At 66.3% G+C, this 105,345-nt stretch carries 112 protein-coding genes, 2 tRNA genes and 1 pseudogene; 67 read left to right on the forward strand and 48 right to left on the reverse strand.

All coding sequences use genetic code 11. The features are described 5' to 3' along the window. On the forward strand, positions 1 to 181 hold a 181-nt coding region (locus tag C5E41_RS34540), incomplete at its 5' end, for a hypothetical protein (protein WP_219823236.1). Between the two features lie 140 nt (positions 182 to 321). Here C5E41_RS34540 and C5E41_RS23680 read toward each other — a convergent pair. Next, the gene (locus tag C5E41_RS23680; protein WP_104377972.1) at positions 322 to 1,071 is read right to left on the reverse strand and encodes an SDR family oxidoreductase; all 750 of its coding nucleotides are present in this window, start codon (positions 1,069 to 1,071) and stop codon (positions 322 to 324) included. A 45-nt stretch (positions 1,072 to 1,116) separates the two neighbouring features. Beyond that, the gene (locus tag C5E41_RS23685) at positions 1,117 to 2,589 is read right to left on the reverse strand and encodes an aldehyde dehydrogenase (RefSeq protein WP_104377973.1); all 1,473 of its coding nucleotides are present in this window, start codon (positions 2,587 to 2,589) and stop codon (positions 1,117 to 1,119) included. Between the two features lie 300 nt (positions 2,590 to 2,889). Between C5E41_RS23685 and C5E41_RS23690 the strand changes: the two genes are divergently transcribed. The 6 genes from C5E41_RS23690 (at position 2,890) to C5E41_RS23715 (ending at position 7,401) form a co-directional block, all read left to right on the forward strand. Next, the gene (locus C5E41_RS23690; RefSeq protein ID WP_104378054.1) at positions 2,890 to 4,095 is read left to right on the forward strand and encodes a cytochrome P450; all 1,206 of its coding nucleotides are present in this window, start codon (positions 2,890 to 2,892) and stop codon (positions 4,093 to 4,095) included. A 1-nt stretch (position 4,096) separates the two neighbouring features. After that, positions 4,097 to 4,903 (forward strand): SDR family oxidoreductase, encoded by an 807-nt coding sequence (locus C5E41_RS23695; protein ID WP_104377974.1) that lies wholly within the window; start codon positions 4,097 to 4,099, stop codon positions 4,901 to 4,903. Next, positions 4,903 to 5,100, forward strand: coding sequence for a ferredoxin (locus C5E41_RS23700; protein WP_030515738.1), 198 nt, complete (start codon positions 4,903 to 4,905; stop codon positions 5,098 to 5,100). Before C5E41_RS23695 ends, C5E41_RS23700 begins: the two co-directional genes overlap by 1 nt. Before the next feature lie 60 nt (positions 5,101 to 5,160). Beyond that, complete coding sequence (locus tag C5E41_RS35315) at positions 5,161 to 5,601, forward strand: hypothetical protein (RefSeq protein ID WP_181063394.1); 441 nt, start codon at positions 5,161 to 5,163, stop codon at positions 5,599 to 5,601. After that, complete coding sequence (locus C5E41_RS35320; protein WP_104377975.1) at positions 5,594 to 5,893, forward strand: hypothetical protein; 300 nt, start codon at positions 5,594 to 5,596, stop codon at positions 5,891 to 5,893. The genes C5E41_RS35315 and C5E41_RS35320 overlap by 8 nt, the downstream gene beginning before the upstream one ends. 281 nt (positions 5,894 to 6,174) lie before the next feature. Beyond that, positions 6,175 to 7,401: a cytochrome P450 gene (locus C5E41_RS23715; RefSeq protein WP_104377976.1), complete on the forward strand. Its 1,227-nt coding sequence runs from the start codon at positions 6,175 to 6,177 to the stop codon at positions 7,399 to 7,401. Positions 7,402 to 7,507: 106 nt separating this feature from the next. On the opposite strand, the gene C5E41_RS23720 is transcribed toward C5E41_RS23715, so the two are convergent. Continuing rightward, positions 7,508 to 8,107 (reverse strand): TetR/AcrR family transcriptional regulator, encoded by a 600-nt coding sequence (locus C5E41_RS23720; RefSeq protein WP_181063395.1) that lies wholly within the window; start codon positions 8,105 to 8,107, stop codon positions 7,508 to 7,510. A gap of 123 nt (positions 8,108 to 8,230) precedes the next feature. Here C5E41_RS23720 and C5E41_RS23725 point away from each other — a divergent pair, with 123 nt between their 5' ends. Then, on the forward strand, positions 8,231 to 8,803 hold the full coding sequence (locus C5E41_RS23725) for an NmrA family NAD(P)-binding protein (RefSeq protein ID WP_104377978.1): 573 nt from the start codon (positions 8,231 to 8,233) through the stop codon (positions 8,801 to 8,803). On the opposite strand, the gene C5E41_RS23730 is transcribed toward C5E41_RS23725, so the two are convergent. The 7 genes from C5E41_RS23730 to C5E41_RS34085 form a co-directional block, all read right to left on the reverse strand. Then, complete coding sequence (locus C5E41_RS23730) at positions 8,793 to 9,224, reverse strand: nuclear transport factor 2 family protein (protein WP_064910910.1); 432 nt, start codon at positions 9,222 to 9,224, stop codon at positions 8,793 to 8,795. The two genes, C5E41_RS23725 and C5E41_RS23730, sit on opposite strands and share 11 nt — an antisense overlap. A gap of 179 nt (positions 9,225 to 9,403) precedes the next feature. Next, the gene (locus C5E41_RS23735) at positions 9,404 to 9,715 is read right to left on the reverse strand and encodes a pyrimidine/purine nucleoside phosphorylase (protein ID WP_062999585.1); all 312 of its coding nucleotides are present in this window, start codon (positions 9,713 to 9,715) and stop codon (positions 9,404 to 9,406) included. A gap of 103 nt (positions 9,716 to 9,818) precedes the next feature. Beyond that, entirely contained in the window at positions 9,819 to 10,439 is a 621-nt protein-coding gene (locus tag C5E41_RS23740) for an MBL fold metallo-hydrolase (RefSeq protein WP_258081205.1), read from the reverse strand. Beyond that, a complete protein-coding gene (locus C5E41_RS23745) occupies positions 10,436 to 11,518 on the reverse strand; it encodes an S-(hydroxymethyl)mycothiol dehydrogenase (RefSeq protein WP_104377980.1) in 1,083 nt (360 codons plus the stop codon). Before C5E41_RS23745 ends, C5E41_RS23740 begins: the two co-directional genes overlap by 4 nt. 246 nt (positions 11,519 to 11,764) lie before the next feature. After that, complete coding sequence (locus tag C5E41_RS23750; protein WP_104377981.1) at positions 11,765 to 12,049, reverse strand: hypothetical protein; 285 nt, start codon at positions 12,047 to 12,049, stop codon at positions 11,765 to 11,767. Further along, entirely contained in the window at positions 12,030 to 12,209 is a 180-nt protein-coding gene (locus C5E41_RS23755; protein WP_146097659.1) for a hypothetical protein, read from the reverse strand. The genes C5E41_RS23750 and C5E41_RS23755 overlap by 20 nt, the downstream gene beginning before the upstream one ends. 5 nt (positions 12,210 to 12,214) lie before the next feature. Then, the gene (locus C5E41_RS34085) at positions 12,215 to 12,382 is read right to left on the reverse strand and encodes a hypothetical protein (RefSeq protein ID WP_167331926.1); all 168 of its coding nucleotides are present in this window, start codon (positions 12,380 to 12,382) and stop codon (positions 12,215 to 12,217) included. 267 nt (positions 12,383 to 12,649) lie between these two features. On the opposite strand from C5E41_RS34085, the gene C5E41_RS23760 reads away from it, so the two are divergent. From C5E41_RS23760 to C5E41_RS23765, 3 genes are read left to right on the forward strand one after another with little or no spacing between them, the layout of a single operon-like run. After that, positions 12,650 to 13,072 carry a helix-turn-helix domain-containing protein gene (locus C5E41_RS23760; RefSeq protein ID WP_439956544.1) on the forward strand — a complete coding sequence of 141 codons (423 nt, stop codon included), beginning with the start codon at positions 12,650 to 12,652 and terminating at the stop codon, positions 13,070 to 13,072. Beyond that, positions 13,047 to 13,190: a Scr1 family TA system antitoxin-like transcriptional regulator gene (locus tag C5E41_RS36020; RefSeq protein ID WP_219823237.1), complete on the forward strand. Its 144-nt coding sequence runs from the start codon at positions 13,047 to 13,049 to the stop codon at positions 13,188 to 13,190. The genes C5E41_RS23760 and C5E41_RS36020 overlap by 26 nt, the downstream gene beginning before the upstream one ends. Beyond that, positions 13,187 to 13,393, forward strand: a complete 207-nt coding sequence (locus C5E41_RS23765) for a DUF397 domain-containing protein (protein WP_104377984.1) — start codon at positions 13,187 to 13,189, stop codon at positions 13,391 to 13,393. The genes C5E41_RS36020 and C5E41_RS23765 overlap by 4 nt, the downstream gene beginning before the upstream one ends. Before the next feature lie 95 nt (positions 13,394 to 13,488). On the opposite strand, the gene C5E41_RS23770 is transcribed toward C5E41_RS23765, so the two are convergent. Together C5E41_RS23770 and C5E41_RS23775 are read right to left on the reverse strand one after the other, a co-directional pair. Continuing rightward, positions 13,489 to 14,001 (reverse strand): hypothetical protein, encoded by a 513-nt coding sequence (locus C5E41_RS23770; RefSeq protein WP_104377985.1) that lies wholly within the window; start codon positions 13,999 to 14,001, stop codon positions 13,489 to 13,491. A 68-nt stretch (positions 14,002 to 14,069) separates the two neighbouring features. Next, positions 14,070 to 14,408, reverse strand: coding sequence for an Rpn family recombination-promoting nuclease/putative transposase (locus tag C5E41_RS23775; RefSeq protein WP_104377986.1), 339 nt, complete (start codon positions 14,406 to 14,408; stop codon positions 14,070 to 14,072). A 58-nt stretch (positions 14,409 to 14,466) separates the two neighbouring features. Here C5E41_RS23775 and C5E41_RS23780 point away from each other — a divergent pair, with 58 nt between their 5' ends. Genes C5E41_RS23780 through C5E41_RS23795 form a run of 4 tightly spaced genes read left to right on the forward strand, consistent with a single transcriptional unit; the run spans position 14,467 to position 19,452 of the window. After that, positions 14,467 to 15,321, forward strand: a complete 855-nt coding sequence (locus C5E41_RS23780; protein WP_181063398.1) for a Crp/Fnr family transcriptional regulator — start codon at positions 14,467 to 14,469, stop codon at positions 15,319 to 15,321. A 50-nt stretch (positions 15,322 to 15,371) separates the two neighbouring features. Continuing rightward, on the forward strand, positions 15,372 to 16,109 hold the full coding sequence (locus C5E41_RS23785) for a hypothetical protein (RefSeq protein ID WP_104377988.1): 738 nt from the start codon (positions 15,372 to 15,374) through the stop codon (positions 16,107 to 16,109). Further along, positions 16,106 to 18,361 (forward strand): hypothetical protein, encoded by a 2,256-nt coding sequence (locus C5E41_RS23790; protein WP_104377989.1) that lies wholly within the window; start codon positions 16,106 to 16,108, stop codon positions 18,359 to 18,361. Before C5E41_RS23785 ends, C5E41_RS23790 begins: the two co-directional genes overlap by 4 nt. Then, complete coding sequence (locus tag C5E41_RS23795) at positions 18,358 to 19,452, forward strand: hypothetical protein (RefSeq protein ID WP_104377990.1); 1,095 nt, start codon at positions 18,358 to 18,360, stop codon at positions 19,450 to 19,452. Before C5E41_RS23790 ends, C5E41_RS23795 begins: the two co-directional genes overlap by 4 nt. Before the next feature lie 48 nt (positions 19,453 to 19,500). Here C5E41_RS23795 and C5E41_RS23800 read toward each other — a convergent pair whose 3' ends face one another. Both C5E41_RS23800 and C5E41_RS23805 read right to left on the reverse strand, forming a co-directional pair. Then, entirely contained in the window at positions 19,501 to 19,821 is a 321-nt protein-coding gene (locus C5E41_RS23800) for a hypothetical protein (RefSeq protein WP_146097661.1), read from the reverse strand. Positions 19,822 to 20,366: 545 nt separating this feature from the next. After that, on the reverse strand, positions 20,367 to 20,804 hold the full coding sequence (locus C5E41_RS23805; protein ID WP_104377992.1) for a VOC family protein: 438 nt from the start codon (positions 20,802 to 20,804) through the stop codon (positions 20,367 to 20,369). Between the two features lie 399 nt (positions 20,805 to 21,203). Between C5E41_RS23805 and C5E41_RS23815 the strand changes: the two genes are divergently transcribed. After that, positions 21,204 to 21,398: a hypothetical protein gene (locus tag C5E41_RS23815; protein WP_104377994.1), complete on the forward strand. Its 195-nt coding sequence runs from the start codon at positions 21,204 to 21,206 to the stop codon at positions 21,396 to 21,398. Positions 21,399 to 21,552: 154 nt separating this feature from the next. On the opposite strand, the gene C5E41_RS23820 is transcribed toward C5E41_RS23815, so the two are convergent. After that, positions 21,553 to 22,305, reverse strand: coding sequence for an SDR family oxidoreductase (locus C5E41_RS23820; protein WP_258081207.1), 753 nt, complete (start codon positions 22,303 to 22,305; stop codon positions 21,553 to 21,555). Positions 22,306 to 22,355: 50 nt separating this feature from the next. On the opposite strand from C5E41_RS23820, the gene C5E41_RS23825 reads away from it, so the two are divergent. The 5 genes from C5E41_RS23825 to C5E41_RS23845 all read left to right on the forward strand — a co-directional run bounded on the left by C5E41_RS23825 (position 22,356) and on the right by C5E41_RS23845 (position 27,333). Next, positions 22,356 to 22,670, forward strand: a complete 315-nt coding sequence (locus C5E41_RS23825) for a winged helix-turn-helix transcriptional regulator (RefSeq protein WP_258081208.1) — start codon at positions 22,356 to 22,358, stop codon at positions 22,668 to 22,670. A 217-nt stretch (positions 22,671 to 22,887) separates the two neighbouring features. Next, positions 22,888 to 23,403: a hypothetical protein gene (locus tag C5E41_RS23830; protein ID WP_146097662.1), complete on the forward strand. Its 516-nt coding sequence runs from the start codon at positions 22,888 to 22,890 to the stop codon at positions 23,401 to 23,403. Positions 23,404 to 23,530: 127 nt separating this feature from the next. Next, complete coding sequence (locus tag C5E41_RS23835; RefSeq protein WP_104377997.1) at positions 23,531 to 24,433, forward strand: metal-dependent hydrolase; 903 nt, start codon at positions 23,531 to 23,533, stop codon at positions 24,431 to 24,433. Then, positions 24,430 to 25,539 carry a PDR/VanB family oxidoreductase gene (locus C5E41_RS23840; protein ID WP_439956469.1) on the forward strand — a complete coding sequence of 370 codons (1,110 nt, stop codon included), beginning with the start codon at positions 24,430 to 24,432 and terminating at the stop codon, positions 25,537 to 25,539. Before C5E41_RS23835 ends, C5E41_RS23840 begins: the two co-directional genes overlap by 4 nt. 30 nt (positions 25,540 to 25,569) lie before the next feature. Next, positions 25,570 to 27,333 carry an SDR family oxidoreductase gene (locus C5E41_RS23845; RefSeq protein WP_439956545.1) on the forward strand — a complete coding sequence of 588 codons (1,764 nt, stop codon included), beginning with the start codon at positions 25,570 to 25,572 and terminating at the stop codon, positions 27,331 to 27,333. Between the two features lie 94 nt (positions 27,334 to 27,427). Here C5E41_RS23845 and C5E41_RS23850 read toward each other — a convergent pair whose 3' ends face one another. The 5 genes from C5E41_RS23850 to C5E41_RS23870 form a co-directional block, all read right to left on the reverse strand. Then, complete coding sequence (locus tag C5E41_RS23850; RefSeq protein ID WP_104377999.1) at positions 27,428 to 28,357, reverse strand: slipin family protein; 930 nt, start codon at positions 28,355 to 28,357, stop codon at positions 27,428 to 27,430. A 328-nt stretch (positions 28,358 to 28,685) separates the two neighbouring features. Beyond that, positions 28,686 to 29,204: a hypothetical protein gene (locus C5E41_RS23855; RefSeq protein ID WP_439956546.1), complete on the reverse strand. Its 519-nt coding sequence runs from the start codon at positions 29,202 to 29,204 to the stop codon at positions 28,686 to 28,688. 61 nt (positions 29,205 to 29,265) lie between these two features. Continuing rightward, positions 29,266 to 30,285 carry a TerC/Alx family metal homeostasis membrane protein gene (locus C5E41_RS23860; protein ID WP_258081209.1) on the reverse strand — a complete coding sequence of 340 codons (1,020 nt, stop codon included), beginning with the start codon at positions 30,283 to 30,285 and terminating at the stop codon, positions 29,266 to 29,268. Between the two features lie 198 nt (positions 30,286 to 30,483). Beyond that, positions 30,484 to 30,915 carry a nitroreductase family deazaflavin-dependent oxidoreductase gene (locus C5E41_RS23865; protein WP_104378000.1) on the reverse strand — a complete coding sequence of 144 codons (432 nt, stop codon included), beginning with the start codon at positions 30,913 to 30,915 and terminating at the stop codon, positions 30,484 to 30,486. Between the two features lie 156 nt (positions 30,916 to 31,071). Continuing rightward, positions 31,072 to 31,145: transfer RNA gene (locus C5E41_RS23870), tRNA-Ile, on the reverse strand. 262 nt (positions 31,146 to 31,407) lie between these two features. Between C5E41_RS23870 and C5E41_RS23875 the strand changes: the two genes are divergently transcribed. The 5 genes from C5E41_RS23875 to ppk2 all read left to right on the forward strand — a co-directional run bounded on the left by C5E41_RS23875 (position 31,408) and on the right by ppk2 (position 34,914). Further along, a complete protein-coding gene (locus C5E41_RS23875; RefSeq protein WP_104378001.1) occupies positions 31,408 to 31,860 on the forward strand; it encodes a hypothetical protein in 453 nt (150 codons plus the stop codon). A 270-nt stretch (positions 31,861 to 32,130) separates the two neighbouring features. Further along, positions 32,131 to 33,366 (forward strand): inorganic phosphate transporter, encoded by a 1,236-nt coding sequence (locus C5E41_RS23880; protein ID WP_104378060.1) that lies wholly within the window; start codon positions 32,131 to 32,133, stop codon positions 33,364 to 33,366. A gap of 5 nt (positions 33,367 to 33,371) precedes the next feature. Further along, the gene (locus tag C5E41_RS23885; protein ID WP_104378002.1) at positions 33,372 to 33,671 is read left to right on the forward strand and encodes a hypothetical protein; all 300 of its coding nucleotides are present in this window, start codon (positions 33,372 to 33,374) and stop codon (positions 33,669 to 33,671) included. Positions 33,672 to 33,681: 10 nt separating this feature from the next. Beyond that, positions 33,682 to 33,993 carry a DUF3349 domain-containing protein gene (locus C5E41_RS23890; protein WP_063909229.1) on the forward strand — a complete coding sequence of 104 codons (312 nt, stop codon included), beginning with the start codon at positions 33,682 to 33,684 and terminating at the stop codon, positions 33,991 to 33,993. A gap of 9 nt (positions 33,994 to 34,002) precedes the next feature. Continuing rightward, positions 34,003 to 34,914 (forward strand): polyphosphate kinase 2, encoded by a 912-nt coding sequence (gene ppk2 / locus C5E41_RS23895; protein WP_104378003.1) that lies wholly within the window; start codon positions 34,003 to 34,005, stop codon positions 34,912 to 34,914. A 7-nt stretch (positions 34,915 to 34,921) separates the two neighbouring features. Here ppk2 and C5E41_RS23900 read toward each other — a convergent pair whose 3' ends face one another. The 3 genes and pseudogenes from C5E41_RS23900 to C5E41_RS23910 all read right to left on the reverse strand — a co-directional run bounded on the left by C5E41_RS23900 (position 34,922) and on the right by C5E41_RS23910 (position 37,477). After that, positions 34,922 to 35,863, reverse strand: coding sequence for a hypothetical protein (locus C5E41_RS23900; RefSeq protein WP_104378004.1), 942 nt, complete (start codon positions 35,861 to 35,863; stop codon positions 34,922 to 34,924). Positions 35,864 to 36,043: 180 nt separating this feature from the next. Then, positions 36,044 to 36,393: pseudogene (locus C5E41_RS36305) on the reverse strand (AMP-binding enzyme); the annotation flags it as partial. A gap of 214 nt (positions 36,394 to 36,607) precedes the next feature. Next, positions 36,608 to 37,477: an IclR family transcriptional regulator gene (locus C5E41_RS23910; RefSeq protein WP_104378005.1), complete on the reverse strand. Its 870-nt coding sequence runs from the start codon at positions 37,475 to 37,477 to the stop codon at positions 36,608 to 36,610. A gap of 249 nt (positions 37,478 to 37,726) precedes the next feature. On the opposite strand from C5E41_RS23910, the gene C5E41_RS34095 reads away from it, so the two are divergent. The 5 genes from C5E41_RS34095 to C5E41_RS23930 all read left to right on the forward strand — a co-directional run bounded on the left by C5E41_RS34095 (position 37,727) and on the right by C5E41_RS23930 (position 39,757). Beyond that, positions 37,727 to 37,888, forward strand: a complete 162-nt coding sequence (locus C5E41_RS34095) for a hypothetical protein (RefSeq protein WP_181063399.1) — start codon at positions 37,727 to 37,729, stop codon at positions 37,886 to 37,888. A gap of 79 nt (positions 37,889 to 37,967) precedes the next feature. Continuing rightward, entirely contained in the window at positions 37,968 to 38,135 is a 168-nt protein-coding gene (locus tag C5E41_RS23915; protein ID WP_036499828.1) for a CopG family transcriptional regulator, read from the forward strand. Position 38,136: 1 nt separating this feature from the next. After that, positions 38,137 to 38,478 carry a glyoxalase gene (locus tag C5E41_RS23920; RefSeq protein ID WP_104378006.1) on the forward strand — a complete coding sequence of 114 codons (342 nt, stop codon included), beginning with the start codon at positions 38,137 to 38,139 and terminating at the stop codon, positions 38,476 to 38,478. A 56-nt stretch (positions 38,479 to 38,534) separates the two neighbouring features. Beyond that, the gene (locus C5E41_RS23925; protein ID WP_219823238.1) at positions 38,535 to 39,365 is read left to right on the forward strand and encodes a class I SAM-dependent methyltransferase; all 831 of its coding nucleotides are present in this window, start codon (positions 38,535 to 38,537) and stop codon (positions 39,363 to 39,365) included. Between the two features lie 20 nt (positions 39,366 to 39,385). Beyond that, a complete protein-coding gene (locus tag C5E41_RS23930) occupies positions 39,386 to 39,757 on the forward strand; it encodes an ACT domain-containing protein (RefSeq protein ID WP_104378008.1) in 372 nt (123 codons plus the stop codon). Between the two features lie 7 nt (positions 39,758 to 39,764). On the opposite strand, the gene C5E41_RS23935 is transcribed toward C5E41_RS23930, so the two are convergent. Then, positions 39,765 to 41,402 carry an HNH endonuclease gene (locus tag C5E41_RS23935; protein ID WP_258081210.1) on the reverse strand — a complete coding sequence of 546 codons (1,638 nt, stop codon included), beginning with the start codon at positions 41,400 to 41,402 and terminating at the stop codon, positions 39,765 to 39,767. Positions 41,403 to 41,491: 89 nt separating this feature from the next. Here C5E41_RS23935 and C5E41_RS23940 point away from each other — a divergent pair, with 89 nt between their 5' ends. Further along, positions 41,492 to 41,965, forward strand: a complete 474-nt coding sequence (locus C5E41_RS23940) for a hypothetical protein (RefSeq protein WP_104378061.1) — start codon at positions 41,492 to 41,494, stop codon at positions 41,963 to 41,965. Here C5E41_RS23940 and pabB read toward each other — a convergent pair. Continuing rightward, a complete protein-coding gene (gene pabB, locus C5E41_RS23945; RefSeq protein ID WP_439956473.1) occupies positions 41,945 to 44,332 on the reverse strand; it encodes an aminodeoxychorismate synthase component I in 2,388 nt (795 codons plus the stop codon). The genes C5E41_RS23940 and pabB overlap by 21 nt on opposite strands. Positions 44,333 to 44,409: 77 nt before the next feature. Between pabB and C5E41_RS23950 the strand changes: the two genes are divergently transcribed. Continuing rightward, positions 44,410 to 45,474, forward strand: coding sequence for a phosphotransferase family protein (locus tag C5E41_RS23950; RefSeq protein WP_104378010.1), 1,065 nt, complete (start codon positions 44,410 to 44,412; stop codon positions 45,472 to 45,474). 15 nt (positions 45,475 to 45,489) lie between these two features. Here the strand turns inward: C5E41_RS23950 and trpB are convergent, their stop codons facing one another. Both trpB and C5E41_RS23960 read right to left on the reverse strand, forming a co-directional pair. Beyond that, on the reverse strand, positions 45,490 to 46,731 hold the full coding sequence (gene trpB, locus C5E41_RS23955; RefSeq protein WP_258081211.1) for a tryptophan synthase subunit beta: 1,242 nt from the start codon (positions 46,729 to 46,731) through the stop codon (positions 45,490 to 45,492). 136 nt (positions 46,732 to 46,867) lie between these two features. Further along, positions 46,868 to 48,058: a serine hydrolase domain-containing protein gene (locus tag C5E41_RS23960; protein ID WP_104378011.1), complete on the reverse strand. Its 1,191-nt coding sequence runs from the start codon at positions 48,056 to 48,058 to the stop codon at positions 46,868 to 46,870. 10 nt (positions 48,059 to 48,068) lie between these two features. Here C5E41_RS23960 and C5E41_RS23965 point away from each other — a divergent pair, with 10 nt between their 5' ends. The 3 genes from C5E41_RS23965 to C5E41_RS23975 all read left to right on the forward strand — a co-directional run bounded on the left by C5E41_RS23965 (position 48,069) and on the right by C5E41_RS23975 (position 49,860). Continuing rightward, the gene (locus C5E41_RS23965; RefSeq protein WP_146097663.1) at positions 48,069 to 48,353 is read left to right on the forward strand and encodes a MerR family DNA-binding protein; all 285 of its coding nucleotides are present in this window, start codon (positions 48,069 to 48,071) and stop codon (positions 48,351 to 48,353) included. 49 nt (positions 48,354 to 48,402) lie between these two features. Continuing rightward, positions 48,403 to 49,236 (forward strand): serine hydrolase domain-containing protein, encoded by an 834-nt coding sequence (locus C5E41_RS23970; protein WP_104378013.1) that lies wholly within the window; start codon positions 48,403 to 48,405, stop codon positions 49,234 to 49,236. A gap of 96 nt (positions 49,237 to 49,332) precedes the next feature. After that, a complete protein-coding gene (locus C5E41_RS23975) occupies positions 49,333 to 49,860 on the forward strand; it encodes a DUF3145 domain-containing protein (RefSeq protein ID WP_104378064.1) in 528 nt (175 codons plus the stop codon). A gap of 78 nt (positions 49,861 to 49,938) precedes the next feature. Here the strand turns inward: C5E41_RS23975 and C5E41_RS23980 are convergent, their stop codons facing one another. From C5E41_RS23980 to aceE, 6 genes are all read right to left on the reverse strand, one after another. Continuing rightward, on the reverse strand, positions 49,939 to 51,384 hold the full coding sequence (locus tag C5E41_RS23980) for an acyl-CoA carboxylase subunit beta (protein WP_104378014.1): 1,446 nt from the start codon (positions 51,382 to 51,384) through the stop codon (positions 49,939 to 49,941). Between the two features lie 151 nt (positions 51,385 to 51,535). Beyond that, positions 51,536 to 52,786 (reverse strand): KasA/KasB family beta-ketoacyl-ACP synthase, encoded by a 1,251-nt coding sequence (locus C5E41_RS23985; RefSeq protein ID WP_104378015.1) that lies wholly within the window; start codon positions 52,784 to 52,786, stop codon positions 51,536 to 51,538. A gap of 10 nt (positions 52,787 to 52,796) precedes the next feature. Then, positions 52,797 to 53,096 (reverse strand): meromycolate extension acyl carrier protein AcpM, encoded by a 300-nt coding sequence (acpM, locus tag C5E41_RS23990; protein WP_104378016.1) that lies wholly within the window; start codon positions 53,094 to 53,096, stop codon positions 52,797 to 52,799. Positions 53,097 to 53,226: 130 nt separating this feature from the next. Further along, on the reverse strand, positions 53,227 to 54,141 hold the full coding sequence (locus tag C5E41_RS23995; RefSeq protein ID WP_104378017.1) for an ACP S-malonyltransferase: 915 nt from the start codon (positions 54,139 to 54,141) through the stop codon (positions 53,227 to 53,229). Between the two features lie 128 nt (positions 54,142 to 54,269). Then, positions 54,270 to 55,535, reverse strand: a complete 1,266-nt coding sequence (locus tag C5E41_RS24000; protein WP_104378065.1) for a PucR family transcriptional regulator — start codon at positions 55,533 to 55,535, stop codon at positions 54,270 to 54,272. A 142-nt stretch (positions 55,536 to 55,677) separates the two neighbouring features. Continuing rightward, the gene (gene aceE / locus C5E41_RS24005) at positions 55,678 to 58,602 is read right to left on the reverse strand and encodes a pyruvate dehydrogenase (acetyl-transferring), homodimeric type (RefSeq protein WP_439956547.1); all 2,925 of its coding nucleotides are present in this window, start codon (positions 58,600 to 58,602) and stop codon (positions 55,678 to 55,680) included. Positions 58,603 to 58,839: 237 nt separating this feature from the next. Here aceE and C5E41_RS24010 point away from each other — a divergent pair, with 237 nt between their 5' ends. The 6 genes from C5E41_RS24010 (at position 58,840) to C5E41_RS24030 (ending at position 64,299) form a co-directional block, all read left to right on the forward strand. Beyond that, positions 58,840 to 59,397 carry a hypothetical protein gene (locus C5E41_RS24010; protein WP_258081213.1) on the forward strand — a complete coding sequence of 186 codons (558 nt, stop codon included), beginning with the start codon at positions 58,840 to 58,842 and terminating at the stop codon, positions 59,395 to 59,397. A 177-nt stretch (positions 59,398 to 59,574) separates the two neighbouring features. Next, positions 59,575 to 59,997 carry a DUF3052 domain-containing protein gene (locus C5E41_RS24015; protein WP_030518770.1) on the forward strand — a complete coding sequence of 141 codons (423 nt, stop codon included), beginning with the start codon at positions 59,575 to 59,577 and terminating at the stop codon, positions 59,995 to 59,997. A 79-nt stretch (positions 59,998 to 60,076) separates the two neighbouring features. Beyond that, positions 60,077 to 60,541, forward strand: a complete 465-nt coding sequence (locus C5E41_RS24020; protein WP_062999484.1) for a peroxiredoxin — start codon at positions 60,077 to 60,079, stop codon at positions 60,539 to 60,541. A 74-nt stretch (positions 60,542 to 60,615) separates the two neighbouring features. Then, positions 60,616 to 60,687 (forward strand) — tRNA-Val (locus C5E41_RS24025). A gap of 133 nt (positions 60,688 to 60,820) precedes the next feature. Continuing rightward, positions 60,821 to 60,943, forward strand: coding sequence for a hypothetical protein (locus tag C5E41_RS35325; protein WP_258081214.1), 123 nt, complete (start codon positions 60,821 to 60,823; stop codon positions 60,941 to 60,943). Between the two features lie 68 nt (positions 60,944 to 61,011). Next, entirely contained in the window at positions 61,012 to 64,299 is a 3,288-nt protein-coding gene (locus tag C5E41_RS24030) for a protein kinase domain-containing protein (RefSeq protein ID WP_104378018.1), read from the forward strand. 162 nt (positions 64,300 to 64,461) lie between these two features. Here the strand turns inward: C5E41_RS24030 and C5E41_RS34555 are convergent, their stop codons facing one another. The 5 genes from C5E41_RS34555 to C5E41_RS24055 all read right to left on the reverse strand — a co-directional run bounded on the left by C5E41_RS34555 (position 64,462) and on the right by C5E41_RS24055 (position 70,050). Then, a complete protein-coding gene (locus tag C5E41_RS34555) occupies positions 64,462 to 64,719 on the reverse strand; it encodes a hypothetical protein (protein ID WP_146097665.1) in 258 nt (85 codons plus the stop codon). Positions 64,720 to 64,867: 148 nt separating this feature from the next. Further along, on the reverse strand, positions 64,868 to 66,307 hold the full coding sequence (locus C5E41_RS24040; RefSeq protein ID WP_181063400.1) for an aldehyde dehydrogenase: 1,440 nt from the start codon (positions 66,305 to 66,307) through the stop codon (positions 64,868 to 64,870). 25 nt (positions 66,308 to 66,332) lie between these two features. Then, entirely contained in the window at positions 66,333 to 67,436 is a 1,104-nt protein-coding gene (locus C5E41_RS24045; RefSeq protein ID WP_104378021.1) for an NAD(P)-dependent alcohol dehydrogenase, read from the reverse strand. 2 nt (positions 67,437 to 67,438) lie between these two features. Beyond that, on the reverse strand, positions 67,439 to 68,722 hold the full coding sequence (locus C5E41_RS24050) for an NAD(P)/FAD-dependent oxidoreductase (protein ID WP_104378068.1): 1,284 nt from the start codon (positions 68,720 to 68,722) through the stop codon (positions 67,439 to 67,441). A gap of 5 nt (positions 68,723 to 68,727) precedes the next feature. Next, complete coding sequence (locus tag C5E41_RS24055; RefSeq protein WP_104378022.1) at positions 68,728 to 70,050, reverse strand: cytochrome P450; 1,323 nt, start codon at positions 70,048 to 70,050, stop codon at positions 68,728 to 68,730. A gap of 218 nt (positions 70,051 to 70,268) precedes the next feature. Between C5E41_RS24055 and C5E41_RS24060 the strand changes: the two genes are divergently transcribed. After that, positions 70,269 to 70,592: a 2Fe-2S iron-sulfur cluster-binding protein gene (locus tag C5E41_RS24060; protein ID WP_104378023.1), complete on the forward strand. Its 324-nt coding sequence runs from the start codon at positions 70,269 to 70,271 to the stop codon at positions 70,590 to 70,592. Here the strand turns inward: C5E41_RS24060 and C5E41_RS24065 are convergent. Further along, a complete protein-coding gene (locus tag C5E41_RS24065) occupies positions 70,558 to 71,502 on the reverse strand; it encodes a helix-turn-helix transcriptional regulator (protein ID WP_104378024.1) in 945 nt (314 codons plus the stop codon). The genes C5E41_RS24060 and C5E41_RS24065 overlap by 35 nt on opposite strands. Continuing rightward, on the reverse strand, positions 71,499 to 72,638 hold the full coding sequence (locus C5E41_RS24070) for a helix-turn-helix transcriptional regulator (RefSeq protein ID WP_258081215.1): 1,140 nt from the start codon (positions 72,636 to 72,638) through the stop codon (positions 71,499 to 71,501). The genes C5E41_RS24065 and C5E41_RS24070 overlap by 4 nt, the downstream gene beginning before the upstream one ends. 232 nt (positions 72,639 to 72,870) lie before the next feature. Between C5E41_RS24070 and C5E41_RS24075 the strand changes: the two genes are divergently transcribed. The 5 genes from C5E41_RS24075 to C5E41_RS24095 all read left to right on the forward strand — a co-directional run bounded on the left by C5E41_RS24075 (position 72,871) and on the right by C5E41_RS24095 (position 78,004). Further along, the gene (locus C5E41_RS24075) at positions 72,871 to 73,323 is read left to right on the forward strand and encodes a MaoC family dehydratase (protein ID WP_104378025.1); all 453 of its coding nucleotides are present in this window, start codon (positions 72,871 to 72,873) and stop codon (positions 73,321 to 73,323) included. After that, positions 73,320 to 74,207, forward strand: a complete 888-nt coding sequence (locus tag C5E41_RS24080; RefSeq protein WP_104378026.1) for an HpcH/HpaI aldolase/citrate lyase family protein — start codon at positions 73,320 to 73,322, stop codon at positions 74,205 to 74,207. The genes C5E41_RS24075 and C5E41_RS24080 overlap by 4 nt, the downstream gene beginning before the upstream one ends. 322 nt (positions 74,208 to 74,529) lie before the next feature. Continuing rightward, complete coding sequence (locus tag C5E41_RS24085; RefSeq protein WP_104378027.1) at positions 74,530 to 76,224, forward strand: AMP-binding protein; 1,695 nt, start codon at positions 74,530 to 74,532, stop codon at positions 76,222 to 76,224. Continuing rightward, complete coding sequence (locus C5E41_RS24090; protein WP_104378028.1) at positions 76,221 to 77,030, forward strand: PaaI family thioesterase; 810 nt, start codon at positions 76,221 to 76,223, stop codon at positions 77,028 to 77,030. Before C5E41_RS24085 ends, C5E41_RS24090 begins: the two co-directional genes overlap by 4 nt. Then, the gene (locus C5E41_RS24095) at positions 77,027 to 78,004 is read left to right on the forward strand and encodes a quinone oxidoreductase family protein (protein ID WP_104378029.1); all 978 of its coding nucleotides are present in this window, start codon (positions 77,027 to 77,029) and stop codon (positions 78,002 to 78,004) included. Before C5E41_RS24090 ends, C5E41_RS24095 begins: the two co-directional genes overlap by 4 nt. A gap of 144 nt (positions 78,005 to 78,148) precedes the next feature. Here the strand turns inward: C5E41_RS24095 and C5E41_RS24100 are convergent, their stop codons facing one another. Continuing rightward, positions 78,149 to 78,565 (reverse strand): MaoC/PaaZ C-terminal domain-containing protein, encoded by a 417-nt coding sequence (locus tag C5E41_RS24100; protein WP_104378030.1) that lies wholly within the window; start codon positions 78,563 to 78,565, stop codon positions 78,149 to 78,151. Continuing rightward, positions 78,562 to 79,026, reverse strand: coding sequence for an FAS1-like dehydratase domain-containing protein (locus C5E41_RS24105; RefSeq protein ID WP_104378031.1), 465 nt, complete (start codon positions 79,024 to 79,026; stop codon positions 78,562 to 78,564). Before C5E41_RS24105 ends, C5E41_RS24100 begins: the two co-directional genes overlap by 4 nt. A gap of 67 nt (positions 79,027 to 79,093) precedes the next feature. Here C5E41_RS24105 and C5E41_RS24110 point away from each other — a divergent pair, with 67 nt between their 5' ends. The 10 genes from C5E41_RS24110 (at position 79,094) to C5E41_RS24155 (ending at position 90,530) form a co-directional block, all read left to right on the forward strand. Continuing rightward, entirely contained in the window at positions 79,094 to 80,281 is a 1,188-nt protein-coding gene (locus C5E41_RS24110) for an acyl-CoA dehydrogenase family protein (protein ID WP_104378032.1), read from the forward strand. Positions 80,282 to 80,294: 13 nt separating this feature from the next. Beyond that, a complete protein-coding gene (locus C5E41_RS24115) occupies positions 80,295 to 82,247 on the forward strand; it encodes an AMP-binding protein (RefSeq protein WP_104378033.1) in 1,953 nt (650 codons plus the stop codon). 9 nt (positions 82,248 to 82,256) lie between these two features. Next, on the forward strand, positions 82,257 to 83,324 hold the full coding sequence (locus C5E41_RS24120; RefSeq protein WP_104378034.1) for an acyl-CoA dehydrogenase family protein: 1,068 nt from the start codon (positions 82,257 to 82,259) through the stop codon (positions 83,322 to 83,324). 63 nt (positions 83,325 to 83,387) lie between these two features. Beyond that, complete coding sequence (locus C5E41_RS24125; RefSeq protein ID WP_104378035.1) at positions 83,388 to 84,554, forward strand: acyl-CoA dehydrogenase family protein; 1,167 nt, start codon at positions 83,388 to 83,390, stop codon at positions 84,552 to 84,554. Further along, positions 84,554 to 85,348 (forward strand): SDR family NAD(P)-dependent oxidoreductase, encoded by a 795-nt coding sequence (locus tag C5E41_RS24130; RefSeq protein ID WP_104378036.1) that lies wholly within the window; start codon positions 84,554 to 84,556, stop codon positions 85,346 to 85,348. The genes C5E41_RS24125 and C5E41_RS24130 overlap by 1 nt, the downstream gene beginning before the upstream one ends. A gap of 1 nt (position 85,349) precedes the next feature. Beyond that, positions 85,350 to 86,549 (forward strand): thiolase family protein, encoded by a 1,200-nt coding sequence (locus tag C5E41_RS24135; RefSeq protein WP_104378037.1) that lies wholly within the window; start codon positions 85,350 to 85,352, stop codon positions 86,547 to 86,549. Then, the gene (locus C5E41_RS24140) at positions 86,549 to 87,778 is read left to right on the forward strand and encodes an acetyl-CoA hydrolase/transferase family protein (protein ID WP_104378038.1); all 1,230 of its coding nucleotides are present in this window, start codon (positions 86,549 to 86,551) and stop codon (positions 87,776 to 87,778) included. The genes C5E41_RS24135 and C5E41_RS24140 overlap by 1 nt, the downstream gene beginning before the upstream one ends. Positions 87,779 to 87,848: 70 nt before the next feature. Next, on the forward strand, positions 87,849 to 88,607 hold the full coding sequence (locus tag C5E41_RS24145) for an SDR family NAD(P)-dependent oxidoreductase (protein ID WP_104378039.1): 759 nt from the start codon (positions 87,849 to 87,851) through the stop codon (positions 88,605 to 88,607). Next, positions 88,604 to 89,458 (forward strand): 1,4-dihydroxy-2-naphthoyl-CoA synthase, encoded by an 855-nt coding sequence (gene menB, locus C5E41_RS24150; RefSeq protein WP_439956478.1) that lies wholly within the window; start codon positions 88,604 to 88,606, stop codon positions 89,456 to 89,458. The genes C5E41_RS24145 and menB overlap by 4 nt, the downstream gene beginning before the upstream one ends. A 22-nt stretch (positions 89,459 to 89,480) precedes the next feature. Next, positions 89,481 to 90,530: an LLM class flavin-dependent oxidoreductase gene (locus C5E41_RS24155; RefSeq protein WP_104378040.1), complete on the forward strand. Its 1,050-nt coding sequence runs from the start codon at positions 89,481 to 89,483 to the stop codon at positions 90,528 to 90,530. 27 nt (positions 90,531 to 90,557) lie between these two features. Here C5E41_RS24155 and C5E41_RS24160 read toward each other — a convergent pair whose 3' ends face one another. After that, positions 90,558 to 91,274 carry a FadR/GntR family transcriptional regulator gene (locus C5E41_RS24160; RefSeq protein WP_258081216.1) on the reverse strand — a complete coding sequence of 239 codons (717 nt, stop codon included), beginning with the start codon at positions 91,272 to 91,274 and terminating at the stop codon, positions 90,558 to 90,560. Between the two features lie 280 nt (positions 91,275 to 91,554). Between C5E41_RS24160 and C5E41_RS24165 the strand changes: the two genes are divergently transcribed. From C5E41_RS24165 to C5E41_RS24185, 5 genes are read left to right on the forward strand one after another with little or no spacing between them, the layout of a single operon-like run. Continuing rightward, the gene (locus tag C5E41_RS24165) at positions 91,555 to 92,316 is read left to right on the forward strand and encodes an enoyl-CoA hydratase/isomerase family protein (protein ID WP_439956481.1); all 762 of its coding nucleotides are present in this window, start codon (positions 91,555 to 91,557) and stop codon (positions 92,314 to 92,316) included. 39 nt (positions 92,317 to 92,355) lie between these two features. Next, on the forward strand, positions 92,356 to 93,165 hold the full coding sequence (locus C5E41_RS24170) for an enoyl-CoA hydratase/isomerase family protein (RefSeq protein WP_104378043.1): 810 nt from the start codon (positions 92,356 to 92,358) through the stop codon (positions 93,163 to 93,165). A gap of 32 nt (positions 93,166 to 93,197) precedes the next feature. After that, positions 93,198 to 94,010: an enoyl-CoA hydratase/isomerase family protein gene (locus tag C5E41_RS24175; protein WP_104378044.1), complete on the forward strand. Its 813-nt coding sequence runs from the start codon at positions 93,198 to 93,200 to the stop codon at positions 94,008 to 94,010. Positions 94,011 to 94,018: 8 nt separating this feature from the next. After that, positions 94,019 to 95,059 (forward strand): phosphotransferase family protein, encoded by a 1,041-nt coding sequence (locus C5E41_RS24180; RefSeq protein ID WP_104378045.1) that lies wholly within the window; start codon positions 94,019 to 94,021, stop codon positions 95,057 to 95,059. A gap of 43 nt (positions 95,060 to 95,102) precedes the next feature. Next, the gene (locus tag C5E41_RS24185; RefSeq protein ID WP_104378071.1) at positions 95,103 to 96,125 is read left to right on the forward strand and encodes a DUF7064 domain-containing protein; all 1,023 of its coding nucleotides are present in this window, start codon (positions 95,103 to 95,105) and stop codon (positions 96,123 to 96,125) included. Positions 96,126 to 96,246: 121 nt separating this feature from the next. On the opposite strand, the gene C5E41_RS24190 is transcribed toward C5E41_RS24185, so the two are convergent. From C5E41_RS24190 to C5E41_RS24200, 3 genes are read right to left on the reverse strand one after another with little or no spacing between them, the layout of a single operon-like run. After that, on the reverse strand, positions 96,247 to 97,143 hold the full coding sequence (locus C5E41_RS24190) for an SDR family oxidoreductase (protein ID WP_104378046.1): 897 nt from the start codon (positions 97,141 to 97,143) through the stop codon (positions 96,247 to 96,249). Between the two features lie 41 nt (positions 97,144 to 97,184). Continuing rightward, the gene (locus C5E41_RS24195; protein ID WP_104378047.1) at positions 97,185 to 98,321 is read right to left on the reverse strand and encodes an acyl-CoA dehydrogenase family protein; all 1,137 of its coding nucleotides are present in this window, start codon (positions 98,319 to 98,321) and stop codon (positions 97,185 to 97,187) included. 1 nt (position 98,322) lies between these two features. Further along, entirely contained in the window at positions 98,323 to 99,117 is a 795-nt protein-coding gene (locus tag C5E41_RS24200; RefSeq protein WP_104378048.1) for an enoyl-CoA hydratase-related protein, read from the reverse strand. Positions 99,118 to 99,456: 339 nt separating this feature from the next. Here C5E41_RS24200 and C5E41_RS24205 point away from each other — a divergent pair, with 339 nt between their 5' ends. From C5E41_RS24205 to C5E41_RS24215, 3 genes are read left to right on the forward strand one after another with little or no spacing between them, the layout of a single operon-like run. Beyond that, positions 99,457 to 99,840 (forward strand): ArsR/SmtB family transcription factor, encoded by a 384-nt coding sequence (locus C5E41_RS24205; RefSeq protein WP_439956480.1) that lies wholly within the window; start codon positions 99,457 to 99,459, stop codon positions 99,838 to 99,840. Next, entirely contained in the window at positions 99,837 to 100,928 is a 1,092-nt protein-coding gene (gene arsB / locus C5E41_RS24210; protein ID WP_104378049.1) for an ACR3 family arsenite efflux transporter, read from the forward strand. The genes C5E41_RS24205 and arsB overlap by 4 nt, the downstream gene beginning before the upstream one ends. After that, positions 100,925 to 101,338 carry an arsenate reductase ArsC gene (locus C5E41_RS24215; protein ID WP_104378050.1) on the forward strand — a complete coding sequence of 138 codons (414 nt, stop codon included), beginning with the start codon at positions 100,925 to 100,927 and terminating at the stop codon, positions 101,336 to 101,338. The genes arsB and C5E41_RS24215 overlap by 4 nt, the downstream gene beginning before the upstream one ends. Before the next feature lie 86 nt (positions 101,339 to 101,424). Here C5E41_RS24215 and C5E41_RS24220 read toward each other — a convergent pair whose 3' ends face one another. Together C5E41_RS24220 and C5E41_RS24225 are read right to left on the reverse strand one after the other, a co-directional pair. After that, positions 101,425 to 103,791 (reverse strand): heavy metal translocating P-type ATPase, encoded by a 2,367-nt coding sequence (locus tag C5E41_RS24220; RefSeq protein WP_104378051.1) that lies wholly within the window; start codon positions 103,789 to 103,791, stop codon positions 101,425 to 101,427. A 459-nt stretch (positions 103,792 to 104,250) separates the two neighbouring features. Beyond that, positions 104,251 to 104,550, reverse strand: a complete 300-nt coding sequence (locus C5E41_RS24225) for a hypothetical protein (protein WP_146097666.1) — start codon at positions 104,548 to 104,550, stop codon at positions 104,251 to 104,253. Positions 104,551 to 104,830: 280 nt separating this feature from the next. Here C5E41_RS24225 and C5E41_RS24230 point away from each other — a divergent pair, with 280 nt between their 5' ends. Continuing rightward, positions 104,831 to 105,268, forward strand: a complete 438-nt coding sequence (locus tag C5E41_RS24230; protein ID WP_104378053.1) for a hypothetical protein — start codon at positions 104,831 to 104,833, stop codon at positions 105,266 to 105,268. Positions 105,269 to 105,345: the final 77 nt, after the last annotated feature.

Raw genomic sequence — 105,345 nt, forward strand, 5'->3', positions numbered from 1 at the left:
CGACACAGCGCATTTCGACGGGCCGGGCTCGCCGGACGGCGGCTGCGGCGGGGAATCCGGGCGATCGTCGCTGGTCATCGCTTACCGCGCCCGGCTCGTCGAAATGCGCTGTGTCGTGGTCGCTGTCGACATCGACCGTGCCCCCGTCCGTGCTGTGAATCGTATCGGCGAGCCACTGTAGCGCATGCCCATCCGCTCGCCCGGTCGCCGATCTACGGGGGCCGGTGGCGGCCGCACCATCTCCGCGGACTGCGTGCCTGCGGGCATCCGGCTAGAAGATGGAGACGCTCGTCCCCGCGGGGACAAGCCTCCGTCGTGGCGCTATCGGATGATCTGCCCGCCGTCCACGTTCAGGATGTGCCCCGTGACCCAGGCCGCATCGTCGGAGAGCAGATACAGGCAGGCCCCCACGAGATCCTGCGGGGTGCCGATCCGCTTGAGCGGCAGGCGATTCACCATGTCGTCCACGATCGAGCCGGGGGTGACGGTCTGCGTCGCCTCGGTGTTGATCGGTCCCGGCGCGATGGCGTTGATGCGGATGTTGGATCCGCCGAGTTCCACCGCCAGCTGCTGGGTGAGGCTGTTGACCCCGGCCTTGGCGAGGCCGTAGAAGTTCGAATACACCCATGCGGCGGTGGAGGACTGGTTCACGACGGACCCGCCGCCGCCCTTCGACATGTGCTGCCACACCGCGCGGGTCATGTTCAGCGCGCCGTCGAGGTTCACGCTCATGAACTTCTTGTAGTAGTCCCAGGGCACGGTCAGCAGCAGGTCCAGCTTCATATCGCCGTAGATGGCGGCATTGTTGACCAGGTGGTTGATCGCGCCGAATTCGTTCTTCGTGAAATCGGCCAGCGTGGTGACCGATTCGGGGTCGGCGACGTCGACGGGATGGAACACCGCCGTGCCGCCGTCGCCGCTGATCTGCTCCGCGACCTGTTTTCCCTTGTCCGCGTTGAGGTCCGCGACGACGACGGTGGCGCCCTCGCCGGCCAGCGCCTTCGCGTATTCGGCGCCGATGCCCTGCGCCGCGCCGGTGACGATCGCGACGCGATCGGTGAAACGAGCCATGAGTTGCCTTCTCCTCCGGTATGTCGCGACGAGGCCGCGAGATGTCTATTTCCGTGCGGTGGCGATCAGCTTGGTTTCGAGGTATTCCTCGAATCCGGCGACGCCAAGTTCCCGGCCGATGCCGGATTGCTTGTAGCCGCCGAACGGCGCGTCGGCGCTGTACCAGATGCCGCCGTTGACACCGAGGGTTCCGGTACGAACACCGTTGACCACGTGGTCGATTCGCGCCGGGTCGGTGCCCCAGACCTCGCCCGACAGCCCGTAGGGCGATTCGTTGGCGAGCCGGATGGCGTCGTCGTCGCCGTCGTGCCCGATCACCACCAGCACCGGGCCGAAGATCTCCTCCTGTGCCACGGTCGAGGTATTGGACACCCCACTGATCAGGGTGGGTTCGATGAAGTAGCCGCGCTCGCGATCGGGACGACCGCCGCCGGTGACGATGGTGCCGCCCTCGGCGCGCGCGATGTCGATGTAGCGCTGCACGCGGTCGCGTTGCCGCGCGGAGATCACCGGCCCGCAGACCGTACCCGGTTCGTTCGGATCGCCGGGGGTGATGCCGCTCATCGACTTCGCCGCGGCCGCCACCGCCGTGTCGTAGTGCTCCCGGGGGACCAGCAGGCGGGTGGTCAGCGCACAGCCCTGTCCGGCGTGGACGCAGACGGTGAAGCCCGCGTAGCTCGCCGCGGCGGCCACGTCGGTGTCGTCCAGGACGATGAAGGCCGACTTGCCACCGAGTTCGAGGAAGACCTTCTTCAGGCTCTGCGCCGCGCCGGCCATGATGGTCCGGCCCGTCTGCGTCGATCCGGTGAACGAGATCATGTCCACCCGCGGATCGGTGACCAGCTGGGCGCCCAGTTGGTGGTCGTCGGAGGTGACGATATTGATCACGCCGGCCGGGATGTCGGTCCGTTCGGCGATGACCGTGCCGACCACCGCGGCGACCCACGGGGTGTCGGGAGCCGGTTTGAGCACCACCGCGCAGCCGGCCGCCAGGGCGGGCCCGAGCTTGGCGAAGTTTATCTGATGCGGGAAATTCCACGGCGTGATGGCACCGACCACGCCGATCGCCTCCCGGCGTAGTGTGCGCGCGGTGGGAATCCCCATCGGCTTCGCGACGCCGAGATCGCTTTCCCATGCGTAACTTTCGGCCAGATCGGCGAAGTAACCGAGGCCGCCGATCGGGCCTTCCAGCTGCGGTCCGCTGGTCAGCATGCGCGGGGCGCCCACCTCGGCGATGGTGATCTCACGCAGCTCCTCGATGTTGTCGCGCAGCGCGTCGCGCAGTTGCCGCAGGCAGCGGGCGCGCAACGCGTGATCGCGCGACCACTCGGTGGTGTCGAAGGCCGCGCGGGCGGCGGCGATGGCCGCGTCCATATCGGCGGCGTCGGCATTGGCGGCCTGTCCGAGGACCTCCTCGGTCGCCGGGTTCACAGTCGCGAATACACCCGCGCCGCCGCCGACGAGTGTGCCGTCGATCAGAAGCCGGGAGCCCTCGCCAGGGGGGAGCAGCTTCGTCATTCGCCTCTCCGATAGGGCTGTCTGGACATCTGTACGGAATATAGTTTGGGTGGAGCTGTGAATACAAGAACGCGTTGCAGATGATCGAGTCGTGAGAGGCGGTGCCGGCGATGACCGGAAATGCGGCGATGGGCGGAGCGGCGGTGACACGCGTGCGCGCCGATTGCCGTCGGGCCTGCCCCCATTGTTGGGATTCGGGTGCAGTGGTAGTGTCCAGACACATGTCCAGTCCTGTGTCTCGGTTGGCGGTGTGTGGATGAGTCTCCATGTGAACGCGTTATATTTCGAGAGGTGGGTGTGATGACTGTGGCATCTGCGCAACCGGTCGTATTCGATCCCTACGACTACCGCTTCCACGAGGATCCCTACCCGGTGTATCGGCGGCTGCGCACGGAGGCGCCGCTGTACTACAACCCGGACCTGGACTTCTGGGCGCTGTCGCGCCACGCCGACGTGACCGCCGCATTCCGCGACGCCACCCGCCTGTCCAGTGCCAACGGTGTCTCCCTGGACCCGGCCGCGTGGGGCCCGCACGCGCACAAGACCATGTCTTTTCTCGCCATGGACGATCCGCGCCACCTGCGCATGCGCCAGCTGGTCAACAAGGGCTTCACGCCGCGCCGGATCGCCGGTATGGGCGACCGGATCCGGGAACTGACGCTGCAGCACCTGGAACCCGCGCTCGAGCAGGGCAGTTTCGACTGGATCGAGGATTTCGCGGGCAAGCTGCCGATGGACGTCATCTCCGACATGATGGGCGTGCCCGAACCCGATCGCGCCGAGATCCGCCGGATGGCCGACCTGGTGGTGCACCGCGAGGAGGGTGTGCTCGACGTGCCGGAGGCGGCCATCGAGGCCTCGCTGAATCTGGTCGTCTACTACTCCGACATGGTCGCCCAGCGCCGCCGCAGCCGCACCGAGGACCTGACCTCGGCGCTGCTCGACGCGGAGATCGACGGTGACAAACTCACCGACGACGAGATCATCGGCTTCATGTTCCTCATGGTCGTGGCCGGGAACGAGACCACCACCAAACTGCTCGGCAACGCGCTGTACTGGGCCGGCCGCAACCCCGAACAGTTCGCCAAGGTGGTCGCCGACGGCGACCTGGTGCCGGACTGGGTCGAGGAGACGCTGCGCTACGACAACTCGAGTCAGATGGTGGCGCGCTCCTCGGTCGTCGACGTGGTGTTCGAACACGGGGTGATCCCCGCTGGTTCGAAGGTGGTGTTGCTCATCGGCTCCGCCAATCGCGACGACGCGGTCTTCACCGACGGCGATCGCTACGACATCGAACGCACCGACAAGAGCGCGCTGGCCAGTTTCGGCGGCGGCGTGCACTTCTGCCTGGGCGCGCATCTGGCGCGGTTGGAGACCGTTGTCGCCCTGCGCGAGTTCGCCTCCCGCGTCCGGGAGTACTCGATCGACGAGTCCGCCATGGAGCGGGTGCATTCGACCAATGTCCGGGGGTTCGCGAAACTCCCCGTCACCGTGGAGGTTTCATAGTATGCCGCGTTTCGATCCGCACCCGGATGTGCGACCGGTTCTCATCGCCGGGGCGTCGTCGGGAATCGGCGCCGCGACCGCGATCATGCTGGCCGAGGTCGGATTCCCAGTGGCGCTCGGTGCGCGCCGGGTGGAGACCTGCCGCGAACTGGCCGACAAGATCACCGCCAACGGCGGCACCGCCTTCGCGGGTTCGCTCGACGTCACCGACGATGCCTCGGTCGACGCCTTCGTCACCGCCGCCGAGGAGGCGCTGGGGCCCATCGAGGTCGCGGTATCCGGGGCCGGGGACATCGAATTCGGCCTGGCCTACGAAATGGAACCGCAGACCTTCCTGAAGCAGATAGACGTCCATCTGGTGGGTGCGCAACGGCTGGCCCATCGCATCCTGCCGGGCATGATCTCCCGGCGCCGCGGCGACTTCGTCTTCATCGGCTCCGACTGCGCCGACCAGGTCCGCCCCCGCAACGGCGCCTACAACGCCGCCAAGACCGGACTCGAGGCGATGGCCCGGCAGCTGCGAATGGAGTTGGAGGGCACCGGTGTGCGCGCCTCGATCGTGCGGCCGGGCGCGACCCGGACCGGAATGGGGATGAACGCCGCACCCGAGCAGGTGGGCCCACTGCTCGACGACTGGATGAAATGGGGCTTCGCCCGCCACCCCTTCTTCCTGCGCGCCTCCGACCTCGCCGCCGCGATCGCCGCGGTGGTCAACACACCGCGCGGCGCGCATCTGGTGCTGGTCGAGGTGCAGCCGGAAGCTCCGTTGCGCGAGCCGGAGCAGGCCGATAAGGGGGAACAGAGCTGATGCGTATCGAAGTGGATCTGGACCTGTGTCAGGGCCACGCGATGTGCCAGGCCGAGGCGCCGGACTACTTCGACGTGCCCAAACACGGCAAGGTCGAAATCGTGCGGCCCGAGGTGGACGAGGCCGACCGCGCGGATGTGGAGAACGCGGTGCGGTACTGCCCGACCCAGGCACTCTCGATCGTGCGGGACCAGTGATGGGCGCGGCAGCGCGACCGCGAGAAGTTCGACGCGGTCTGCGCCGAAGGCGGAGTCACGTTGCACGGCGCCGGAATTCACCCCGGCGGCCTCACCGAACGGTTGCCGCTGGTGGTCTCCGCGCTGTCGGGTTCGGTGACCGGCGTCCGAGCCGAGGAATTCTCCGATATCCGCACCTACGGCGCTCCGGATGTGGTGCGGCACTGGATGATGTTCGGCGCCGATCCGGAACAGGCCGCGGCCGGCACCGTCGCGGCGATGCTGGCCGGCGGCTACAGCCAGTCGGTGTGGATGATCGCCGACGAACTGGGATTCGATCTGGATCCCGATATCCGCACCACGCACGACATCGCGGTCGCCACCGCGCCGATCGACTCACCGATCGGCGTCATCGATCGGCGTCATCGAGCCGGGACAGGTTGCGGCACAGCACTTTCGCTGGGAGGGCACGGTCGACGGCGAACCGGTGATCACGGCGGCGGTCAACTGGTTCATGGGTGAGCGGAATTTCGACCCGGCATGGAGTTTCGGGCCGAACGGGCAGCGGTTCGAGGTCGAGGTGCGCGGCGACCCCGGCTGCGTCCTGACCCTGTCCGGGCTGCACGCACACGATCCGGGCGAGGGGGGCCGGCGCAATCCCTCGATCGCCGCCACGGCGCTGAACTGTGTGAACGCGATCCCGTATGTCGTGGCGGCCGAACCGGGCGTGCGCACCTATCTCGATCTGCCGTTACCGGCCGGACGTGCCGCCCGGCACCTGCACCGGAGCCGGGGAACCGAGGTGAGCGGATGAACGAACACTGCCGTTGAATTCCCGGGCGCCACTCGGGTTTTCGACGACCGGACAGTGCAGTCCAGGTGAACCGCATTGCGCGATGCGTGTCCGAACGGTCGGGAATACCCGTCGATCGGGCTGCATTTCGCATGCTCGAAATCGTTTTGTCATAACTTGTGTTTTTCCGGAATGCGCGCGGCCGCAGCTCTTTTCCGCTGCACTGCAACATGTTCTAATCAAGGATGAACACGTTTCGAAGCAATCCATGATTCGCAGTGCAGCGGACACGAGGAGGAACTGTGGCTGCTCCGTCGATACCGGCCGGATTCGATTTCACCGACCCGGGACTGTGGGCCGAGAGAAGTCCGGTCGCGGAATTCGCGGAATTGCGGCGCACCGCGCCGGTCTGGTGGAACGCCCAGAGTGCGGAGCGGTCCTACCCGTTCGAGGATGCGGGCTACTGGGTGGTGAGCCGGCACGAGGACATCAAGGAGATCTCGCGCCGCTCGGACGTCTTCTCCTCGGAAAAGAAGGGTTCCATCATCCGGCTGCCCGGTTTCGCCACGCCGGAGCAGTTGTCGGTGACCAGCGCGCTGCTGGTGAACATGGATCCGCCCAAGCACACCACGATCCGCCGCATCGTCTCCAAGGGCTTCACCCCGCGCGCGGTGGAGAGCCTGCGGGCGGCATTGACCGAGCGGGCCGAGCGAATCGTGCGCGCCGCCAAGGAATCCGGCGGCGGGGATTTCGTCGAACAGGTGGCGTGCGAATTGCCGTTACAGGCCATCGCCGAACTGCTGGGCGTTCCGCAGGACGATCGCCACAAGCTGTTCGACTGGTCGAATCAGATGCTCAATTACGACGATCCGGAATACGGCGATTCCGCGGTCGCCTCGGCCGAGATACTGGGCTACGCATGGAATATGGCCGAGGCGCGCCGAACGGAGCCGTCGGGCGATATCGTCAGCCAACTGGTCAGCGCCGATATCGACGGCGAGGCATTGGGTTCGGACGAATTCGGATTCTTTGTCATTCTGCTGGCGGTAGCCGGAAACGAGACCACCCGTAATGCGATCACGCACGGGATGAAGGCTTTCGTCGACCATCCGGACCAGTGGGAGTTGTACCGGAAGCAGCGTCCGCGCACGGCGGTCGACGAAATCGTGCGCTGGGCGACTCCGGTCACCGCCTTCCAGCGCACCGCGACCGAGGATGTGGAATTGGGCGGGCAGCTGATCCAGGCCGGTGAGCGGGTCGGATTGTTCTACAGCTCGGCCAATTTCGACGAAGCGGCGTTCGACGAGCCGTTCGATTTCGACGTGCTGCGCGATCCCAACCCGCATCTGGCCTTCGGCGGCACCGGCGCCCACTTCTGTGTCGGCGCCAACCTCGCCCGCCTGGAAATCGACCTGATGTTCAACGCCATCGCCGACGTGATGCCCGATCTGCACCAGATCTCCGACCCGCAGCGCCTGCGCTCGGGCTGGATCAACGGCATCAAACACTGGCAGGTCGAATACTCCTAGACTCGGGGAAAGGGCTGGGCACACGGGGGCCGCACGAGCGATCGTGCGGCCCCGGTTGTGCGCGGCATGCCGTGTGGCCGGCGCAGTGGTTCGGCACCGGCGGCCGTCACGCCGGCGCTCGGTGATCGTGAACGCGAAGGCCGTCGAGCACGACGGCGATCAGTTGGTTCGGTGCGTTGCGTGCCCGCGCGCGGCGATCTGCCGTCGCCGCGCCGATGACCAGGTCGAGCACGTCGGCGACATCGACGTCGGGTCGTAGGGCCCCTGCGTCTTTCGCCCGGCAGAGCAGGGTGTCGAACGACCGGATGAATGCGTGCCGGAGTTCGTTGGGGACCGCTACGGCCGTGCCACCGTCGTCGTCCAGCGCTTCGCACAGAGCCTGATTGAGGGAGACCTCGCCGACGAGGTGGGCGAAGTAGTCGAAGAACGCGTCCTCCGGCGCGGTATCGGTGCCCGCGAGCAGGTGTGCTCGTTCGGTGAACTCCTGCACCCGGCCGACGACGACAGCCTCGAACAGGGCGGAACGGGTGGGGAAATGCCGGTACACGGTGCCGACGCCGACGCCCGCTCGGCGCGCGATCTCGTCGAAGGACGCCGACGAGCCGTCCACCGAGAGCATCTCCCGGGCGACGGCCAGCACCTGGTCTCGGTTGCGGCGCGCGTCCGCGCGCAGTGGCTTGGCAACCTGCCCCGCGTCGTTACCCATCGCTCGATCGTAGCGGCCACCATTGCAAAACGGAGACGCCTCTCCGTATAGTGGCAAAGCGGAGAGTATTCTCCGTTTACTGCTGTGGCGCGGTAGAGCCGAAGACTCGCCTACGGAGGGCATATGGAACAGGTCGTTTTCGTCACCGGCGCGACCGGACAGCAAGGCGGGGCGGTCGCCGACCGTCTGCTCGCCGATGGATGGCGGGTGCGGGTCTTGACTCGCCGCCCGGACAGCGACAGGGCGCGGAGCTTGGCGCGGGCGGGAGCGCAGGTGATCGCGGGCTCGCTGGAGGACCCGGCGACGATCGCCCGCTGCGTCGACGGCGCCTACGGCGTGTACAGCGTGCATCCCGGGCCGCTGTCCCCGGAGCAGGACGAGGTGAAGGCCGGCAAGGCGGTCACCGACGCGGCGGTGAAATATGGTGTGGCGCACCTGGTTTACAGCTCGGGCCTCGGTGCCGATCGAGGCGGCCAGCCGACCAAATGGGAGATCGAGCGGTACATCGCCGCGTCGGGTATCTCGGCTACGGTGCTGCGGCCGAGTTCTTTCATGGAGAACCTGATCACGCAGTCCGAGACGGTCGGGATCCGCGACGGCGCGCTGCGCACCGCCGCGGCCGCGCACGTGCGTCAGCACTTCGTCGCGCTCGACGATATCGGCGCGTTCACCGTGACCGAAACTGTCAGCCGGTGACCGCCGGCTCACCGAAGACGTCACGGTGCCCGCGCGCGGTGTCCATGTATTCGCGAACCCGGTGAATCACTCCGTCGCGCAGTTCGAACACGAAACAGTAGTCGTTGCTGTAGCGATTTCCGTTCGCCAGCGTGGCGGTCATCGTCTCCTCCACGATCACCCGGTCGCCCTCGGCGTAGAAGCCGTGAAAATCCAGCGCGACATCGGCGACGAACAGGCGGGGAAAACCGTTCGCGATGAACTCCGTGATGGCCTCGCGTCCGATCATGTGGCTGGGAGCGTCCAACGCGACCGCGGTGGCATTGCCGGCCGGCGCCAGCCACTCGGCGTCCGGAGTGAAGAATGCTGCGATCTGCTCGGCGTCATGGCTGGCGAAGGCTCGCCAGGCAGCCTGAACCACGGTCCTGTTGTCTGGTGTCATGGCCCGGACCTTACCGTCGTGAACGACGGCGATCCGGCGGGAAATGGACAAGGTCATCGGGGTGGCGGGGAGCATCGGCGGCCCGTGCCGCCGCGTGGGCCGCACGATCGCTCGTGCGGCCCTCCTTCGGTAAAGCCTTGCGCGGCAGCGGTTCTCGCGGTTGCGGTGTTATCGGCTGTTCAGCCGAAGTGGCAGACGTAGTGCAGGGTTTCCCGCACGTCGATGTCGAACGAGCTGTCGCCGGGCACGGAGAACGATTCGCCGCCGCGGTAGGTCGTGGGCTCGGTTTCGCCGGGTAGAGTCACGGCGCATTCACCCTCGACCAGCTCCATGATTTCCGGGGCGCCGGTGGTGAAGGTCAATGCCGCCGGCAGGATCACGCCGACCGACTTCCTGGTGCCGTCGGGCAGCGTGATGTCGTGGCTCACGCATTTGCCGTCGAAGTACACATTGGCCTTCGTGGCCACGCTGACGTTCTCGAACTGCGACATGGTCTCTTTCCCGGAGGTGATGTGGAGTAGTCAGCCTACTGACGCCACCTCCGGGCCCCGCACGGCGGGATCGAGGTGCGGGCGAGGATTTCCGCGCAGGTCCTCAGTGTCCGCGCTTGATCCACTCCGGCAGGTGGGGTGCTTCGGCGCCGATGGTGGTGGAGTCGCCGTGTCCGGTCAGGACGGTGGTGTCCTCGGCCAGGTGCAGCAGGCGGGTGCGGATGGATTCGATGATCGTCGGGAAGCTCGAGAACGAGCGGCCGGTGGCGCCGGGACCGCCCTGGAACAGGGTGTCACCGGTGAAGACCGTCTTCTCCGAGGCCAGGTACAGGCTCACCGCGCCGGGGGAGTGGCCCGGTGTGTGCAGGACCTCGATCTCGCTGCCCGCCACCGGAATTCGCTCCCGATCGTGTAACGGTTCGTAGCGGGTGTCGGGGAAGAGCGCGCTCCACAGCATCTCGTCGGCCGGGTGCAGCCGGATCGGGGCGTGCAGGGCCTCGGCCAGCTCGGTGGCCACGTTGATGTGGTCGTTGTGGGCGTGGGTGCAGATGATCGCGCGCACGGCGCGATCGCCGACGGCCGCGATGATCGGCTCGGCCTGGTGGGCGGCATCGATCACAACGGCCTCACGGTCGTCGCCGACGACCCAGACGTTGTTGTCGACATCCCAGCTGCCGCCGTCCAATTCGAACTTTCCGGAGGTGACGACGCGGTCGATCTTCACAGCGTCACCACCGATCGCAGCACATCGCCGTGGTGCATGGTGGTGAAGGCCTGCTCGACCTGGTCGAGGGTCACGCGCTCGCTCACGAACCGCTCCAGCGGCAACCGTCCCTGGCGGTAGAGGTCGAGCAGCATCGGGAAGTCGCGTTCCGGCAGGCAGTCGCCGTACCAGGAGGATTTCAGCGAGCCGCCGTGGGAGAAGAAGTCGATCAGCGGCATCTCCAGCTGCATATCCGGCGTCGGCACGCCGACCAGCACCACCGTGCCGGCCAGATCGCGAGCGTAGAAGGCCTGCTTCCAGGTTTCCGGCCGCCCGACCGCGTCGATCACCACGTCGGCGCCGAAACCGCCGGTCAATTCCTGCACCCGCTCGACCACGTCGTCACCGGCCTCGAGGGTGTGGGTGGCGCCGAGTTCGGTGGCCCACTCCAGCTTTCGCGGATCGCGGTCGATGGCGATGATGGTGGTGGCGCCCGCCAGCCGGGCCCCCGCGATGGCCGCGTCACCGACGCCGCCGCAGCCGATGACCGCGACCGAATCGCCGTAGCTCACCCCGCCGGTGTTGATCGCCGCGCCCAGTCCGGCCATCACACCGCAGCCGAGCAGCCCGGCCACGGCGGGATCGGTCTCCGGGGCGATCACGGTGCACTGTCCCTCGTGCACCAGGGTCTTGTCGGCGAAGGCGCCGATGCCGAGGGCCGGGGTCAGCTCGGTGCCGTCGGCCAGTGTCATCGGCTTGCTCGCGTTGTGGGTGTCGAAGCAGTACCACGGTTTGCCGCGTTTGCAGGCGCGGCACTGCCCGCACACCGCGCGCCAGTTCAAGACCACATGATCGCCGGGCTCGACGTGGGTGACCGCATCGCCGACGGTCTCCACCACGCCGGCCGCCTCGTGGCCGAGCAGGAAGGGGAATTCGTCGTTGATGCCGCCCTCGCGGTAGGTCAGATCGGTATGGCACACCCCGCAGGCCTGCACCCGCACCACCACGTCGTGCGGGCCCGGATCGGGAATGACGATATCGACGATCTCGACCGGGGCGCCCACACTGCGGGCGATGACGCCGCGAACCTTCTGGGACATGGAATCTCCTTTACGCGTCGAGGGTGTCGGTTCACCTACGGTCAGTGTATGCCGGGGCAGATTTATCGGACAGGTGTCCGGACTGTGGTTCGATTTCGTGTGCGGCGGTGACGACGTGCTGGTGAAAACCATGTCGTTACCGGGTCGGTCCGGTGGGTATGGCCGTGCGGGCTCCGGTCGCCGTGCCGATGGAGTTCTCGGTCCGAGTCGAGCACGTGGGTCCGCGGCCGCACGGGACGCCTGCGGTCAGGAGGCGAATCGGCGGCGGAACTCCTCGCTCACCGCGCACCACAGCGCGTGGTATTCCGGCAGAAGCGAATGCGCCTGCGCGAGTGTCGGTGTGACGGTGAACATCACCCCGTCGCGGGAGTACGGCATCGCCGCGTGGTGCGCGAAACGTGCGGTGTCGATGGCGGATTCGCGATCGGCGAGGTGGGTGATCTCGATCCGGCCGTGGTCGTCGACCCGCCACCAGGCCGACCGTGAGCCGGTCGCCGTGCGAAAGTGTTCGTTATTCCCGGTACCGGTCACGGTATTTCGCCTTTCGCACCCGGTCTTCGTCGGCGATGCGGTCGAGAATGGCGCGCACCGAATATCGTGTGTCCGGCTTGGAAATCTGCTCGGGCCAGAACACCGCGAGCGCGATGACCGCCAGCGGAATACTGATCAGCAGAACGAATTCCCAGAACATCCGCATCACTCCCGGCCCGAGTCCGGCACCAGGTGTTTCGCCTCGATGAGCCGCTGTTTCGCCTGCTGTTTGACCGGGCACACGCACAAAGCGCAGTCGATGTGCAATTGCATGATGATGTGCGCGTAGGAGACGGTCATGATCGGCATTCGATCGTGGTTGAGCAGTCCCATGGTGGATACTTCCCCTGCAATGTGAAAGTGGTTGTCGGCGTTGAGGTTGCATCGACTCGGCCGCGAGTTGTAGTCGAATGGCGGGGATTTCGGGCATCCGTTGCCGTACCGATTGTTTGAACTCGTCTACCGGCAACCTGTCCAGTGGGGACCTGTCCAGAAAACCGGGACACAATCGATAGGGGAGCTAACAAAATGGGGTCAGGGAGCACACTCGCGCAACGAGCATTGGGGCGTGAACTGCGACGGCTGCGAAACGCCAAGGGAATGGGACAATCCCAGGCCGCGCGCATCGCGGAAACATCGCATCAGACCATCGGCCGCATCGAAGAGGGGCAAACGACGCGGATCACGAGCCTCCAGGTGAACGCACTGTGCGACAGCTATGGGGCGACCGATGAGGAGCGGCGTGTCTGCCTGGATCTGGTGAAGGAGATTCGCGCATCGCGGGAGGGGAAGGTGACGGCCAGTTGGTGGAGGGCGTACGCGGACCAGATTTCGACGGGTTTCAACCACTACCTGGCTTTGGAAGATGCGGCAGACCGGTTGACGATCTGGAAGACGACCATCGTTCACGGCATCGAGCGCTCTCGGTTCCTACGTAGGTTCGTTTACATAGCTGGAGTTTCCGGACTTGATATCAGGGCTGGCTCAACCTCCGATCGTGTACGTCGAGGGTTGGGCGGGTGATCTCTATCTCGAACGGGAGGCTGAGCTGCAGCGATATACGCCAGCGCTCCGGGAGATTCGTCGTGTAGCGTTGTCCGAACGTGATTCCGTAGCACTGATCAAGGAGCGCATGCCATGAGCAACGACGACCTGTCCGGGGCGAAGTGGTTCAAGTCCAGCTTCTCGGGATCGACCAAGGACTGCGTCGAGGTGGCGTTCCTGGATGCTGGTGTCGGTGTTCGTGATTCGAAGAACCCCACCGGTCCTGCTCTGATCTTCACGCCGACCGAGTGGTCCGCGTTCACAGCCGGCGTCGAGGCCGGCAAGTTCGACCAGGCATAAGCCTCTGCTCCGCGCCCGAACCGAGAACCCTCGAAGCCGCTGCATCCCAAGGGCTTCGAGGGTTCTTCCGTATCACCGCCGGATGGACCCGAAACCTATCGGTCGAAGACGGCGGCAAGTGTGTCCGCGGTGAGGATTCGTAGCGCCCACTTCCGCACTTCTTCGGGCCGCGCCGCGTGTACGGACTCGGTGACCGATTCCGGCAACGGCCCGAACTTGAACGCGAGCTGCTGAAGCAGCACCCTCGCCTCCCCGCGCGCCTCCCCGCGCGCCTCGCCACGTGCTTCCCCGCGGGCCTCCAGTTCTTCGGCGATGGTCATGAAGACCTCCTTCGTATGCGGATCGAGCTGATCCAACAGCGGCTGCAGGTCGCTGCCGCTGGTTCCGCCGACATAAATAAGATAGTTCAAGGCCGTGATCAGGTCATCTCGTCCGGTGGGGTCGGCGGCCATTCGTGCCAGGACCGGGGCGAGTAGTACCAGCTGCTCGACCAGCTCCGGGTTGTTGTACGCGATCTTGTGCAAGGTGAGCATCACCGAAACGGTCGCGGTCAGTTCCTCGCGGGCCAGCAACTGCTGCACGTCCAGGGCTGCGATGTCGTCCAGCACGAAGCCGTAGTGCGGCAGGTAGGGCTTCAGTGCTGCCCGGAGGTCATCGTCGAGATCTATCAGCTCTGTCAGCTCCGTCGGTTCACGCTGCTCTGATGCTCGAGCAGGATGAAGATGTATGCGTCACGGGTGTCGATCCGGGTCCGGTAGAGCAGGTCGGTATAGAGGGCCGCGAGTTCCTTGGTGAGCAGACTGCCCGATTGCAGCTCCAGATGATCCCAATCCATCCGAGCGACAACCGATTTCGGTAACACCGCACGCAACTCGGAGGCTGCGTCGGCGGGTCGGCTCATGACGCACCGGAAGTATCGGTCGTGCGGTTGAGGCGGTGAGCCGGGAAACTTCGACGTGGAGTCGCGCGCTCGAGACGAGGACATGTACGGAAAGATACTCTGCCGCAACGACATTCATGTCGCCGGGCGGCACGTAGTGTGGATGATCCGGCCGAATCTTCGGAGTGTTCGCATGCCGCGCTCGTACCCGCCCTTTCATTCGTCTGCGGCCAACGGTCGAAATCGGTGGTCGTCGTTTTCGAACACTCGGGCGACGTTAGTTGACCGATCGACTACTCTGTCGCGAAGTCACCAAGGAGAGCGCGGTGGATCACAGGGGGGAATACCACTGTTTTCGGACATTTTACCTCGGTTCGACAGCACGAAACTGCTGGAAGCGGGTGTGCGGCAAAGTTGGCCGATCGGTGCGGTATTGCTACACGAGGGCGAGGAATCGGACCACGTTCTGGTGATCGAGTCGGGCCGGGTGAAAGTTAGTTCGTCCGCGCCGAGCGGAAAACAGGTCGTCCTCGGCATCCGCGGCCCCGGCGAGCTGCTCGGGGAGCTCTCTGCGATCGATGCGCGTGCGCGGTCGGCGACCATCACCGCGATCTCGCCGGTTGTCGCAACTGCTGTGTCGGGCAGAGTGTTCCGCGCATTGCTCATACGCGACGGGGCGTTGACATTCGATCTGTTGCGAACGGTGGTTGCCCGGTTGCGCGAGGCAGACGTGCAACGCCTGGACTACGGCGCGTACACCGTCGCCGAGCGACTGGCCCGATTGCTGCTCGAATATGCCCGCCGATACGGGCGTGCCGAGGCGGATCGGGTAGTCATCGCGCTGCCACTGACTCAGACAGAACTGGCCCATGCGGCCGGTGCATCCCGCGAAGCGGTGGCCAAGGCGTTCAAGCAGCTGCGCGCGATCGGTGCGATCAGGACGTCTCGTCGTTCTGTGGAGCTGCTGCGCCCCGCCCTGCTCGCCGAGATAGCCGAGTCTGTGCCGAATGTGTATTCGGACGCAGACATGCGCGACCCCAGCCGATAGACCTGAGGAACGCCGGATCCACGGGTACGCCCCATCAGCCAGGAGAAGTCATGCCGGAACCCACGCACCGATCCTTTCTCATTGTCGACGTCGAGAATTCCGAATCCTTGACCAATGTGCAGGGCGAGGCCATGCGCGCAACGCTCTATCAGATCATCGAAAATGCCGTACCGAACACCGAAGACATTGTGGCGCAGGAGGACCGCGGCGACGGTGCCATGCTGATCCTCGGTATTCCGGTCTTGGATGTCCTCGATCGGGTCGTCGGATCGATGCTGACCGGGTTACGCCGGCACAACAGTACGGCCGGGCCGATGAACTGGCTGCGTGTTCGCATCGCGGCCCACGAAGGATACGTCGGCAAGGATGAGAAGGGCTGGTCCAGCGACGCCCTGACTGCGACATTCCGGATGAATTCTGAGAAGGCAGTCAAGCACGCGCTCGAGCGTTCACCCCGGGCGGACGCAGTCGTCGTGGTTTCGGACCAGGTTTTCGCAGGTTTGGTTCGGCACTCCTATCGGGCCACGGTCACACCGGACGAATATGTCAGTGTCACAATGCATTCGAAACCCGATCAGCGGATGTGGGTACGTGTACCTGGCTATCCGAAGCCCCCATTGCCCGAATCCGACTCCACCCCAGCAGGAACCACGAGGGCCTCCACTAACCGATTGTTCCCCACCGGTTCGGGGCCGGATAGTGCTGCGATTCACGCCAAGAACTTCATCGGCGGCGATGCGATCATCGGTACTCAGGTAGGTGGCGACAACATCAACGGGCGATCATGAGCGAGCCTGATCCAGAAGCGTCGCCCGCGGACGGGCGGGCCGACGCCGCAATAGCCGAGCACGCCCATGGGGAGCCGGGCGGCGGCGACACCTCGCAGCCCGCCACCGAAGCCGACCGGAACCCCGACACAGCCGAGCAGGACGACAAGAGCAAGCAGAGCGAGCAGACCACCGACGATGATCTGCTCGATGAGACACGCGCAGCGGCGGCGAACATGTACGTCGCGGTCGACGCGATGCGCGGCATCCCCCCTGGGGCGCGCCATGTGTTCATCCATGCCACCAACTTCATCGGCGGCGACGCAACCATCGGCACCCAGGTGGGTGGCGACAATATCGGGGGCACCGCGGACCATCACACTGCGGCCTACGGTGTGGTGGGCGCCGATCGGCTCGCGCGGATATGCCGGGTCTTTGTGGAACCGAAGGCATTTGAGGATATCCGGCGAAGACTCGACATGCGTTCTCTGCTGCTGCTGCGCGCACCCCAGGGCTGGGGGCGCACTACGGTAGCACTACGTGCGTTGGACGGAGAGTCCACAACGGATGTCTACACCCTCGAGCCCAACCTTGAACTCCGCTCACTGGAGATCGAATTCCGCGACCATACCGGATACCTGATGGAGGCGTTCGGTCCCGACCAAGCCGCACACCTGCACCGGTTCTATCTCGATCAACTGAGCAGCCGGCTGAGCGAGCAGGACTGCCGGATGATCGTGCTGCTGGACGACGCGATCACCGTCCCGCCCGACGTCGAGGACTTCCTGCTCGACGCCGGTGATCCCGCTGACACCACGGAGCTGGTGCGCAGCCATGTGCGATACCGATTGAACCGCGACCCTGCGGATGTGCTGGATATGCCCGGCGTGGGCCCACTTCTGGAAAGATATACCCAGGAACGACCGCCTGCACGTGTCCTCGCGCGGCTGGGCGACGAGCTGGCCGATGTTGCCGACGGACGTGCCGAGCTTGCGGCGGTCATTGAGCGTCACTCCGCGGCGATCAGTGCGGATTTCCGGCTGTGGTTCGACGAACAGCTCGGCTTGGAAGCTCGAGCCTTCGCGATCGCATTGGCTGTCTTCAATGGAATGCCGCTGTACGTGGTTACCGACGCTGCCCGCGCGCTCGCCCGGGTCATGGCCGGCGAAGAGCAGCCCGATCAAACGCCCGCGTTCCCTGTGTTCGGATCACGCAACAGTGAACTCGTCGCTGCGGCGCGGGCGCGGTCGTACCGTTCGATCGAGAACGGCACGTACGGTGAAAATCCGGTCCAAGTAGTCGAATTCACCGATTCCCTCTACCCTCCTAAAATCCTCGAACGCGTATGGCAGGAATACCACATCGCCCATGTATTGGTGCGCGACTGGCTGCGAGACCTTGGAAGCAGCTCCGAATCCAGGGTATGTGTGCGGGCAGGTGTAGCAGCCGGAGTGCTGTCGACCTTCGAGTTCGAGCATGCGCGCACGGTGCTTATCGAGCCCTGGGCGCGCAGCGGTAGACGGTACGATCGGATCGCCGCGATGGCTGCGTTGCAATTCCCGTTCCTGTATTCCGATCTTGCGCCGCTTGTTTCGAGAATGCTCGACGCCTGGCTCGATCGTGACCAGCCACTGGCGTTGCGAGTCACCGCCGCCCGTGCCCTGGGGAGCGAGATAGGCCAAGCGATGCCCGACACGGCCATTCCGCAGCTGCGCCGCGCAGCACGGAGCACAAAAATGTCACTCCGGCGGGCCGCGTCGTTTTCGATGGCCCAGCTTTTCTGGTCGGGTGGACTGACCGATCGAATCCTTGCCGAATTGTTGCGGTGGACCAGGCCCACGGCCCGTCCTCGATTGCGCGACACCGGATTACGGTGCGTTCTCGACCTGACTCGCTATCAATACGTGCAGACCGAGGAGGGGCTGCACGAGTGGCCGGTGGCTCCGTGTCTGACTGGGACACGCCGCGAGGCCGTCGTCACCCTGTTCGGCCGTCTTATCGAAAGCCCGGGTCACCCGCCCGACACCTTTTCGGAGATCCGGGGCTGGGTCGGCATCGCCGAGAAGGATGCGAATCTGCGCGAACCGTTGGCACGCTTCCTGTTCGATCTCGGAAAAGCCCTGCAGGACGAAGAGGTTCTTCCCTATCACATGAAGGGTTGGGCCGCCGAACCCAAGGGCCCCCGGCGTGCGGTCGAAGCCATGCTGTCGATCCTGGATTCGATGCAACGACTCGACTCGAAAGAAATCGATTCGAAGGAACAAACGGAATGAATGCGAACAATCCGGAGACTTTGGTCCGCTACTCGGCGATGTCAGGCGAAAGCTGGCGCCAGTTCCGTCCACAATCGGACGGGTATTGGCTCACTATCTCGCTGGACCGGAACGGGCGCCTGGCCCCGATCGAGCGAAAGCCGGCCGGCATCTTCGGCACTCGTCCGACTGGGGTGTACTGGGTGAATGTCGCAGTCCATCACGCGTCATTCCAGTTCGAGGTCCCCACCGCCGAAAACGCGCTCAACTTCCTCGTCCAAACGCATCTGTCGTGGCGAATCACCGATCCGATAGCGGCAATCCGGGATCACGTACGGGCCGCGGAGCTCGTCTACCGTCCGATCGTCGAACAGGAGATTCGGACGATGGGCCGCCGCTTCGACGTCGATCGGTTTCTCGACGCAGAGCAGCATATGAATTCTTATTTTGTCTCCAGGACAATCGAATTGGGGCATGGGCTGACGTTGCTGGGGTGCCGGGTACAGTTGCGGCCGGATGCAGATACTCTCGGGCATCTCCGGCATCGAACCCTGGACCGGCGCGCTGCGGAACGCCGTCTTGCCGAGCATCATGTAGTGCTGCGCGATACCGAATTCAAACAGGTGGAGAACGACGCCGGACACGGCCTGAACATGCAGTCGGCGAGGTTCGAGCACGAGATCGCCGATATGAAGGGGCAAAACTACATCGAGCGCGAACGGCTGCGCATGGATCACTACCTGCAGGCGCTGCGCGAGGGTGATCTCGGCATGTTCGCGCTCCAGTTGGCATCCCGTAGAGACGATGTGGGGAGGGTGATCGAGCAGCTGATCGTTCAGCACGACCTCAACAAGCGGACCGCCCGACAGATCATCACTCTGTTGCTCGATAAGGGCATGCTGAACAAGCGTGATGGCGATCAGCTCTTGGCAAAGGTCAACGCGCTCATCGACAGCGCCACCAAACCGACCGCAGTCGCGGGGTTCGTATCGGCGCCGGACATCGAGTTGAGCGCGTCGGCGATCATCGCTGACACGGCATCGCTGGGTGCCTTGGACTCCAAGCCGCAAGAAGACGAAGACGAAGAGGACGACGAAGACGAAGAGGACTGACGCGATTGCGCAGCGGGTCAAATCAACACCCGCTGCGTATCGCATTCGTCAACGACCGAGCCCGGACAGCGACGATACGATGAACCACGCCACGAAGGCGATCAGGGTCACCCCACTCCATCGCAATGCCACCGCGAACCTGCGATACTTGCCGCGGGCTATCTCGGCGAGCACTGCGGCCTGCTGCCACGCATGATCGGCCAGTACCGCGACGCTCGGCCGGCTGCCGATCTCGGCGGGAAAATTCGGGAAGCTGAACCAGTTCCCCGCCCCGGCGCTGCGTAGGTCCGGCCGCAGGGTGGCAGCTAGATACCACATGCACGCCAGCAGCGACACCCCGAGTGTGGCGGCGACAACGCAGGTGAGCACGGTTGTGTGCGTGCGGGATGCGGTAATCAGACCTGTCAGCGCGAATCCGTTGGCGGTCAGTAGCAATCCGACTTTCGTATCGGTAGCTACGATGACGCGATTGATCTCCGATACTGCGTGGAGCGCGGTGGTCAGATCCTCGGCTGGACCGGGCCGCCCGATTCGGAGTCTCCTGCAAGCTGTCTTCACCGTGCTTGGTCTCATCTGGACAGAAAATCACTGTGCCACAACGGGTTCAACGTAGAAGTGCACACTCGGAAAGGTGTGGAAAGTGCAGTGTGTTCGCAGCCGACGTGTTCAACATCGATCTCGGAGGCGTGGGGTTTTCATCCCGCGGCCGGTGCCGCCAGCCCTGCACAGCCATCCAGAACCCCGAAGCCCTTGCCTGCCTTGGCCTTCGGGGGTGTGCGGTATCACCCCTCGTTCCGCCCATCACCGGCGCCGACAAGCCGAATTTTTCGTGCAAAGCGCGACGTTCTCGCGCGAAATCCGCTCAATCGGCTGCGGTTTGCACGATTGGAACGCCTGATCGGCCCGGTCCGCCGTCAGTTCTTCTTCAGTTCCTCGGCGAGCATCACGAGGATACCGCTCGGACCGCGGAGGTAGGTGAGCTTGTAGATGTCCTGATAGGTCGCGACGCCGCGAAGCGGATGGCAGCCGTGCTTCGCGGCGGTCTCGAGAGCCTTGTCGATGTCGTCGACCGAGAAGGCGACGCGATGCATGCCGATCTCGTTGGGGCGGGTGGGCTCCGTCTCGATCGCGTCCGGGTGGATGTATTCGAAGAGTTCGAGGCGGCCGTGACCGTCCGGAGTCTGGAGCATGGCGATCTTGGCGTGATTGCCGTCGAGGCCGACGGCGGTGTCGGTCCATTCACCGCTGACCGTGTCCCGGCCGAGGACCGTGAGACCGAGGTCGGTGAAAAAGGCGATCGCTTCTTCGAGGTCGCGAACGGCGATTCCGACGTTCTCCAATGTGATGGACATGCGGTGGATGCTACCGAGCCGAGCTGACAAGTTGCGGTAGACGAGTCACCGGCCGGCACTGATGCGCCGCTGTCGTTCGCGCCCGCGGCGGCACCGCCTACTTCATCGCGCGCGGCGATATGTCGACGCTGTTCGGATATGTCGACGCTGTTCGAGGATCTGGAGCTGACCCGGCCCACCGAACTGGCCTTCGTTCCGCGCGTCTGCGAGATGCTGCTGCAACACCACCAGGGTGAGGTCGAGGCCCCGCTGCGGGTCCGCTGTGAAGATTGCCGAAACCGGACACAGCCGGGGCCCGTCGGGCGTACCGTTTTGCCCCACAGCGTTGGTCGGCGAAGGCGCCCGGGGTGATCGCGTCGCCCCGAGCGCTCGCCGAGTGCGACAAGGAGGTCGATTCCGGTGCACCGACTCGAGAAGTCCGCGCTGTGGCGCTGTGTGCTGAACGGATTGTCCGCGCTGGGTGCGGGATTCGGCGCGATGGTTCCGGTCTGCCTGAACGAGTGCCAGGTCGACGACTACCGCGACGCCGAAGCGGCCGAGGCCGAATGGGATTGGTCGATTCCGTATCGGTGGTGCGATCACGCCCACGGGTGACCGTGTGGGCCCGGCGCCCGTCGAGACGGACCGATCGTGGCCGGGCTGCCGATGTGCCGCGGCCGCTGGTCGGCTCGGCCGTCTGCGAACGGTAGTCGCTTCGCAGCGAGGGGTCGGAGCGTGGCCGTGGCGGTGCCGGCTCCGCGTCCTACGGTCAGGTAGCCGGATCTGTCGCGGTGAGAAGGTAATCGGTCCCGCCGACATAGACCGTATGGCCGGATTCGGTCTCGGCGGTGGTGGCGTCGGCGATCGCGGTCGCGAACTCGTCGATCGTGGGTAACGCACCGTGTTCGGTCCGCGCCGCGACCGCGTCCGGATCGCGGCGTTCGAGCAGGCGCACGATGATGGTACCCTCGATCATGTCGCCCGATACGACCGTGAAACCGATTCCACGCGAGTCGAATTCGCCGATCATGGCGCGCAGCGCGTCCTCGCCCGCCCGCTTGCTCCGCGCGATGGGCTCGTAGTCCGCCGGGGTGGGTTTGCGGCCGTGGAAGTGCGCCTGGTGGCTGGTGACGAATACGATGCGCGCACCCGGGGCCATGAGCGGTAGCGCCAGCTGGACCAGCCGCACCTGGGCGTCGCGGTTGATCGCCATCGCGTAGCCGGGCTCGGCGCCGTGTTCGAGCCCGCCCGAGGCGTTGAGGATCAGCACGTTCAGCCGCCCGAATCGGGTGCGGATCTGCTCGATCATGGCCGCGGCCGCCTCGGGATCGGACAGGTCGGCGCCCACCGGTGTCGCCGATCCGCCGTCGGCGGCGATCGAATCGGAGAGAATGCTTGCCCGCCTGCGCTTCTCGCGATAATTCAGGACGACATGATCGCCGCGCCCCGCGAGAATCCGAGCGGTCTGCGCCCCGATGCCGCGGGAGGCGCCGGTGATCAACGCGATGCGTTGTGAATCCACCCGCACTCCCACTCGTTGCTTCTATTTCAGAATCACTATGGTGGTTCGAAATGAGAAGTGCAAGAGCGCGCGAGGGCGCCCCGCGGGCTGCGATGGAACTGCTGGGGCAGCGCTGGATGCTGCGCATCGTCTGGGAACTGGCGCCGGGACCTCTCGGTTTCCTCGAGCTGCGCCGACGTATGGACAACTGCTCCTCGAGCATGCTCTCGGTGCGCCTGCAGACCCTGCAAGGCGCCGGTGTGATCGTCAAACGCGCCGACAAGGCCTACGAGTTGACCATGGCCGGAAGTGAACTCGTGCGGGCGCTGGAACCGCTGTGGGCGTGGGCGGCGAGCAATCTCGACGCCGGCGCGGCGGGGGAGTAGTCGCTGCCGTCGACCGAGCGAGTCGCTGCGGCGGCGGTGGGAGAACGGTGTGCTTCCGGGGTGAGATGCCGGCGGTGCGGCCGGGCGAAAGTCCGCGCGCGTCGTCGGGGAGTTCGTCGGTGTCGGGTGGCCTGCCGGAATCGGGGCACTGGTGGCGAGGTTGCGCGTATGCGCCGGTGTCGCGTACCCCCGGCCGCGGAATCGATCCACTAGGTTTGTGAGACACGCCCACGGGCGGCGGGTGGAGTTCGACGAAGATCTGGGGACTGACATGAACGGTGACACGATTCGGCGCGGTGGCCGCCCGCTGTTCGGCGCGGCCGTGGCCGCCGCGTTGCTGATACTGACCGGCTGTGGCTCGTCCGACTCGGGGAACGCTCACCCGGCCGATCCGGTCGCGCCGAAGGCGACCACCACCAGCACGGTTCCGGAAGTTATCGACTGTTCCTTCAGTAAGCCGGCGGTCCGGCCGGAGAGCATGATCCTCGCCTGCGCCGATCTGGGTGCTCAGGTCGAACAGATCGTGTGGCAGAGCTGGGGGCCGGATCAGGCGCAGGGGGATGGCGTCGAGCGGGAGAACACCTGCGATCCCAACTGTGCCGCCGGCAAGTACGTCACCAAAAAGGTGCATCTCACGCTGACCGACGTCGCGCGGCCGGGCAATGTCTTCACCAAGGTGACCACCGTGGATGCTGACGGTCACACCTACACCTGGCCGAGAACTTCGCGCTGAGCCGCCGCGGCGGCTAAAATTATGTGGTACTCAGGGTGTCGCTTACTGCCCGATAATTGCTACGCTGCTGTAGCAACGGTGCCGGTGCGGCCGGAACCGATGGCCGAGATGATGACCAGGAGTACCGATGAAGTTGCTTCCCATGCGCAGCCGCGGCGTGGGCGATCCCGGTGAGGTGGCGCTGCACGCGCGGAACGTGCAGTTCGATTGGCGAGCCACCCCGCTGCACTGGCTGGCCGCCGAACCCATCGCCTCGCATGTGTTCAACTCGCTCAACCTGCTGCTGCCCGAGGGCGAGCGGATGTTCATCCAGACCTTCTCCGAGGCGCTGCCGCAGATCAAGGACGAGAAGCTGCGCGAACAGGTCATCGGCTTCATGGGGCAGGAGGCGATGCACGCGGAAACTCACAACGATTCGCTGCAGCAGGTCTTCCGTGCCCACGGCGTCGACATCGACACCTACGCGCGGCAGATGGAGTACATCTTCCGCAAGGCGCTGGGGCCGCGGGAGGGGCAGACGCCACGCGAGGAGTCCCAGACCCTCGTCGAACGGCTGGGCTTCATCGCCACCCTCGAGCATTTCTTCGCCTTCCTCGGCGACTGGATCATCAACGCCGATCTGGAGCGGTTCGACGCCTCGCCCGACATGCTCGACCTGTATCGCTGGCACGGCGCCGAAGAAGTCGAACACCGCTTCGTCGCCCACGATGTCGCCGCGTATTTCGAGGTCGGCTACGTGCGCCGGTGCGCGCTGATGGCGATCACCTTCCCGATCTTCGTGGCGTTGCTGCTGCGCGGCACGAAGTATCTGGTGCACCAGGACGCGGAGTTGCCGAATATGGGGTATCCACGCATCGTGGGCAAGGCGCTCGGTGCGATGTGGCGAGGTGCGCTGCCCGGAATTCCCTCGCTGCTGTGGTCGGCGCTGTCGGTGGCCACACCCGGATACACCCCGGCCTCGGTCGGATCGACCGCGCAGGCAGTGGCGTATCTGGCGAAATCGCCTGCGGCACAGGCACTCGCGTCGTGACGACACGCAGGCCCGTGCCCACCGAACTGCCGCCGGACCTCTACAGTGGGCGGGGCTCGGACCGGCCGATCCGCATCATCGGCGCGGTCGCCGAGGCGCGGATGCGGTGGGCGTCGCTGATTCACCGGCGTCCGGTGACCGGCGCGGTCGGCGGCGGCCGGTTGCGGGTGCGAGTGGTCGAGCGGCGGATCGAGGCGCACGCCGCCGATGTGGTGAGCCTGGTGCTGCGCGCCCCCGACGGCAACGCGCTGCCGACCTGGCGACCGGGCGCCCATCTGGACCTGGAACTGCCGTCGGGTCGGTTGCGGCAGTATTCGCTGTGTGGTGACCCCGCCGATCGGTTCCACTATCGCGTCGCGGTCCGCCGGATACCGGCCGGGCTCGGTGGTTCGGTCGAGGTGCACGACGAACTCGGCGTCGGCGCCGAACTCACGATCCGCGGGCCCCGCAACGCCTTCCCGTTCGTCCTGCCGGGCCACGGATCCTCGGCTGCCCGTGTACATTTCGTCGCGGGCGGCATCGGGATCACGCCGATCCTGCCGATGGTGCGGATGGCACATCGGCTGGGCGTGGACTGGACCATGGTCTACACCGGCCGCAGCCGCGACACCATCCCGTTCCTCGCCGAAATAGCATCCTTCGGCAGCCGGGTGACGGTGCGCACCGACGACGAAGGTGGTGTGCCGACGGCGGCGGATCTGCTGCCCGGCGTCGGCGTCGACAGCTCGGTCTACTGTTGCGGGCCGGTCCCGATGACCTCGGCGATCGCCGCGGCCGTTCGCGAAATGCCCGGTGTGGAACTGTATTCCGAGCGCTTCTCGGCCGCGCCCGTAGTCGACGGAAAGCCGTTCCGCGTCGAGCTCGCCCGCACCGGTGAGGTGCTGGACATCCCCGCCGACCGCTCCGTGCTCGACGAAGTGCTGCGCGTACGGCCCGATATCGCCTACTCCTGCCGGCAGGGTTTCTGCCGCACCTGCAAGGTCCGGGTACTCGACGGGCAGCCCGATCATCGCGACACCGTCCTCACCCCCGGTGAACGCGCCGAGGGCGAACTGCTCATCTGCGTATCACGGTGCGCGGGTGAACGTTTGGTGCTCGACCTCTGACCTCCACTTGCCCTCTTCGAGGAGATTCTCGTGACCGATACCGCCCCCGTTCCGGACTCCGAACATTTCGTCCGCAACGGTGAATTCGATATCGCCGTCTACGAATACGGCGATCCCGCCGCACCGACCATGCTGCTCGTGCACGGCTGGCCCGACGACCATCACCTGTGGGATCGGGTGATTCCCAAGCTGTCCGGGCGTTTCCACGTCGTCGCCTACGACACCCGCGGCCACGGCCGCTCCACCCGCACCGATCGCACCGAGGACTACGGCCTGGACCGCTTCGCCTCCGACTTCTACGCGGTGGCCGATGCGGTGAGCCCGGACCGGCCCGTGCACGTGCTAGCCCACGACTGGGGTTCGGTGCAGGTATGGGAGGCGGTGTGCGAGCCGCAGGCCGCCGCCCGGGTGGCCTCGTTCACCTCGGTTTCCGGCCCGAATCTCGACCATCTGGCGAAGTGGACCCGCGATCGGATGGGCCGCGGCGCGGTGTGGGGTCCGGCCACGCAGTTGCTGTCCTCGGCCTACACCTTCCTGTTCATGACCCCGGGTCTGAACAAGGCGGTGATGCGGCCGCTGTCGTCGGAGAAGGTGTGGAAGCGGTTCATCGGCCTGATGAACCAAACCTCCCCGGAGAACGTGAAACTCGGTCCGGCGTTCCGGCAGGACTTCTTCGACGGCATGCGGATCTACCGCGCCAACATCCTGCCGCGCATGCTCGGCCCGCGCGAGCGGCACACCGAGGTTCCGGTGCAGTTGATCATCGCGCGCCGCGATATCGCGGTACGCCCGGCCGGGTACGACGACACACCGAAGTGGACCGACCGGCTGTTCCGGCGCGAGATCGCGGGCGGGCACTGGCTGCCGTTCTCCCATCCGGAGTTGCTGGCCACCTCGGCGACCGAACTCGCGACGGCCGTCGACACCGGTGAGTATCCGCGCACGCTGCGCCGCGCCCAGGTCGGTGCGCAGGCCGGGCCGTTCACGGATCGGCTGGTCGTGGTCACCGGGGGCGGCAGCGGCATCGGCCGCGAAACGGCGCTGGCGTTCGCCCGCCGCGGCGCCGAGGTCGTGCTGTCGGACCTGAACCTGGATGCCGCCAAGGAGACCGTGGAACTGATCACGGCGGCCGGTGGCCTCGCGCACGCCTACGCCGTCGACGTGTCCGACGAAGCGGCGATGAGTGAGCACGCGAGCGCGGTGATCGCCACCCACGGCGTGCCGGACATCCTGATCAACAACGCCGGCATCGGCCAGGCCGGAGACTTCTTCGACACCTCCGCCGCCGAATTCGACCGGGTGCTGCGGGTGAACCTCGGCGGTGTGGTCAACGGCTGCCGCACCTTCGGCGCCGCCATGGCCGAGCGGGGACTCGGCGGACATATCGTCAACCTGTCCAGCATGGCCGCCTACAGCCCGCAGCAGGGCTTCAGCGCCTACTCGACCAGTAAGTCCGCGGTTTTCATGTTCTCCGACTGCCTGCGCGCCGAACTGGCCGGCAAGGGTATCGAGGTGCACACCATCTGCCCTGGCATCGTGCACACGAATATCGTTGCGACAACGAAGTTCTCGGGCCTGTCCCACGATGCGGAGGCTGCGAAGCAGGCTCGCTACGACGCGCTGTACCGCAAACGCGGCTACGGCCCGGAGAAGGTCGCCGACCGGATCGTGCGCGCGGTCGAACGCCACCGCGAGATCGTCCCGGTCACCCCGGAAGCGCATCTGCAGTACCACTTCAGCCGCTTGGCCCCGGCCGTCAACCGCTTCGTCGCGGCGCGGGTGAAGCTGACGTAGGGTGCGTTTCGCGTCGTCGGCGCGGGGGGACCGGTCGTACGGTCGAGGCGACCGGTCCGCCGATTCGAGCCGGTGATGACGGAGGATGCGGCCCTCACTCGGGACGAATCGGTGCGCGCAGCGGTGATCGCAGGGCTTCGGCCGAGGGCGGTTCGGCGGAGCGGGGGTGCGCGCCGGAATCGGTGTCGGACGCATGCGCCGTCCCGCCTTCGGCGGTGGGCGTGTCCGGGTGGCTCGCGGCCGGCGCCGCACCCGATTCCGCCGGGGTCGACCGTTCCAGGAAGCGCAGCAGCTCCACCGGGAACGGCAGGACCAGGGTCGAATTCTTCTCTGCCGCAACCTCGACGACGGTTTGGAGCAGTCGCAGCTGCAGGGCCGCCGGGGCGGTCGCCATGCGTTCGGCGGCGTCGGTCAGCTTCCGCGAGGCCTGGAGCTCGCCCTCGGCGGTGATGACCCGGGCGCGGCGTTCGCGCTCAGCCTCCGCCTGCCGCGACATCGAGCGCTTCAGCGCCTCCGGCAGCGCCACATCTTTGATCTCCACCCGGTCTATATGGACGCCCCAGGCGAGGGCCGGGCTGTCGATCATCAACTCCAGACCCTTGTTCAACTGTTCGCGGTTGGACAGCAGATCGTCGAGTTCGCTCTTCCCGATAATCGAGCGCAGCGAGGTCTGCGCCACCTGTTCGACGGCGAACAGGTAGTCCTGGACTTCGACCACCGCCTGCGTCGGGTCGATCACCCGGAAGTACACCACCGCGTCGACCCGCACGGTCACGTTGTCGCGAGTGATGCCCTCCTGCCCCGGGACGGGCATCGTGACGACCTGCATCGGCACCTTGCGCATCTTGTCGACGAACGGAATGAGCACCCGCAACCCCGGATTACGCACCGCTCGCACCCGTCCGAACCGGAACACCAGCCCGCGCTCGTACTGCTGAACCACCCGCAATCCGGTCCCGAAGGCGACCCCGGCGCACACCGCCCCCGCCCCCACGATGAATGCGGCAAACGTCGCAACGTCCATAGTGTCACCACCATGCGAAAACGCCCGGCACGCCCGCGACCGGGCTCCTGCCATCGATCATGGCACCGTTGCGCCCCGCGGGCCATGCCACGGCCGGCGAGGGGCGTTCTCGGCCGAGGAGCTCGCGGTGCGTGCGGCGCAACCGGCTCACCGGGCGAACGCCGGGTTGTGCGGCTACGGTCCGCTCATGCAATTCGTCGTCACGCTCGGGCGGGCGATCGTAACCGCGAGCGTCTATCGCACATCCCGCGCGGCGGTCCCGATCCAGCGTCGAGACGGCACCGGCGGAGCCACAGCCGTGTGAAAGCTTCGGAAGCGGCGGCCGCCGTCACCGACGAGCGCGGCGCCGTGCGCCTGCGCTGATCTCACCCACGGCGGTTTCCACCTCGGTGACCCGATCCGGCGAAACTCCCCACGGATTCTCCACTCCCACAACGACATCCAGATTCCACAGCACGCACTCTTCGCCCGGGTCGGCGACGAGGGACCAGGCGACAACCGTGCGTCCGAGCTGAGTGGCCATCGGCACACCACTGCCGCCGCCGTAGCCGTCTCCCTCGGGGAAATGGTGCAGGAACCGGCCGTACGCGGCATCGCAGAAGTCCCGATAACGCTTGGTGCACAGAATCAAACCGTGCCACGCCTCGTCCACGGCATGGGACGGCATGCCGATTACCTGGTCGTCGGCCATCGCCGCTCCGCAGCATCGCAACCACTGCCGCAGACCGGTGTCCACCAATTCCCGCGGCTGCCAGGGACAGGTCTTGAAGACGGCCTCCGGCAATCGCAGCGCATCGACGGCGCGCCGGATGCGGATCGGATCGAGACGCCGGAAGCGGGACAGCACCGGCTCACGGTACGGCCGAGATTTCGCGGCGGACAACTCCTGCCCCCGCGGGCCGCAGTGTCTATCGAGCGGACGTGTCGACGGGGGCGGAGTCACCGTCCTTCTCATCCCGGGTAGCCAGCAGGCTGGTCACGGTCACCACGCCGAGCACCACCACGATCACCAGCAGGGAGGCGGCGGTGGGGATCTCCGGCAGCCAGTCCCAGTAGCCGTGGGCCCAGTGCAGCACCAGTTTGACGCCGATGAAGCCGAGGATCACGGCCAGACCGTAGGCGAGGTGCACCAGGCGGGCCAGGACCGCCTGCAGGACGAAGTAGAGGGCGCGCAGGCCCAGCAGGGCGAAGGCGTTGGTGGCGAATACCAGGTACGGGTCACCGGTGACGCCGTAGACCGCGGGTACCGAGTCGATCGCGAACATCAGATCGGTGGCCATGACAGCGGTGACCACCAGGGCGAGCGGGGTCAGGGCGCGGCGACCGGCCTCCCGCACGGTCATCCTCGTGCCGCGGTAGTCGTCGGTGACGGGCATCAGCCTGCGCATCAGGCGCACCGAACGCATCTGGGAGATGTCGACTTCCTGTTCGTGCCCGGTGACCGCGTCGCGGATCAGCTTGAGCGCGGTGAGCAGCAAAATCGCGCCGAACAGCAGGAACGCCCAGTCCAGCGAGGCGAGCGCGGCCGCACCGACGGCGATGAAGATGCCGCGCAGCACCAGTGCGCCCACGATGCCGAACAGCAGCACCCGTTGGGCCAGCACCGCCGGGACCGCGAAGGCCGCCAGCAGCAGCATGAAGACGAAGAGGTTGTCCACCGACAGCGATTTCTCCAGCAGATAACCGGTGAAAAACTCGGTGGCGGGCTTCGATCCGAATCCGGCCCACAGAATGCCGAAGAACGCGACCGGCAGCGCCAAATAGAACACGGTCCAGCCGACCGCCTCTCGCATCGACACCTCGTGCGGTTTGCGGGTGACGACGAAGTCCAGCGCGAGCAGGACCAGCACACCGGCGATGGTGGCGGCCCACAGCCAGGGGGAGCCGATGGTATGCAGCTGTTCGGCTGCGAGAACGGACGAATTCACAGGTCTCCTCGGGTATGCGAAAGCACCCGAGGTCTCCTTCACCCGATATCCGGGTGGCCATCCGGGGATCCCGACGGCGGAATCCGTACTGACCGGTGTGGCGCTTGGGAAGTACTCCCCTCGGAGGCGAGGATAGCGAAACCTTTGCCCGAAACCAAGCGATCCGGACGAATGTGACGGGTCCGACCGCCGCGCGCGTCATTTCCGCGGGCTGAGCACCACGACCGATATGGGCCGCTCGGTCATCTTCTGGTACTGCGTGTACCGGCCTTTGTTGACCTTGTCGACCAGCGACCACCGCCGCGCGTACTCGGTGTCGTCCGGATACGTCGGCCGCGCGGTCACCGGAATCCGCCGATGCCCGACCTGGATCTCACACTCCGGCGCCGACTTCACATTCGCCAGCCACCCCGGCGGCCGCGGCGACCCACCGTTGGACGCTGTCACCAAATAGTCGTCGCCGTCTCGCGCATAGGTCAGCGCACTGGTCCGCGGTTGCCCGGTTTTGCGCCCCACCGTTCGCAACAACAGGGTGGGGTTTCCGAACAGCAGCCGGTGCCCCACATACCCGTCCGACTTCTCGTAGATCCACTGATGGGCCCGCAGCGCGGTGGAAAACAGATCAGCCATCCCACACCTCCGATCAGGCAACCCCTGCCCAACCCTAACCTGGGAGGCGGTCCGTGGCGGCCCTCGACCGATCCATGAAGTACACGGCCAATTGAGCGCTGTGCTGTCTCCAACTCAGCCTACGTTCGGCGTTTCCGCTGTGTGAGAGTGGTTTTGTGGGGCGGGTGGGGCTCGAACCCACGACCAGCGGATTATGAGTCCGCGGCTCTAACCGACTGAGCTACCGCCCCTCGCCGCGCTGCACGCGCGTGGGGGATGCTACCGGGTCCGGGGTGCAACGGCCTAGTTGGGCTCGGGCGGGCGGTATCTCGCGGTGAAAGGGGGTCGCGTGAGGGCGGTTTCGCCCTTTCGCGTCGGTCGGCGGCGAGCAGGAGTTGGGCGCGCATGAGGTGTTCCGGGGCTGGTCGGTTCTCGTCACTTGCCGGCTGTTCTGTAGCACGTCTGTCACTCCACCGCCACAGTCCGATAGCGAACGGGCTGGAGGATCGGCTGATGACAGCCATCTACGCGAGCGAGCAGGTAACCGAACAACCCACTCCGGCCATCGCGCCCGCGCAGTCGCGATATCGGGAGATATTCGGTGAGACCTGGTACGAGGAACGGATCGGGGCGCTGGTCATGCGGTCGGGGCGCCTGTGTGCGGTCATGACACCCGCCGAGCGGGGCGCCTCGGTGCTCGGCATACTCGGCGATCTGGAGGTGCCGGTGATGCGGGTCGGGGTGGGAGACCGGTGCGTGTGGTCGTTTCTCGCCGAGAATCCCAGCTGTGGTGAGGGCGCGGGATGGTGGTCGCTGGACCTGTTCCGCTGCTTCGTCACCCAGACCGGCCCCGGCGCGTTGATCGCGCTCCCCACACCCGGCAACCCGCGCCGGACGTGGTTGCGTGAACCGCAGGGCGCCGTGCCGGATCTCCGCCTGGTCGCCGATGCGATCGTCGCCGCCTAGCGTCGGGATCGTGCAGCGGCGCACAGTCGCGCACCCCCGAACTTTCCGTGCAAACCTCCACGAAAATGCCCCGAAATCGCGAAAAGTCGACGACGTTTGCACGATCGGTTCACCGGAGGCCCCCCGATTCCGGCAAGTGGCAGGCAGACGATTCCATCGGGAACTTTCGATGAACCTCTGCCCGACATCGATGAAACGCCCAGGTAGGCGCCATTTTCTAGAATGGGCAGGGGATTGTGGGCGACGCCCGCACACCGCACCATCACGAGGGTGAACAGCGAACTGATCATCCTGCTGCTGGTGATCGTCACGGCGCTTGCCTTCGACTTCACCAACGGTTTTCACGACACGGGGAATGCGATGGCGACGTCCATCGCGACGGGTGCCCTCAAACCCACAACCGCGGTGACTGTTTCGGCGCTGCTGAATCTGGTCGGTGCGTTCTTGTCGGTGGAGGTCGCGTTGACGGTCACCAATGCGGTGGTCAAGATCCAGAACAAGGACGGGACACCGAAAGCCGAGTTCACCGCGGATCACGGGCGGGCCTTGCTGATCATCGTGATGGCCGGGCTGATCGGCGGCATCATCTGGAATCTGCTGACCTGGCTGCTGGGCCTGCCGAGCTCGAGTTCGCATGCGCTGTTCGGCGGATTGATCGGTGCCGCCCTGGCTTCCGGCGCGGGTGTGGTGTGGATCGGGCACGGCAAGATCGACGGTGTGGTGGGCAAGGTGATCATGCCCGCGCTGTTCTCGCCGGTGATCGCGGGCATCGTGGCCGCGGCCGGCACCTTCCTGATCTTCAAGATCGTCGTGGGTATCGGCGAACGGTTCGCCGAGGCCGGGTTCCGGTGGGGGCAGATCGGCACCGCCTCACTCGTCTCGCTCGCGCACGGGACCAACGACGCGCAGAAGACGATGGGCGTGATCACCCTGGCGCTGATCGGCTACAACGCCTCGGATCCGCAGTCGACCGGCCCGTTCGCCTGGCACGAAACCGACAATGTGCCGCTGTGGGTGAAGTTCGCGTGCGCCGCCGCCATCGCGCTGGGCACCTATATCGGCGGCTGGCGCATCATCCGCACGCTCGGCAAGGGGCTGGTCGAAATCAGCTCGCCGCAGGGCATGGCGGCCGAAGCCTCCTCGGCGACAATCATTCTCGCCTCCAGCCACCTCGGTTTCGCGCTCTCGACCACCCACGTCGCCACCGGCTCTATCCTCGGTTCCGGCGTCGGCAAGCCCGGTGCGCAGGTGCGCTGGAACATCGCGCTGCGCATGGTGGCGGCCTGGGTCATCACCCTGCCGGCCGCCGCGGTGGTGGGCGCGGTGATGTGGGTGATCGCGGCGAAGATTCCCACCCTGCTCGGCCCGCTGATCGCCTTCGCGATCCTGTGCGCGCTCTCGGTCTACATGTACCGGCGCGCCCAGGCGCAGAAGGTCGACCACACCAACGTCAACGCCGAATGGGACGAGCCGGTCGCTCCCGCGGACACGATCGCGAAGGTCTGAGAACCATGGAAACGATAAAGCTCGTTCTCGAATCGGTCTGGAAGATTCTGCTCGTCGGCATCGTGCTGGGCGCCGGTCTGCCCGCGCTGTTCGCCGTCGGCGTGCGCGGTCTCGCGGTCGCCAACGGACACGAGTCGGCCGACGGAACCGTCCACCGGCCCAATCCGTTCGGCGCCGCGGTGGCCGTCGTGGTCTTCGCCGTCGTGGTCGCCGCGATCGTCGTCGGTATCACGATCATCGTCGCGTCCGGTTTCGGCAAGGCGGTCAGCTTCGAGCACATCTATCCGACCCTGGTCGAGAAGTAGGAGTACACAGGTGAATTCGAGGACCAACGACGAGGGCTTGCTCGCGCAGATCCTGGATTGGCTGCGCGCGGGCTACCCGGACGGCGTCCCGCCGAAGGATTACTTCCCGTTGCTCGCGCTGCTGAAGAAGCAGCTGAACAAGGACGAACTCGACCGGATTCTCGGCCTGCTGCTGGCCGGCCGGCCCGACGTCGTCGATCGCGAGCAGGTGGAGGCGGCGATCGTGGAAGTGACCCGCTGCGAACCGAGCGAGGACGATCTGCGCCAGGTCGCGGCGAAGCTCGCCGCCGGCGGCTGGCCGCTCACCGGATTCCACGACTGAAGGGCGGACATGCAGCGCAATCTCAGTGCCGTCGCCGACCTCGAGTCCGCCGTCGATCTGACCGACACCACCGGATTCATCGTCGACGACCTGGATGACGACGATCCCGTACTGCTCACCGCCGCAGACGGTTTGGTCGTCGACACCTGGCGTGAAGGCTATCCGTACGACGAACGCCTGAACCGCGAGGTCTACGAGGCCGACAAACGCCTGCTGCAGATCGAACTGCTCAAATTGCAGAACTGGGTCAAGGCCACCGGCCGGCGGCTGGTCATCGTGTTCGAAGGACGTGACGCCGCCGGAAAGGGCGGCTCCATCAAGCGTTTCATGGAACACCTCAACCCGCGTGGCGCCCGCGTCGTCGCGCTGGAGAAGCCGACCGCCCGGGAATCGACGCAGTGGTACTTCCAGCGCTACGTCGAACACCTGCCGGCGGCCGGGGAGATCGTGCTGTTCGACCGGTCCTGGTACAACCGCGCCGGCGTCGAGCGGGTGATGGGATTCTGCACGGCCGAACAGCATCGGCGTTTCCTGAATCAGGTGCCGCTGTTCGAGCGGATGCTCGTCGACGACGGTATCGACCTGGTGAAGTTCTGGTTCTCGGTATCGCCGCTGGAGCAGCGGACCCGCTTCGCGATCCGGCAGGTCGACCCGGTCCGGCAGTGGAAACTCTCGCCGATGGATCTGGCGTCGCTGGACAAGTGGGACGACTACACCGCCGCCAAGGAGGAGAACTTCGAACACACCGATACCGACTACGCGCCGTGGATCGTGGTCAAGAGCAACGACAAGAAACGCGCCCGCCTCAACGCGATGCGCCACGTGCTGGGCCTGTTCGACTACCAGAACAAGGAGCCCGACATCGTCACCCCCGCCGATCCGCTCATCGTCGGCCGCGCGCGCGACGTGGTCGGTTCCTGACCCCGGGTCACGGCGTGCGGTCCAGGACGAGATCCGACAGCCGCACCGCGTACATCGAAACCAGCACGGCCTCTTCGTGACCCGGTACGCCGGGCCGCACATACGCGCGAACGGTTTCGGTTTCGCGCACCAGATCCAGCAGTGCGGCCCGCAGCAGCTCGGGGCGAGGGGAGGTGGTGAGCGTGTGAAAGCTGTAGCGCCAGCGGTAATCGTCGATCAAACGGTGCAGTCGCTCGGCCTCGACCACATGGTGGTACCGCACCCCTTGCGAATGGGAGTCCATGGCGATCAGCAGCTGCTCGACTTCGGCCAGCCGCTCCTCGGTGCCTACCGGTGGCGCGCTGTAGGCGATCTCGCCGGAGTCGCGAACGGCGTGCGCGCAGGCCTGCGGCAGATTCCACGGCAAGGAAAGCTGCGCCTGCGAGCCGTCCTCCGGGCCCGGCCAATGCGGGCCCGGACCGGTGTCGACGGCGAACAGCACCGCGTAGGGATAGCCTGCGCGGTGCAGTGTTTCGTTGTCCTGCCACGCCGGTCGCCGCGCCGCGTAATCGAGCATGCGCCGGCGCAGCCGGACCATCGTGCGCAGCGCCCGGTAGCGATCGGGTTTGGCCCAGCCGAATCCGTTGCCGATCAATTCGCGTCGCACCGTCGCGTTCAGCCGATCCCAGCCCGGGCCGTCGGTGCAGGCGGCGATGCGCACGGAGTAGCCGTTGCCGAACAGATGCCGCAACAACTGCCGCTCCTCGGCGGCCACCGGTTCGGGTGGGCCCGGCAGCAGGACGGCTCGCAGCGAATCCGCCCCCTCGAATCCGTCGCTACCGACATGCACATCGACATGTCCACGGATCGTGAGTGCCGCCAGCTGCGCCGCGACAATGCGGCCGTAGCGGGCGGCACCCTGTTCGTGCATCGTCGGCGCGAGCAGGATTCCGGCCTGCAGCACCGTCATTCGGGCCGATAATCGTTCGAACGCCGCCGTCATCTGGTCGGGATCCGGAGGCATGCGCACCACTCACTCTGTGACACAGGGCAATCAGGTCCGCACCAGTGTAGAGCCGGGGTGGCGAACATTCGGCAAAATCGGCCGGGATCGAGCGGCGGGCGCCGAACGACCACCTCGAAACCCGTGTCAGACTGTGATCCCGGACCGGATCAGCTTGCCGGTGATGTTGCGCGGCAACGACTCCGAGGTGATCCGCCACCGTTCGGGCACCTTGAAATACGCCAGCCGATCGCGGGCGAATTCGCGCAGATCCGCCTCCGACGCCGTGGCCCCCTCGGCGAGGACGACGACGGCCGCCACCTGCTGCCCGGAATCGGGGTGCGGTTCGCCGACGACGGCACATTCCACGACATCGGGGTTGCGGACGTCAACCTCACCTTCGACGCCTTCCGGAACGGGGTCCCGTCGGCATCGCGGATCTCGAGTGCCACGCTGATGATCGGCCGGCCCAGTGTGCCGGGAGCTTCTGCGAGGTCGGCGGGCACCCACCACCCGTTGAGCCCGACCGCGACCGCGCCGAGGCTCTGCGCCGCCCAGATGGTGATCACCCATTCGCGGCGAGAAGCGCGACCCGATCACCGCGCCCCACGCCGAACTCAGCACGCAGTGCGGCCGCGAGAGCACTTGCGGCAGCGGCGTGTTCGCGACAGCTCAGCCGACGGTCCTCGGTGACGAGATAGTCCCGGCCGCCTACCCGCGACTCGGCGAGGAGGCGAGCGAGCGCCCGTTCGTCCGGACCGCCTGTCCGCGCCGGCCGGCCGGGACATGACGTGGCCCGCGGGACTCGGTGGCCAACGCGCGCGAGGTGCGCGCGGCCGCCTCCGCGACCAGCGGGGCCAGTCGCTCCATGGTCGCGAAGTTCGTCTCCCCGCACAGGCAGATCGCGGCCCGCGGGCCCTGTGGACCCCGGATCGCGGCGGCCACGCTGGGAAGTGCCCTGCCCACCATCGCATTGGTGTATTCGCCGCGGTCGAACGACAGTCCGCGATTGCGGCGGATCCGGTTCAGTTCGCGATGCAGGCTCGGCACATCCCATCCCCGGCCCTGGACCGGATTCGACAACTGCTTGCCGAGCAGCGCCTCCACCTCCTCCGGCGGCAACCAGGCCAGCATGGCGCGGCCGCCGGTGGTGAGGTGGGCCAAACTGCGGCGCCCCACATGCGATTCCAGGGTGCGCGCGAACGGGCCGCCGAGTTTGTCCAGGAACACCTCGTCGGCGCCTTCCAGAGCCGCCAGGTGGACCACGAGCCCGGTCCGCAGTTGCAGTTCGTGCAGGTGCTCGGCCGCGGCCTCGCGGATCTCGCCGTGCCGGCCGTCGTAGCCACCGAGCCCGAGGGAGCGGCGACCCAGGCAATAGCCCGAGGGGGTGTGCTCGAGCCAGTGCAGTTTCACCAGCTGGTCGAGGATGCGATGCGCGGTGGAGCGCGGGAGCCCGCTGTGGGTGCAGATCTCCACGAGGCTCAGCCGTGTCGACCGGTGCTCGAACATGTCGAGAATGAGCGTCATCCGTTCCACCATCGACGGCGGCAGGGGGCGGGGTGCCGATGTGGCCAGTGGCATCGATGCCTCCGATCGTCAGTCACTTCCATCCTGCCCGTCGAAGCTGGGCGAGACCCGGAATTGAAGCCCGAGTGTAGTGACGGCAGACACACCGCGCGATGGCAGACCATCTCGTTCGTTTCACCTTCGCCTCCAGCGCGGGGCTGCAGGGCCAGGTCCCAGACCTCATGGTCGACGGCGGTTCGATCGAACTCCGCTGAGGCCGTTTTCCGTCCCCGCCCGCGGCGCACAGGCGGCTATCGTGGGGTTATGGGCGTGTTCGGTGAGATGTTCCCCGGCAAGAAGCTGACCGACGAGAGCAGTGGTGACAGCGACGGGCAGCAACATCGGCCGCGGCTGGATCTCGACCTGGAGGCGGGGGTGATCCGGCTGTCGGGGACGCCGCGGTCGGATGAGGAGTCGTCCGAGTAGCCGGTTCGGAAGATCACTTCGTGACATCGGCAGCCAGGGGATCTAGCAATCTAGATTGCTAGCATGTTAGTGTCGTCTGGTGGGCGCCGAGGAAGTCAAGCAGTTCAACGTGTATCTCCCGGTGGAGCTGATCAAGCAGGTCAAATACCGGGCGGTCGAGTCGGAGATGTCGCTGTCGGCACTGGTGGCCGAGGCGCTGCGGGCGTATCTCGGCGCTGAGCCGCCGACGCGTGAGAAGGAGAAGTGAGATGGCCGCCAGAGGTGTCGAGGCGATTTTTCTGGAGACCCACAACTGGGGGAAATCGGCGAAGTTCTTCCAGCAGCTGGGCTTCGAGCTGGAATTCGCCACCGACCACAATTCCGGACAGCTCCGCAACGGGGACGGTCCGTATCTGTTCATCGCCGAGGTGCCGGCGGATCGCGAGCCGGGAATGCAGGTCGTGCTGAAAGTGGAAGCAGAGCAAGGTTTTCCGGCGCCGGTCGAGGTGGACTCGCCGTTCGCCGACACCCATTACGGAACCCGGGAGATGACGGTGCGTGACCCGGACGGGCGAGTGTGGACACTGCAGGCGCCCGGTGGTGACCGATGAGCGAGCCCCGGACCGGTGCGGTGCCCGATCAGACCGCCGTGCCCGATCAGACCGCCATGCCTGATCAGACCGCGGTGCGGGTTGCGCTGTGGCGCGCGCTGCACGTTCAGCTCGACCCGCCGCCGCATGTGCTCGACGACGAGATCGGCCTGCGTCTGGCCGATCCGCCGGAGGGCTGGCGCGAGCGCGGCGATATGGATCCCGTCGGCACCAGCCGCTTCCGGGCGAGCATCGTGGTCCGGTCGCGATTCGTGGAGGATCTGCTCACCGAACAGGCCGGGCGGGTCGGCCAATACGTGCTGCTGGGCGCCGGGTTGGAGACGTTCGCGCAGCGCAAACCCGAAATCGCCGCTCGCTTCCGGATTTTCGAGGTCGATCAGCCGCAGACGCAGGCATGGAAGCGGCGGCGTCTGGCCGAGACCGGTTACGGGCTCCCGGAGTGGTTACGTTCGGTCCCCGTCGATTTCGAGAAGGATTCGTGGTGGGAGCGACTGACCGCGGCCGGCTTCGATCCGTCCCGGCCCGCGATCGTCGCCTCGCTGGGGGTGAGCATGTATCTCACCGACGAGGCGAACCGCGAAACGCTGTCGCTGCTGGCGCGGACGGCGCCCGGGTCCACGGTCGTGATGACCTTCCAGCCGCCGCTGGAACTGCTCGACGTACAGGATCGGCCGAGCCGGGAGTTCGCGGTCTCGGGTGCGGCCGCCTCCGGCACGCCGTTCCTCAGCTTCTACGCCCCGGCGCAGCTCGTCGCCATGGCCCGGGAGGCCGGTTTCGCGCAGGCGCACCACATTTCGGCGGACGAACTCAACGCGCGGTACTTCGCCGGCAGGCCGGATGGGCTGCGCACCTCCAACGGCGAGGAGTTGCTGGTGGCGACGACCTGAGCCCCGCCTACGATGAGCCGATGGCGAAATCCCAGCGCTTGCACATCGTGCCGTCTCGATTCAGCGTCGACCACATCCCGGCCGCGACCTTTCCGGAGGACGACGAATGGGTGGCGCTGGTGCGGGCGCCGGAGGGCCTGACGGTCGTGCGCGAGGCCCCGCCGTGGGAGCGGGAGTCGTGCTGGCTCGGGCTGTACGCCGCCACGCCCCGCGAGCTGGACACCTCCGGTGCACTGACCGCGATTCTGGAACCCTTGGCGCAGCACGGAATTCCCGTCTTCGTCGCCTCGACCTACCATGCGGATCTGGTGCTGGTGCCGCAATCGCGCAGCGCCGCCGCCACCGATGCGCTGACCGAGGCCGGTTTCGAGATCGCCGGAAACGCGGGCTGACGACGGCTCAGATGTGGTCGCCCTTGTCGCGGTTGCAGCCGCGGCACAGGATCTGCAGATTCGCCGCACTGGTCGCGCCGCCGCGGCTGAGCGGAATGATGTGGTCGAATTCGAGGTAGTGGGTGGCGCCGCATTCTACGCACCGGCCGCCGTCGCGATGCCACACTTCCGCCTTGATATCGGGTGCGATGGACCGGCTGTCGCGTCTGCCCGGCGCGACCGTGAGCCGTTTCGCCACCCGCAGGGCGCCCTCCACGATCGCGGCCACCAATTCCGGTTCGTCGACATCGAATTCGGCCCCGCCGCGCGCCGAGGTCGCCGCCACCGTCACGCCGGTCTCGGTGGTCGTTACGGAAACGGCTCGGGCCCAGGGTATTTCGATACCCGCGTCGGGGCCGATGAAGCGCAGCTTCCGGTTCGAGCAGATCAACCGTCCCGGTGACGCCTGCGCGCCGCGACCGGACCGGCGGATGCGGGTGGCGGCGGTGTCGAGGTGGACGCGTTCCTGCGGATCCAGATGCAGATCGGGCACCGCGATGACCGGGAGCTCGCCCGCGCGCAGCCGGGACAGGATGCGCAGCCGTCGCAGGCTGCGGCGCAACTCGTCCACGGCCGCGTCGCGCACCGCCAGTGCGGCGACCGTCGTATCGAATCGTTCCAGCTCGGCGCCGCCGATCGTGCCGTCGGCCAGCGCGAAGGCCGCCATGCGCTCGAGATGGGCGACGGCAGGTCCGCGCAGGGCGGCGCGGGCGGTGTCTGGGTCGATGCGCTGATGGCGGATCCGCGTCCACAGCTCGTCCCAGTCGGGCCCGCTCGGTCCGGTGGTGGTCAGCACGCGCAGCGCTCGGGTGCGCCAGCCGGACAGGTAGTCCTCGACCTCCGCCGCACAGGCGCGGCAGGGCGCGGCGCCGAGCGGTCGCCAGCCCCGCCGCCGCCCGCACCGAGGACAGCCGCGCGGATGAACGGGTGGGCGTGCCACGGTCTGTTCGGTCCACCGGGAGCCGTCCCACCAGCGCAGTGAGGCCGTGTCCGCGGGGTCGGGATACCAATCGGGGCGCTCGTCCGGCGGTGCAGGCATGGGTGCGGTGAATCTGTTGCGGTGCAACGATATTCGCTGCGAGCGGTGCTGCGCCGAATCCGCTACGGGTGCGCCGAATGTCGTGAACAGCTCCGCCGCACCGGCGTGTTGCGGTCCGCCGCGCACGAACCACCATCGGTCCTCGGCCCGGCGGAACTCTCCGAACACCGCGGCCCGCGCACCCGGTTCCGCGGCGACGTCGGCACGCGCCACCAGGCCCTCGGCATCCTCGACCGAGACCGCGAGACCGGGCAGTGCGGCCAGCGGCTCGTCGGAACCGGACCCCGTGATCAAAATGCGGACGATCTCGGCCTCCGTGCGGGGCAGCGAGACCGACAGCCGCGCGGTGCCCGGCTGCGGATCCTGATCGACGGTCACCGCCTGGGAGGGATGGCGCGGCGCGTTGAAATACACCACGTCGCGGGCGGAGCGGACCCGCCCGCCGGCGGTCAGCAGGATGGCATGCGCATCCAGCGACGCCGTCGAACGCCACGAAACCAGTACCGACAGAAGCGAAGTCGGTACCGGCGTGGCGTCGCCGTCGACGGTGGGGCGCATGGTTGTCATCGTCACGAACTATGCCAGGCCGCCCCGACACGAATCGCGCGGTCGGCGCGGAGCTTTTCGTGACTGTCCGGGTGCGGCACAGTGGAACCATGACGAACCCGAAGGGTGACTCCGGGCGTAAGCCCAGCGGCGCGCGGGTGCCGGGTGCGACGGAAATCCTCGCCGCCGCCCAGGCCGCCGCGCAGGCCGCGCAGACCGCCGCGGGCCAAGCCATCGATGCCGCGCAGGTCACGGCCGGTACCGCCTTCGGCACCGCGGTGCGGCTCCCGCCCGCCTCGGTACAGCTGGCCGCGCAACTTCCGGATCTGATCGAGAATCTGGCGGCCGTCATCGATCGCCTCAATTCCACCATCGACCGCCTCGACCGGACCCTGGCGCTGGCCGATCCGGCTTTCGCGGCCTACGACCGGCTGCTGCCGCGGCTCGAGGCCGTGATCGCGCTGGGCGAGGATGTGTTCACCCGGCTGTCGAAACTGCCGGGCATCTCGATGCTGGGCCGCCTCACCGGCCGCGAGGCGCAACCGCCGCAACCGAAGCCGAAGTCACGTCGACGCGGGAAATAGGTCCGCCCTGCCCGCCGATCGCGGCAGCTCCGCCGTCGCGATCACCGCACGGGCCGCGGCGGCGGCCTTGAGCACCATCTCGTGGAATTCCGCGTCGGCATCGGAGTCCAGCACCACCGCGCCGCCCGCGCCGACGCGCCAGCCGCGCTCGTCGCGGACCGCGGTGCGGATGACGATATTGAGATCCGCCGTTCCGCCCAGACCCAGAAACCCGATGGTGCCCGAGTAGATGCCGCGCGCCTCGGTCTCCAGCCCGTCGATGATCTCCATGGTGCGCAGCTTCGGGGCCCCGGTCATCGAGCCGCCGGGGAAGCATGCGCGCAGGCAATCGAGCACGTCCACCTCGGGGCGCAGCCGGCCGCGCACCGTACTCACCAACTGATGCATCGTGGTGTAGGTCTCCGCGACCATCAACTCGGGGACGTGCACACTGCCCAGCTCGCACACCCGGCCCAGATCGTTGCGCAGCAGATCGACGATCATCAGATTCTCTGCCCGCGTTTTGGGATCCAATTCCAATGCGCGGCAGAGATTTTCGTCCGCCTCCGGAGTCGCGCCGCGCGGGGCGGTGCCCTTGATCGGCTTGGTCTCCACGGTGCGGGTGCGGTCGATCTTCAGGAAGCGCTCCGGTGAGGAACAGGCGATATGGAGCTCACCGAATCGCAGGTACGCCGCGTACGGGGCGGGATTGCTGCGCCGCAGCATCCGGTAGACGTCGAGTCCCGGCGCATCGGAATCGATGGTGGCGCTGTCGGTGAGGTTCACCTCGTAGGTCTCCCCGGCGCGCAGCTCGGCATCGATCGCCGCGATATCGGCCAGATAGCGATCCCGGCCGCGGCTCAGGCGCGAGATGACGGCCTCCTCGTCGGCGGGCAACGTGAGCGGTTCCGGATGCCGCCGATCCGGCAGTGCCGCGACGACCGCGCGCGTATCGGCAAGCCAGCGGTGATTCTCGTCGGCCGAATCGGCGTCGGTGACAGCGATCAGATGCGTGCGCCCCGCGACATGATCGACCACGACCAGCCGATCGGCGAAGAGCCACTGTGCGTCCGGATAGGGCGATCGGTGCCCGGTTTTCGCACCACAGTCGGCCTTCATCTCGTAGCCCAGATAGCCGACGTAGCCGCCGGCGAAATCGAAAGGCACATCGGGGAATCGAATATTCAGCTCACTCAGCCGCGCCGACAGATAGTCGAGCACCGGCCGCGTATCGGTGCGGGTCCCGGTTCGATTCTCGATCACGCATCCCGCGCCTACCCGATACCGGACCACCTCTGCCAGCGGCCCGGACGCGTCACCGGCGAAACTGAACCGATCCAGGCCGCGCTCCACATGCGCACTGTCGAGCCAGAACACCGTCGGCGAGTCCGGATATACCCGCAGTACAACGGATTCCGTATCCACGGCGCGGTCGATCACCTCGTGCAGCACGGTGAGGGTCGGCGGCCGCGTTGCGGACTCGTCTGCCGCGCCCGCAGGGCGTCCGGAAGCCGACGGGATATCGGTGCCCTCCGGCGTCGATCTCCTGGCGGAAACAGCGGATGCGCCGGGTGCGGGCCCACTGGGAACCGGACCGGCCGCGGTGGACGTCGTACCCGTCGACGAGGTGTCGGCCGTCCGACCGAGTGGTCGGCGAGCCGGACGTTCGCCCGGCCGTGAGATGTCCCGCGACGGATCGACGCGCGGCGCTCGGCCGGTCATGGTCCGACGCCCCCACCACTCCCGGGTGAGCCGCGCGAAATTCCCCAGTAGCGCCGCGCCGAATTCGCTCGACACCGATTCCGGATGGAACTGCACACCCCACTGCGGGCGACGCCGGTGGCGAACGCCCATCACGACCCCGTCGGGCGCGGTCGCGGTGATCGCCAGCGCGTCCGGCAGGGGCTGGGCGGCGCACAGCGAGTGGTAGCGCACGGCCAGGAAGTCGGCGGGAACCCCGGCGAACAGGTCGCGACCGTCGTGGCTGATCCGGTCCGGATAGCCGTGCCGAGGCGCGGGCGCCGGGATCACTCGCCCACCGGCCGCCAGCACGATGCCCTGGTGGCCGAGGCAGACGCCCAGCAGCGGGAGCTGCGCATCTTCGATCAGCGTCTGTGAGATCCCGAAATCCTTTGCTACATCGGGGCGGCCGGGCCCGGGGGAGACGACGATGTTGTCGAATCGGGCGAGGTCCAGCTCGGCCAGGGTGTCGACCTCATCGTTGCGCAGCACGGTCGGCTCGGCCCCGTTCACCGTGCCGATCAACTGGAAGAGGTTGTAGGTGAACGAGTCGTAGTTGTCGACCAGCAGGGTGCGCACGGGGTTCCGGGTGCGCACCGCGTGGTCGACAGTGGTCTCGCCCGCATGCCGAGACCAGGACGTGCTCATGACATCACCGTATCGGGCATCTCGGACGCCGCGGTGAGGGCATATGCCTTCAGTTGGCCGGCCCGTGGTAGTGCACAATGTGGGGTATGTCTGTGGTGCAACCGGCCGAGGTCGAGCGCGAGGTCGTCGATTTCGCGGCTGTCGGCGAGTGGATGGATGAGCAGGGCCTGCCCGGCGGTGACTTCGAGGATGTGACCTCGCTCGGCGGCGGCACCCAGAACATCATGTTGCGGTTCCGCCGAGGTGGTCGTGATTTCGTGCTGCGCCGTGGGCCGAAACATCTGCGTCCCAAGAGCAACGACGTGATTCGCCGCGAATTCCGCCTGCTCGGCGCGCTGGCGGGCACCGGCGTGCGCGCCCCGCGGGTGATCGCCGCGGGCGCCGACGAATCGGTGATCGGCGCGGTCTTCTATCTGATGGAGCCGATCGCCGGCTTCAACCCGCAGAGCGAGCTGCCCGCTCTGCACGCCGGCGATCCCGAGGTGCGGCGGCAGATGGGACTGTCGGCGGTCGAGGCCATCGCCCGGCTCGGTGCGCTCGACTACGAGGCGCTGGGCCTGTCCGATTACGGCAAGCCGGACGGTTTTCTGGAACGTCAGGTGCCGCGCTGGCTCGGCGAACTCGAGTCCTACACCAGCAACGACGGCTACCCCGGCCCGGAGATCCCGGGTGTGTATCGGGTCGGGGACTGGCTCGACCGCAACCGGCCCGCGCAGTGGCGGCCGGGAATCCTGCACGGCGACTGCCACCTCGCCAACATGATGTTCTCCTACGACGGGCCCGAGGTCGCCGCCGTCGTCGACTGGGAGATGTCGACGATCGGTGATCCGCTGCTGGACCTGGGTTGGCAGATCGCCACCCGGCCCGAGCCCGGAACCACCGGCGCCGCCCTGATCGGCAAGCTCGGCGCCGCGGGTGGTCTGCCCACAGCCGAGGAGATGATCGCTCACTACGCGAACTTCTCCGACCGCGACCTCGGCCATGCCGGCTGGTACACGGTGCTGGCCTGCTTCAAACTCGGCATCGTCCTCGAGGGCACGCACGCGCGCGCCTTCGCCGGCAAGGCGCCCAAGGAGACCGGCGATTTCCTGCACGCCATCACCCTGGAACTGTTCGAGAAGGCCAACCGGCTCTGCGAATGAGTCGCAGGCACAGCGTCAGCCGGCGTCGAGCAGTTCGGCGAGGATGGCGAGATCCTTGTCGCCGCGGCCGGACAGGCACAGCAGAATCAGCGCGTCCTCGGCGATTCCGCCTTGTTCGGCCAGTTCCAGCAGATATCCCACGGCATGCGCGGATTCGAGCGCGGTGATGATCCCCTCGGTCCGGCACAGCGTATCCAGTCCGCGCAGCGCCGCCGCATCGGTCGCGACGGCGTGATCGATGCGGCCGATGTCCTTGAGATGACTCAGTTCCGGGCCCACCCCCGGATAATCCAATCCGGCCGCGATGCTGTGGGTTCGCGCGATCTGTCCCTCCTGGTCCTGCAGGACGTAGCTGAACGAGCCGTCCATTTCGCCTGGTGTGCCGGCGCTGAGTGTGGCCGCGTGCTCGCCGGTGTGCAAGCCGCGGCCCCCGGCCTCGACACCGATCAGCCGCACCTGCGCATCGCCGGTGAAGGGTTGGAACATCCCGATCGCATTACTGCCGCCGCCGACACAGGCGATGACGCTGTCGGGCAGCCGTCCCGTCGCCGCCAGCAGCTGTGCCCGGGACTCGATGCCGATCCGGCTCTGATGGTCGCGCACCATCCGCGGATAGGGTGCGGGCCCGGTGGCGGTGCCGAACAGGAAATGCGTGGTCTCGGTGTGCGCCACCCAATCTCGCACCGCGTCGGTCACCGCGGCCTTCAGTCGGCGATCACCCGAACGAACGGCGCGTACGTCCGCGCCGAGCAGGCGCATCCGCACGACGTTGCTCTGCTGTCGGGCCATATCGTCGGCGCCCATGTAGATCACACACGTCAGTCCGAGCATGGCGCAGACGGTCGCGACCGCGACGCCGTGCTGTCCGGCGCCGGTTTCGGCGATGATGCGGGTCTTGCCCATCCGCACGGCCAGCAGTCCCTGTCCGAGGGCATTGTTGATCTTGTGGGCGCCGGTGTGCGCCATATCCTCGCGCTTCAGGAATACCTGCACTCCGGGCACACCCAGCGCGCGGGCCAGGCGCGGCGCCGCGTGCAGCAGGGTCGGCCGGCCGACTCGCTCCCGTAGCAACCGATCGAGTTCGCCGTGGTATTCGGGGTCCGCCCAGGCCGCTCGATGGGCGTTCTCCACGTCGGTGAGCGCCGCCATCAATCCCTCGGGAACGTAACGGCCGCCGAACGCGCCGAATCTACCGGAATCCCGGATGCCGCCCCGGGTGGTGGCGTGGGTTGGCCTGTGTCCGATCACCATTCGCATCCGCGCTTTCTCCTCGCCGTCCGGCTCGGACAGTGTGTGCGATTCGCTCGCACACCCGGTCACCTGCCGGCAAAGAGTGAGTTAACAGCACGGAAGAGGTCATCGTCAGTGGTGGTAAGTCGGCGCGGTGGCGTGATCAGCCGCAGCGGAGTAGTGCCTCCCGCACGGCACGGGCGCGCGCATCGTCGAGGACGGCCGTGCCGAGGCGGTTCATCACATAGCCGAAACCCAAACCCGTTGCGGGATCGGCGAATCCGAACGAGCCCCCGTAACCGGTGGTGCCGTAGGCGCGCTTGTCGCTGCCGAAACGGAAGCTGCCACAGGATTTGCGGAACCCCAGGTGGTAGCGGCTGCGGGTGAGGAGCACCAGATCGTCGGCGGGCACGTCGTCGACGGTGTCGGCGGTCGCCAGCCGGTCCAGAATGCCCGGTGCGATGGGCAGTTCACCGGTGCGTCCCGCCGCCGCGCCGTAGACTCGCGCCAAGGACCGCGCCGTGCCCACCCCACCCGCGGCGGGGCTCTCGACACCGAGAAATTCGCGGCGGGTGGCACGTTCGGGTGCGCCGGTGCGGGGGCTGCTCATGGCGCGATAGGTGAGCCCGCGCCGTAGGAACATCTGAATCGCGATGCGCAGCGGCACGTCTCGCTCGTACCGCGGCACGTCCAGGCCGGAGGTGGACGAGAGCGTGGCGATGCGATCGAGGGATTGCTCCTCCGGCAACCCGATGAAGAAGTCCAGTTCGAGCGGGCCGGCGAAGTCCTCGGCGAAGATGCGGCCCAGGGTGCGTTGCCGCGGATCGACGCGGCGGAGCAATTCGCCCTGATACAGCCCGGCGGTGATCGGGTGATAGCCCTGCCGGCTGCCCGGACTCCACAGTGGTTTCTGGTCGGCCAGGATCTCCGCGAGCCGATCCCGGTCGGCCATATCGGACAACCGAACCACCCGGTCCAGCACCGGCAGACCCGAGCGGTGGTCGAGCAGCTGCCGCACGGTGATCGAATCCTTGCCGTGTGCGGCGAATTCCGGCCAATACTGCGCGACCGGGGCCTGGTAGTCGAGGACTCCGCGCGAGACGGCACTCGCCACGGCGAATGCGGTCATCCCCTTCGTCGAGGAGAACACCGGAACCATCGTGTCGCGCTCCCACGGCAGCTGTCTGCGGCGATCGCGGAAACCCGCCCACAGATCCACCACCGGCCGGTCTCCGTCGTAGACCGCCACGGCCGCCCCGATCTCGCCGAACCGGGCGAAGTTGCGTCGAAACGCGTCCGCGACCGGCTCGAAACCGGTCGCCACCGCACCGTGTACCTCAGCAACCTCGCCCATAGTGCAACCGATGGTAACGGTTACCGCTGTGGCGTCGCATGGTGTCCACCCCGACCGGAAACCGATCAGGCGGCGTGTGCTCGCCGCCGGACTGCCGACCAGCGCCATCCGCGAACTGCTGCCGTGTGCGACCGCCACAGGCTTACAGCACTGCGATCACACCCGAAAGATCATGCGGGAGGGCCTATCTCACCTCGACGCGCAGATCGCCGAGTTGACCCGGCGCCGCACCCTGCTGGCTCGTCAGGACGAGCAACTGGTGGCCGCACCCTATCGCAGCGACGGCCCGGCATAGCCGCCTCCCCGCGGCCGGTGGGTTCGGACCCGTCTCGTAGGCTCGTGCCGTGCGAGCACTGGAACAGATTCGCGACTGGCCCGTCCGGCATGCCGCCGCGGGGGTCGTCGATGTACACGGCGTGGTCGGCACCGAGGGAGACCTCGATCGGGTGTTCGCCCTCGCGTCGGTCACGAAACCCCTTGCCGCCTATGCGGTTCTGGTGGCGGTCGAAGAAGGTGCGATCGGACTGGACCAGCCCGCCGGCCCGCCCGGCTCCACCGTGCGCCACCTGCTGGCCCATACGGCCGGACTGGCCTTCGACACCACGGTGATCATGGCCGAGCCCGGGCAGCGCCGTATCTATTCCAGCGCCGGATTCGAGGTGCTCGCGGAGTTCCTCACGCGCGAGACCGGAATCGAATTTCCCGAATATCTGCGGCAGGCGGTATTTGAGCCACTCGGAATGAAATCCTCGGTGCTGGCCGGATCCGCCGGGCACGCCGGACGATCCACGGTGAACGATCTCCTGCGTTTCGCCGGAGAATTGCTGAACCCGATCTTGATATCCGGTGACATGCTCACCGCGGCGACCTCCGTGCAATTCCCGGGCGTCGGCGGAGTGCTTCCCGGATACGGATCGCAGCGCCCCAATGATTGGGGTCTGGGATTCGAGATCCGCGACCACAAGACTCCGCATTGGACGGGGGGAGCCAACTCGCCGCGAACCTACGGGCATTTCGGGCAGTCCGGCACCTTCCTGTGGGTGGATCCGGAGATCGAGGTGGCGTGTGTGGCATTGAGCGACGAGAATTTCGGCGATTGGGCTCGAGCAGTGTGGCCGACGCTGAGCGACGCCGTCATCGCCGATATCCAGCAGATTCGCGACACGGCAGAAAAGTAACAGCCGTAACATCGGGCACTCCAGTAAACTCGGGCAACGCCTGGGCTCGACGGGATGTTGGGGAAGACGTCCGACGTCGAGGCTGGAGGTGTACAGGTGCGCGCATCTGATCAGTTCGCGGATGTGACGTGTGGTGTGGTGTACATCCACGCGTCACCGGCCGCGCTGTGCCCGCACATCGAATGGACGCTTTCCTCGACTCTGAAATCACCTGCGTCGCTGCGCTGGACCGCCCAGCCGGCCGCCGCGGGACAACTGCGCGCAACCACCGACTGGGTGGGACCGGTCGGCACCGCGGGCCGAATTGCCAAGGCGTTGCGGGATTGGCCGGTACTGCGCTTCGAGGTCACCGAAGACCCCTCCGAAGGAGTCGACGGCGAACGCTACAGTTTCGTGCCCGGCCTCGGATTGTGGACCGGCGCGATGAGCGCCAACGGCGACGTCATGGTCGGCGAGATGCGGCTGCGTGAAATCGTGCGCGCCGCCCGGTCCCGCGGCCGTCACGGCGACATCTGCGCGGACATCGATCGCGCCCTGGGCACCGCCTGGGACGACGAACTCGAACCGTTCCGCACCGGCGGCGAGGGCGCCGAGGTCACCTGGCTCCGCCGCGACGTCGGCTGAGTTCCCGCATCGGGCCGGAAAACACGACGGGTGGTCTCCGAAGCGGAGACCACCCGTAATGTATTGGCGCTGAACGCTTTACAGCGGGATATTCTTGTTGTGGCTGGCCCGGGCCGGGGCCGAGGCCAGCGCGGCGGCAATGGTGGACCGGGTCTTGGCGGGGTCGATCACCTCGTCCACGACGCCGATGGACAGGGCCCGGCCGACACCACCGGCGATGGCCTCGTGTTCGGCGGTGAGGCGCTCGATCAGGGCCTCACGTTCCTCCTCGGGGGCTTTCGCGATGGCCTTCTTGTGCAGAATGCCGACCGCGGCCTTGGCGCCCATCACGGCGACCTCGGACTCCGGCCAGGCGTACACGGCGGTGGCGCCCAGCGAGCGAGCGTTCATCGCGATGTAGGCGCCGCCGTAGATCTTCCGGGTCACCAGCGTGACGCGCGGGACGCGGGCCTCGGCGAAGGCGTGCAGCAGCTTCGCGCCGCGGCGCACCACGCCCTCCCACTCCATGCCGACGCCGGGCAGGTATCCGGGCACGTCGGTGATCACGACCAGCGGAATGCCGAAGGAGTTGCACAGGCGCACGAAACGCGCTGCCTTCTCGGCGGATTCGCTGGTGAGGCAGCCGCCCATGCGCAGCGGGTTGTTGGCGAGGACGCCGACCGTGCGACCACCGAGGCGGCCCAGGCCGGTGACGATGCTGCGGGCGTAACCGCCCTGCATCTCCTCGAAGGAGGATTCGTCGTTGCCGTCCGGCGAGGGGATCTTGTCGAGCAGTTCGCGCACGACCGGCTTGACGTCGTAGGCGCGCTTGGCCGACTCCGGCAGCATCGCCTTGAGATCCACATCGCCGTGGGCGGCGGCGGACAGGTCGAATTCGCCCTGTTCGGCGAACATCGAGACCAGGCGGCGGCCGCGGTGCATCGCGTCGTTCTCGTCGTCGGCGACGATATGGCACACACCGGACTTCTTGCCGTGGGTCTCGGGCCCTCCGAGGGTGGCCATGTCGACGTTCTCGCCGGTGACCGACTTGACGACATCCGGACCGGTGACGAAGACGCGCCCCTCGGGCGCCATGATCACCACATCGGTCAGGGCGGGGCCGTACGCCGCGCCGCCGGCGGCGAAGCCGACCACGATCGAAATCTGGGGAACCAGGCCCGACGCGCGCACCATGGCCTCGAAGACGGTGCCCACCGCGTGCAGTGCCTCGACACCCTCGGCCAGCCGCGCACCGCCCGAATGCCAGATGCCGACAACCGGAATCCGGGAATCGATGGCGGTATCGATCGCGTCGACGATGTGCTTGCACCCGTCGACACCCATGGCGCCGCCCATCACGGTGGCGTCGGAGCAGTACGCGACGGTACGCACGCCGTCGACCTCGCCGATGGCGGCCAGCACGCCGGACTTGTCGCGGGGGTGGAGCGGAAGAACGGTGCCGGGATCGAAGAAGCGCTGCAACCGTCCCAGCGGATCACGGGGATCGGTCGTGGCATCCGCCTGCGCGGGGGCCATGATGGTCATCGCGGTCTCTTTTCGAGGGAGTGTGGAGTCGCTGACGCGGCTGCGAGAGATGAAAATCCCGGTGAGGCTTTTCGACGAGGGGATCTGCCTTGGCCGAAAAGCCCCACCGGGTTCGCTGAAGTTGTCGACAGTACGTAGTCGACGAGTCGGATCAGTACCGTCCGAAGGCGAGCGCCACGTTGTGGCCACCGAAACCGAACGAGTTGTTGATCGCGTACTCGATGTCCTGGCGACGGGCCTCACCGTGCACGACATCCAGGTCGATCTCCGGGTCCTGGTTGTCCAGGTTCAGCGTGGGCGGAACGATGCCGTCACGAATGCTGAGCACGGTGAGCACCGACTCGAGGGCGCCCACAGCGCCGATCGAGTGGCCCAGCGCGGACTTGGGCGCGTAGACCGAGGCGTGCTTGCCCACGGCCTTGTAGATCGCGTTCGCTTCCGCGGTGTCCCCGATCGGGGTGGCGGTCGCGTGCGCATTGATGTGCGTGATGTCGGACTTCGACAGTCCGGCGGTCTGCATGGCGCGCTCCATGGCGCGCGCCGCACCGGCACCCGTGGGATCCGGGGCGACCAGATGGAAGCCGTCGGACGTGATGCCGGCACCCAGCAGGCGGGCGTGGATGGTGGCCCCGCGCGCCTTGGCGTGCTCTTCGGTCTCGACGACCATCAGTGCACCGGCCTCGCCGAAGACGAAGCCGTCACGATCCTTGTCGAACGGCCGCGACGCGCCCTTGGGGTCGTCGTTGCGGGTGCTCATCGCGCGCATCATGGAGAACGCGGCGATCGGCACGTCGGAGATGTAGCCCTCGACACCGCCGGTGACCACCATGTCGGCGTCGCCCATGACGATCATCCGCCACGCGTTGGCGATGCCCTCGGATCCCGACGAACATGCCGAGACCGGGGTGACCACTCCCGCCTTGGCCCCCAGTTCGAGGCCCACGACAGCGGACGGCCCGTTCGGCATGACCATCTGAACGGCCAGCGGCGAAATCTTGCGGTAGCCGCCGTTCTTCAGCTTGTCCACCGAGTCGATGAGCGCGTCGCCGCCGCCGAGACCGGTGCCGATCGACACGGCCAGGCGCTCGGGGTCGACCTCGGGGCTGCCGGCGTTCTTCCACACCTCGCGCCCCAGCACCATCGCCAGCCGCTCGACATAGGCCATGCGGCGGATCTCGACTCGGCTGAGCAGGGTGTCCGGCGAAACCTTCAGGTGGCCGCCGATGCGAACCGGGAGGTCGTATTCCTCGATGAAGGAATCCTCGAGAACGTCGATGCCGCTCTCGCCGTTGAGGAGTCCCTTCCACGTCGCATCGACGTCACCGGCGATCGACGTGGTCGCCGCCATGCTGGTGACGACGACGTTGGGGAAGTTCCCGTTCAAAGTGGAAGGAGTGGTCACAGTGTCGGCCTTACTGGGCGTCGAACTTGGCCTTGAGCTCCGCGGCCATCTCGGAGTTCTCGGCCTCGAGCTTCTGGACGTAGGCAACCGAATCGCCGACAGTCTTCAGGCTGGCGAGATCCTCGTCGGGGATCTTGACGCCGTACTTGTCCTCCATCTGCACCGCGATCTCGACCATCGACAGCGAGTCGATGTCCAGGTCGTCGACGAAGGACTTCTCCATCGTCACCTCGGAGGGCTCGATGCCAGTCACCTCTTCGATGATCTTGCCGAGCTCTTCGACGATCTGTTCCTGGGTCAGAGCGGCCACTTGGTGGCTCCCTTCTTGTTCCTTCGTTGGTCCGACGTGAATCGGAGGTCCCATTACTTTTTCGGTACGAGCTGGACAAACGTTTCGTCCTGCTCGCTCACGGTCGCATCACTGCGAGCCGCGAGGAAAGCTAGCCGGTTGCCGAGAGCTCGACAAACGCGGGGATGTTCTCGGGGGTCTTCAGCGCCAGATTCGGGGTGCCCTTGAGCTCCCGCTTGGCGATGCCGACCAGGGTTCCGGCCGGCGGCAATTCGGCCACCGCGGAAACCCCTGCCGCGCGAACGGTTTCGGTGCACAGATCCCACCGGACGGGCCGGGTCACCTGTGCCGCCAGCTTGTCGATGGCGTCTGTGCCCGAGTCGACCGGCTTGCCGTCGTAGTTCGACAGCAGGGTCCGGGTCGGCTCACCGGGGACCATCTGGGAGATGGCTTCGGCCACCGCGTCCTGGGCGGGTGCCATGAACGCGGTGTGGAAGGCTCCGGCGACGGGCAGCGCGCGAATCCGCGCCTTTTCCGGCGGGTTCGCCGCCAGTTCCACCAACGCGTCCAGCCGGCCTGCCGCCACGATCTGACCGACCGCGTTGCGGTTGGCCGGGACCAGGTCGAGTTCGGCGAGCCGGTCGAGCACCGCGGCTTCGTCGCCACCGAGCACGGCGGACATGCCGGTCGGAACCAGCGCACACGCCTTGGCCATCTCCGCACCGCGAATCGCGGCCAGTTTCACCGCGTCATCGGGGGAGATGACACCGGCGACAGCTGCGGCGGCGAGCTCGCCGACCGAATGTCCGGCGACGATGGTATCCGCCGGAACCGATTCGTGCGGAATCTCGGCGAAAGCCAGCAGCGCGGCGGCGACGACCAGCGGCTGGGTCACCGCGGTATCGGTGATCTCTTCCGCGGTGGCGGTGGTGCCGAGGCGGAGCAGATCCAGGCCGGAGGCCTTGGACCATAGTTCGAGGCGGTCACGCGCGCCGGGAAGGTCGAGCCATGGCGCGAGCATGCCGGGTGTCTGGGAGCCCTGTCCGGGGGCGAACAACGCGATCACGCCTCTAACAAAACACCGTGAGGGGGCTCCGTGGAGATGTCGGCGCCGATGATGTTTGAGGGACGCTTTTGTGTGGACCCCACAAAACGCCACGTGGGTTGTCGCGATCGACCGATTCCCGAGATCCGTTACAGGCGATCTTCGTAGAAAGTTGCCGGCGAGTCCTCTGGGGCAGGTGTTGACGATTCGTTACGGGTTCGTGTCAAACGACCTACTGTTGCCGCGATTCGGAGCACATAGGCGTCGCGAGGATTCATCGGATCCCGGCCCGTGACTTCGGCGATGCGCTTGAGCCGGTAGCGGACCGTATTTGGATGAACGAACAGCTGCCGGGCGCAAGTCTCGACCGCTCCACCGCAGTCGAGGTAGGCGTCGAGAGTGTCCGACAAGGCCGACCCGGCGGCGGCCAACGGTAGCACAAGGTACTCGTTGAGAGCGTCGACCGCAGCCCGATCGCCGAGCAGTGCTCGCTCGGGCAGAAGTTCGGAGGCGTGCACCGGTCGCGGCGCCGCTCGCCAGCCCACCACGGCCTCCATTCCGGCCATCGCCTCCACCGCGCTGACGTGGGCCGCGGACAGCGTGCGCATGGTCGGGCCGATCACCACGGGACCGTCGGAGAACGCCTCGGCGAGAAGGTCCATCAGGAACGGCGAGGGATAGCCGGTATCACCGAGATTGCCGCTGACCACCATCACCAGCCGCGAACCCTGCACGACGGCCAGTGCCGCGCGGCCGTGCCGGGCGGCGATGGCGTGCACCGAACTCACCACGGCCACTTGGTCTTTCGGTGGCGTGCCGACCAGGACCGTCGCGGCGGCGGTGGCATCCCAGTTCAATGTGGCCGCGCGCGAGAGCATTTCGGCGCCGGTGTCACCGCGCACCACGGCGTCGACCACCAGCGCCTCCAGGCGGGTGTCCCAGGCGCCACGGGATTCGGCCGCGGAGGCGTAGACCGAGGCCGCGGCGAAACCGAGTTCACGGCCGTAGCGCAGCACCGCCTCGGTGAGCGCCACCAGCTGGCGGTCGTTGCGGGCCAGCGCCGGCAGCCACTGCTCGAAGAACTCCATCGCGACCCGGACCATGTCGACGGTCTGGCGCAAGGTCAGCCGGCGGGCCAGGTCCTGCGGGATCACCTGGAACGCGTCGAGGCTGAAGCGGATATCACTTTCCGGATCCTGCAACCACTCCAGGAAATTGACCACCGCGGTCTGCACCAGCATCTGCAGGCCCGCGCGCTGGGCGGCATCCAGATCGCCGAAGAACGGTAGCCGGTCCTCCATCGAGGCGATCGCCTCGGTGGACAGCCGCCCGGAGAACTGTTTCACCCTCTTGAGCAGGGTGTCCGGCAGCGGATCGCGGCTTTGCCGATTGGGTGACAGCGCCCCAGTCGGCAGATAGACCTCGTGCTCGGACGACCCCTCGGAAACCCGGCGAGGCCTCGGCGGTTTACGTTCCACTGTTCAATAGTCCGTCATCGCGCTGGTCGGTCTCCGCAACACCCCGGTAGGGGCGCGATTCGCGCCCCTACCGGACCGGTCACGCGAGCTGTTCTTCGCTGCTCATCGATTTCGGTGCGGCATCGACATCGTCGATGCGGTAGCGGGCCGCGGCCTGCGCGACCACCGATGGATCGATACCACCGGTGCGTCCCAGGGCCTCCAGCGCCGCCAGGGCGATGGATTGGGCGTCGACGTTGAACACCCGCCGCGCAGCCGGCCGGGTGTCGGAGAATCCGAATCCGTCGGTACCCAGCGTGGTGTAGTCACCGGGGACCCACTTGCGGATCTGGTCCGGCACCGCGCGCATCCAGTCCGAGGCCGCCACGAACGGTCCCTGCGCCTGCGACAGCACCCGCGTCACGTACGGCGCGTCGGTTCCGGCGTCCGGGTGGCGCAGTGAGTGGATCTCCTTGGCCAGCGCCTCCCGGCGCAGCTCGCTCCACGACGTCACCGACCACACGTCCGCCTGCACACCCCAGTCCTCGGCCAGCAGCTCCTGCGCGCGCAGGCCGTCGGGCATCGTCACACCCGCGACCAGGATCTGGGCGCGCACATCACCCTCGCCGCCCCGGCGGTACAGGTAGATGCCCTTCAGCAGACCCTCGACATCGAGGTCGTCCGGCTCGGCCGGCTGCTGGTACGGCTCGTTGTACAGGGTGATGTAGTAGAAGACGTTCTCGCCGCCGAACGTGTCGTTCGGCATCACCGGATGGGTGCCGGGGATCTCCGAGGCGAGGGTTCCACCCGGACCGAGTTGCGGCCGCCCGCCCCCGTACATCCGGCGCAGGCCGTCGCGCACGATGTGGGCGATCTCGAAGGCGAAGGCCGGATCGTAGGAGATCACCGCTGGATTGGTCGAGGCCAGCAACAGCGAGTGGCCGTCGTTGTGCTGCAATCCCTCACCGGTCAGCGTGGTGCGCCCGGCGGTCGCGCCGAGCACGAAGCCGCGGGCCAGCTGATCGGTCGCCGCCCACAGGCCGTCGCCGGTGCGCTGGAACCCGAACATCGAATAGAAGATGTAGAGCGGGATCATCGGCTCGCCGTGGGTGGCATACGACGTGCCGGCCGCGGTGAACGATGCGGTCGAACCGGCCTCGTTGATGCCCTCGTGCAGAATCTGGCCCACTTGGCTTTCTTTGTAGGCCAGCATCAATTCCGCGTCGACCGAGGTGTACAACTGCCCGTTGCGGTTGTAGATCTTCAACGACGGGAACCACGAGTCCATACCGAAGGTGCGGGCCTCGTCCGGGATGATCGGCACGATGCGCTTGCCGATCTCCTTGTCGCGCAACAGTTCCTTCATCAGCCGCACGAACGCCATGGTGGTCGCCACGCTCTGCTTGCCCGAACCCTTGCGCACCGAGGCGTAGGGCGCGTCGCCGGGCAGTGGCAGAGGCTTTGCCGCCGAACGCCGTTCGGGCAGGAAGCCACCCAGCGCGCGGCGCCGGTCCAGCATGTAGCCGATCTCGTGCGAATCCATGCCCGGGTGGTAGTACGGGGGCAGATACGGATCGGCCTCGAGCTGGGCGTCGGTGATCGGAATGCGCTGCACGTCGCGGAACGCCTTCAGATCGTCGAGCGTCATCTTCTTCATCTGGTGCGTCGCGTTGCGCGCCTCGAAGTGCTTGCCCAGGCCGTAACCCTTGATGGTCTTGGCCAGGATCACCGTCGGTTTGCCCTGATGCGCCAGCGCCGCGGCGTAGGCCGCGTAGATCTTGCGGTAGTCGTGGCCACCGCGCTTGAGGTTCCAGACCTGCTGATCGGTCAGATCCTTCACCAGATCCTTGGTGCGCGGATCGCGGCCGAAGAAGTGCTCGCGCACGTAGGCCCCGTCGTTGGCCTTGTAGGTCTGGTAGTCGCCGTCCGGAGTCGAGTTCATCAGGTTGACCAGCGCGCCGTCGCGGTCGGCGCCCAGCAGCGCATCCCACTCCCGGCCCCAGATCACCTTGATGACATTCCAGCCGGCGCCGCGGAAGAACGACTCCAGCTCCTGGATGATCTTGCCGTTGCCGCGGACCGGGCCGTCGAGTCGCTGCAGGTTGCAGTTGACGACGAAGGTCAGGTTGTCCAGACCCTCCAGCGCCGCCACATGGGCCAGGCCGCGCGATTCCGCCTCGTCCATCTCGCCGTCGCCGAGGAAGGCCCACACGTGCTGATCGGAGGTGTCCTTGATCCCGCGATCGTGCAGGTAGTGGTTGAAGCGCGCCTGGTAGATGGCGTTCATCGGACCCAAGCCCATGGAAACAGTGGGGAATTCCCAGAAATCGGGCATCAGCCGCGGATGCGGATACGACGACAATCCGTGGCCCGGACCGCCGTGGCTGTATTCCTGACGGAACCCGTCGAGCTGATCCTCGGTCAGGCGGCCCTCGAGGAAGGCGCGGGCGTAGATGCCGGGGGAGGCGTGACCCTGGATGAAGATCTGGTCGCCGCCGCCGGGATGGTTCTTGCCGCGGAAGAAGTGGTTGAAGCCCACCTCGTACAGCGCCGCGGACGACGCGTAGGTCGAAATATGGCCGCCCACACCGATTCCCGGCCGTTGCGCGCGATGCACCATGACCGCGGCGTTCCAGCGGATCCAGGCGCGGTAGCGGCGCTCGACCTCTTCGTCGCCGGGGAACCAGGGCTCGTTCTCGGTGGGGATGGTGTTGACGTAATCGGTGGAGGTCAACGACGGAATGGTGACGTGACGTTCACCGGCGCGCTCCAGCAGGCGCAGCATCAGATAGCGCGCACGGCCGGGGCCCTCGCGCTCGAGCATCTCGTCGAAGGAGTCGAGCCACTCGCTCGTCTCCTCCGGGTCGATGTCCGGTAGGTATGACGCCACCCCCTCGCGGATCACACGCACACGCGCACCGGCCGGGCGGGCGGGCGCCGACTGGGGGTCGGCGGAACCGTTGCTGCTCGTCGGCTCGGGGTCGGATGCAGAACTTGACGAAATCGGGTGCATCAGGTCGGTCAAAATCAATGCTCCTCGTACAGGGGGTGGACAAGCTGATGGCTCTAACCCCGGGCAGCACCGCTGGTGTGCGGGCCGTCCGTCGCTCACGGTTGGGGGCGCACCTCACATCCTTGTCGATGATGCGTCCCAGGTCATCATGTCAGCCGTAAATCCAGTACCGTTCGCTAGGCTGGGACGCTCGCCGCAGCGAACTCGCCACAGGACATTCTTTCGACTGCTCGAGAAGCGGGGAGGACGATGAAACTGCTGAACCCACGTGGGTTCGGACTGATGTGCGCGGCCTTGGCGGTCGGCACCGGACTGGTGGTGGCAGGATGCTCTACCGCTGTCCACGGTACCGCGACTGTGAACCAGGCCGACGCGGCCGCGTTTCGGACCGAGATGGCAGCGTCCTCGGCCGCGGCCACTTCGTCGAAAAAGGCCGCCGCGCAGACGAAAGCCGTCGCCGACAACTGCACACCGTTCCGTGAGACCACCGGCGCCGCGGTGACGAAGTACAACGACTTCGTCGACGCGCACGATGCGAACGCCCCCGACCAGGACGCCAAGCGCGATTCCGCCGCCCAGACTCTCGAGGACGCCGCGCGGACCGTGGAGGGGCGGGTCACCGCCGCCGGCGACGCGTTACCCCCGGATCTCGCGCAGAAGCTCACCGAATACGTGAACGCCGCACGCGGCCTGGCCGGCGAATCCCGCAAGATGACCTACACCGCACCGGTCGGCACGCTCAACGACGCCAGTAAGCGAGTCAACGACGCGCTGAACGCGGTGCGGACCGCATGCCCGGCGCGATAGCCGGGAAACGGATGTCCCGGGGCCGCTCAGGGCGTTGCGAACCGCCTCCGCACGCTTCGCCCCGGGGCATGCATCCGCGACATTTCGGAGGTTATTTGGGCGGATCGGCTTGCGTTGCGGCCGATAACCATGTTCGCTTGCAACTATCTGTTGTCGGGAGTTGAGGAGGACACCACCGTGGTCGCCGCGGCGGACGCGCAGAACTACGCTCAGAAGCTTGGCATTGCCCACGGCATGGCGGTTCAGGAGTTGGGCTGGGACGAGGACACCGCAGACGAGTTGAGGGCGTCTGTCGAGGACGCGATCGGCTCCGAGCTACTCGACGAGGACACCGACGAGGTGATCGACGTCGTACTGCTGTGGTGGCGCGACGGAGACGGGGACCTGGTCGACGAGCTGATGGATGCCATCGGTCCGCTCGCCGAGGACGGTGTCGTGTGGGTGCTCACCCCCAAGACCGGTCAGCCCGGCCATGTCGATCCCAGCGAGATCGCCGAGTCCGCCCCCACCGCGGGGTTGACGTCGACCACACCGGTCAGCCTCGGCACCTGGACCGGCACCAAGCTGATGCAGCCCAAGACGCCCTCGAAGCAGCGCTGATCCACCGCGTGACTATTGTTTCGCACGGGCGGCCGCCGAGTACCGGAACAGCCCGCCGTCGAAGACAGGAGGACTGCGCATGCCGCTCGAAGTAGGAACGGCCGCACCGGATTTCACGCTGAAGGATCAGAACAACCAGGATGTGAGCCTCGCCGATTACCGAGGCCACAAGAATGTCCTGATCGTCTTCTATCCGCTGGCTTTCACCGGCATCTGCCAGGGTGAGCTGTGCAAGGTGCGCGACGAACTGCCGAAGTTCCAGAACGACAACGCCGAGATCCTCGCCATCTCCGTCGGGCCCCCGCCCACCCACAAGATCTGGGCGGCCGAGCAGGGCTACACCTTCCCGCTGCTGTCGGATTTCTGGCCGCACGGCGCCGTCACCCAGGCCTACGGTGTCTTCAACGACAAAACCGGCTTCCCCAACCGCGGCACCTTCGTCGTGGACAAGGACGGAATCATCCGTTTCGCCGAAATGAACGGCCCCGGAGAGCCCCGTGACCAGGCGGCTTGGGAGAAAGCGCTCACTGCACTAGATTCATGAACCGCCGCGCACGGTCCCGGACATCCGGCCCCGCGCAGCACACCATCTTCACCGCCGCCCGGCCGGTGAAGTCCGGGCGTATAGCTCAGTGGTAGAGCACTGGTTTTACACACCAGCGGTCGGGGGTTCGAACCCCTCTGCGCCCACCCAGAGAGAGACTTATCGGAACCGGCGGACGCTGGTTCGTTTCAGGGTATCGCCGTCCGCATCGCGCGCAAAGGCATCGAATCCTCGCAGCGCCTCGGCCGCCACCGCTGGGTCATCGAACGCACCATCTCCTTGCTCACCGGCTACCACCGGCTCAACATCCGCTACGACCGCAAAGCCACACACTTCCTCACGTTCCTCACCCTCGTCTCGGCGCTGACCTGCAACAAGAAGCTGACCAAATACGCCGCATGAGACATGGCCCAAGGCTCGGCGGAGATAGTCTGGTTGGTGTACTGCGATGGGTGAAACGCGAGTAGTCGATGGCCGAGGTCGATCCACACATAACGCAGCGTGATGTCTGCTCAGATGGCGTCGCGGCGTTGCGGGCTGTGGGGTTCGAGGATGCCGAGGAGATAGGTCGGGGCGGTTTCGGTGTTGTGTATCGCTGCGTCCAGCCCGCGCTGGATCGGACGGTGGCGGTCAAGGTCCTTACCGGCGAGCTGGACGAGAACCGTGAGCGGTTCTTTCGCGAGCAGCGCGCAATGGGCCGCCTCACCGGGCACCCGAACATCGTTAGTGTGCTGCAGGTCGGCGAAACCGAGACCGGCCAACCTTACCTGGTGATGCAGTTCCACCCGCGGGGGTCGCTGGATGCGTGGATTCACCTCCATGGCCCCCTCGCGATGGAGCACGTGCTGGGGTTGGGGGTGAGAATGGCGGGTGCGTTGGAGACGGCGCATCGTTTCGGAGTGCTGCACCGCGATGTGAAGCCGGCGAATATTTTGCTGACCGACTACGGCCAGTTCGCTTTGACGGACTTCGGAATCGCCCACATTGCAGGTGGTTTCGAGACGGCGACAGGCACTGTCACCGGGTCACCGGCTTTTACCGCGCCCGAGGTGCTGGGCGGAGAAACGCCGAGCGCTGCGTCGGACGTCTACGCGCTGGGTGCCACATTGTTTTGTGCGCTAACTGGGCGCGCGGCGTTCGAGCGTCGCCGTGGCGAGCAGGTGGTGGCGCAGTTCCTGCGGATCACCACACAGCCCGTACCGGACCTGCGCGAAAGTGGCGTCCCCGCCGATGTTTGTGCCGCGATCGAGGTGGCGATGTCTCGCGACCCGCACGACCGCCCCTCCGCGGTGGCCTTGGGCGAACAACTGCAGCGAGTCCAACTAGCCCACGGTTTCGAAGTCGAGCAGATGGCGCTGCGCGACCAACCACTTGCGGACGAGGCGGCCGACGACAAGCCCATGCCCTCGGTTCGCGGCGGCGACCTTGCGCGGCTCGCGGAATCGGCGAGCCGGGAGTTGGGAAATCTGCCACTGGATTTGAACAGCTTCGTCGGTCGGCGCGCCCTGCTGTCGCAGGTGAAGACTCTGCTGTCGGAGTGCCGCCTGGTGACGCTGACCGGCATGGGCGGGGTTGGCAAGACCAGGCTCGCGCTGCGAGCTGCTCGCAGGATCCGGCAGGGCTTTTCCGGCGGAGCATGGCTGGTCGAGTTGGGTGAACTGCGCGAGGACGCGTCGCTTGTCGATGTTGTGGGCGCCGCCGTCGGTCTGCGGAGCCCGGTCGGCAGACCCATGCTCGAGTTGCTGGTGGAATTCTGCTCCACGCGTGCGCCGTTGCTGGTGCTGGACAACTGCGAGCAGGTGATCGATGCCGTCGCGGAGCTGGCCGAGTCGTTGTTGCAAGCCTGCCCGCAGGTGCGGATTCTGGCTACTAGCCGCGAGGCTCTCGGCATCGACGGGGAAGCGGTGTTGCCGGTGCCTCCGCTGGCGTTTCCGGACCCGACTGGTGAGCCCTCGCTGCGGGCCATAACGCATCATGATGCGGTGGTGCTTTTCGCAGAACGGGCGGTCGCGGTGGTGCCGGGCTTCGAGCTGACCAAGGACAACACGCTCGGCGTGGCCCGGATCTGCGCCAGGCTGGACGGGTTGCCGTTGGCGATCGAACTGGCTGCCGCGCGACTGCGCACCATGTCCATAGAGCAAATTCTGCAGCGGCTGACCGACCGGTATGCCCTGTTGACCCGTGGCAGTCGCCGTGCGCCGACACGGCAGCAGACGCTGCGATGGTGCATCGGCTGGAGTTACGACCTATGCAAATCTGCCGAACAGCGGTTGTGGAGGCAGCTGTCGGTGTTCGCCGGAAGTTTTGAACTCGACGCCGCCGAGGCTGTGTGCGACGCCGACTTGGCCGAATCCGACTTTCTCGACTCTTTGTCCGCGCTGGTGGACAAGTCGATCTTGATCCGCGAAGAAGCAGACGGCGCAGTGCGTTTCCGGATGCTGGAGACGGTGCAAGAATACGGCAGGGACAAGATCGAGGAGGCAGGCGAGCAGAATGACCTGCGCCGTCGCCATCGGGACTGGTATGAGCGATGGGTGCGCGACACGAGGGCCGAGTGGATCAGCCCCCGTCAGCTCGACCACGTAGCTCGGCTCGAGACAGAGCTGCCGAATCTGCGTAAGGCGATGGAGTTCAGCCTGGCCGAGGCCGGCGAGCACGCGTTGCGGATAGCGGCCGGCCTGTTCCCGTTCTGGCTCCTGCGCGGGCGGCTGAGCGAGGGCCGCCGCTGGTGCGACAGCGCGCTGGCCCGTTCCTCCGGCGCACCGACCGCGGACCGAGCCGATGTGCTCTTGCCTGCCAGCATGCTAGCCGCGCTTCAAGGTGACCTATCGGTAGCGGCCAGCCGCGTCGCGGAGCTCAACACCGTGGCGGAGCACACGGCGGCGACTCGTCCTCTGGCCATCTACGCTGACGGGTTCGTCGCCCTTCTGGGCGGAGATCCCGCTCGCGCACGCACCCGCCTGGACGAAGCCCTCGATCTCTCCGGTGCAAGCACTGATTTGTTCTTGCAGTTGGCGATGCTGGTTGATCTGGGATGGGCGCACGAACTTCGTGGTGATACCGCGTCGGCCCTCACTTGCTATGAGCGGGTGCTGACTACCGCTGAATCCCACGGAGAATCGGTGTTTCGGGAGTATGCCCTGTGGGGCACCGGACTTGCCGTATGGAGGAACGGACAGCGGGAGCGAGCTGCGCAGATGCTGCGAGCGGGACTTCGCTCGACCCTATCTACGGGTGATTCACTGACGGCCGCGGCGTGTTTGGAGATCCTGGCCTGGATCGCAGGCGAGCAGCACGAGGCCCGACGCGCGGCCGTGCTCATGGGCGCGGCCGATACGCTGGGCCATCTCGCGGGCAGCTCCGCGGTGCTGTTCCCCCACTTGCTCGTCCACCATGAGGAATGTGAGCAGCGGGTCCGCGAAGCGCTCGGGTCTCGAGCATTCGGGGCGGCCCACCGGGAAGGCACGGCCATGAGCTTCCGTGCCGCGGTCGGCTTCGCGCTGGGAGAGGGATCTCGAGCTGTCGCGACGGGTATCCAGCCCTCGACGAACCTGACAAAGCGTGAGCGCCAGATCGCCGATCTGGTCGCCGAGGGTTTGACCGACAAGGCAATCGCTGCCCGGCTGGTGATCTCTCTGCGTACCGCGCAGGGACACGTGGGACACATCCTGGCCAAACTGGGGTTCACATCGCGTGCACAGATCGCGACCTGGGTCGTCGAGCAGGCGGCCGCCCGGCGCAGCATGTCTGCGCAGTAGCTCATCTGATCGGTCAGAGGCAGATCTCGGATAGTCCAAAAGGCAGTCACAGTGCACTCCGCACCGGGTTCAGGTGCGAAGACACTGGAACGTCAGTGTACGATCGCCCAGCTTCTTGTATAGGTCGAACGGAAACTGGGCCGACGCGGCGCGTTGCTCGGCTCAGTGACGCGCGAGCGCGTGGTCCAGCCGCGCTTGAAAGGTGTCTTTGTCGATCCCGAATCGCGTGAAGATTTCCTCCTCCGGTGGGCCGGCGAAAGGCAGCCACACCTCTGCGAGGCGAATCATCTCGTCGATCTCGCTGTAGGTGTAAGGCGGTGGCGCATGGGGGGTGCGCCTCGGCAGATCGCGGGTTTGCCGGTACCTCCGGATGCGCTCGGCAAGGATCGCTCGGGAATGTGGTGTCGGCGTGGAACGCATCGTCTCGGTAACTTTCATGGGCTCGACCGCCCTTCTGCTGGGGAAGGTCTCGGACGTCTAGTTCTATGGTAAAACCATTTTATGGTCTGTCCGCGCGGTGCGCAGTGGACCGGCGGCCGTCGCGTGCCGGCGGTCCACTGCGCAGAACTCACCGCACGTCGAGGTAGATACTCTTGACATTTTGATAACCGGCCAGGCCCTCAGGCCCCAGCTCCCGGCCCATACCGCTGTTCTTGATTCCGCCGAACGGCGCCGTCGGATCATTTGCATAGCCGTTGATCCCGACGGTTCCCGATGCGATGCGATGGGCGAAACGGGCGCCGCGCTCCGGGTCGGCCGTCCACACGGTCCCTCCGAGTCCGTACTCGGAGGCGTTGGCAATCGCAACGGCCTCGTCCTCGTCGGCATAGGGGATGACCGACAGGACCGGCCCGAAGATTTCCTCTCGTGCGATCGTGTGTCCGGGCTGCACGTCGGCGAAGATGGTCGGCTCGACGAACCAGCCGCGCTCGGCCGCCCGGCCACCGCCGGTGGTGATGCGACCGCCATCGCTGCGTCCGGCCGCAATATAGCCCTCGACGCGGTCGCGCTGACGAGCCGAGACCAGCGGGCCCATCTGGGTTGCGGCCGCGAGCGGATCGCCGACAACGATGTTCTTGGCGAGATCGGTCACCGTGTCGACGACGTCGTTGTAGCGCGCGGCCGGTGCCAGGACCCGCGTGCTCAGCCAGCAGATCTGCCCGTTGTTCAGCATCGTCGCGCCGAAGAAAGACTCGATGTTGTCGGCCAGATTCGCGTCGTCGAGCACGACCGCGGCCGATTTGCCGCCCAGTTCGAGGGTTACCGGTCGCAGCAGTTCACCGCAGGTACGAGCGATCGCGCGCCCCGCGCCGGTCGATCCGGTGAACGAGACCTTGTCCACGCCGGGGTGGCTCACCAGATAGGAACCGATTTCCCGGCCGCCGGGCACCACATTGAGTACGCCTGCGGGCAGCCCGGCGGCGAGAGCGGCCTCGGCCATCAGGAAGGCGTCGAGGACGGTCTCGGGTGCGGGTTTGAGGACGACGGTGCAGCCGGCGGCAAGCGCGGGGGCGATCTTCAGAAAGGTGATGGCCTGCGGCACATTCCACGGCACGATCGCACCGACGACGCCGATGGGGGAACGGGTCACCGCCGTGGATCCGCCGAGCATGCCGGGCCGGATCTCGTCCTCCTGCTCAGCAACCATCGTGCCGTAATACTGGAGAAGCAGTGCGGGAAAGCCACTTTCGAACTGTCGCGCCAGGCTGATCGGCATACCGTTCTGGCTGCTCACTCGCGAGGCGGTCTCCTCGCCGCGCTCCGCCAGCTTTTCCGCGAACTCCGCGAGTACTTCCGCGCGGCGCTTGCCGTCCCAGCGGGCCCATCCGGCCGGATCGTCGAAAGCGGCTCGGGCCGCGGCGACCGCCGCGTCGATGTCGGCCTCGCTGCCGTCGGGCACGGAGCCGATGCGCTCCTCGGTGGCCGGGGAGATGACCGGAATGATCGAATTCGTGGCCGGCGCGACCCAGCGCCCGTCGACGTAGAGGTCGGTGTAATCGATTGTCATGATCGTGCTTTCTGCTTCGGGTGGCTCATTCGTGGACGAGAACCGGCTTGAGGACCTCGCCGCGATGCTGGGCCGCGACGGCGTCGTTGATCTTGGTGAACGGGAAGGTGGTCACCAGCTTGTCGATCGGGAAGCGGCCGGCCCGGAACAGCTCGATCAGTTCGGGGATGAACTCGTCCGGAACGCTGTCGCCTTCGATGATTCCGACGACGGTGAGGCCCAGCACCAGCGTTTCCATCACCGAAAGCGGGAGTGCCGCTTCGGGATTCGCCGGCACACCGATCAGGCCGAGCTTGCCGTGGAAGGTCATCGACTTCACCAGGCCGTCGATCACCGCCGGCACGCCAGAGGTGTCGATGGCATAGTCGACGCCCTCGCCGACGATGGCGCGGACCTGCTCGGCGACCGGCCCCGCCGCGGGATCGATGGCGTGGGTCGCGCCCAGCTCCAGCGCGAGATCGCGACGCGACGCATGAGGCTCGACGACGATGATCGTCGCGCACTCGCGCACGACGGCGGCCATGACCGCGGCCAGGCCGACCGATCCGGCGCCCGCGACCAGTAGCGACGATCCCGCGCGACATGCGAGCGAACGCATGACAGCGCCGGCCCCGGTCTGGATTCCGCACCCGATCGGCGCGATGATTTCGGCAGGAAGGTCAGCGGGCGCCTTCACGACATTGCGTTCCAGGGCCAGACTGTAGGTGGCGAAGGAGGACTGCCCGAAGAACAGTCCGGTGATCGTCTCGTCTCCCTCCGACAACGGACCGGTGCCGTCGGCGCGCACTCCGTCGTAATTGAGATGCATGAAGTTGTGGCAATACGAGGGTGAATCGGCTCGGCACGCGGGACAGGATCCGCAACTGGCGAAGGTGATTCCGACTCGGTCACCGGGTGCCACCTTGGTGACGCCTTCGCCGACGGCCTCCACGATGCCGCACCCTTCGTGTCCGAAGACGGCGGGAAGGCCGACGGGCAGGGCGCCGTCGCGAGCAGCCAGGTCCGTGTGGCAGATTCCGACAGCCTCGATCTTCACCAGCACCTCACCGGGTTTGGGTCCATCGATGGTGACGGTCTCGAGGGAGAATTCGCTGTGTGGGGCACGAGCGACCGCGGCCAATGTTTCCATGATCAGTTCCTTCGTCTTTCGGTGCGGGCGCCGGCGGCGACCGGTGTGGGAGCTGCGCCCGTGGCGGCATCGCGCAAAGAGATGCTGGGATCGGCCAAAGCACTTCGGTTCAAGGGAGCGCCGGTGCCGATGAACTTCTTTCCCGCCATGAAATCGGCCGGCGCATTGATGGTTTCGACGCAGCGCGCGCTGCCGTCGGCGTCCAGATGGAACAACGCCCAGGATCCGGTCGAGGGGTCTCCGCGTAGGACGGCTTCGGTGCCGGGGGTGAGGACTCCCGCCATCTTCATCTTCAGGTCGAACTGGTCCGACCAGAACCAGGGCACCTCGTGCGGCGGGACCGGCGCGCCGGTGATGACCGCGGCGGCTTGTCTGGCCTGCTCGGTCGCACTGGGAATACTCTCCAGTCGCACCAGCGCGCCCAATCCCTCGTGCAGGCGATGGGTGACATCGCCGATGGCGAGGATGGCATGATCGCTGGTTCGGGAGGCCGTGTCGACGACGACTCCCGCCATGCACTCCACGCCGGCACTGCGGGCCAGGCTGTCCTCGGGGGCGGCGCCGATCCCGACAACCACTGCGTCGCAGTCGATTTCGGTGCCGTCGCCGAGTCGAATGGCGCGGACTCTTCCGTTGTGTCCGAGGATTTCGCCGACGTCGGCGCCGGTGATGATCCGGGTACCTCGCGCGCGATGGCTGTCGGTGAGAATGCGCGACAATTCGGGGCTGGCCACGCGCGCGAGCACCCGGTCCTCACGTTCGATGACGGTCACCTCGCAGCCGCGTGCCCGGGCGGCGGCGGCGACCTCCAGCCCGACGTAGCCGGCGCCGACGATCGCCATGCGTGCACCGGCGAGGACAGCGGTCCGGAGTTCGGTGGCATCGGCGAGGGTCCGTAACGCAAGCACGCCGCTCAGATCGGCTCCGGGGACAGGCAGCGCGCGGGGGCTGGCGCCGGTCGCCAGAACCAGCGTGTCGTAGCGGACCGTGTGGCCGGAACGCGTGGTGACCGATTTGTCTACGCGGTCGAGGCCGACCACCGGATCGCCGAGGCGAAGTTCGATGTCGTTGTCGGCGTAGAAGGATTCAGGCCGCAACCACTGGACGTAGTCCTCGCCGTCGTACTTCTTCGACAGTGGTGGCCGATGATAGGGCGGAACCGGCTCGGCCCCGTACATCAGCACGCGACCGGTGAATTTCTGCTGCCGGAGCAGGCCGGCGAGCATGCCGCCGGCCTGTCCCGCGCCGACGATCACCACAGTGTGTGCCGGACGTTCAGTGTTCACCACTGCTACCTGTCGAACTCGATCGCCACGGGCATGTTCTTGAGCCCGCCGACGAAATTGGTCTGAATGAACCGCGTGTCATCGGTCGGAGTGATCGACTTCACGTGCGGCAGCAGTTCTTCGAACATCACGCGCAGCTCGAGCTTGGCCAGGTGCTGTCCGATGCACATGTGCGGGCCGTAGCCGAAGGCGATGTGCTTGTTGGGGCGGCGGGTGAGGTCGAAGCGGTCGGGATTCGGGTTGGCGTCCGCGTCGCGGTTGCCGGACTGGTACAGCAGCATGAATCGGTCACCGGCGTGGATGTCACGCCCGCGCAGCGTGTAATCCTGCGTCGCCATCCGCATGAAGTGTTTCACGGGGGAGGCCCACCGCAGCGATTCGTTGACCAAATGCGGGACCAGCGACAGGTCGTTGCGGACGAGTTCGAGTTGGTCGGGGTTGCGGCCGAGTTCGAGCATGCCGCCGGCCAGGGTGCTGGAGGTGGTGTCGTGGCCTGCGGTCGCGATGGCGATGAAATAGCTGTAGTAGACCTCGTTCTTGTAGTACTCGCCATTGGCGTCACGGGCGGAGGCGATCACCGTTGCCAGATCGTCGCGCGGGTTTGCGCGCCGATCCTGTAGCAGCGCTTCGAAATACGCGAAGAAGTCCTGAATAGTGGCCACCCACTGCCGGGCCGCGGCATCGGGGGTGAGTGGTTCGACGTCGTCGCGGGCAGCGTCCGGATCAGCGGTGCCGAAGAACTCCTGCGTCAGCGACATCATCTTGGGCTCATCGGATTCCGGTACACCGAACAAACTCATGATCACGTGCAGCGGGTACTGCAGGGCGAAATCCTTGACGAAGTCGATCCGGCCGTCGGTCTCGAGCAGTCGCGCAACCGAAGACTTGGCCAGGTCCCGGATCGCAGATTCCCATTTCGCCAGGTTCTGCGGCCGGAACCAGTCCAGCGCAATATCTTTGATCTCGGTGTGCTCCGGCGGATCGAGGTAGGTAAGGGTTTCCAGAATCCGCAGGCTGCCGTTGTTGATGCTCTTGGTGAACTCGTCACCGGCCTGATTGGCCAGGATCGGATTGACCGAACCCTTGTCCTCGCCACCTGCGCTGGTGAAGATGTCGGGTTGGCGTTCGATCTCCATGATGTCGGCGTGCTTGCTGACCAGCCACAGCGGGTCGTAGCCCTCGACGACCGCGCGGCCGAGCGGGTTGTTCTCGCGCAACCAGTGGTAGGCGTCGAACAGTGCGTCATTGTCACGGTGGCCCTCGGGAAGCACGATCTGCCGGGCGACGGTGTCCGGGATCAACTCGGTGGCCTGCTCCGTGGTGCTCATTGTTTCTCCTCGCTCGATCGGGAAGTGGTACCCAGCGTGGCAGCGAGGTGGGTGAGTCACATCACACCGACGGCGGAACGGTGTCGGCAGAAAGGGGGATTTGCGGCCTGCAGATCACCCCGATGGCTGGTGGTAATCGGCCGTCGTGGGGATGTCGCGATAACCCGGCGCTTCGCAAACTGGGGTCAGTCAGCATTCATCTGCTCGAGGAGGACCCGATGCCCACCGTTGTCTATCAATTGCCCGACGGCTCGGCCAGTTCGGTCGATGTACCCGCAGGTCAGACAGTGATGGATGGATCCGTTCGAAACAACCTGCCGGGTATCGTCGCCGAATGCGGCGGTAGCTGTTCCTGCGCGACCTGCCACGTGTACATCGAGGGGGACTCCGCTGAGGCGTTCGACGAACCGTCGATGGAGGAACAGGATCTGCTCGAGTTCCTCGATGGCGCTCGGCCCTGCTCGCGGCTGGCCTGTCAGCTGGTGCTGAACGCGAATATGGGGACGATCACCGTGACGGTGGCTCAATCGGACGGCGTGTGAGGGCTGCTGCGGAATGGCGGGCGATCAATTCACTGCGATTGGTCGCCCCCAGCTTTCGTAGAATGCGCTTGACATGTGATTTCACCGTATCCACGGTGATTACCAACTCGGTGGCGATAGCGGTGTTCGACGCGCCCCGGACGATCAGCCGCAGGACTTCGCTCTCTCGTTCGGTCAGCGGTTCCGTCCACGACGGCGCCGGCGGGGAGGGGAGCGTCTCCGGCTCCGCAGTGGCGGTCTCGGCGTGGTTTTCGCGGGCCATTCCACTGGCCCGTAAGAGATTCAGCTGCTGGGTTCTGCGGGCGGACAATCCGAGCCGCCGTAGGCAGCTGCCCGCGACCTGGAGCAGCAGCGCCGTCGAATCATGCTGTGCCGCAGCGAGTCTGCCCGCGACGTGGAGGATCAGTGTGGGTGTGTCGTCGACGGTCACCACCATGACCGTGCAGCCTGAGGGAAACAGGTCGCGTAGTTCGGCTGCCGGCTGATCGGTGGCAAGCGCCGCGCCCGTTTCGAGGACGCGCGCCTCGACTGATTCCGGAAGCAGGCGATAGGCCGCGGGTGTCGTAGCCCCGCCGAGGGATTCGACGGTCGCGACCGGGACCGCTCGATCGTTTTCGACCGTGGCGGCCAGAACGCGTTCGGCGGAGCAGATGTCGGCCAGCGCGCGGCAGGTTCGTCGCAGCAGGTCGGTGCCGGACGTGGCGGTCATGAGCTCCGCGACGGCGTGATCGAGGCTTTGCGCGGTGCGACGAAGGCGATCGATCTCGTCGTCTCGCCGCGCTTGTTCTCGGTCGAGGAGGTCGGCGAGTTGTCGTCCCAGGTCGGTCAACCGTGAACCGGAGGCCTCGCGCATGGCGGCGATAATCGTGTCCGCCGCCACCTCCTCGTTCTCGCCCTGGGAAGGGCTCATGCCGATAGTTCCTGCAGCGAGCGGTGCCCGGCGTAGAGGGCGGCGGCCTCGGCCCTGGTGCCGACTCCGATCTTCTTGAATATGCGCTGGACGTGAGATTTGACGGTTCCGTCGGAAATACACAGTCGCCGCGATATGGCGGCATTGGTGGCGCCGGTGGCGATCAGAGCCAGGACGTCACACTCGCGCGCGGTGAGTATTGCCGTGTAATCGGTTGTGTGCGAGGCATATACGGTGACTTCCCGAGTATCGTCAGGATGCTGCACATCATCGAACGTGACGCCGGTGTCTTCCAGCTCGCGCAATGCACGGCGTAGTCTGTCCAACTCGGCCGTCGTCCGCCGGTTCTGCTCACTGATCGCCGCGCGAAGCTGCGCTGATTCCATCGACAACGCGCAGGCCTGCGCGAGGGTGGTGATCAGATGGAAGTCCGCCTCGGTGAGGTCATTGTCGTGCCGGTCGACGTGGACGATCGCCACCGCGCGTTCCGCCACGACGATGGGGACCGCGAGATATCCGGCCGGGCGGCTCAAGTCCAGCAGCGGACGGTAGGTGTGCCGGTTCACCTCGCACGGTCCCACCGCATAGGAGCGGCGCCGGCGAACCAGTTCCGCCTCGCGCGGCGCGTCGCGCAGGGGAATCGAACGTCCGTCCACGGCCGCGACCAAGGGAGCGAAATCGCCCTGTAGTTCCGGATTGACCGAAACCGTTACCGGCGCCCACGACGATCCCGAAACCACCGAGTACATGGCCTTGCCATAGGCCAGTGACGTGCACAGCTCGCGGGTCAGGACGCCGGACATCGCCGCGCCGCGAGCGTTCTCGATCGCTTGCATCACGCGCGTCAAACCGCCGAACTGTTTGCTGTGCACGCGGACTCGGCGTGCGACATCGGCTCGGATGGCCTTGTCGACCGTCGCGAGAACGGTCGCGACTTCGACTGTCACCTCGACCGACGGCAACCCCGTGCGCAGCGCACGGGTGGCATAGTCGCGCACCAGCGAGAGGCTCGGATTGAACTCCTGCAGCTGCAGCAGTTCGGGCTCCGGCCCGATCGCGTCGAGCAGCTGCGCGAACGCACGTTCGGCGACATGAGAGCCGCTTTCGCGGTGAGTCTGCGTCGTTGCCGACTGCACAGCACTGTCCTCCTTGCGCATGTGATCACCGACGTTCGGCATTGTTCGTCGACGACGGCGCCGTGTGATCCAAGGCACACAATACCAGGTATATGGTATGTCCAAAAAGGGATCCAGGGGCGGATCGTCGACCGCCGGAGTCGGCGCCGGGTGTGGTCCGGCGGCTGATTGACCCTTTGGCTTCTTTGGTCGTACCATATAACAATTTCTGTCGATGTTGGAGGTAGGCGACGTGGCTGGTGTGTGGTTCGACGAGTTGTCGATAGGGCAGAGGTTCGAGCATCCGATCCGTCGAACGGTGACCGAGACGGACAACGTGCTGTTCACCGCGATGACCCATAATCCGGCGTTGCTGCACCTGGATGAGGAATACATGAAGGGCACGCAGTTCGGTCGGCGAATTGTGAACAGCGCCTTCACTTTGGGGCTGATGGTAGGGATCTCGGTGGGGGATACCACCCTGGGAACCGCGGTGGCGAACCTCGGCTGGGACGAGGTCCGATTTCCCGCACCGGTATTCCACGGCGACACCCTGCATGTCGTGACCGAAGTGCTCGAGTTGCGTGACTCGAAATCGAGGCCGGACCAGGGCATCGTCGTATTCCTGCATCAAGCCTTCAATCAACACGACGAGCTGGTCGCCTCCTGCAAGCGCTCGGGACTCCAGCGGAAGAAGCCGCAATGACCGCTCCGCTCCGCTCGTTCCTCTTCGTTCCCGGCGACAGTGAGAAGAAGATCGGAAAGATCGCCGGCTCGCCGGCGGATGCGATCATTCTGGATCTCGAAGACGCCGTGAGCGCCGGCCGTAAACCGGTGGCTCGGCAGCTCGTATCGGAGTTCGTCGCGGCCGAATCGAATGCGAGCGGTTCGCAGCTTTGGGTCCGGATGAATCCGATCGACAGTGAGTACGGACTCCTGGATCTGGCGGCCGTCGTCGGTTCGCGACCCGCCGGAATCATGATCCCGAAGATCGACGGCCCGGCAGACGTGTTGCGTGTGCACCACTACCTCGAGGCGCTGGAATCCGCACACGGGCTGCCGGTGGGTGACATCCGCCTGCTGCCCGTCGCCACCGAAACCGCCCGTGCGCCGTTCCGGCTGGGTGAATTCGCCGATGCCGGGATAGCCCGCCTGTACGGACTCACCTGGGGTGCGGAGGATCTGAGTGCGGCGCTGGGTGCCTCGACCAATCTGGGCCCGACCGGCGAGTGGGCGACGACTTACCAGATCGTGCGATCGCTGGCGCTCATGGGAGCGCGGGCCGCCGATGTCGAGGCGGTCGAGACGCTGCATGTGGATATCCGGGACGACGAAGGCCTCGCGGAATCGTCTCGTCGTGCCCGTGCCGAGGGGTTCAGCGGCCGGATCGCCATCCACCCGGGCCAGGTCGAAGCGATCAATGCTGCCTTCACTCCGACATCCGACGAGGTGGAGTATGCCCACCGCGTCGTGGACGCCTTCTCGGCCGACGTGGGGACTGTGGCGTTGGATGGAAAGATGCTGGATCTTCCACACCTGAGGCAGGCTGAGCGGGTCCTCGCCCTGGTCGGTCACCTCCGAAGCTCGTGACTGGGCCCTGATGTGTGCCGGTCGCCGGAATCCCAGGATTCCGGCGACCGGCGACGGTCGTGTGTCCGCGCTCGGCCGCTGTGCCGTGCGGGTCGCTGGTGGCGGCAGGAGGTGAGGTGTGGCCGGTGTCATTCCTGCTCCTCGGGGGTGGGTAAGGCCCCGGCGGCGGATCTTTTGGTCATTCCAAATAATAAAAGCAGGCTGAGCTGCTCATATATCCGGCTGGACGCGTCGCGAGCATGCCGGGCCACTTGTGCTATTCGGTCCAACCATTCTAATCTTTGGACGAAGTGTGTGGAACACCGATAGAGGATGGGCACCAATGACCAGCGAGCGGAATCTCGGCAGATACACTCCGGAACAGATCGAGGAGTTCTATGCGAGTGGGCAGTGGGCCGACGTGAACTTCACCGAATTGCTGCGTGAGCGAGCAGAAACCTATCCCGACAAGGTGTTCGTGACCGACGGTGTGTACGCGCTGACCTTCGCCGAGCTCTACACCACCTCGCAGCGGCTCGCCCTTGGTCTGCACCGGCGTGGCTTGCGGGCCGGTGACCGGGTCGCCGTCCAGCTGCCCAACTGGGCCGCTTTCGTGGTGGTCGCGGCGGCGATAGCACGTCTCGGTGCGGTAATGGTGCCCGTCATGCCGATCTATCGGAAGGACGAGGTATCGCACGTGGTGTCGGACGCTTCGATCCGGATCGCGTTCGCGCCGTTCGAGTTCAAAGGCTTCGACTACTTGTCGATGTTCGAGGAGATTCGGGAAGGTTCGGACACCCTCGAGACGGTCGTCGCGGTTCGCGCACCGGAGGATGTCCGTGAATCGCTGAGCGGCCGCGGGGTCGCGGTCTTCGATGATCTGATCGTCGGTGACGCCGATTCCCAGCAGATCGATGCGGAACTCGACGTCCGCGTGCACCCGGACGACCCGTTCGTCATCGTCTACACCTCCGGCACCACCTCGCGCCCGAAGGGATGCGTGCACACGTTCAACACCTATGCCTCCGGCGCGCGTGCGCTGACGGTGGCGTTCGGGCATACCGAGAACGACGTCCAGTTCGGTCCGTCGCCGATCACCCACACGACCGGTCTTGTGACAAGTGTGCTGATTCCGCTGATCGCCGGTGCGGCGACGCACATGATGGCCGAGTGGAATCCGGTTCGAGGACTGGCCGAGATCGAAAAGTTCGGGTGCACCGCCGCCGTCACCGCGACCACCTTCCTGCAGACTCTCATCGCAGCCGCCGAAGAACATCCCGGGGCGAATCTGTCTTCGCTGCGGGTATGGACCTGCGCCGGTGCGCCGATTCCGGCGGCGGTGGTCGAGCACGCCAAGGCCGAGTTGCCGACGACGAACGTGTTGTCGCTGTACGGGCGCAGCGAGAATCTCACCACGACTACGTGCCGCATCAGCGGAGATCCGCTGCGTGCCATCACATCCGACGGCGCAGCTCTGCCCGGTGCCGAAGTGAGAATTGTCGATCCGGAGGGGAACGAGGTTCCTCGCGGGGTCGAAGGCGATATCGCTTATCGCGGCCCGTCGCACATGATCGAATATCTGAATCGTCCGGAAGATACCGCCGAACTGTTCACCGCGGACGGGTTCTCGCGGTCGGGGGACCTGGGAGTGATGGACGAGCAGGGGTTCGTCCGGGTGACCGGCCGCACCAAGGACATCGTGATTCGTGGCGGTATGAACATCAGTGTCCGCGAGGTCGAGGACAAACTGGCCGATCACCCGGACCTACTCGCGCTCGCGGTCGTGGGTATGCCCGACGAGAGGCTCGGCGAGAAGGTGTGCTGCTATGTGGTGGTCAAGGAAGGCCACCCGGCTCCGACGGTCGAGCAACTGCGTACCTATCTCACCGATCGTGGCGTTGCCATTCAGAAGACGCCCGAGCGCGTCATCGCGGTCGACGAGTTGCCGATGACCGCGACGGGAAAGATCCAGAAGCACATTTTGCGGATGAGAATCGCCGCGGAGCTGAATCAACCGACGGTGGCGGGTGCCCGTTGAGTTCGGGCTCGGCCCCGGGGTTCCCTCCGGAATTCCTGATCAGCGGAGCCGAGGCACTGGTCCGGGTCAAGCCGGTCACGCTGTCGCCGGAACGCGCGGAACTGGCGGTCGAATCCGGACCCTGGCTCGCGGATCCGATCGTGGGGTTCAGCCGCGGCGCGCTGGCGGTGCCGCTCGACGATGTCACCGGCTATGTCGTCGCGGCGGGGTCGCGACGGGACCGGTGGCCGGTCAGCTTGGGGATCCGCCTCGACTTTCTCGCAGACCCGCCGGTGGACGGCTCACTGCTGACGGTCACCGGCGAACTGTTGGCTCGTGACGAGCAGGGTGGCGCGACCCGCGGTGTGATATCCGATGCGGATGGAACGGTCATCGGGTTGGTCACTCAGCGATCGCATCTGGTGCAGGTCGACGGGCCGCCCACAGCCCCGGCCATCACTTTTGACATACCTGCTGACGACGTCCCCATCCGGGAGGCGTTGGGCATTCGTGAGCGCGCCCGTGGAGTTGTCGATCTGCCCGCTACGGCGTGGGCAGCCAACGGCATGGGCAGTGTGCACGGCGGAATCCTCATCTGTGCATCGGAGTTCGCCGCCATGTCGGCGCTCGACGCGTCCGGCGACCTCCGTAGTGCGAGTATCGATATCGCGTTCGTTCGTCCCGGCAACGCAGCTGAGGTCACGACATTCCGTGCCGACGTGATCCACCGCGGTCGGTCACTCGCCGTGGTTCGGGTGGCTGCCGAGAACTCGTCGGGCAAAGCGTGTGCGGTCGTGACCGTGATCGTGCAACGGGTGAGCTCATGAGGGCGGTCGTGATGTCGGACTATGGTGGTCCGGAACAGTTGGTCGTGCGCGAGGTCGACGAGCCGATCGCCCGTCATGGCTGGGTGACGGTCGAATTGCGGGCCAGCGCGTTGAACTGGCACGACGTGCTGGTGCGTCGCGGCCGGTACCGATCGCCACTGCCGCACACCCCCGGCGCGGACGGGGCCGGCGTGCGCACGGATACCGGTGACGAGGTGGTGATTCTGCCGTCGCTGTTCTGGGGCGATCGTCAGGACGCGCCCGCGCCGGAGTTCGAGATTCTGGGCGACCGTGTGCCGGGGACCTATGCCGAACGGGTCAGTGTGCCCGAGGAATGCCTGGCGCCCAAGCCGGTGGGCTTCTCATGGGAAGAGGCGGCGGCATTACCGCTCGTGGGTGTCACGTCCTATCGTGCGCTGGTGTCGCGGGCGGGGCTGGGAGCGGGCGAATCGCTGCTCATCATCGGCGCCGGAGGCGGCGTGTCCACCATGGCATTGTCGCTGGCGACAGCGCTGGGCGCGCAGGCTTTCGTCACCGCGTCCTCGGAGGCGAAGCTGGCCAGGGCCCGTAACAGCGGTGCGGCCGGTGGCGTGCTGCATTCTGCCGGGAACTGGCCGGCTCGGGCGAAGGCGCTGTCCCCGAACGGAAACGGGTTCGACGTGATCGTCGATCCGGTCGGTCTGTGGGACCGGTCGGCGGAGGCACTGAGGCCGGGCGGCCGGTTGGTTGTCCTCGGCGCCAATGTCGCCGAACACGTGAGCATGGACGTGCGGAAATTCTTCTTCGGCCAGTACAGCTTGCTGGGCACGACGATGGGCGGCCCGAACGATTTTCGCGGATTGATGAATCTGGTCTCGACCGGTGCGGTCACCGGGCCGACCATCGCCGAGACCTACGCACTCGATGACGCCGCGCAGGCACACCGGCGTCTGGAGGCGGGCGACGCCTTCGGCAAGATCGTCCTCGTTCCCTAGCCCTGCGCCTGCGAATCCGCTCTGTGCCTGCGAGTTCGTCCGGGCCGGCTCGGCCGCGAGGCTCCGGACTTGCCGCAATGGATGCGGCAGTCCGGAGCCTGGGCGAAGCCGGCACTGCGGCGAGCGGACCGCGCACGCACACTTCTACTGCGACATCGAAATTCGCACCTGCGCGACGCCGGATATCACCACTCGACCGGCGGATTTCGCTTCCAATGACAGTGCCGCGGTGCCGGTCGCCGAATCCACCGATTCGACTCGGCCGCCGAGTTCGAGTGTCTCCCCGATGCGCAGTGGCGAGGCGAATCGCACCGAGTACGACATCAGATTTTCCACATGTACGAGGTCGGCCACCCAGGCGGCGAGCATGCCCGCCTGCATCTGGCCCATCGAGATGACACCGGGCAGTCCGGCTCGGATCGCGTAGTCGGGGTCGTGGTGCAGCGGGTTGAAATCTCCACCCGCGCCGGCGAATCGGACGATGTCGGTCTGGGTGATCGGCCCGATGTGCCGGGGTGCGAGTTGCTGGCCCGAGGTGAGGGTGACCGGGGTTCGGGTCATCGTGCGTCCCTTTCGATCAGAACTTCGCGTTGGGTGACGACTGTGCCGCCCGAACTGTCGGCCCACACGGTTTCGAGGGTGACCAATCGCATCGTCCCGCCGCGTTTGCCCTCTTTCACGGTGTCGTCGACGACGCGCCGCGTTCCGGTGAGGCTGTCGCCGGTGACGGGCAGGCGAGTGTAGTGCCACTCGACCGAGCCCACGACCACGCGCTCGATGGCGAGGCCGAGCGCGCGCACGAACTCTTGCTGATTCCGGTGATGGCCGGCGACGACCACATGGGTCGGGGTCGCCGGCAGATTCGGGAATCCTGCGGCGGCCGCAGCCGCCCGGTCGGTATAAACCGGGTCGAGCGCATGTGTCGCGATAGCGAATTCCCTGATCTTGCCTGCCTCTACCTCGAACGACACGACGTCGAGGACGGTGCCGGCCGGTAGTTCCCGAGCCGAGGGGCTCGTCATGGGTACCTCCCTGGATTTTTTGGTCTGACCTATTGTAACGTTGGTCCGTAAACACGTGGAGGTTCAGATGGATCTGAGCGATTCGCCGGACGAGGCGCGATTCCGAACGCGCATTCGTGACTGGCTGACCGAGACACTGCCGGGTCTGCCGTGGCCGGAACCGGCACGACTGGAGGACAAGCGCGCCTTCTGGTCGGTCTGGCAGCGCAAGCTGTTCGAGGCCGGCCTCGCCGGCTTGTCATGGCCTGCCGAATTCGGTGGCGCGGGCGCCGATGCCAAGATCAAAGCCATTTTCAACGAGGAGATGGATCGTGCGGGTGCGCCGGAGCGGCTGAACATCATCGGGGATGATTTCGCCGGCCCGACCATCGTGGCCTACGGCAACGACGAGCAGAAGCAGCGGTATCTGGAGCCGATCCTGAAGGGGGAGGAGATCTGGTGCCAGCTGTTCTCTGAGCCCGAATCCGGATCCGACCTCGCGTCGCTGCGTACCAAGGCGACCAAGGTCGACGGCGGCTGGCGAATCCAGGGCCAGAAGATCTGGACCTCCCGCGCGCAGATCGCCGACAACGCGATCCTGCTGGCGCGCACCGGCGGCGGTGATCGGCACAAGGGCATCACCTACTTCCTGCTGCCGATGTCGTCGCAGGGTGTGACGGTGCGCCCGCTGGCGCACATGCTCGGCGAGGCCGAGTTCAACGAGGTGTTCCTCGACGATGTCTTTCTGCCTGACAGCGCCGTGGTGGGCGAGGTCGACGGCGGCTGGAAGGTCGCGATGGGCACGCTGGCATTCGAGCGCGTCGGTATCGCGACCGGCCGGGTGAACACCACCGGTGCGGTCAGAGATCTCATCGAACAGGTCAAGCGCAAGACCGACGATGAGGGCAACCCGTTGAGCGGCAAGCCCGAAATCCGCGACCGTATCGCCGATCTCTACGGCCGCGCCCTCACGCACTACCTCATCGGGCAACGGGTCATCACCGGTGCCGCGTCCGGGCAACCACCGGGCCCGGTCACCTCGATCGGCAAGTTGTATTTCTGCCCGCTGGTCGAAGACATTGCGGACTTCGGCCTCGAAATGACCGAATTCGGGGGGCAATTCGGTCTGGCCGAGGATGGCGAGAGCGCGGACGCGGATCAGCAGCGCTGGTTGCGGCTCGCCTACCAGGCGCGCGGCACGGCCATTGCCGGCGGATCGACCTTCATCCAACGCAACATCGCTGCCGAGCGCGTGCTCGGAATGCCCCGCGGTTGAGAAAGGCAGCACGATGAGCAGCTACGTGTGGAATCCGACACCGGACTACATCGAGCAGGCGAATGTCTTGCGGTTGGCGCGTGCCCACGGCATCGATTCGATCGACGAATTGCGGCAGCGTTCGACCGCCGATGTGCCGTGGTACTGGGATGCGGCGGTGACCGACCTCGGTATCCCGTTCGCGACGCCGTACGAATCGGTTCTCGACCTGTCGCACGGCGTCGAATTCCCGGATTGGTTCGTCGGCGGCACCTTCAATGCGGTCGACGCCTGCATCACTCGCTGGCTCTCCGACAGCGCCGACCGCCCGGCGATCGTCCACGAGGCCGAGGATCAGTCGGTCCACGCGCTCACCTACGGCGAACTCGCCGAACAGGTCGGCCGGGTAGCGACCGGTCTGGTCGAACTGGGAATCGGTGCAGGCGACGCGGTGGCGATCTACCTGCCGATGATCCCGGAGGCCGTAGTCGCGTGCTACGCGGCGGCGGGGATCGGGGCGATCATCGTTCCGTTGTTCTCCGGCTTCGCCGCTCCCGCTATCGCCTCGCGCCTGAACGACGCCGAGGTCAAGGCGGTCGTCGTCGCGGATGGCACGATTCGCCGCGGCCGCAAGGTCGCCATGGCGGACGAGCTGGCCAAGGCGCTCGCACAGACACCTTCCGTGCGCTCGGTCGTCACTGTCGAAAATGTCGGTGGCGCGGCAGATTTCGCCGATCTGGATGTCGCTGTGACGCGATGGAGCTCGCTGGTCGACTCGGCGGCCGCGGCATACGATTTCCGTCCGTTCCCGGCCATGCAGACCTTGATGCTCGGTTACACCTCGGGTACGACCGGCAAGCCCAAGGGCGCGGTGCACACCCATGCCGGGTTCACGATCAAGGTCGCGACCGAGGTCGCCTACTCCTTCGATATCAACGAAGGCGACACCTTCTGCTGGATCACCGACATGGGCTGGGTAATGGGCCCGCTGGCGGCATTCGGCACCCATGCCAACGGTGCCACGCTTCTGCTCTATGAAGGTTCGCCGGATGTTCCGGACACCTGCCGGTTGTGGGATCTGGTGCAGCGGCACAAGATCACGATGCTCGGCGTCTCGCCGACTCTGATCCGGGCGCTCAAGTCGACGCCTTCGGCTGATATAGCGACCCGCGACCTGAGTTCGGTGCATGTCCTCGGATCCACTGGCGAGCCCTGGGATCCCGATTCCTACGACTGGCTTGCCGACACCGTTTTCGGCGGCCGGATTCCGGTGATCAATTTCTCCGGCGGCACCGAGGTCGGTGGCTCGTTCCTCGCGCCTTACCCGGTGGAGCCGATTCCGAGTTGCTCGCTCGGCGGACCGTCGCTGGGAATGGATGTCGACGTTGTCGACGACAGCGGGAAGTCGTTGCGCGGCAGCATCGGTGAACTCGTGTGCCGGCAACCGTGGCCGGCCATGACCCGCGGCGTATGGCGCGACCGGGAACGCTACCTCGAATCTTATTGGTCCACCTTCCCTGGGATCTGGTGCCACGGCGACTACGCCCGCGTGGACGACGACGGCCAGTGGTACATCCTCGGCCGGTCCGACGACGTGATGAATGTCGCGGGTAAACGGCTGGCGCCGGCCGAGGTCGAGTCGGTGCTGACGACGCACCCCGCCGTCGCGGAGGCGGCGGCAGTCGGTATTCCGGACCCGAAGAAGGGCGAATGCGTGTGGGCGTTCTGGGTCCCGCGAAAAGGTGCCGACACCGCAGGGGTGTCCGACGAGCTGCGCAAGCTGGTAGCCGACGGCGTCGGAAAACCTTTCGCCCCGGCGAAGGTGTGGACCGTCGACGCTCTGCCGAAGACCCGGTCCGCCAAGATCCTGCGGCGCGCCGTGCGTGCCGCCGCCATCGGAACCGACCCCGGCGATCTGTCTGGTGCGGAGAATCCCGAGGCCGTGGACGCCATCCGAGATGTCGTGCATCGCACGAGTACGAGCTGAGGAGACGCGATGCATTGGGAACTGTCCGAGGAACAGGAACTGTTCGCCGCATCCCTGCGTGAGTGGATCACCGCGAAATTTCCGACCGACGTCGTCCGGAAACTACAGTCCGGCGAGGACGCCGACCTCTTCACCGAATCACTGATCAAAGAGGGTTGGTGGGGAGTCGGCTACCCCGAGCGCGTCGCGGGCCAAGGTGGCGGCGTCCTCGAGTTGGCCTTGGCGGCAAGGGAATTCGGCCGATCCGCGGTGCCCGACTCGCGGTGGCTGGCGGCGGCACTGGTCGCGCCGCTGCTCACCGAGGCGGAGCTGGCCGATCAGCTTTCGGGCGCGAAGCGGTTCGCCCCGGCAATCCGTGCCGACCGGGTACCGGCGTGGGATCCGCTTCCCGTGCAAGACGGGCGGCTCACCGGAACTGTCCGCCATGTCGTCGGGACGCTCGCGGCCGACGTCTTCGTCGTGCCGGTCGCCGGGCCGCAAGGTACCGGACTGGCACGAGTTTCGGCGTCGGACGCCGTCATCGAGGCAGACCGACTGCTGGACCGCTCGCGAAGCACGGGGACCATCGAGTTCACTTCCGCACCAGCCCTCGACGTCGTGCCGGCCGACGAGTCGTCGCTGGCGCGTTCGACGGCCCTGGCGGGTGTGCTGATGGCCGCCGATGCGCTGGGCAGTGCCGAGCGGATGCTCGAGCTCGCCGTCGAATACAGCAAGCAGCGCAAGCAATTCGGTCAGTTCATCGGGTCCTTCCAGGCAGTCAAGCATGCGGCTGCGCAGATGCTGGTCACAGTGGAAGCGTCGTACTCGACAGCGCTGTATGCCGCGGCCGCGGTGGAGGCCGGGGTCGATGATGCGGCGCTCACCGCTGCGGTCGCCAAGGCGCAGGTGACCGCGGCAGTCGCCGACCTCGCGGAATCGGCGCTCACCGTGCACGGCGCGATCGGCTACACCTGGGAGCACGATCTGCACCTGTTCTACAAGCGCGCCAAACTCGACCGGACGATGTTCGGCCCGCCGGCGGTATGGAACGAGCGAATCGCGGCGGCGCTGCTCGACGAGCCGGTTCGGCAGGACTGAACCCCTCGGCTTTTTGGTCAGTCCATTGTTATAGTTGCCTTAGTAGATGGATGGAGTACGGGTGTGGATTTCGAACTGACAGAGGACCAGGTCACGATTCGTGACGCGGTCGCCGAACTGGCGGCCAAGTTCGACGATCAGTACTGGCAGGAGAAGGACGAGAAGCACGAATTCCCGACGGAGTTCTACAACGCGTTCGCCCAGGGCGGCTGGCTGGGAATCACCACGCCCGAGGAGTACGGCGGCCACGGTTACGGCATCACCGAGGCGTCGATCCTGCTCGAACAGGTGGCCGCCTCCGGGGCCGGCATGAACGGCGCCAGCTCGATGCACCTGTCGATCTTCGGCATGCACCCGGTGATCGTGCACGGCAGTGAGGAGCTCAAGCAGCGCACGCTGCCTCGCATCGTCAGCGGCGACCTGCACGTGTGCTTCGGTGTCACCGAGCCGGGTGCGGGCCTGGACACCACGAAAATCACGACCTTCGCCCGGCGCGAGGGTGACAAGTACATCGTCAACGGCCGTAAGGTCTGGATTTCCAAGGCGGTCGAGTCGGAGAAGATCCTGCTGCTGACCCGCACCCAGAAGTTCGAGGACTCACCGCGCAAAACCGACGGCATGACGTTGTTCCTCACCGACCTCGATCGCGAGAGGGTCGATATTCGTCCCATCAAGAAGATGGGACGTAACGCGGTGACCTCGAACGAGTTGTTCATCGACAATCTCGAGATTCCGGTCGAGGACCGCGTCGGCGAAGAGGGAAAGGGCTTCACCTACATCCTCGACGGCCTCAATCCCGAACGGATGCTGGTTGCGGCCGAGGCGCTCGGTATCGGTCGTGCCGCTCTACGTGCGGGTGTGCGATACGGCAACGACCGTGAGGTCTTCGGCCGCCAGATCGGCAAGAACCAGGGCATCCAATTTCCCCTCGCGGATTCGCTGGCCCGGCTCGACGCCGCCGAATTGATGCTGCGCAAGGCCACCTGGCTCTACGACAACGGCAAATCGTGTGGCCGCGAGGCGAACACCGCCAAATACCTGTGCGCCGACGCGGGTTTCGAGGCCGCCGACCGGGCTCTGCAAACCCACGGCGGTATGGGCTATTCCGAGGAATACAACGTCTCCCGATACTTCCGCGAAGCGCGGCTGACCCGCATTGCACCCATCAGCCAGGAAATGATTCTGAACTTCCTCGGCTCCCACGTACTCGGCCTCCCGAGGAGCTACTGATGACCGACAACACAGCTGAGATCGCGATCCCCGCCGGCCTGCGCGTCTTCGGCCTCGACGGGCGTACCGCGCTGGTGACGGGTGCCGGCGGCGGTGTCGGAGCCGCCGTCGCCGAGGCATTCGCGGCGGCGGGAGCCTCGGTCCTGGTGACCGACATCAACAAGGACGCGGCCACCGCGGTGAGCGAGCGCATCACGAAGGCCGGCGGCATCGCGGAACCGTTCACGCTGGACGTCTGCGACGGTGACAACGCCCGCGACGCGGTGGCCGCCGCGGCCCGTCTGGGTAACGGCAAGCTCAACATCCTGGTGAACAATGCCGGCGTGATCGCTCCCGCGATGTTTCCCAAGATGGACGAGGCCCGCTTCCGCAAGGTGCTCGACACCCACCTCATGGGGAGCTACCACTGCAGCCACGCCGCCCTCGACCATCTCGCCGACGACGGCACCGGGCGCATCATCAATGTGACCTCGGCGGCCGGTCTGGTCGGCACGATCGGGCAGGCGAACTACGGTGCCGCCAAGGCGGCCATCATCGGGCTCACCAAGTCGCTGGCCCGTGAGCTGGCCAAGCGGTCGATCACCGTGAACGCGGTGGCGCCGCTAGCGGCCACCGCGATGACCGAGAACATCCGGAGCAACGAGAAACTCGCCGCGAAGACCCTGGCGCGAATCCCCTTGGGGCGCTGGGCATATCCGGACGAGATCGCGCCCACCTTCGTGTTCCTGGCCTCCGGGGCCGCCGGCTACATCACCGGCCAGGTGCTGCCGGTCGACGGCGGGACGGTGATCTGAGATGAGCACACGAGTATCGGGACCGTTCGCGACCTCGGGCCGTGAGGTCGTCATCGTCGAGGCGGTGCGCACACCGATCGGCAAATCACATCCCGAGAAGGGATGGTTCCGCGATATCCACCCCAACGCGATGCTGGCGTCCTGCTACCAGGACCTGATCGGACGCACGGGAATCGACCCGGGTGTGGTCGAAGACCTCGTCATCGGATGCACGGCGCCGTTCGGCGAGCAATCCCGCAATATCGGACGCAACGCATGGTTGCAGGCCGGCTATCCGGCCGAGGTGCCGGCGACGACGCTTGATCGCCGATGCGGCTCGGCCCAGACCGCGGTGAATTTCGCTGCGGCGCTCGTATCTTCGGGCGTGCACGACCTCGTCATCGCGGGCGGCGTCGAACACATGGGCCATGTGCCGATGAACTCGCCGGCCAAGATCAGCGAACTCTACGGCGACCCGTGGCCGCCCGCACTGCGCGAGCGCTACGACTTCGTGACTCAGGGCGAGAGCGCGGAACTGATCGCCGACCGCTGGGACATCTCGCGAACGGAGATGGACGAATTCGCCGTGCGATCCCATACCCTCGCAGCCGAGGCCATCGCCGCCGGTCGTTTCGACGAGGAGATGGTGACATGGGAACTCGACGGGGAGGTTCGCACCGGCGACCAGACCGTCCGGCCGGGGACCACACTCCACACTCTGGGAAAGCTGAAGCCGGTCTTCCGTCCCGAGAACGGACGGATCACCGCCGGCACCTCGAGCCCCATCTGCGACAGCGCCGCCGCGGTGCTGCTGTGCACGCGCGAGGCTGCCGAGCGGCACGGTCTGCGGATTCGCGCGCGGATCGCGGATCAGACCACGGTGGGCGTCGATCCGATCATCATGCTCACCGGCCCGATACCGGCGACGCACAAACTACTGGAGCGCAATCGTCTCACCGTCGCCGATATCGACCTGTTCGAGGTGAACGAGGCGTTCTCCTCCGTCGTGCTCGCCTGGCAACGCGAACTGAAGCCCGATCTGGACCGTGTCAACGTCAACGGTGGAGCGATCGCATTGGGACATGCGGTGGGCGCCACCGGATCCCGGCTGATCGCGACGATTCTCGCCGAGATGGAACGCCGTGACAGTCACCTCGGCCTGGTCACCATGTGCTGCGGTGGTGGGCTCGGTACGGGCACACTCATCGAGCGGGAGAACTGATGCTCGATTTCGGCGGGCTACTGAAACCGGGGATGGGAGTCTGGTGGAGCCAGGCCGCCGCCGAGCCGCGCCCGCTCGTCGACCGGCTGCTCGCGCAGGCCCCCGGCCTCGGGCCACTTCGGCTGTTCACCGGATTGAGCTGGAACGACCAACTGGCGCAATCGATGTCACCGACCGACACGATGGTCTCCTACGGCGGACTGGGCGCCCTGCGCGAGCTCGGCGCCACCGACCAGCTCGAGGTCGTGCCGTGCCACTACTCGGCGCTGCCCCGGATGTTCGCCGAGCACCGGCTGCCGTGCGACGCCGGACTGGTGCAGGTAGCCCCGCCGGACCGGGACGGTATGTGTTCGCTGGGAATCGGCGTCGACTACATGGCCGACGCGATCGCCCACACGCCGCTGCTGTTCGCGGAGATCAACAAACAGATGCCTGCCGTCCCCGGCTCCCCGCGAATCCCGTTGAGCCGCTTCGCCGCCACCATGGACACCGACCGGCCACTACAGCAGGAAGCGCGCCGCCCGGCGAGCGACAGCGACCGAGTCATCGCCGGTCATATCGCCGAATTGATCGACGACGGCGACACACTGCAGGTCGGCATCGGTTCCCTGGGTGCGGCGGTGTTCGACGCGCTCGCCGGGCACCGCGACCTCGGCGTGCATACGGGCATGATCACCGACGGCGTGCTGGCGCTCATCGACAAGGGCGTGATCACCGGGGACAGAAAAAAGATCGACGCCGGATTCTCTGTCGCCGGAACCGCATTGGGATCGGCCGATATGTATTCCCGGATCGCCGAACTCCCGGTGTTGTTCCGGCCGACCAGCTACACCCATGCACCACAAGTGCTTTCGAGCCTGGACTCGCTCGTGGCGGTGAACTTCGCGATCGAAGTGGACCTGACCGGGCAGGTGGGCGCGGAGATGAGCAGAGGCACCTACCTGGGTGCAGTGGGTGGCCAAGTGGATTTTGCCCGTGCCGCCGCGCTGACGGGAAAGCGATCGATCATCGCACTCCGATCGACCATGCGTGGACGGTCGTCCATCAAATTCGGCCTGGACGAAGGCGTGGTCACCACCGCACGCGCCGATGTCGACTGCGTGGTCACCGAACACGGCGTCGCGCATCTGCGAGGCCAACCGCTGGCCGAGCGTCGCCGCCGTCTGATCGACGTCGCGGCTCCGGAGTTCCGCGACGAACTCGCGAGCGCGACCCGGCTCGCATCCTGACGTCATCGACCACCTGTCATCGAAACACGCTGTTACCCAAACACACTGTTACCGAAAGGAATCGACCTTCATGAGCAATCGCGTAGCGCTCGTCACCGGCGGCGCCCAGGGAATCGGCGAGGGTATCTCGCGCAAACTCGGCGAGGCCGGCTTCAGGGTCGCCGTCGCCGATCTGAATCACGAAGTGGCACAGCAGACCGCGAAGGAAATCGTCGCCGCCGGCGGGCAGGCGATCGCCGTGCCGATCGATGTCACCGACACCGAGTCGGTGCGGGCCGCGGTCGCGCAGGTGACCGAGAGCTTCGGTCCGGTCGAGATCGCGGTCAACAATGCCGGCTGGGACGACTTCATGAGGTTCCTCGACACCGACGAAGCGTTCTGGGACAAGATCCTCGATATCAACTTCAAGGGTGCGCTGCGCGTCAACCACACCGTGGTGCCGGGCATGATCGAGCGCGGCTTCGGCCGTGTCATCAATATCGGTTCGGATGCCGGCCGTGTCGGGTCCTCGCTCGAGGCCGTCTATTCGGGAGCCAAGGGCGGCATCATCGCGTTCACCAAGACCCTCGCGCGTGAGGTCGCCACCAAGGGCGTCACCGTCAATACTGTCTGCCCCGGACCGACCGACACCCCGGCGCTGCGCAAGTTCGCGAACAACTCCGGCCAGGACGCCGACAAGGTACTCGGCGGCATGACCCGCGCGGTCCCGATGAAGCGGCTGGCGCTGCCGTCCGATATCGCCGCGGCCGTCGCATTCTTCGCTTCGGACGAGACCGGTTATATCACCGGCCAGACCCTGTCGGTCAGTGGCGGCCTGACCATGGCGTGAGCAACGCGGTGGACGACAATTCGGGGGAGTGGTCGACCGTCCGGCGATACGAGGACGTCGACTACTCCCGCACGGCAGACGGCATCGCCAAGATCACCATCTGCCGGCCGGAGGTGCACAACGCCTTCCGGCCGCAGACCCTGATCGAAATCGCCGACGCCCTCACCCACGCGCGTGAAGACCCGTCCATCGGCGTCATCGTGCTGACCGGTGAGGGCGACAAGGCCTTCTGCTCGGGCGGCGACCAGCGAGTCCGTGGCGATACGGGCTATCTGACTGACCCGGACAATCCGGGTGCGGTGGGCCGCTTTCACGTGACCGACCTGCAGGTCCAGATTCGTCGCCTGCCCAAACCGGTCGTCGCGATGGTCGCCGGTTACGCCGTGGGCGGGGGGCATGTCCTGCAGATCGTCTGCGATCTCACGATCGCCGCCGACAACGCTCGACTGGGTCAGGTCGGGCCGAAGGTCGGTTCATTCGACGGTGGGTTCGGCGCCGGTCTGCTGGCCGATATGGTCGGCGTGCGCAAGGCCAAGGAGATCTGGTTCCTCTGCCGCCAATACGACGCCACCGAGGCGCTGGAGATGGGCCTGGTCAATACCGTGGTACCCCTCGCCGACCTCGAGACGGAGACGCTCGCGTGGTGCCGGCGAATGATGGAACTGTCGCCGATGGCGCTGCGCCTGATGAAAGCCAGTTTTCACGCCGCCGAAGACGGTTTGGCCGGAATTCAACAGCTCGCGCACGATACGAATCTGCTGTTCTACGCCACCGAAGAGGCCAAAGAAGGGCGAGAAGCCTTCAAAGCCAAGCGGCGACCCGAGTTCGAGCGGTTTCCGCGCCGGGCCTGATATATCGGAAGGAAACACCGAGATGAGCACATTCGGGGTCAACGCCTTCGGCGTCGGCCGCGGACCCGACCGGTTCGCGACAATGACCGAATTCGCGCGTGAGGCAGAGAAAATCGGCTGTGCAGCGGTATGGACGAGCGAGCTCTACAGCCGCTCGGCCACCGTGCCGATGGCTGCGCTGGCCGTCGGCACCAGCACGATCGGCATCGGCTCCAATATCGCCTACGGAGTCGGACGCAGCCCCCTGATGTGGGCCGCCGAAGCGCGTGACCTCGATGAATTGTCCGGTGGCCGAATCATTCTCGGAATCGGCAACGGCACGCCGAAGATGATGGAAGCCTGGCACGGTGTGCCCGGCGAGGCGCCCGCCGCGCGGATGGCCGAACTTCTCACCGTGCTCAAGGCATTGTGGCACCTGCACGAAAGGCCGGTCCACCACGACGGGCAGTTCTACCATGTGCACATTTCACCGACATCAGATGTGCCGGAACCGATCCGGCCCGAAATACCGATCTGGATCGCCGGGGTGAACAAGCTGATGCTTCGAACGGCGGGCGAACTCGCCGACGGTCTCGTCGGTCACCCGATGTTCACCGCCGAGTACGTTCGCGGACCCGTCGCGGACGAAATCGCTACCGGCGCGGCGAAATCCGGTCGCGATCCGCGCGAGGTGACCATCATGGGCATCCGGATGTGCGCGATCAATGACGATGTCGGCCTGGCGCGGCGCCAGGCGGCCTACGCCATCGGCCAGTACGCCGCGTCGAGAGTCTACGACCGGCTGTTCGCCCTGCACGGTTGGAGCGCGGCGCAGGAAAAGATCCGCCGAGCGGCTCGAGAGCGCGACAACGAGGCGTTGATCAACGCCGTGACCGACGAGATGATCGACGCCATCGCGATAGCCTGTAGTCCGTCCGAATTTCCGGCGGCGCTGGCGGCGCTGCCGGACGGCTTCGACCATCTCGACCTGGTCGCTCCGCCTTGGGGGCTCAGCGATCAGGAAACTCGCGCGATCAACACCGAGATCCTGGCCGGCCTGCGAATGCATCTGGCGAACACAGGCGGGGCGTGAGGCCCGAGCTGCGTGAGGCTCCGGCTCTCAGGCTTCGCGCAGCTCGATTTCGGTCCGCTCCTCGACCTGGACGACAGCTTCGGCGTAACCGTGCACGTGCTTGGTCATCCGTCGCGTCGCGGCTGTCGGGTCGCCGGCGCGGATGGCGTCGGTGACCGTCTTGTGCGCCCGGTAGGTCGTTTTACGCACCTCGTCATTGACGAACGCCGTGTTCTCGGTCGAGTTGTAGATCGCGTTCGACAGCGCTGTCATGAAACCGGTCAACAATTCGTTGTGACTGGCGACCGCCACCGCGACGTGCCAATCGACGTTGGCCTGCAGGAACTCCTCGAGGGGGATGTCGAGATCGCCGAGTTTTTTGTTGACGGCATCGAGCGCGGCCAGATCGTCATCGGTACGGTATTTCGCCGCCAGCGCCGCGCATGCGGGCTCGATAGCCTCGCGTGTCTCCAGCAGGTCGGTCAATCGCAACTGCTGGCCCCGGATGAGCAGACTCACCGACGACGCGACCGAGGCGCCGCCGGGCTGTTGCACGAACGCGCCGCCGGAGCGGCCGGTCTTGATGACGACCAGGCCCTGAACCTCGAGAATCCGGAGAGCTTCGCGGACCGTGGTCCGGCTCATCTGCGTCTGAGTGACCAACTCGCGCTCCGGCGGTAACGCGGTACCGGAGGGGAACTCGCCACGCAGGATCCGTTCGCGCAGGTCATTGGCGAGAACGTCCGACGCCTTGGGCACCTGCATCGGCTGCAGCCGGACCGGGTGTCGCGCAACCGTGCTAGACGAGGGCGACTCGGGCATTGTTACCTGCTTTCTGCGTATTTGGTCGTACCTAATCTATCAGCAAAACGTCCTGCCATGCGAGTTCGGAGCGCCCCGCAACCCACCTGTAGTATGGTCATACCAAAATAATGGTTGACTTTGCGCTGCGGGCTGGATAGCTTCCAAGGTGAGGAAGTCGGGCCACGGCGGTGTTGACGAGTCGGGCGAATGCGAGGACGACGTGACAGAGCGGGCGCAGGATGTGGTGACCTGGAAAGTGGTGGAACCCGGAATCGCGGCGGTGACGTTGCGGCGGCCACCTGCCAACGCGCTGGGATTGCCGCTGCTCGACGGGATGCATCGGGCGATGGACGCCGCCGAGAAGGCCGGCGACGTGAAGGTGATGGTGATCGGGTCCGCCCTGCCGGGGTTCTTCGCGGCCGGGGCCGACATCAAACACCTCTCGACGATCGATGCCGAGACCTTCACGGCATACGGTGACCGCATGCGTGCGGTCAACGATCGCCTCGCCGCGGCGCCCTGGCTTTCGATCGCGGCCGTGGACGGCGTCGCGCTGGGTGGCGGTCTCGAGTTGGCGATGGCAGCCACCCTGCGAGTGGCCGGGCCCGGCGGGAAGTTCGGGCTGCCGGAGGTCAAACTCGGGTTGATTCCGGGCGCAGGCGGCACGCAGCGACTCCCGCGCCTGGTCGGAAGGGGGCGAGCGCTGGACATCATGCTGACCGCCCGGCAGGTGGACGCGCAGGAGGCGTACCGAATCGGTCTGGTGGACCGCCTGACCGCGGGCGACGCGACGGAGGCCGCGCTGGTATTCGCGCGTGAACTGCTCGGCCCTTCGCTGCCCGCTCAGCTGTCTGTCGTACGCACTGTCGACGCGGCATTCGACCTGCCGCTCGTTCAAGGAGCCCGTTACGAGGTCGATCAGATCCAAGCGTTGTTCGAGGACGGTGAGGCCGCCGAAGGCATCACCGCCTTCGTCGAGAAGCGTGCACCGCGGTTCCGGTAGACCCACCCCACCCCTGACCCGCTCGCGCGAGGAGTGCAGATGAAGACCCTGGAAGAATGTTTCGAAACCCTCCTCGCCGAGGAGGTGAAACCTGGCATCGTGGTGGTCACGCTGAATCGCCCCGAGCGCTACAACGCGATGACCAACACCATGTTCGTCGAACTCGAGCGCCTCGCCTGGGGGCTCGAGACCGAAGACGAGTGCCGCGTGGTCATCTTGACCGGTGCGGGCAAGGCGTTCTGTTCCGGATACGACCTCGCCGATGCCGACGAGCTCCCCAGCCTGGGAGCTCTGGGCATGCTGGATCAGCAGGAGCGCGCCGCACGCTCACTCACCGCCATTCGCTCGCTGCGCGTTCCGGTGATCGCCGCCGTGAACGGGCCCGCCGCTGGAGGCGGTCTGGCGCTGGCGCTGGCCGCCGACATCCGGCTGGCCGGACCGGCGGCCAAGTTCAACGCCGCCTTCGCCCGAATCGGACTGTCCGCTGGTGACCTGGGCACGTCCTGGCTGCTCACCAGGCTGATCGGGCCGGCGAAGACCAGTGAGATCTGTTTCACCGGACGGGTTGTCGCGGCGGCCGAGGCCGGCGAACTGGGCCTGGTGAACTCGGTGAGCACCGACGACGTGCTCGCCGACTCGCTCGCCCTGGCCGAACTGATCGTCGCGAATTCGCCGGGCGGCGTGCAGTTGTCCAAGCGAGCTCTGCAAGCCAACCTCGAGGTCGGGTCTTATGCCGCGGCTATCGAGCTCGAGAACCGGGGGCAGGCGCTGTTGACTCGCAGTCCGGATATGACGGAGGCGCTCAACGCCTTCAAGGAAAAACGAGCGCCCGTCTTCGAGGGCAAATAGCACAGCTGGACGACACGAGGCGAGGCCCGACAATGACCATTGCTTTTCCCGATCTGCAGACGCTGACCTTCGAGGAGGCCGAGCCCGGCATCGGCATCCTGCGAATCAACCGGCCCGAGCGGATGAACTCGCAAACCGTGACGATGTTCCACGAACACCTCGCGGCCGGGCGAGCCCTGCGCGACAGCGGCTTGCGCGCGCTCATTCTCACGGGTGCGGGTGAGCGCGCCTTCTGCGCCGGATTCGACCTGAACGAAATTCATGTGATCACCCAGATGGGCGTCCGGGAGTTTCTGAAATTCCAGGAAACCGCCACCGGCGGAATCCAATCCATCCGCCATCTGCCGTTCCCGGTCATCGCCGCCATCCACGGGCCGGCGACGGGCGGCGGCCTGGCCCTGGCGCTCGCCGCCGATATCCGCCTGGCGGCACCGACGGTCAAGATGAGCGCGGCGTTCGTGAAGGTCGGCCTGTCGATCGGCGAACTCGGTACCTCGTTCAATCTCGCGCGACTGGTCGGTCCGGCGCGAGCGGCCGAGATCGGCTACACCGCACGGATCGTCGAAGCGGACGAAGCGTTGCGTATCGGCCTGGTGAACCACGTCTTTCCCTCGGAACGGCTACTCGACGAAGCGCTCACCATGGCTCGCCAGATCGCGCAGAACTCACCCGGCGGTGTGCGCATGTCCAAGCGTGCGATCCAGCGCAATATCGAAATCGGTTCCTACGAGGCAGCTCTCGAACTCGAGAACCGCGGGCAAGCGTTACTCACCCGGACCGACGATATGCCCGAAGCGCTGGCGGCCTTCAAGGAGAAGCGCGCGCCACAGTTCTCCGGACGGTGAGCGCGGATATGGCATGGGAATGGACTTCCGACACCCGGCAAGCGCTGGGGAAGTTTCTCGAAAACCGCGGCATTCTCGCCGGCCCGATCACCACCAAGGCCATCGGCGACGGCCACTCGAACCTGACCTACCTGGTCAGCGACGGCACCGCCGGTGTGGTCGTGCGCCGGCCCCCGCCCCCGCCGATTCCGCCGGGCGCCAACGACATGCTCCGGGAAGCGACGCTTCTGCAAGCGTTGCGCTCGACCGGGGTGCCGGTACCCGAGGTTCTCGCGGTGGCCGCCGCGGGCGAGGTCCTCGACGTGCCGTTCTACGTGATGAGCTTCGCCGAAGGCCCGGTCGTCACCACACGCACACCCGCGCCGCTCGACACGGCCGAGCAACGACGTGCCGTCGGCCACAGCATGATCGACACCCTGGCGAGTCTCCACGAAGTGGACTGGCGCGCCGTCGGTTTGGAACGCCTGGGTCGTCCGGAAGGCTTCAACGCCAGGCACCTTCGGCGGATGCGCCGCCTCGTCGCCGACGCCGAGGGAAATCCCCCGGCGGAGTTCGCCGATATCGACGCCTGGCTCGAGGCGAACACCCCCGAGGAATCGGGCGCGACACTCATCCACTGCGACTACCGCATCGGCAACGTGGTTCTCGCCCCGGAAGCCCCGGGCCGCATCGCGGCGGTGCTCGATTGGGAACTCGCCACGATCGGTGATCCGCTGCTCGATGTCGGCTACCTTCTCGCGACGGTCCCGGAGCCGGGCCGGCCGATGAATCCGACCGCCCAGCTCAGCGCCGCCATGCTGGAACCCGGCTACCCCACCAAAGCCGAACTCGCACAGCGGTACCACGCGCGCACCGGACGAGATCTCGAGAACCTTGCCTGGTATACGACGCTGGCGCTCTGGAAGCTTGCCGTCCTGTACGAATACAGCCGCCGGCGCGTTCTCGACGGAATCGGTGATCCCTACTATTCCGATCCCGCGCTGGTACAGAGCTTCCTCGACGATGCGCGTCACGCGGCCGGCCTCGCGGGTCTCGGCGCAACGGCCTAGCGGCGCGATATCCGCGGTGCACGCGAACCACAAGGAGTTTTCGATGACGAACACATGCAATGACACCTTCCACGATCCACTCGTCGGACCCGAGGTCACCGATCTTCCGGACGGCTTCTTCGATCGACTCATGTTCAACATGCACCCCGTCGATGCCACGGCGCCGTCGGTCATCATGGGCTTCGGGATCTATCCGCCCAAGGACACGGTCGATGGTTTCGTCGTCGTGAGTGGCGAGACCGAACAACGCAACCTGCGGTTTTCGAGTCGGCTCTCAGCCACGGACCGAGACGGCGCAGGCCCCTTCCGCTTCGAGGTGCTCGAACCCAATCAGCGGTGGCGACTACGCCTGGGCCCCAACGAGATAGACACCGAATTCGATCTGACCTGGCGGGCCCGCACCCCCGCCTGGTTCGGTGAGGTCGCGGTCACCAACACCTCCGCGCAACGGACCTCCTTCGACCACCTGTTCCAGTCCGGCCGCTACGAGGGCACGCTGACCATCGCCGGCCGGCAGCAGTCGGTGGACGGATGGTACGGACAGCGCGATCGGTCCCGGGGCGTACGCACGATGGCGGGCGGGCAGGGCCTGCACATCTGGTATCAAGCGCAGTTCCCGGACTTCTCGATCGGCTTCCTGCTGGTCGAAACCCGTTCGCACGACCGGCTTCTCCTCGAAGGCGCCGTCATGCACGAGAACGGCCGCCTGGATCCGATCATCGATGTCCGTCACGCGCTGGTGTTCAGCCCCGATCTCGATCTGATCGAAGGGGAGGTCCAGGTCGACACGGCGGCGGGGGAGCGCTATTCGGTGCACGCCGACGCGCGCGCCGGTGGCGGCTTCATGGCGGGCGCCGGCTACGGCGGCCACCACGGTAGATCGTCGGGAATCGATCAGGTTGAATCGGACCGGTACCCCCTCGATGGCTCGGTGACCCCGCGCTCGCTCGATTCGGCGCTCACGGACCGGCTGTGCCACTTCACTCTCGGAAATGTCTTGGGTACGGGAATTCTCGAATTCGCGCTCACCCGCAGCAGCACCTACGAGTACCGCCCGTCGATCTGACCGGCGGCAGCGGGACGGTCCGAGGAGCTGTCGAACGGCGTCGGTCGGACACCCACGCACACACAGAGAGGGTGCGCATCTTGTGGATGCGCACCCTCTCTGTTCGTGAGCTGTGGTGGACTCACACGGTTCGTTGGGCCTTGCTCGATGCGGAGGCCGCCTTACTGGTTTCCTTGATCTGCTCCCAGTCGGCGTCGGTGAGAGTGTTCAAGCCGGCGAAGGTGCCGGGCCCGGCGAGCATCTGTCCGCCGTCCATGGCGATGGTCTGCCCGGTGAGGTAGTCGCACGCGTCCGACAGCAAGAACATCGTCAGGTTGGCCAGCTCCTCGATGGTCCCGGTTCGCCCGGCCGGAATCTGGTCGGCCTGCGTCGCTCCGACCGACGACTTATCGGTCGGGTTCAGCATTTCCCACGCGTAATCCGTCGGAATGGGGCCGGGGGCAAGCGCATTGACTCGGATGCCGTACTTGGCCCACTCCACGGCCAGCGACATGGTCATCGAGTGCACGGCCGCTTTTGCCATCGCGGACGGCACGACAAATGCGGATCCGGTCCACACCCAGGTGGTCAGCGTGGACAACACGCTGCCGGGCAGCCCGTCGGCGATCCAGCGCTTGCCGGCGGCGTGGGTGGTGTGGAACGAGCCGTTCATCACCGTGCTGGTGATCGCCTGGAACGCACGGGGGCTCAGGTCCTTCGTCTGGGCGATGAAGTTGGCAGCCGCATTGTTGACCACACCGGTTAACGGACCGTGTTCGGCCCAGATCCGGCCCATCGTCTCATCGACGTTGTCGTAGTCGCGGACGTCGACGGTATGAAAGAGAACCGCCCCGGGGCGGGCGGCGGACGCTTCCTCGGCTGCCTCGGCGAGGACCGCCGCACGACGGCCCCACAAATGAACCTCGGCTCCGTGTTCGACCAGATGTCGCGCCACGCCGCGGCCGAGCCCGGTTCCGCCGCCGGTGATCAGAATCCTCTTGCCGGACAACAGCTTCGGGGAGAAGGTCGTATCGGTCATCAATGCACCTCGTTGTTCGATGATTCGAGCCGGTGGCCTGTTCACAAGCCGATGTGTTTGGCGATGATTTCGCGCTGGATCTCATTGGTACCGCCGTAGATCGGCGGTGCGAGGGCGCGCCGCACCTGGCCCTCCATGCCGGATTCGCGGGCGTACCCGTAGCCGCCCATCATCTGCATCGCCTCGAGAGTCGTGTGCTTGGCAACTTCGGTGCAACGCATCTTCGCCATGGCGCTCTCGCGAGCCAGATCGTCCTCCAGACCGGCGTCGATCTTCGTCGCGACGTCGTAGACGAACGTGCGCGCCAGCTCGATGTCGGTGGCCAGATCGGCGAGACGATGCCGCAGGGCCTGGAAGGTGGCGAGCGGGCGGCCGAACTGCTCACGTTCCCTCGCATAGGCAACCGCATCATCGAGTGCACGTCTCGCACCGCCGATGCTCATCGCGGCGATGATCAGGCGTTCGATACTCAGCCCGCGCATGAGCTGTTTCCACGCGTTGCGGGGTTCGCCCACGACCGCCGAGGCGGGTACTTCGACATCACTGAAGTAGACGTCGTTGCACGTATGCGCTTCCATCGTCTCGATAGCGCGGATGGTGAGGCCGGGTGCGTCGGTCGGCACCATCAGCAGCGTCATGCCTTGATGTTTGCCGCCCGAGCTGTCTTCACGGGTCAGGACGATGATATGTTCAGCCACGTGTGCGGCTGAGATCCACGTCTTCTGGCCGTTGATCAGGTAGCGGTCGCCGTCGCGTCGCGCGCTGACTCGCAGGCCTGCCAGGTCGGATCCGGCGCCGGGCTCGCTGAGCGCGATGGCTTCGAGGCGCCCGGCGACGAGGTTGGCGACGATGGTCTTCTTCTGTTCGTCGGTGCCCCACCGCAGGTAGGTTTGCGCCGCGGTCAGGCCGGTCGAGTATCCGGTGATCGGGGCAAGACCCCGCGAGGATTCCTCGAGGAATATGCATTCGTCGACGAACCCCGCACCACCACCCCCGAATTCGGCAGGCAAGGACACGCCCAGCCAGCCGTTGCGGGCCATGTCGGCCAGCACCTCGGGGCTGTTGGACAGCGTTCCGCCGGCTGTGACCGCGTCGCGCTGGGCGACTGTCGCGAGTCGGCGGCGGCAGTACTCGGCTACCGCCGCCGCGAACTCACACTGTTCGGATGTGAAGAGCAACTCACTTCCCCCGGTATGGGGAGAAGTCGGGCTTGCGCTTTTCGTTGAAGGCGGTGATCCCTTCCTGAGCTTCAGGGGTTTCACCGAACATCGCCAGGGTGGAGTAGGCCATGGTGCCGATCGAGACGAAGTGCTCGGTGTCGGTGTTCATCGACTGCTTGAGGACCTTGAGGGCGGTCGGTGAGAAGTCGAGCATCTGGTCTGCCCAGGCCCGCACCTCCGCCTTGAGATCGGCGGCCGGCACGACCTTGTTCACCAGACCCCAGTCCAGCGCTTCTTCGGCGGACAGCCGGCGCAGCATGAACCAGATTTCCCGCGCTCGCTTCTCGCCCACGACGCGGGCAAGATAACCCGAACCCAAGCCGGCGTCGAAGGAACCGACGCGCGGACCGTTCTGGCCGAACTGTGCGGTGTCGGCGGCGATAGTCAGATCGGCCAGCACGTGCAGGACATGGCCACCGCCGATCGCCAGGCCGTTGACCGCCGCGATGACGGGCTTGGGGGTATCGCGAATGACCCGGTGCAGGGCGTCCACCTCGAACAGGCCACTCGCCGACGGGCCGTAGTCGCCGGTCTCCATACGCTGCTTCTGGTCGCCGCCCGCACAGAACGCCTTGTCACCGGCGCCGGTCAGTGCGACGACACCGACCTCACTACTGGCCCAGGCGCGCTTGAACGCCATAACCAGTTCGTCGACGGTCTGCGCGCGGAATGCGTTGTAGCGCTCCGGCCGGTTGATAGTGATCCACGCCAGCCCGTTGTCGACCTCATAGGTGATGTCGGTGAACTCGGTCATCAGACTTGGTGTCCTTCCATTGCGGTGAGCTGCGAGAACTTGTGGTCATTAGGACTGACCATTTGCATAACAGTAGCTTTAGGCGTGTCGGACATGCAAGGGGGTCGATGGAACTCTCTACTCACTCATACGAGTGAACCGATCGAGCCTGCTTTCCCGTGGTAGGCGCCGCTTCCGGGGGTGCCGACGCCGCCGGATGGTGCGCCTGTCGAGAAGCCACTCGCTGCACTCACCCGCCCGGCCCACACCGCAACCGGATAACCCCTTTCTGGTTCCGCGCCCGGAGCCGTCGCCCAGAATTCACTTGCCCTCGATATCGATTTCGGTCAATATCGACGTGTGTCTAATCAACGGGTGGATGTCGCGGTACCGGTTGCCGAACAGGCCGGATGCCAGGTCACAGAAACCATCGGCCGGGCGCTGACCAGCGGCGAAGCCGCCGAATTGGCGGTGATGTTCAAAGCCCTCGCCGACCCGGTGCGGCTGCGTGTGCTGTCGGCGATCGGCGCACGCGCCGGCGGGGAAGCGTGCGTGTGCGATGTCTCGGACGGACTCGACGTCACCCAGCCCACCATCTCCCACCACCTGAAGGTGCTGCGCGAGGCCGGGCTGGTCACCAGCGAACGCCGCGCATCCTGGGTCTACTACCGCGTGGTGCCCGAAGCCTTGCGGCGGCTGTCGCTGGTACTGGGCCGGCAGGCCGGATCGGAGGTGGTGGCTTGAGCGCCACCGCGCACGCCACCCATCCCGCGGTGGTCGCCAAGCTGTCGACGCTGGATCGGTTCCTGCCGGTCTGGATCGGTGTCGCGATGGCCGCGGGTCTGCTGCTCGGTCGCCTTGTCCCCGGCCTTGGGAACGGCCTGTCCGCGGTCGAGGTCGACGGGATCTCGCTGCCCATCGCGATCGGGCTGCTGATCATGATGTATCCGGTGCTGGCGAAGGTCCGCTACGACCGCCTCGACAGCGTCACCGGCGACCGCCGCCTGCTCATCGGCTCCCTCGTGATGAACTGGCTGATCGGGCCCGCACTCATGTTCGCCCTCGCGTGGCTGCTGCTGCCGGATCTGCCCGAATACCGCACCGGGCTGATCATCGTCGGCCTCGCCAGATGCATTGCCATGGTGATCATCTGGAACGATCTGGCCTGCGGAGATCGCGAGGCCGCCGCGGTCCTGGTCACGTTGAATTCGATCTTCCAGGTTGTCATGTTCGCCGTACTCGGCTGGTTCTACCTCTCAGTCCTGCCCGGATGGCTCGGCCTGCAACAAACCACCATCGACACCTCACCGTGGCAGATCGCGAAATCGGTACTGATCTTCCTCGGCATTCCATTGGTCGCCGGATTCCTCACCCGCCGATTGGGTGAGCGTGCTCGCGGGCGGGACTGGTACGAGTCGAAACTCATACCGCGGATCAGCCCCTGGGCCCTCTACGGGCTGCTGTTCACGATCGTGATCCTGTTCGCACTCCAAGGCCATCAAATCACCTCCCGCCCCTGGGACGTCGCGCGGATCGCGGTGCCGCTGCTCGCGTACTTCGCCATCATGTGGGGCGGCGGCTACCTCTACGGGCGCCTGGTCGGCCTCGGCTACGAACGCACCACCACTCTCGCGTTCACCGCCGCGGGCAACAACTTCGAACTCGCCATCGCCGTCGCGATCGCCACCTACGGCGCCACCTCCGGCCAAGCCCTCGCCGGAGTCGTCGGCCCGCTGATCGAAGTCCCCGTACTCGTCGGACTCGTCTACGTCTCCCTCGCCCTCCGCAAACGCTCCACCCACACCGACGCTTCGGTGGAGGTGGCGCGGTGAGCCCGGCACCGTCGGTGTTGTTCGTGTGCGTCCACAACGCCGGACGCTCCCAAATGGCACAAGGCTTCCTCACCCACCTTGCCGGCGACCGCGTCGAAGTCCGTTCCGCCGGAACCGAACCCGGCGAACGGATCAACCCCGCGGCCATCGAAGCCATGGCCGAGGTCGGTATCGACATCACCGCCCAAACCCCGAAAATCCTCACGCCGGACACCGTCGAAACCAGCGACATCGTCATCACCATGGGCTGCGGCGACACCTGCCCCTACTTCCCTGGAGTCGACTACCGAGACTGGAAACTCGACGACCCCGCCGGCCTCGGCGTCGACGCGGTCCGCCCCATCCGCGACGAAATCGAACGCCGCATCCGCGACTTGCTCACTGAACTCGCCATCCACACCACCTGGTAGAAGTCGGAAACCGTGGCAGGAACAATCACTCGACTGCGACGGGCGCTCGACCAGCCGTTACCCCGAGAAAAGAGATGGACGGACTCTCACTGCTGTAGTGAGGGCGCTACGTCGTGTGGAGTGTCGGGTTCATCATCGGTGAGGGTGAAGTAGTTCTCCTCTTCCTGCAAGAAATGCAGTTGCAGCAGGGCGTGCAAGCCGTAGAGGCAGGCGAGCAGATCGTCGAGCTGGTCCGCTGGGACGCGGCCGGTGGAGCGGGCCAGTTGTAGATGGGTGCCGATGCGCGTGGTCAGCCGCTGGATTTCGGCGTGGGTGCGGCTCATCGTGGCCGTGGCTTCGCCGCTGCCCAGCGGCCCGGACAGCCTCGGATACAGCTGGGTCTCCTCGGCTGTTTCGTGCGGTAGCAGCCGGTCGACCAGGAAGGTGTAGGCGTCCTCGACCGCGGACAGTGCCGTGTGATCGGACCGTTGAGCGAGGCAGTCGGCGGAGGTGCGCAACAGGCTGAGGGTATCGCGCAGTTCGTCGTGCTCACCCGCGAAGCGATGCAGCAGCCGGCCGGTTTCGGCAGGCAGGTGGGTGCGGGCGGCGGGACTACCGCGGAGCGCGCGCAGTGCGTTGACGATGACCGCGACATCGATGGCTTCCTGAAGCAGCGCACCGGCCGCGGGCGGGAGCCAGCCCAGCGCGGCGATGACCATGGCCACCAGCGACATGCTCATGCCGGCCACAGCGCTTTGGACAGCGATCCGGCGTGACCAGCGCGCGGTGTCCATCGCGTCGGCGAGCCGGTCGAGGCGGTCGGTGGCCAGCACGATATCGGCGGCTTCCGACGAGGCGGTCGAACCGCGCGCACCCATGGCCACTCCGACGGTGGCCGCGGCCAGGGCGGGGGCGTCGTTGACGCCGTCACCGACCATCACCGTGGTGGCGGCCTCGCGTTCGCGTTGTACGGCATGCACTTTGTCGGCGGGGCTCTGTCCGGCGTAGACCTCGTCGAGTCCCAGGACAGTGCCCACCTCGCGGGCGGGCTCGGGGCGGTCACCGGTCAGCATCACCAGCCGGTTCAACCCGGCCTGCCGTAGGCGTCGCACCGTGCGCGGCGCGTGCCGGCGCAGCGGGTCGCGCAGCAGGATCGCGGCGGTGAGGCGGTCGTCGACGGTGATCCACGCGATCGCCGCCGAGTCCAGGCTCGCCTGGTTGACCACCGCGCGCGCCCAGTCGGCAGTGGTGGCGGCATCGGGTAGTTTCCCGACCTCGATCCGGTGGCCTTCGACGACACCGCGCACTCCGCGTCCGGCCTGCTCGGTGACATCCGAGGGCAACGACAACGCCAGATTGCGGGCCAGCGCTTCGGTGACGATCGCTTCGGCCAGCACATGCGGTGACAGTTGGTCGAGTGAGGCAGCGAGCCGCATCGCCTCGGCGGAGCCTGCGCCCGGGGCGGCGATCACCGCGGTGACCGCGGGCCTGCCCGCTGTCAGGGTGCCGGTCTTGTCCATCACCAAAGTTGTTGCGTGCCCGAGGTTTTCCAACGCGCCGCCGCTGCGGATGATCACCCCTTGCCGGGAGGCACGCGACAGCCCCGACACGATTGCCACCGGCGCGGCCAGCAGCAACGGACACGGCGTCGCCACCACCAGCACCGCTACCGCCCGCACCAGCGAGCCGCTGAACACCCAGGCACCCGCCGCCACGAGCAGCGTCAGCGGAAGGAACCACGTCGCGTATCGGTCGGCCAGCCGAACGACCGGCGCGTTCTCCGCACCGGCCTCCTGAGCCAGCCGCACGATCCCGGCGTAGGTGCTGGCCTCCGCAGTGGCGGTGGCACGCAGTTCGAAGGTCGCGCCGGCATTGACCACGCCGGAGCGCACCGGCTCCCCGACCTCGCGTTCGACCTGCAGCGGCTCCCCGGTGAGCACCGACTCGTCGAGCACAGCGGCGGGACCGATGATCCGTCCGTCGACCGGCACCACTTCACCGGCCACGACGACAACGACGTCGTCGACAGCGATATCGTCGAGCGCAACCGTGGTGACCTCGCCCCCGACGCGGCGACGCGCAGACCGCGGCGCGTGCTCGAGCAGCGCCCGCAAATCGTGGGAGGCCCGCCGTTCCGCGGCGGCATCCAGCGTGCGACCGGTGGCCAGCATCACCGCGATCAACGCACCCGCCAGATATTCGCCCACCACGAGCGTGCCGACCAGCGAGAGCACCGCGATCAGATCGACCCCCGCGCGTCCCTTCAACACGGTGGCCACCATCCACCACACCGCCGGCACGATCGCCACCACGGTCGCCGCGATCCAGAACCCGTCCGCCACCCCGGAAAACCCTGCGGCCCAGGCGATCAGGCCACCGATCAGCGCGACAGCCACCACCGCCAGCAGTGCCGGCTCGACCCACCGCCGAACCCTACCGGCCCACCTGCCCATCGCCGAGTCCTGGGCAACCATAGGCTCTCCTCTCCCGGGCGGTCGTCCTCATCGACCTCCCCACGCGTATACCGCTGGACCGGCACCTGCGCACCCCGCGGATGCGACACACGCTCCTTCGCGCAAGCTTGCCTCATCTCGACGATCCAGCATCGGCACCGGCACGGGCAGGGGACGAAGATTCCAGGGAGTGGGTACAACGTCACAGAACGGGCAGCCGTGGCGGGCGGATCTGATCACGGTGCGATGTTCGATGAGCTCGGGCCGGGTCTCGGCCAATGCCGCCCGCTCGCTGTGAGCAAGGGTTCTGGTCAAGTCGATATAGAAGCTCGCGGTGCAGATGGTTGCACTGTCACCGACGATGCGATCGGCGATCACCATGACGTCGTGTTCCCGGCCGGAGGTATCGAGAAACCGGTGGCGGCTCGAGGTGGAACACCTGTCGCGCCTGTGTCGGACAACGTGGCCACTACTCCGCGATCAGCTTCCGCCCGCGGGGCAGCCCCAAAGAAATGCGCGGAGTGCGTCGATGGCGGTGGTGAACACCGTCAGCGCCGTTTTCCGGGTCTCGGGTGTGCCGGCGAAGGTTGCGCGGATTCCGGCGACCACCGCCACGATTGCGATAGCCAGTGCTGTCGATACGAAGATGCCGATCAGGGCCAGGAGCAGCGTCATCAATACGTCGGTGAGGCCGCTTTGTCCGGCGCCGGTCAGTACGGCGCCGGTGAGACCTCCGGCTGCGCTGCTTCCCGCCGTCACAACGGCTCTACTTGCGGTCATACGCACCACCCCTGCAGAGCGCTGGCGCGTGTCAAGGGGTTGCGCAGACTTTTTCGGAGCGGCCGCCCCGTCGACCCCTGGCGACCCCGAGGCGCGGACCTACACCGGCGCCACCGACAGCATGCGCCGGCATACCGACGACGCCAGCCGGGTCGTGGCCTTATCTCGTGCGCTGCCGCGGCGCAGGCACCTACCTCGCCACCGTGCCGCCCGGGCATCGTCGAGCGTAGGCAGCGCCCGGCTTGACAGACCACTCAGTCGGGTCTCGCATTGTTGACGTGTGCTGAAAGGGGGTGGGCTGATCAAGAAGTCGGCTGACAGCGGCCACGTCTTCGAGATCGTCGAGATCGAAGACGACGCGCGAGCCCTCGTTGCGCCGACTGGGGGCATCGGCGGCCCGCCTGAACGTCACTGTGACAGAGCGTGTGCCGGTGCGGTGGTGGTCTGCGCGGTGGATGCCGTAATGCGGTCCAGTGATCGGCGATTGGCTCTGGCTGCGGTGTCCGGTCGCGGGCACGCTGGGGCGGTGCTGGTTCGTCGATTGATCGCGTTGTATGCCGGACTGTGGTTGTACGGATTCTCGATGGCGGTGATGGTACGGGCCGACCTCGGGCTGGATCCGTGGGACGTGTTCCATCAGGGTGTGGCGCGGCATGTGCCGATCAGTTGGTTGAGTCCAGCAGGATGGTGTACGACTCGGGCGTCAGACCAAATCTGAGCGTGTCGTAGCCGGGAAAAGGGTGGTCACCGCGTGATCCTTCAGAAGACCTACCAAGTCGTTCAGAAGGAAGAAGA

This window comes from Nocardia nova (assembly GCF_002933465.1).
GTDB lineage: Bacteria > Actinomycetota > Actinomycetes > Mycobacteriales > Mycobacteriaceae > Nocardia > Nocardia nova_B.

Excerpts from the sequence above, each read along its gene's own strand:
- C5E41_RS24135 (WP_104378037.1), top strand. The coding sequence starts at position 85,350 with ATGAGCACACGAGTATCGGGACCGTTCGCGACCTCGGGCCGTGAGGTC.
- C5E41_RS23775 (WP_104377986.1), bottom strand. The coding sequence starts at position 14,408 with ATGTCGTTGCGGCAGAGTATCTTTCCGTACATGTCCTCGTCTCGAGCG.
- C5E41_RS23960 (WP_104378011.1), bottom strand. The coding sequence starts at position 48,058 with ATGGGCGAGGTTGCTGAGGTACACGGTGCGGTGGCGACCGGTTTCGAG.
- C5E41_RS23725 (WP_104377978.1), top strand. The coding sequence starts at position 8,231 with ATGGAACAGGTCGTTTTCGTCACCGGCGCGACCGGACAGCAAGGCGGG.
- C5E41_RS23835 (WP_104377997.1), top strand. The coding sequence starts at position 23,531 with ATGAAGTTGCTTCCCATGCGCAGCCGCGGCGTGGGCGATCCCGGTGAG.
- C5E41_RS24200 (WP_104378048.1), bottom strand. The coding sequence starts at position 99,117 with ATGACCGAGTTCACCGACATCACCTATGAGGTCGACAACGGGCTGGCG.
- C5E41_RS23730 (WP_064910910.1), bottom strand. The coding sequence starts at position 9,224 with ATGACACCAGACAACAGGACCGTGGTTCAGGCTGCCTGGCGAGCCTTC.
- pabB (WP_439956473.1), bottom strand. The coding sequence starts at position 44,332 with ATGAGCACGTCCTGGTCTCGGCATGCGGGCGAGACCACTGTCGACCAC.
- C5E41_RS23790 (WP_104377989.1), top strand. The coding sequence starts at position 16,106 with ATGAGCGAGCCTGATCCAGAAGCGTCGCCCGCGGACGGGCGGGCCGAC.
- C5E41_RS24105 (WP_104378031.1), bottom strand. The coding sequence starts at position 79,026 with ATGACGAGCCCCTCGGCTCGGGAACTACCGGCCGGCACCGTCCTCGAC.
- C5E41_RS24145 (WP_104378039.1), top strand. The coding sequence starts at position 87,849 with ATGAGCAATCGCGTAGCGCTCGTCACCGGCGGCGCCCAGGGAATCGGC.
- C5E41_RS23735 (WP_062999585.1), bottom strand. The coding sequence starts at position 9,715 with ATGTCGCAGTTCGAGAACGTCAGCGTGGCCACGAAGGCCAATGTGTAC.
- C5E41_RS24185 (WP_104378071.1), top strand. The coding sequence starts at position 95,103 with ATGACGAACACATGCAATGACACCTTCCACGATCCACTCGTCGGACCC.
- C5E41_RS23745 (WP_104377980.1), bottom strand. The coding sequence starts at position 11,518 with ATGTCCCAGAAGGTTCGCGGCGTCATCGCCCGCAGTGTGGGCGCCCCG.
- C5E41_RS24190 (WP_104378046.1), bottom strand. The coding sequence starts at position 97,143 with ATGACCGATACGACCTTCTCCCCGAAGCTGTTGTCCGGCAAGAGGATT.
- C5E41_RS23925 (WP_219823238.1), top strand. The coding sequence starts at position 38,535 with ATGCCTGATCAGACCGCGGTGCGGGTTGCGCTGTGGCGCGCGCTGCAC.
- C5E41_RS24155 (WP_104378040.1), top strand. The coding sequence starts at position 89,481 with ATGAGCACATTCGGGGTCAACGCCTTCGGCGTCGGCCGCGGACCCGAC.
- C5E41_RS23850 (WP_104377999.1), bottom strand. The coding sequence starts at position 28,357 with ATGGACGTTGCGACGTTTGCCGCATTCATCGTGGGGGCGGGGGCGGTG.
- C5E41_RS35320 (WP_104377975.1), top strand. The coding sequence starts at position 5,594 with ATGGGTGAGCGGAATTTCGACCCGGCATGGAGTTTCGGGCCGAACGGG.
- C5E41_RS24175 (WP_104378044.1), top strand. The coding sequence starts at position 93,198 with ATGACCATTGCTTTTCCCGATCTGCAGACGCTGACCTTCGAGGAGGCC.
- C5E41_RS23930 (WP_104378008.1), top strand. The coding sequence starts at position 39,386 with ATGGCGAAATCCCAGCGCTTGCACATCGTGCCGTCTCGATTCAGCGTC.
- C5E41_RS23825 (WP_258081208.1), top strand. The coding sequence starts at position 22,356 with ATGAGAAGTGCAAGAGCGCGCGAGGGCGCCCCGCGGGCTGCGATGGAA.
- C5E41_RS24085 (WP_104378027.1), top strand. The coding sequence starts at position 74,530 with ATGACCAGCGAGCGGAATCTCGGCAGATACACTCCGGAACAGATCGAG.
- ppk2 (WP_104378003.1), top strand. The coding sequence starts at position 34,003 with ATGCAGCGCAATCTCAGTGCCGTCGCCGACCTCGAGTCCGCCGTCGAT.
- C5E41_RS24040 (WP_181063400.1), bottom strand. The coding sequence starts at position 66,307 with ATGACAATCGATTACACCGACCTCTACGTCGACGGGCGCTGGGTCGCG.
- C5E41_RS24180 (WP_104378045.1), top strand. The coding sequence starts at position 94,019 with ATGGCATGGGAATGGACTTCCGACACCCGGCAAGCGCTGGGGAAGTTT.
- C5E41_RS24170 (WP_104378043.1), top strand. The coding sequence starts at position 92,356 with ATGAAGACCCTGGAAGAATGTTTCGAAACCCTCCTCGCCGAGGAGGTG.
- C5E41_RS23885 (WP_104378002.1), top strand. The coding sequence starts at position 33,372 with ATGGAAACGATAAAGCTCGTTCTCGAATCGGTCTGGAAGATTCTGCTC.
- C5E41_RS23760 (WP_439956544.1), top strand. The coding sequence starts at position 12,650 with ATGGGACAATCCCAGGCCGCGCGCATCGCGGAAACATCGCATCAGACC.
- C5E41_RS24120 (WP_104378034.1), top strand. The coding sequence starts at position 82,257 with ATGCATTGGGAACTGTCCGAGGAACAGGAACTGTTCGCCGCATCCCTG.
- C5E41_RS34555 (WP_146097665.1), bottom strand. The coding sequence starts at position 64,719 with ATGCGTTCCACGCCGACACCACATTCCCGAGCGATCCTTGCCGAGCGC.
- C5E41_RS23755 (WP_146097659.1), bottom strand. The coding sequence starts at position 12,209 with ATGTTCTGGGAATTCGTTCTGCTGATCAGTATTCCGCTGGCGGTCATC.
- C5E41_RS23695 (WP_104377974.1), top strand. The coding sequence starts at position 4,097 with ATGCCGCGTTTCGATCCGCACCCGGATGTGCGACCGGTTCTCATCGCC.
- C5E41_RS24220 (WP_104378051.1), bottom strand. The coding sequence starts at position 103,791 with ATGGTTGCCCAGGACTCGGCGATGGGCAGGTGGGCCGGTAGGGTTCGG.
- C5E41_RS23980 (WP_104378014.1), bottom strand. The coding sequence starts at position 51,384 with ATGACCATCATGGCCCCCGCGCAGGCGGATGCCACGACCGATCCCCGT.
- C5E41_RS24110 (WP_104378032.1), top strand. The coding sequence starts at position 79,094 with ATGGATCTGAGCGATTCGCCGGACGAGGCGCGATTCCGAACGCGCATT.
- C5E41_RS23910 (WP_104378005.1), bottom strand. The coding sequence starts at position 37,477 with ATGCCACTGGCCACATCGGCACCCCGCCCCCTGCCGCCGTCGATGGTG.
- C5E41_RS23940 (WP_104378061.1), top strand. The coding sequence starts at position 41,492 with ATGACGAACCCGAAGGGTGACTCCGGGCGTAAGCCCAGCGGCGCGCGG.
- C5E41_RS23865 (WP_104378000.1), bottom strand. The coding sequence starts at position 30,915 with ATGGCTGATCTGTTTTCCACCGCGCTGCGGGCCCATCAGTGGATCTAC.
- C5E41_RS24130 (WP_104378036.1), top strand. The coding sequence starts at position 84,554 with ATGACCGACAACACAGCTGAGATCGCGATCCCCGCCGGCCTGCGCGTC.
- C5E41_RS34085 (WP_167331926.1), bottom strand. The coding sequence starts at position 12,382 with ATGGGACTGCTCAACCACGATCGAATGCCGATCATGACCGTCTCCTAC.
- C5E41_RS24055 (WP_104378022.1), bottom strand. The coding sequence starts at position 70,050 with ATGAGCACCACGGAGCAGGCCACCGAGTTGATCCCGGACACCGTCGCC.
- C5E41_RS24095 (WP_104378029.1), top strand. The coding sequence starts at position 77,027 with ATGAGGGCGGTCGTGATGTCGGACTATGGTGGTCCGGAACAGTTGGTC.
- C5E41_RS23920 (WP_104378006.1), top strand. The coding sequence starts at position 38,137 with ATGGCCGCCAGAGGTGTCGAGGCGATTTTTCTGGAGACCCACAACTGG.
- C5E41_RS23950 (WP_104378010.1), top strand. The coding sequence starts at position 44,410 with ATGTGGGGTATGTCTGTGGTGCAACCGGCCGAGGTCGAGCGCGAGGTC.
- C5E41_RS24045 (WP_104378021.1), bottom strand. The coding sequence starts at position 67,436 with ATGGAAACATTGGCCGCGGTCGCTCGTGCCCCACACAGCGAATTCTCC.
- C5E41_RS23765 (WP_104377984.1), top strand. The coding sequence starts at position 13,187 with ATGAGCAACGACGACCTGTCCGGGGCGAAGTGGTTCAAGTCCAGCTTC.
- C5E41_RS24080 (WP_104378026.1), top strand. The coding sequence starts at position 73,320 with ATGACCGCTCCGCTCCGCTCGTTCCTCTTCGTTCCCGGCGACAGTGAG.
- C5E41_RS23875 (WP_104378001.1), top strand. The coding sequence starts at position 31,408 with ATGACAGCCATCTACGCGAGCGAGCAGGTAACCGAACAACCCACTCCG.
- C5E41_RS23935 (WP_258081210.1), bottom strand. The coding sequence starts at position 41,402 with ATGACAACCATGCGCCCCACCGTCGACGGCGACGCCACGCCGGTACCG.
- C5E41_RS23785 (WP_104377988.1), top strand. The coding sequence starts at position 15,372 with ATGCCGGAACCCACGCACCGATCCTTTCTCATTGTCGACGTCGAGAAT.
- C5E41_RS23720 (WP_181063395.1), bottom strand. The coding sequence starts at position 8,107 with ATGGGTAACGACGCGGGGCAGGTTGCCAAGCCACTGCGCGCGGACGCG.
- C5E41_RS23900 (WP_104378004.1), bottom strand. The coding sequence starts at position 35,863 with ATGACGGTGCTGCAGGCCGGAATCCTGCTCGCGCCGACGATGCACGAA.
- C5E41_RS24010 (WP_258081213.1), top strand. The coding sequence starts at position 58,840 with ATGAAACTGCTGAACCCACGTGGGTTCGGACTGATGTGCGCGGCCTTG.
- C5E41_RS24100 (WP_104378030.1), bottom strand. The coding sequence starts at position 78,565 with ATGACCCGAACCCCGGTCACCCTCACCTCGGGCCAGCAACTCGCACCC.
- trpB (WP_258081211.1), bottom strand. The coding sequence starts at position 46,731 with ATGCGAATGGTGATCGGACACAGGCCAACCCACGCCACCACCCGGGGC.
- C5E41_RS24140 (WP_104378038.1), top strand. The coding sequence starts at position 86,549 with ATGCTCGATTTCGGCGGGCTACTGAAACCGGGGATGGGAGTCTGGTGG.
- C5E41_RS24160 (WP_258081216.1), bottom strand. The coding sequence starts at position 91,274 with ATGCAGGTGCCCAAGGCGTCGGACGTTCTCGCCAATGACCTGCGCGAA.
- C5E41_RS23965 (WP_146097663.1), top strand. The coding sequence starts at position 48,069 with ATGGTAACGGTTACCGCTGTGGCGTCGCATGGTGTCCACCCCGACCGG.
- C5E41_RS24020 (WP_062999484.1), top strand. The coding sequence starts at position 60,077 with ATGCCGCTCGAAGTAGGAACGGCCGCACCGGATTTCACGCTGAAGGAT.
- C5E41_RS23690 (WP_104378054.1), top strand. The coding sequence starts at position 2,890 with ATGACTGTGGCATCTGCGCAACCGGTCGTATTCGATCCCTACGACTAC.
- C5E41_RS24115 (WP_104378033.1), top strand. The coding sequence starts at position 80,295 with ATGAGCAGCTACGTGTGGAATCCGACACCGGACTACATCGAGCAGGCG.
- C5E41_RS24065 (WP_104378024.1), bottom strand. The coding sequence starts at position 71,502 with ATGAGCCCTTCCCAGGGCGAGAACGAGGAGGTGGCGGCGGACACGATT.
- C5E41_RS23780 (WP_181063398.1), top strand. The coding sequence starts at position 14,467 with ATGCCGCGCTCGTACCCGCCCTTTCATTCGTCTGCGGCCAACGGTCGA.
- C5E41_RS24060 (WP_104378023.1), top strand. The coding sequence starts at position 70,269 with ATGCCCACCGTTGTCTATCAATTGCCCGACGGCTCGGCCAGTTCGGTC.
- C5E41_RS24225 (WP_146097666.1), bottom strand. The coding sequence starts at position 104,550 with ATGACCGCAAGTAGAGCCGTTGTGACGGCGGGAAGCAGCGCAGCCGGA.
- C5E41_RS24030 (WP_104378018.1), top strand. The coding sequence starts at position 61,012 with ATGGCCGAGGTCGATCCACACATAACGCAGCGTGATGTCTGCTCAGAT.
- C5E41_RS23685 (WP_104377973.1), bottom strand. The coding sequence starts at position 2,589 with ATGACGAAGCTGCTCCCCCCTGGCGAGGGCTCCCGGCTTCTGATCGAC.
- C5E41_RS23805 (WP_104377992.1), bottom strand. The coding sequence starts at position 20,804 with ATGTCCATCACATTGGAGAACGTCGGAATCGCCGTTCGCGACCTCGAA.
- C5E41_RS23795 (WP_104377990.1), top strand. The coding sequence starts at position 18,358 with ATGAATGCGAACAATCCGGAGACTTTGGTCCGCTACTCGGCGATGTCA.
- C5E41_RS34095 (WP_181063399.1), top strand. The coding sequence starts at position 37,727 with ATGGGCGTGTTCGGTGAGATGTTCCCCGGCAAGAAGCTGACCGACGAG.
- C5E41_RS23680 (WP_104377972.1), bottom strand. The coding sequence starts at position 1,071 with ATGGCTCGTTTCACCGATCGCGTCGCGATCGTCACCGGCGCGGCGCAG.
- C5E41_RS23700 (WP_030515738.1), top strand. The coding sequence starts at position 4,903 with ATGCGTATCGAAGTGGATCTGGACCTGTGTCAGGGCCACGCGATGTGC.